109 protein-coding genes and 1 pseudogene (1 of these 110 running past the window's edge) are annotated in these 112,523 nt (G+C 70.1%); 55 read left to right on the forward strand and 55 right to left on the reverse strand.

Going from position 1 to position 112,523, the window contains the following annotated elements; translation table 11 throughout:
- Positions 1-169 precede the first annotated feature (169 nt).
- Positions 170-862 (reverse strand): hypothetical protein, encoded by a 693-nt coding sequence (locus tag AB0436_RS15295; RefSeq protein WP_366468333.1) that lies wholly within the window; start codon positions 860-862, stop codon positions 170-172.
- Positions 863-971: 109 nt separating this feature from the next.
- Between AB0436_RS15295 and AB0436_RS15300 the strand changes: the two genes are divergently transcribed.
- On the forward strand, positions 972-1,352 hold the full coding sequence (locus AB0436_RS15300) for a hypothetical protein (protein ID WP_366468334.1): 381 nt from the start codon (positions 972-974) through the stop codon (positions 1,350-1,352).
- A gap of 70 nt (positions 1,353-1,422) precedes the next feature.
- Here the strand turns inward: AB0436_RS15300 and AB0436_RS15305 are convergent, their stop codons facing one another.
- The 10 genes from AB0436_RS15305 to AB0436_RS15350 form a co-directional block, all read right to left on the reverse strand.
- A complete protein-coding gene (locus AB0436_RS15305) occupies positions 1,423-2,199 on the reverse strand; it encodes a class I SAM-dependent methyltransferase (protein WP_366468335.1) in 777 nt (258 codons plus the stop codon).
- Positions 2,200-2,307: 108 nt separating this feature from the next.
- On the reverse strand, positions 2,308-3,210 hold the full coding sequence (locus tag AB0436_RS15310; RefSeq protein WP_366468336.1) for an aldehyde dehydrogenase family protein: 903 nt from the start codon (positions 3,208-3,210) through the stop codon (positions 2,308-2,310).
- Positions 3,203-4,639 (reverse strand): aldehyde dehydrogenase family protein, encoded by a 1,437-nt coding sequence (locus tag AB0436_RS15315; protein WP_366468337.1) that lies wholly within the window; start codon positions 4,637-4,639, stop codon positions 3,203-3,205. The genes AB0436_RS15310 and AB0436_RS15315 overlap by 8 nt, the downstream gene beginning before the upstream one ends.
- 5 nt (positions 4,640-4,644) lie before the next feature.
- Positions 4,645-5,607 carry a deoxyribose-phosphate aldolase gene (deoC, locus tag AB0436_RS15320; RefSeq protein ID WP_366468721.1) on the reverse strand — a complete coding sequence of 321 codons (963 nt, stop codon included), beginning with the start codon at positions 5,605-5,607 and terminating at the stop codon, positions 4,645-4,647.
- A 109-nt stretch (positions 5,608-5,716) separates the two neighbouring features.
- Positions 5,717-6,367 (reverse strand): PH domain-containing protein, encoded by a 651-nt coding sequence (locus AB0436_RS15325; protein WP_366468338.1) that lies wholly within the window; start codon positions 6,365-6,367, stop codon positions 5,717-5,719.
- A 90-nt stretch (positions 6,368-6,457) separates the two neighbouring features.
- On the reverse strand, positions 6,458-6,838 hold the full coding sequence (locus AB0436_RS15330; protein WP_366468339.1) for a VOC family protein: 381 nt from the start codon (positions 6,836-6,838) through the stop codon (positions 6,458-6,460).
- A 70-nt stretch (positions 6,839-6,908) separates the two neighbouring features.
- Positions 6,909-7,460, reverse strand: a complete 552-nt coding sequence (locus AB0436_RS15335) for a DinB family protein (RefSeq protein ID WP_366468340.1) — start codon at positions 7,458-7,460, stop codon at positions 6,909-6,911.
- 75 nt (positions 7,461-7,535) lie between these two features.
- Positions 7,536-9,167 (reverse strand): phospho-sugar mutase, encoded by a 1,632-nt coding sequence (locus AB0436_RS15340; RefSeq protein WP_366468722.1) that lies wholly within the window; start codon positions 9,165-9,167, stop codon positions 7,536-7,538.
- Positions 9,168-9,387: 220 nt separating this feature from the next.
- Positions 9,388-10,209 carry a purine-nucleoside phosphorylase gene (locus AB0436_RS15345; RefSeq protein WP_365851594.1) on the reverse strand — a complete coding sequence of 274 codons (822 nt, stop codon included), beginning with the start codon at positions 10,207-10,209 and terminating at the stop codon, positions 9,388-9,390.
- A gap of 118 nt (positions 10,210-10,327) precedes the next feature.
- Positions 10,328-10,765, reverse strand: coding sequence for a gamma-glutamylcyclotransferase (locus tag AB0436_RS15350; protein WP_365851593.1), 438 nt, complete (start codon positions 10,763-10,765; stop codon positions 10,328-10,330).
- 201 nt (positions 10,766-10,966) lie between these two features.
- Between AB0436_RS15350 and AB0436_RS15355 the strand changes: the two genes are divergently transcribed.
- Positions 10,967-12,406, forward strand: a complete 1,440-nt coding sequence (locus tag AB0436_RS15355) for an NAD(P)H-quinone dehydrogenase (protein ID WP_366468341.1) — start codon at positions 10,967-10,969, stop codon at positions 12,404-12,406.
- A gap of 134 nt (positions 12,407-12,540) precedes the next feature.
- Entirely contained in the window at positions 12,541-13,533 is a 993-nt protein-coding gene (locus tag AB0436_RS15360; protein ID WP_366468342.1) for a DeoR/GlpR family DNA-binding transcription regulator, read from the forward strand.
- Positions 13,534-13,612: 79 nt separating this feature from the next.
- On the opposite strand, the gene AB0436_RS15365 is transcribed toward AB0436_RS15360, so the two are convergent.
- Positions 13,613-15,376: a biotin carboxylase N-terminal domain-containing protein gene (locus tag AB0436_RS15365; RefSeq protein WP_366468343.1), complete on the reverse strand. Its 1,764-nt coding sequence runs from the start codon at positions 15,374-15,376 to the stop codon at positions 13,613-13,615.
- A gap of 423 nt (positions 15,377-15,799) precedes the next feature.
- On the opposite strand from AB0436_RS15365, the gene AB0436_RS15370 reads away from it, so the two are divergent.
- Positions 15,800-16,273 (forward strand): hypothetical protein, encoded by a 474-nt coding sequence (locus AB0436_RS15370; RefSeq protein WP_366468344.1) that lies wholly within the window; start codon positions 15,800-15,802, stop codon positions 16,271-16,273.
- Positions 16,274-16,309: 36 nt separating this feature from the next.
- On the opposite strand, the gene AB0436_RS15375 is transcribed toward AB0436_RS15370, so the two are convergent.
- From AB0436_RS15375 to AB0436_RS15390, 4 genes are all read right to left on the reverse strand, one after another.
- Positions 16,310-16,912, reverse strand: a complete 603-nt coding sequence (locus tag AB0436_RS15375; RefSeq protein ID WP_366468345.1) for a nucleoside triphosphate pyrophosphatase — start codon at positions 16,910-16,912, stop codon at positions 16,310-16,312.
- A gap of 73 nt (positions 16,913-16,985) precedes the next feature.
- Positions 16,986-17,114 (reverse strand): hypothetical protein, encoded by a 129-nt coding sequence (locus tag AB0436_RS15380; RefSeq protein WP_366468347.1) that lies wholly within the window; start codon positions 17,112-17,114, stop codon positions 16,986-16,988.
- Between the two features lie 74 nt (positions 17,115-17,188).
- On the reverse strand, positions 17,189-17,395 hold the full coding sequence (locus AB0436_RS15385; protein ID WP_365851584.1) for an acyl-CoA carboxylase epsilon subunit: 207 nt from the start codon (positions 17,393-17,395) through the stop codon (positions 17,189-17,191).
- A 32-nt stretch (positions 17,396-17,427) separates the two neighbouring features.
- A complete protein-coding gene (locus tag AB0436_RS15390) occupies positions 17,428-19,011 on the reverse strand; it encodes an acyl-CoA carboxylase subunit beta (RefSeq protein WP_366468348.1) in 1,584 nt (527 codons plus the stop codon).
- Positions 19,012-19,143: 132 nt separating this feature from the next.
- Here AB0436_RS15390 and AB0436_RS15395 point away from each other — a divergent pair, with 132 nt between their 5' ends.
- The 4 genes from AB0436_RS15395 to AB0436_RS15410 all read left to right on the forward strand — a co-directional run bounded on the left by AB0436_RS15395 (position 19,144) and on the right by AB0436_RS15410 (position 23,477).
- Positions 19,144-19,995 carry a biotin--[acetyl-CoA-carboxylase] ligase gene (locus tag AB0436_RS15395; RefSeq protein ID WP_366468349.1) on the forward strand — a complete coding sequence of 284 codons (852 nt, stop codon included), beginning with the start codon at positions 19,144-19,146 and terminating at the stop codon, positions 19,993-19,995.
- Between the two features lie 217 nt (positions 19,996-20,212).
- Complete coding sequence (locus AB0436_RS15400; protein ID WP_366468350.1) at positions 20,213-21,379, forward strand: adenylate/guanylate cyclase domain-containing protein; 1,167 nt, start codon at positions 20,213-20,215, stop codon at positions 21,377-21,379.
- Between the two features lie 51 nt (positions 21,380-21,430).
- Positions 21,431-22,267, forward strand: a complete 837-nt coding sequence (locus tag AB0436_RS15405; RefSeq protein ID WP_366468351.1) for an enoyl-CoA hydratase-related protein — start codon at positions 21,431-21,433, stop codon at positions 22,265-22,267.
- A gap of 79 nt (positions 22,268-22,346) precedes the next feature.
- The gene (locus AB0436_RS15410) at positions 22,347-23,477 is read left to right on the forward strand and encodes a GGDEF domain-containing protein (protein WP_366468352.1); all 1,131 of its coding nucleotides are present in this window, start codon (positions 22,347-22,349) and stop codon (positions 23,475-23,477) included.
- Between the two features lie 50 nt (positions 23,478-23,527).
- Here AB0436_RS15410 and AB0436_RS15415 read toward each other — a convergent pair whose 3' ends face one another.
- Positions 23,528-23,821, reverse strand: a complete 294-nt coding sequence (locus AB0436_RS15415; protein ID WP_366468353.1) for a hypothetical protein — start codon at positions 23,819-23,821, stop codon at positions 23,528-23,530.
- A 351-nt stretch (positions 23,822-24,172) separates the two neighbouring features.
- On the opposite strand from AB0436_RS15415, the gene AB0436_RS15420 reads away from it, so the two are divergent.
- The 3 genes from AB0436_RS15420 (at position 24,173) to AB0436_RS15430 (ending at position 27,812) form a co-directional block, all read left to right on the forward strand.
- Complete coding sequence (locus AB0436_RS15420) at positions 24,173-25,438, forward strand: Ig-like domain-containing protein (protein ID WP_366468354.1); 1,266 nt, start codon at positions 24,173-24,175, stop codon at positions 25,436-25,438.
- A 167-nt stretch (positions 25,439-25,605) separates the two neighbouring features.
- On the forward strand, positions 25,606-27,063 hold the full coding sequence (locus AB0436_RS15425; protein ID WP_366468356.1) for an ABC transporter permease: 1,458 nt from the start codon (positions 25,606-25,608) through the stop codon (positions 27,061-27,063).
- Between the two features lie 65 nt (positions 27,064-27,128).
- Positions 27,129-27,812, forward strand: coding sequence for an ABC transporter ATP-binding protein (locus AB0436_RS15430; protein ID WP_366468357.1), 684 nt, complete (start codon positions 27,129-27,131; stop codon positions 27,810-27,812).
- Between the two features lie 57 nt (positions 27,813-27,869).
- On the opposite strand, the gene AB0436_RS15435 is transcribed toward AB0436_RS15430, so the two are convergent.
- A complete protein-coding gene (locus AB0436_RS15435) occupies positions 27,870-28,733 on the reverse strand; it encodes a helix-turn-helix transcriptional regulator (protein ID WP_366468358.1) in 864 nt (287 codons plus the stop codon).
- Between the two features lie 148 nt (positions 28,734-28,881).
- Here AB0436_RS15435 and AB0436_RS15440 point away from each other — a divergent pair, with 148 nt between their 5' ends.
- Positions 28,882-29,928 (forward strand): NAD(P)-dependent alcohol dehydrogenase, encoded by a 1,047-nt coding sequence (locus AB0436_RS15440; RefSeq protein WP_366468359.1) that lies wholly within the window; start codon positions 28,882-28,884, stop codon positions 29,926-29,928.
- A 135-nt stretch (positions 29,929-30,063) separates the two neighbouring features.
- On the opposite strand, the gene AB0436_RS15445 is transcribed toward AB0436_RS15440, so the two are convergent.
- Positions 30,064-31,260 carry an Ig-like domain-containing protein gene (locus AB0436_RS15445; protein ID WP_366468360.1) on the reverse strand — a complete coding sequence of 399 codons (1,197 nt, stop codon included), beginning with the start codon at positions 31,258-31,260 and terminating at the stop codon, positions 30,064-30,066.
- A 281-nt stretch (positions 31,261-31,541) separates the two neighbouring features.
- Between AB0436_RS15445 and AB0436_RS15450 the strand changes: the two genes are divergently transcribed.
- Positions 31,542-31,991 (forward strand): helix-turn-helix transcriptional regulator, encoded by a 450-nt coding sequence (locus tag AB0436_RS15450; protein ID WP_366468361.1) that lies wholly within the window; start codon positions 31,542-31,544, stop codon positions 31,989-31,991.
- An 18-nt stretch (positions 31,992-32,009) separates the two neighbouring features.
- On the opposite strand, the gene AB0436_RS15455 is transcribed toward AB0436_RS15450, so the two are convergent.
- From AB0436_RS15455 to AB0436_RS15470, 4 genes are all read right to left on the reverse strand, one after another.
- A complete protein-coding gene (locus AB0436_RS15455) occupies positions 32,010-32,612 on the reverse strand; it encodes an ATP-dependent Clp protease proteolytic subunit (RefSeq protein ID WP_366468362.1) in 603 nt (200 codons plus the stop codon).
- 1 nt (position 32,613) lies between these two features.
- Positions 32,614-33,267 (reverse strand): ATP-dependent Clp protease proteolytic subunit, encoded by a 654-nt coding sequence (locus tag AB0436_RS15460; protein WP_366468363.1) that lies wholly within the window; start codon positions 33,265-33,267, stop codon positions 32,614-32,616.
- A 290-nt stretch (positions 33,268-33,557) separates the two neighbouring features.
- Positions 33,558-33,734 carry a hypothetical protein gene (locus tag AB0436_RS15465; RefSeq protein WP_366468364.1) on the reverse strand — a complete coding sequence of 59 codons (177 nt, stop codon included), beginning with the start codon at positions 33,732-33,734 and terminating at the stop codon, positions 33,558-33,560.
- A gap of 42 nt (positions 33,735-33,776) precedes the next feature.
- The gene (locus AB0436_RS15470) at positions 33,777-34,880 is read right to left on the reverse strand and encodes a hypothetical protein (RefSeq protein WP_366468365.1); all 1,104 of its coding nucleotides are present in this window, start codon (positions 34,878-34,880) and stop codon (positions 33,777-33,779) included.
- Between the two features lie 51 nt (positions 34,881-34,931).
- Between AB0436_RS15470 and AB0436_RS15475 the strand changes: the two genes are divergently transcribed.
- Positions 34,932-36,089: a cystathionine gamma-synthase gene (locus AB0436_RS15475; RefSeq protein WP_366468366.1), complete on the forward strand. Its 1,158-nt coding sequence runs from the start codon at positions 34,932-34,934 to the stop codon at positions 36,087-36,089.
- A gap of 70 nt (positions 36,090-36,159) precedes the next feature.
- Here the strand turns inward: AB0436_RS15475 and AB0436_RS15480 are convergent, their stop codons facing one another.
- The 3 genes from AB0436_RS15480 to AB0436_RS15490 are packed head-to-tail and all read right to left on the reverse strand — an operon-like array spanning position 36,160 to position 37,521.
- Positions 36,160-36,414, reverse strand: coding sequence for a hypothetical protein (locus tag AB0436_RS15480; protein WP_366468367.1), 255 nt, complete (start codon positions 36,412-36,414; stop codon positions 36,160-36,162).
- Positions 36,411-36,950 carry a sigma factor-like helix-turn-helix DNA-binding protein gene (locus AB0436_RS15485; RefSeq protein ID WP_366468368.1) on the reverse strand — a complete coding sequence of 180 codons (540 nt, stop codon included), beginning with the start codon at positions 36,948-36,950 and terminating at the stop codon, positions 36,411-36,413. Before AB0436_RS15485 ends, AB0436_RS15480 begins: the two co-directional genes overlap by 4 nt.
- 55 nt (positions 36,951-37,005) lie before the next feature.
- On the reverse strand, positions 37,006-37,521 hold the full coding sequence (locus AB0436_RS15490; RefSeq protein WP_366468369.1) for a MarR family transcriptional regulator: 516 nt from the start codon (positions 37,519-37,521) through the stop codon (positions 37,006-37,008).
- Between the two features lie 156 nt (positions 37,522-37,677).
- Here AB0436_RS15490 and ilvA point away from each other — a divergent pair, with 156 nt between their 5' ends.
- The 3 genes from ilvA (at position 37,678) to AB0436_RS15505 (ending at position 40,914) form a co-directional block, all read left to right on the forward strand.
- Positions 37,678-38,907 carry a threonine ammonia-lyase gene (gene ilvA / locus AB0436_RS15495; protein ID WP_366468370.1) on the forward strand — a complete coding sequence of 410 codons (1,230 nt, stop codon included), beginning with the start codon at positions 37,678-37,680 and terminating at the stop codon, positions 38,905-38,907.
- A 157-nt stretch (positions 38,908-39,064) separates the two neighbouring features.
- Positions 39,065-40,063, forward strand: coding sequence for an ATP-binding cassette domain-containing protein (locus AB0436_RS15500; protein ID WP_366468371.1), 999 nt, complete (start codon positions 39,065-39,067; stop codon positions 40,061-40,063).
- Positions 40,060-40,914 carry an ABC transporter permease gene (locus AB0436_RS15505; RefSeq protein ID WP_366468372.1) on the forward strand — a complete coding sequence of 285 codons (855 nt, stop codon included), beginning with the start codon at positions 40,060-40,062 and terminating at the stop codon, positions 40,912-40,914. The genes AB0436_RS15500 and AB0436_RS15505 overlap by 4 nt, the downstream gene beginning before the upstream one ends.
- 82 nt (positions 40,915-40,996) lie before the next feature.
- Here the strand turns inward: AB0436_RS15505 and greA are convergent, their stop codons facing one another.
- Together greA and AB0436_RS15515 are read right to left on the reverse strand one after the other, a co-directional pair.
- Positions 40,997-41,494, reverse strand: a complete 498-nt coding sequence (gene greA, locus AB0436_RS15510; RefSeq protein WP_366468373.1) for a transcription elongation factor GreA — start codon at positions 41,492-41,494, stop codon at positions 40,997-40,999.
- 164 nt (positions 41,495-41,658) lie between these two features.
- Positions 41,659-42,063 carry a DUF4307 domain-containing protein gene (locus AB0436_RS15515; protein ID WP_366468374.1) on the reverse strand — a complete coding sequence of 135 codons (405 nt, stop codon included), beginning with the start codon at positions 42,061-42,063 and terminating at the stop codon, positions 41,659-41,661.
- A gap of 97 nt (positions 42,064-42,160) precedes the next feature.
- Between AB0436_RS15515 and mca the strand changes: the two genes are divergently transcribed.
- Positions 42,161-43,042, forward strand: a complete 882-nt coding sequence (mca, locus tag AB0436_RS15520; protein ID WP_366468375.1) for a mycothiol conjugate amidase Mca — start codon at positions 42,161-42,163, stop codon at positions 43,040-43,042.
- Between the two features lie 2 nt (positions 43,043-43,044).
- Positions 43,045-43,275, forward strand: a complete 231-nt coding sequence (locus AB0436_RS15525) for a hypothetical protein (protein ID WP_366468376.1) — start codon at positions 43,045-43,047, stop codon at positions 43,273-43,275.
- Positions 43,276-43,376: 101 nt separating this feature from the next.
- Here the strand turns inward: AB0436_RS15525 and AB0436_RS15530 are convergent, their stop codons facing one another.
- Positions 43,377-46,586, reverse strand: a complete 3,210-nt coding sequence (locus tag AB0436_RS15530; protein ID WP_366468377.1) for a tetratricopeptide repeat protein — start codon at positions 46,584-46,586, stop codon at positions 43,377-43,379.
- A 381-nt stretch (positions 46,587-46,967) separates the two neighbouring features.
- Here AB0436_RS15530 and AB0436_RS15535 point away from each other — a divergent pair, with 381 nt between their 5' ends.
- The gene (locus AB0436_RS15535) at positions 46,968-48,983 is read left to right on the forward strand and encodes a thioredoxin domain-containing protein (RefSeq protein WP_366468378.1); all 2,016 of its coding nucleotides are present in this window, start codon (positions 46,968-46,970) and stop codon (positions 48,981-48,983) included.
- Here AB0436_RS15535 and AB0436_RS15540 read toward each other — a convergent pair.
- Complete coding sequence (locus AB0436_RS15540) at positions 48,977-49,648, reverse strand: hemolysin III family protein (protein WP_366468379.1); 672 nt, start codon at positions 49,646-49,648, stop codon at positions 48,977-48,979. The two genes, AB0436_RS15535 and AB0436_RS15540, sit on opposite strands and share 7 nt — an antisense overlap.
- Positions 49,649-49,873: 225 nt before the next feature.
- Here AB0436_RS15540 and AB0436_RS15545 point away from each other — a divergent pair, with 225 nt between their 5' ends.
- A complete protein-coding gene (locus AB0436_RS15545; RefSeq protein WP_366468380.1) occupies positions 49,874-51,706 on the forward strand; it encodes a phosphoenolpyruvate carboxykinase (GTP) in 1,833 nt (610 codons plus the stop codon).
- A 206-nt stretch (positions 51,707-51,912) separates the two neighbouring features.
- Here AB0436_RS15545 and AB0436_RS15550 read toward each other — a convergent pair whose 3' ends face one another.
- From AB0436_RS15550 to AB0436_RS15565, 4 genes are all read right to left on the reverse strand, one after another.
- Positions 51,913-52,305: a hypothetical protein gene (locus AB0436_RS15550; RefSeq protein ID WP_366468381.1), complete on the reverse strand. Its 393-nt coding sequence runs from the start codon at positions 52,303-52,305 to the stop codon at positions 51,913-51,915.
- Between the two features lie 88 nt (positions 52,306-52,393).
- On the reverse strand, positions 52,394-53,605 hold the full coding sequence (locus tag AB0436_RS15555; RefSeq protein WP_366468382.1) for a pyridoxal phosphate-dependent aminotransferase: 1,212 nt from the start codon (positions 53,603-53,605) through the stop codon (positions 52,394-52,396).
- 69 nt (positions 53,606-53,674) lie between these two features.
- Positions 53,675-55,279, reverse strand: coding sequence for a D-aminoacylase (locus AB0436_RS15560; protein ID WP_366468383.1), 1,605 nt, complete (start codon positions 55,277-55,279; stop codon positions 53,675-53,677).
- A 17-nt stretch (positions 55,280-55,296) separates the two neighbouring features.
- Positions 55,297-56,562, reverse strand: a complete 1,266-nt coding sequence (locus AB0436_RS15565) for an amino acid deaminase (protein ID WP_366468384.1) — start codon at positions 56,560-56,562, stop codon at positions 55,297-55,299.
- A gap of 137 nt (positions 56,563-56,699) precedes the next feature.
- Here AB0436_RS15565 and AB0436_RS15570 point away from each other — a divergent pair, with 137 nt between their 5' ends.
- The 6 genes from AB0436_RS15570 (at position 56,700) to AB0436_RS15595 (ending at position 62,389) form a co-directional block, all read left to right on the forward strand.
- Positions 56,700-57,782 (forward strand): sugar kinase, encoded by a 1,083-nt coding sequence (locus tag AB0436_RS15570; RefSeq protein ID WP_366468385.1) that lies wholly within the window; start codon positions 56,700-56,702, stop codon positions 57,780-57,782.
- Positions 57,779-58,609 (forward strand): IclR family transcriptional regulator, encoded by an 831-nt coding sequence (locus AB0436_RS15575; RefSeq protein WP_366468386.1) that lies wholly within the window; start codon positions 57,779-57,781, stop codon positions 58,607-58,609. Before AB0436_RS15570 ends, AB0436_RS15575 begins: the two co-directional genes overlap by 4 nt.
- Positions 58,606-59,016 carry a RidA family protein gene (locus tag AB0436_RS15580; RefSeq protein ID WP_366468387.1) on the forward strand — a complete coding sequence of 137 codons (411 nt, stop codon included), beginning with the start codon at positions 58,606-58,608 and terminating at the stop codon, positions 59,014-59,016. Before AB0436_RS15575 ends, AB0436_RS15580 begins: the two co-directional genes overlap by 4 nt.
- A 138-nt stretch (positions 59,017-59,154) precedes the next feature.
- Positions 59,155-60,624 carry a gluconate:H+ symporter gene (locus AB0436_RS15585; RefSeq protein WP_366468388.1) on the forward strand — a complete coding sequence of 490 codons (1,470 nt, stop codon included), beginning with the start codon at positions 59,155-59,157 and terminating at the stop codon, positions 60,622-60,624.
- Positions 60,625-60,833: 209 nt separating this feature from the next.
- Positions 60,834-61,562 (forward strand): glycosyltransferase family 39 protein, encoded by a 729-nt coding sequence (locus AB0436_RS15590; protein WP_366468389.1) that lies wholly within the window; start codon positions 60,834-60,836, stop codon positions 61,560-61,562.
- On the forward strand, positions 61,550-62,389 hold the full coding sequence (locus AB0436_RS15595; RefSeq protein WP_366468390.1) for a hypothetical protein: 840 nt from the start codon (positions 61,550-61,552) through the stop codon (positions 62,387-62,389). Before AB0436_RS15590 ends, AB0436_RS15595 begins: the two co-directional genes overlap by 13 nt.
- Before the next feature lie 140 nt (positions 62,390-62,529).
- On the opposite strand, the pseudogene AB0436_RS15600 reads toward AB0436_RS15595, so the two are convergent.
- A pseudogene (locus AB0436_RS15600) lies at positions 62,530-62,691 on the reverse strand (RNA polymerase subunit sigma-24); the annotation flags it as partial.
- 174 nt (positions 62,692-62,865) lie between these two features.
- Here AB0436_RS15600 and AB0436_RS15605 point away from each other — a divergent pair.
- Complete coding sequence (locus AB0436_RS15605) at positions 62,866-65,037, forward strand: NEW3 domain-containing protein (protein WP_366468391.1); 2,172 nt, start codon at positions 62,866-62,868, stop codon at positions 65,035-65,037.
- Between the two features lie 228 nt (positions 65,038-65,265).
- The gene (locus tag AB0436_RS15610; RefSeq protein ID WP_366468392.1) at positions 65,266-66,756 is read left to right on the forward strand and encodes an MFS transporter; all 1,491 of its coding nucleotides are present in this window, start codon (positions 65,266-65,268) and stop codon (positions 66,754-66,756) included.
- Positions 66,757-66,758: 2 nt separating this feature from the next.
- On the opposite strand, the gene AB0436_RS15615 is transcribed toward AB0436_RS15610, so the two are convergent.
- The 5 genes from AB0436_RS15615 to AB0436_RS15635 form a co-directional block, all read right to left on the reverse strand.
- Positions 66,759-68,087, reverse strand: coding sequence for an MFS transporter (locus AB0436_RS15615; protein ID WP_366468393.1), 1,329 nt, complete (start codon positions 68,085-68,087; stop codon positions 66,759-66,761).
- A gap of 249 nt (positions 68,088-68,336) precedes the next feature.
- Positions 68,337-70,463, reverse strand: coding sequence for an acetate--CoA ligase family protein (locus AB0436_RS15620; protein ID WP_366468394.1), 2,127 nt, complete (start codon positions 70,461-70,463; stop codon positions 68,337-68,339).
- Positions 70,460-70,858 (reverse strand): Zn-ribbon domain-containing OB-fold protein, encoded by a 399-nt coding sequence (locus AB0436_RS15625; protein WP_366468396.1) that lies wholly within the window; start codon positions 70,856-70,858, stop codon positions 70,460-70,462. The genes AB0436_RS15620 and AB0436_RS15625 overlap by 4 nt, the downstream gene beginning before the upstream one ends.
- 5 nt (positions 70,859-70,863) lie before the next feature.
- On the reverse strand, positions 70,864-72,018 hold the full coding sequence (locus tag AB0436_RS15630; protein WP_366468397.1) for an acetyl-CoA acetyltransferase: 1,155 nt from the start codon (positions 72,016-72,018) through the stop codon (positions 70,864-70,866).
- On the reverse strand, positions 72,015-73,187 hold the full coding sequence (locus AB0436_RS15635) for an acyl-CoA dehydrogenase family protein (RefSeq protein WP_366468398.1): 1,173 nt from the start codon (positions 73,185-73,187) through the stop codon (positions 72,015-72,017). The genes AB0436_RS15630 and AB0436_RS15635 overlap by 4 nt, the downstream gene beginning before the upstream one ends.
- Positions 73,188-73,444: 257 nt before the next feature.
- Between AB0436_RS15635 and AB0436_RS15640 the strand changes: the two genes are divergently transcribed.
- Entirely contained in the window at positions 73,445-74,077 is a 633-nt protein-coding gene (locus AB0436_RS15640) for a helix-turn-helix domain-containing protein (RefSeq protein ID WP_366468399.1), read from the forward strand.
- A gap of 32 nt (positions 74,078-74,109) precedes the next feature.
- Positions 74,110-74,901 carry a thioesterase family protein gene (locus AB0436_RS15645; protein WP_366468400.1) on the forward strand — a complete coding sequence of 264 codons (792 nt, stop codon included), beginning with the start codon at positions 74,110-74,112 and terminating at the stop codon, positions 74,899-74,901.
- An 88-nt stretch (positions 74,902-74,989) separates the two neighbouring features.
- Here AB0436_RS15645 and AB0436_RS15650 read toward each other — a convergent pair whose 3' ends face one another.
- From AB0436_RS15650 to AB0436_RS15660, 3 genes are all read right to left on the reverse strand, one after another.
- Positions 74,990-75,856 (reverse strand): MaoC/PaaZ C-terminal domain-containing protein, encoded by an 867-nt coding sequence (locus AB0436_RS15650; RefSeq protein ID WP_366468402.1) that lies wholly within the window; start codon positions 75,854-75,856, stop codon positions 74,990-74,992.
- A gap of 1 nt (position 75,857) precedes the next feature.
- Positions 75,858-76,781, reverse strand: coding sequence for an SDR family oxidoreductase (locus AB0436_RS15655; protein WP_366468403.1), 924 nt, complete (start codon positions 76,779-76,781; stop codon positions 75,858-75,860).
- 220 nt (positions 76,782-77,001) lie between these two features.
- Positions 77,002-77,151, reverse strand: coding sequence for a hypothetical protein (locus AB0436_RS15660; RefSeq protein WP_366468404.1), 150 nt, complete (start codon positions 77,149-77,151; stop codon positions 77,002-77,004).
- Between the two features lie 281 nt (positions 77,152-77,432).
- Between AB0436_RS15660 and AB0436_RS15665 the strand changes: the two genes are divergently transcribed.
- A complete protein-coding gene (locus AB0436_RS15665) occupies positions 77,433-77,780 on the forward strand; it encodes a nuclear transport factor 2 family protein (RefSeq protein WP_366468405.1) in 348 nt (115 codons plus the stop codon).
- Between the two features lie 100 nt (positions 77,781-77,880).
- Here AB0436_RS15665 and AB0436_RS15670 read toward each other — a convergent pair whose 3' ends face one another.
- Both AB0436_RS15670 and AB0436_RS15675 read right to left on the reverse strand, forming a co-directional pair.
- On the reverse strand, positions 77,881-80,691 hold the full coding sequence (locus AB0436_RS15670; protein WP_366468406.1) for an FUSC family protein: 2,811 nt from the start codon (positions 80,689-80,691) through the stop codon (positions 77,881-77,883).
- Positions 80,688-81,146: a MarR family transcriptional regulator gene (locus AB0436_RS15675; protein WP_366468407.1), complete on the reverse strand. Its 459-nt coding sequence runs from the start codon at positions 81,144-81,146 to the stop codon at positions 80,688-80,690. The genes AB0436_RS15670 and AB0436_RS15675 overlap by 4 nt, the downstream gene beginning before the upstream one ends.
- A 131-nt stretch (positions 81,147-81,277) precedes the next feature.
- Between AB0436_RS15675 and AB0436_RS15680 the strand changes: the two genes are divergently transcribed.
- The 12 genes from AB0436_RS15680 (at position 81,278) to AB0436_RS15735 (ending at position 91,740) form a co-directional block, all read left to right on the forward strand.
- Positions 81,278-82,117 carry a serine protease gene (locus AB0436_RS15680; RefSeq protein ID WP_366468408.1) on the forward strand — a complete coding sequence of 280 codons (840 nt, stop codon included), beginning with the start codon at positions 81,278-81,280 and terminating at the stop codon, positions 82,115-82,117.
- 284 nt (positions 82,118-82,401) lie between these two features.
- Positions 82,402-83,259 carry a hypothetical protein gene (locus tag AB0436_RS15685; protein WP_366468409.1) on the forward strand — a complete coding sequence of 286 codons (858 nt, stop codon included), beginning with the start codon at positions 82,402-82,404 and terminating at the stop codon, positions 83,257-83,259.
- A complete protein-coding gene (gene cpaB / locus AB0436_RS15690) occupies positions 83,256-83,969 on the forward strand; it encodes a Flp pilus assembly protein CpaB (protein WP_366468410.1) in 714 nt (237 codons plus the stop codon). The genes AB0436_RS15685 and cpaB overlap by 4 nt, the downstream gene beginning before the upstream one ends.
- A gap of 7 nt (positions 83,970-83,976) precedes the next feature.
- Positions 83,977-85,578, forward strand: coding sequence for an AAA family ATPase (locus tag AB0436_RS15695; protein ID WP_366468411.1), 1,602 nt, complete (start codon positions 83,977-83,979; stop codon positions 85,576-85,578).
- Positions 85,579-85,913: 335 nt separating this feature from the next.
- Positions 85,914-86,234 (forward strand): hypothetical protein, encoded by a 321-nt coding sequence (locus AB0436_RS15700; RefSeq protein WP_366468412.1) that lies wholly within the window; start codon positions 85,914-85,916, stop codon positions 86,232-86,234.
- Positions 86,231-87,568, forward strand: a complete 1,338-nt coding sequence (locus AB0436_RS15705) for a CpaF family protein (protein WP_366468413.1) — start codon at positions 86,231-86,233, stop codon at positions 87,566-87,568. The genes AB0436_RS15700 and AB0436_RS15705 overlap by 4 nt, the downstream gene beginning before the upstream one ends.
- Positions 87,569-87,578: 10 nt before the next feature.
- Positions 87,579-88,517, forward strand: coding sequence for a type II secretion system F family protein (locus tag AB0436_RS15710; protein WP_366468414.1), 939 nt, complete (start codon positions 87,579-87,581; stop codon positions 88,515-88,517).
- A gap of 19 nt (positions 88,518-88,536) precedes the next feature.
- Complete coding sequence (locus AB0436_RS15715) at positions 88,537-89,427, forward strand: DUF5936 domain-containing protein (protein ID WP_366468415.1); 891 nt, start codon at positions 88,537-88,539, stop codon at positions 89,425-89,427.
- Positions 89,428-89,654: 227 nt separating this feature from the next.
- Positions 89,655-89,882, forward strand: a complete 228-nt coding sequence (locus AB0436_RS15720) for a hypothetical protein (protein ID WP_366468416.1) — start codon at positions 89,655-89,657, stop codon at positions 89,880-89,882.
- A gap of 35 nt (positions 89,883-89,917) precedes the next feature.
- Complete coding sequence (locus tag AB0436_RS15725; protein ID WP_366468723.1) at positions 89,918-90,487, forward strand: hypothetical protein; 570 nt, start codon at positions 89,918-89,920, stop codon at positions 90,485-90,487.
- A 298-nt stretch (positions 90,488-90,785) separates the two neighbouring features.
- The gene (locus AB0436_RS15730) at positions 90,786-91,094 is read left to right on the forward strand and encodes a hypothetical protein (protein ID WP_366468417.1); all 309 of its coding nucleotides are present in this window, start codon (positions 90,786-90,788) and stop codon (positions 91,092-91,094) included.
- 7 nt (positions 91,095-91,101) lie between these two features.
- Complete coding sequence (locus AB0436_RS15735) at positions 91,102-91,740, forward strand: OmpA family protein (RefSeq protein WP_366468418.1); 639 nt, start codon at positions 91,102-91,104, stop codon at positions 91,738-91,740.
- Positions 91,741-91,770: 30 nt separating this feature from the next.
- Here AB0436_RS15735 and AB0436_RS15740 read toward each other — a convergent pair whose 3' ends face one another.
- The gene (locus AB0436_RS15740; protein WP_366468419.1) at positions 91,771-92,118 is read right to left on the reverse strand and encodes a DNA-binding protein; all 348 of its coding nucleotides are present in this window, start codon (positions 92,116-92,118) and stop codon (positions 91,771-91,773) included.
- 253 nt (positions 92,119-92,371) lie between these two features.
- Positions 92,372-93,370 carry a winged helix-turn-helix domain-containing protein gene (locus AB0436_RS15745; RefSeq protein WP_366468420.1) on the reverse strand — a complete coding sequence of 333 codons (999 nt, stop codon included), beginning with the start codon at positions 93,368-93,370 and terminating at the stop codon, positions 92,372-92,374.
- A gap of 249 nt (positions 93,371-93,619) precedes the next feature.
- On the opposite strand from AB0436_RS15745, the gene AB0436_RS15750 reads away from it, so the two are divergent.
- Both AB0436_RS15750 and AB0436_RS15755 read left to right on the forward strand, forming a co-directional pair.
- Positions 93,620-93,832, forward strand: coding sequence for a DUF3311 domain-containing protein (locus AB0436_RS15750; RefSeq protein ID WP_366468421.1), 213 nt, complete (start codon positions 93,620-93,622; stop codon positions 93,830-93,832).
- Entirely contained in the window at positions 93,829-95,325 is a 1,497-nt protein-coding gene (locus AB0436_RS15755) for a sodium:solute symporter (RefSeq protein ID WP_366468422.1), read from the forward strand. Before AB0436_RS15750 ends, AB0436_RS15755 begins: the two co-directional genes overlap by 4 nt.
- Before the next feature lie 66 nt (positions 95,326-95,391).
- Here the strand turns inward: AB0436_RS15755 and AB0436_RS15760 are convergent, their stop codons facing one another.
- Positions 95,392-96,684, reverse strand: coding sequence for a phosphoribosyltransferase (locus tag AB0436_RS15760; protein ID WP_366468423.1), 1,293 nt, complete (start codon positions 96,682-96,684; stop codon positions 95,392-95,394).
- A gap of 227 nt (positions 96,685-96,911) precedes the next feature.
- On the opposite strand from AB0436_RS15760, the gene htpX reads away from it, so the two are divergent.
- The 4 genes from htpX (at position 96,912) to AB0436_RS15780 (ending at position 99,958) form a co-directional block, all read left to right on the forward strand.
- The gene (gene htpX, locus AB0436_RS15765) at positions 96,912-97,829 is read left to right on the forward strand and encodes a zinc metalloprotease HtpX (protein ID WP_366468424.1); all 918 of its coding nucleotides are present in this window, start codon (positions 96,912-96,914) and stop codon (positions 97,827-97,829) included.
- Positions 97,830-97,897: 68 nt separating this feature from the next.
- Positions 97,898-98,494, forward strand: a complete 597-nt coding sequence (locus AB0436_RS15770) for a hypothetical protein (RefSeq protein WP_366468426.1) — start codon at positions 97,898-97,900, stop codon at positions 98,492-98,494.
- A gap of 180 nt (positions 98,495-98,674) precedes the next feature.
- A complete protein-coding gene (locus AB0436_RS15775; protein ID WP_366468428.1) occupies positions 98,675-99,052 on the forward strand; it encodes an STAS domain-containing protein in 378 nt (125 codons plus the stop codon).
- A gap of 186 nt (positions 99,053-99,238) precedes the next feature.
- Positions 99,239-99,958 carry an A24 family peptidase gene (locus tag AB0436_RS15780; protein ID WP_366468429.1) on the forward strand — a complete coding sequence of 240 codons (720 nt, stop codon included), beginning with the start codon at positions 99,239-99,241 and terminating at the stop codon, positions 99,956-99,958.
- A 133-nt stretch (positions 99,959-100,091) separates the two neighbouring features.
- On the opposite strand, the gene mgrA is transcribed toward AB0436_RS15780, so the two are convergent.
- On the reverse strand, positions 100,092-101,129 hold the full coding sequence (mgrA, locus tag AB0436_RS15785) for an L-glyceraldehyde 3-phosphate reductase (RefSeq protein ID WP_366468430.1): 1,038 nt from the start codon (positions 101,127-101,129) through the stop codon (positions 100,092-100,094).
- Between the two features lie 108 nt (positions 101,130-101,237).
- On the opposite strand from mgrA, the gene AB0436_RS15790 reads away from it, so the two are divergent.
- From AB0436_RS15790 to AB0436_RS15805, 4 genes are all read left to right on the forward strand, one after another.
- Positions 101,238-101,999, forward strand: a complete 762-nt coding sequence (locus AB0436_RS15790) for an isoprenyl transferase (RefSeq protein ID WP_366468431.1) — start codon at positions 101,238-101,240, stop codon at positions 101,997-101,999.
- A gap of 287 nt (positions 102,000-102,286) precedes the next feature.
- Entirely contained in the window at positions 102,287-103,609 is a 1,323-nt protein-coding gene (locus tag AB0436_RS15795; RefSeq protein ID WP_366468432.1) for a PhoH family protein, read from the forward strand.
- 381 nt (positions 103,610-103,990) lie between these two features.
- Entirely contained in the window at positions 103,991-104,686 is a 696-nt protein-coding gene (locus AB0436_RS15800; RefSeq protein ID WP_366468433.1) for a transglycosylase SLT domain-containing protein, read from the forward strand.
- A gap of 123 nt (positions 104,687-104,809) precedes the next feature.
- Positions 104,810-106,201 (forward strand): AI-2E family transporter, encoded by a 1,392-nt coding sequence (locus AB0436_RS15805; protein WP_366468434.1) that lies wholly within the window; start codon positions 104,810-104,812, stop codon positions 106,199-106,201.
- A gap of 81 nt (positions 106,202-106,282) precedes the next feature.
- Here AB0436_RS15805 and AB0436_RS15810 read toward each other — a convergent pair whose 3' ends face one another.
- A complete protein-coding gene (locus AB0436_RS15810) occupies positions 106,283-106,816 on the reverse strand; it encodes an alkyl hydroperoxide reductase (RefSeq protein WP_366468435.1) in 534 nt (177 codons plus the stop codon).
- 12 nt (positions 106,817-106,828) lie between these two features.
- A complete protein-coding gene (locus AB0436_RS15815; protein ID WP_365851499.1) occupies positions 106,829-107,383 on the reverse strand; it encodes a peroxiredoxin in 555 nt (184 codons plus the stop codon).
- 130 nt (positions 107,384-107,513) lie between these two features.
- Here AB0436_RS15815 and AB0436_RS15820 point away from each other — a divergent pair, with 130 nt between their 5' ends.
- Complete coding sequence (locus tag AB0436_RS15820; RefSeq protein ID WP_366468436.1) at positions 107,514-108,455, forward strand: LysR substrate-binding domain-containing protein; 942 nt, start codon at positions 107,514-107,516, stop codon at positions 108,453-108,455.
- Between the two features lie 88 nt (positions 108,456-108,543).
- Here the strand turns inward: AB0436_RS15820 and AB0436_RS15825 are convergent, their stop codons facing one another.
- The 4 genes in view from AB0436_RS15825 to AB0436_RS15840 are tightly spaced (at most 34 nt apart) and all read right to left on the reverse strand, a layout consistent with a single transcriptional unit that may run on beyond the window.
- Complete coding sequence (locus AB0436_RS15825; RefSeq protein WP_366468437.1) at positions 108,544-110,865, reverse strand: FtsX-like permease family protein; 2,322 nt, start codon at positions 110,863-110,865, stop codon at positions 108,544-108,546.
- The gene (locus tag AB0436_RS15830) at positions 110,862-111,548 is read right to left on the reverse strand and encodes an ABC transporter ATP-binding protein (protein ID WP_366468438.1); all 687 of its coding nucleotides are present in this window, start codon (positions 111,546-111,548) and stop codon (positions 110,862-110,864) included. The genes AB0436_RS15825 and AB0436_RS15830 overlap by 4 nt, the downstream gene beginning before the upstream one ends.
- Positions 111,545-112,069 carry a PadR family transcriptional regulator gene (locus tag AB0436_RS15835; protein ID WP_366468439.1) on the reverse strand — a complete coding sequence of 175 codons (525 nt, stop codon included), beginning with the start codon at positions 112,067-112,069 and terminating at the stop codon, positions 111,545-111,547. Before AB0436_RS15835 ends, AB0436_RS15830 begins: the two co-directional genes overlap by 4 nt.
- Positions 112,070-112,103: 34 nt before the next feature.
- Positions 112,104-112,523, reverse strand: partial view of an FtsX-like permease family protein gene (locus tag AB0436_RS15840; protein WP_366468440.1) — the end only. 1,899 nt of this gene lie beyond the right edge of the window; only the last 420 of its 2,319 coding nucleotides appear in the window; the start codon falls outside the window, past its right edge — the gene reads right to left on this strand; its stop codon occupies positions 112,104-112,106.

Here is a 112,523-nt window from a genome sequence, read left to right on the forward strand (position 1 = left end):
CCGCCGGCCCCCCCCCGGCGGGGGGGTGGGGGGGGTTGTCCGGGGGGGGGTCGCGGGGGGGGGGGGGGGGGGGGCCGGACGGACCGGGGGGGTCCGTCCGGCCCCTTCCGTCTGCGCGTCGCGTTCCGCCCGTGCTCCGGTCTCCCGGGGCTCCGGCCGCCCGCGCCGGTCAAAATGACCGGAGCCCGGTGCGAACCCCTGGTTCGGCCGCGGCGGCCGCGGCAAGGCGGGTCAACGCCTCTTCCTTGGCACACGGGTGCGCGCCCAGCGCCGAGTGCCGGGCCACGATCGCCCGTTCGGCCCGCATCAGCCGCCACCCCCGTCGCACCAGGAACGGCACCGACTTCCGCCCCTCGCGCAGATCGCGCAGCAACCGGCGCCGGAAGGTCGTGAACGGCCGGCCGCGCAGGCACAGGGCGTCCGCCAGCAGATCCAGTTCCGCGCAGCGCCGCACGATGTCCGCCGCGAATATCCCCTCGGCGATGAAGACCGGCGGTCGGCCGATGTCCAGAGTTTCGGCCGACACCCGGGTGCTGGTGGCGATGGAGTACACCGGGACGGCGGTGCGGCCGGCACGGCACAGCTCCTCGATCGCCGCGACCGCGGTGTCCGCGTCCCAGGACTGTGGTGAGTCCCAGTCGATGTCGGCGCTCCCGGGGACCTGCGGCAGCGTCGGGTCACCGGCCTCCTTGTAGAAGTCGTCGAGGCGCAGCACGGGCAGGCCCGAGCGCGCGGCGAGGGACGACTTTCCGGAACCGGAGGGACCCGTGAGCAGGACGACACGGGTCGGCAGTGGCTGGTTCGGCAACGACCGGGAAGGACTCACGGGAGTCCATTCTCCGTCATTCAACGGGCCGTGCATCCCCTCGGGAGGGTGCTTCCGGTGCGGTTAGTGGAGCGAGCGAGGCCAGTCAACTACGCTATGCGTTCGCACGATTACGCAAACGATCAATCAGCGAGTCAGGAACCTCATGGCAACACATGCTTCCCCCAGGCCCCGGCGGAACACCCTGCTGCGCGTCGGGCTCACCGTTTCGGTGGCCGGCGCGGCACTCGGGATGGGCGGTGCGGCGGCCCAGGCCGCGGCACCCCCCGCCCCTGCGGTGGCCGGTCCCACCGCCGCGCTGGGTGACCTCGGGTCGTCGCCGGTCCAGAAGCTGACCGAGGCGGTCACCGACTCGACCGCGCCGGCGACGGACCTCCAGCTCGACCCGCTGGCCAACACCGGCGTCGACCCGCTGGACAACGCGGTGGGCACCCAGATCGCGGACTTCAAGCCGGTCTCCACCGCGCAGGTCACTTCCCCGGTGGCCGAGGGCGCCAGCCTGAAGGACCTGCTGGCCGGCGGCTGAACCGGTACGCGGCCAGGAGCCGTGCCTTCCCCGGGCGGGAGGGCACGGCTGCCCAGGACCGGCCGATGCGCTAGTGCTCGTGGCGCCGACGGGCGAGATGGACGGTGATGTCGGCGGCGACCTCGACCGTCTCGGGCAGCACCTGCATGATCCGTCCAAAAACCTGCTCGCGCTCCCGGGTCGGCATGACGAGATACGCCGAGATGGTGGAGAGTTGGCCGACGTAGTCCCGAGCGCTCATCGTCAAGCGCCGTTCGATCGTGTCCTGTTGCACGCCCGAGAACCACTCGGACCGTTGCAGCTCCGTACCCGGCCACTGCATCTCATGGCCCGGAGGCGTCCCGTCCGGGGACGGAACCTCGTCACTCTCCAAGTACGGTGCTCGCGCCGCGCGAACAGCTTCCTCCACCTCTGGGTCGGCCGGCTGGATCGGCCCGCCGAACGAGGCGAACACGCCACCCGGCTCCAGCAGCGCGGCCATGCGTGACCACCGGCCCTCCGGGTCCGTCCAATGCAGCGCCGCTGCCGCATAAACCAGCCCGTACCTCTCGCCCGGTCGCACATCCTCGAACGCGGTCTGCACCGTCCTGACGCCGGCCGGCACGTGCTTGCGCAGTTCGGTGAGCATGGCCCCGTCAGGCTCGGTCGCGGTGACCGTGACCCCCTGTCGAGCGAACAGGCGGGTTGCTTTGCCCGTCCCGGCGCCGATCTCGAGGGCAGTCCGAACCGGCTGACCCGCGTACGCCATCACCATGTCGACAAGCTCCATGGGATACCCCGGCCGGAACCGTTCGTATGCGTCCGCCATGACTCCGAAGCTCAGCGCGCGACCAGACATGCCGAGCATCCTGACACGGGCTGTGCCGTCACAGCTCGGGTCTTTCCGATGCGGGCTTTCCGATGCGAGAGCCGCGCCCTCTCCGGACGGAGGCAGGGCACGGCTCTCGTGGGTGCCTCAGTACGACGATCCGGAGACCCCCAGCGCACCCGTCGGGTGCCAGACCGTCTTGGTCTCCAGGAACGCGGTCAGCCGCCGCGTGCCGGGGTCGGCCGTGAAATCCACCGGCTGGTCCTCCGGCCGGCGACGCAGCACCCGCTTCAGGTTGTCCGCGGCGGCGACCTCCAGGTCGCGGGCCAGTTCGGCGTCCGCCCCGGTGAGATCGATCGCGTTGACGTCCTGGTGCGCGGCGAGCGGGGCGGCGATCTCCGCCGTCCGGCCCGACAGGACGTTGACCACCCCGCCCGGCAGATCGGACGTGGCCAGCACCTCGCCGAGCGAGAGCGCGGGCAGCGGGGACTTCTCGGAGGCGATCACCACGGCCGTGTTACCGGTGGCGATCACCGGGGCGACGACCGAGATCAGGCCCAGGAACGAGGAGTCCTGCGGGGCCAGGACGGTGACCACACCCGTCGGCTCGGGCGTCGACAGATTGAAGAACGGGCCGGCGACCGGATTGGCGCCGCCGACGACCTGGGCGATCTTGTCGGTCCAGCCCGCATACCAGACCCAGCGGTCGATCGCGGCGTCCACGACGGCGGCCGCCTTGGACTTCGACAGGCCCTCGGCGTCCGCGACCTCCCGGACGAACTGGTCCCGGCGGCCCTCCAGCATCTCGGCGATGCGGTAGAGCACCTGGCCGCGGTTGTACGCGGTGGCACCCGACCAGCCGCCGAACGCCTTGCGTGCGGCGACCACCGCGTCGCGGGCGTCCTTGCGGGAGGACTGCGGCGCGTTGGCCAGCCAGTTGCCCTTCGAGTCAGACACCTCGTACACCCGGCCGCTCTCGGAACGCGGGAACTTCCCGCCCACGTACAGCTTGTAGGTCTTGAAGACGCTCAGTCGGTTCGGATCAGACATCGAGGTACGCCTCCAGGCCGTGGCGACCGCCTTCGCGGCCGAAGCCCGATTCCTTGTAGCCGCCGAAGGGCGAGGTCGGGTCGAACTTGTTGAACGTGTTGGCCCAGACGACGCCCGCACGGAGCTTGTTGGCGACCGCCAGGATCCGCGAGCCCTTCTCCGTCCAGATGCCCGCCGAGAGGCCGTACTGACTGTTGTTGGCCTTGGCGACCGCCTCGTCCGGTGTGCGGAACGACAGCACGGACAGTACCGGGCCGAAGATCTCGTCGCGGGCGACGGTGTGCGCCTGGGTGACGCCGGTGAACAGCGTCGGCGCGAACCAGTAGCCGGCCGAAGGCAGTTCGCAGGGGGCCGACCAGCGCTGGGCACCCTCCGCCTCGCCGGTTTCGGCGAGTGCGGTGATACGGGCCAGCTGCTCGGCCGAGTTGATGGCGCCGATGTCGGTGTTCTTGTCCAGTGGGTCACCCAGTCGGAGGGTGGTGAGCCGCCGCTTCAGCGAGTCGAGCAGCTCGTCCTGGACCGACTCCTGCACCAGCAGCCGGGACCCGGCACAGCAGACCTGGCCCTGGTTGAAGAAGATGCCGGTGACGATGCCCTCGACGGCCTGGTCGATCGGGGCGTCGTCGAAGACGATGTTCGCCCCCTTGCCGCCGAGCTCCAGGGTGACCTTCTTGTCGGTACCCGCCACCGAGCGGGCGATCGCCCTGCCGACCGCCGTCGAGCCGGTGAACGCCACCTTGTTCACGTTCGGGTGCTCGACGAGCGCCGCGCCCGCGTCGCCGTACCCGGGAAGGACGTTGACGACGCCGTTGGGCAGGCCGGCCTGGCGGCAGATGTCCGCGAAGAAGAGGGCCGACAGCGGGGTCGTCTCGGCGGGCTTGAGCACGACCGTGTTGCCGGTGGCGAGTGCCGGGGCGATCTTCCACGCCAGCATCAGCAGCGGGAAGTTCCACGGGATGACCTGGCCGGCGACCCCGAGCGGGCGCGGATCGCTGCCGTAACCGGCGTGGTCCAGTTTGTCGGCCCAGCCGGCGTAGTAGAAGAAGTGCGCGGCGACCAGCGGCAGGTCCGCGTCGCGGGTCTCCCTGATCGGCTTGCCGTTGTCCAGGGTCTCCAGGACGGCCAGTTCGCGCGAGCGCTCCTGGATGATCCTGGCGATACGGAAGAGGTACTTGGCGCGCTCGGCGCCGGGCAGCGCCGACCACTTCTCGAAGGCCTTGCGGGCCGCCTTCACCGCGCGGTCCACATCGGCGGACCCCGCCTGTGCGACCTCGGAGAGGACCTCCTCGGTGGCCGGGCTGACGGTCTTGAAGACCTTGCCGTCCGCCGCCTCGGTGAACTCGCCGTCGATGAACAGCCCGTACGACGGGGCGATGTCGACGACCGCGCGGGACTCCGGCGCGGGAGCGTAATCGAATACGGATGCCATGGTGATCAGTCCACCGTCACATAGTCGGGGCCGGAGTAGCGGCCGGTGCTGAGCCGTTGGCGCTGCATCAGCAGGTCGTTCAGCAGGCTGGAGGCACCGAAGCGGAACCAGTGGTTGTCCAGCCAGTCCTCGCCCACGGTCTCATTGACCAGCACCAGGAACTTGATCGCGTCCTTGGAGCTGCGGATGCCGCCGGCCGGCTTCACGCCGACCTGGACACCGGTCTGCGCGCGGAAGTCGCGCACCGCCTCCAGCATCAGCAGGGTGTTGGCCGGGGTGGCGTTGACCGCGACCTTGCCGGTCGAGGTCTTGATGAAGTCGGCTCCGGCCATCATCCCGATCCAGGACGCGCGGCGGATGTTGTCGTACGTCGACAGCTCGCCGGTCTCGAAGATCACCTTCAGCCGTGCCGCGGTGCTGTCCGGACGTACGCACTCCGCCTTGACGGCCTGGATCTCCTCGAAGACGGACAGGTACCGGCCGGAGAGGAACGCGCCGCGGTCGATCACCATGTCGATCTCGTCGGCGCCGGCCGCGACCGCGTCCCGCACATCGGCGAGCTTCACCGGCAGCGCGGCCCGGCCCGCCGGGAACGAGGTGGCGACCGACGCCACCTTCACATCGGCGCCGTGCAGTGCCTCCTTGGCGACGGCCGCCATGTCCGGATACACACAGACCGCCGCCGTCATGGGCGTCGTACGGTCCGTGGGGTCGGGGTGGACGGCCTTGGCCGCGAGCGCCCGGACCTTGCCCGGGGTGTCCGCGCCCTCGAGCGTCGTCAGGTCGATCATCGAGATGGCCAGATCGATGGCGTACGCCTTCGCCGTGGTCTTGATCGAACGGGTACCGAGGGACGCGGCGCGCGCTTCCAGGCCGACGGCGTCCACGCCGGGCAGCCCGTGCAGGAAACGGCGCAGCGCGCTGTCGGACGTGGTCACGTCAGCGAATGCGGGGGATGTGGTGGGCATGGTCACCAGGTGAGCATATCTACGCGCGTAGCGACTTGTACAGGGGGACAGCCGACGGGAGCCGGTCGCCGGATGGCCCGGGTCGGGGACGGCGAGGCGTGCCCCGCGGTCAGCGCACCGCCAGCAGCACGGCGAACAGCACCACACCCACCACCGGTGTCGCGATGACCTCGTACGCCCAGCGGATCTCCGGCGAGCCCTGTGCCGTCGGCCGCCCGGAGCAGCGCTCGGCGAGTTCGCGCAGGTCGGAGACGGTCTGGTCGGAAGGGGCCGGTCCCGGATTCCGGTCGGCGTCCTGGGCGAAGGGGTTACGGCTGCGACGCCCGCCCGCCGACTGCGCCGACGCGGCCCGCAGCTGCTGCATGTTCGCCCGCTTGCGGCGTCGCAGCGAGACCGGCACGGCCCACAGCTGGTACTTCGCGCCGTCGGCGAAGACCTCGCTGGAGTAACTCGCCCGGATGTCCTCGACGCAGGACCACGGGAGCGTGATCGTACGGAAGGGGTTGCGGACCCGCAGCCGGTCGTCGTTGGCGAAGACCGCGGGGCGCAGGGTGAAGGCACTCACCAGCGGCACCACGGTCACCAGACCGGCGAGGGCCAGCCAGGGGGTCTGACCGGCCCCGCTGACGAGGGCGTCGATGCCGAGCCAGAGTGCGAGCGCGAGCAGCAGGACGCCACCGGCGAGCCCGCCGAGGGACCGGAAGACACGGTCCGCGTACACCGGCGCGGTGGGCTGTGGCTTGGACTGCTCAGGGCTCATACGTCCGATTCTGCCTGACGCTCGCGCCGTGCACGCAAGGCCCCGGCTCCCCGCACGGCCGGCGCCGCGGCCGCCTCTCGCGGAAGCGGCTCAGCCAGGGAGCTGTTGCAACGTCCAGCCGTTGCCGTCCGGGTCGGTGAACGCCGCGTAGGAGACAGTCGGCTTGCCCGGCGCGCTCATGTCCACCACCTCGGCGACCTCGACTCCACGCCCGACCAGCTCGTCCCGGGCGGCGTGGATGTCGTTGACGACCAGGTGCAGGCCCTGTACCGAGCCCGGGGGAGTGCTGACGGTGCCGACGCCGACGGCGATCGAGCAGGCCGACCCCGGCGGTGTCAGCTGGACGACGCGGAACGCCTCGTTCGGGCTGAAGTCGAGGTCGACCTTGAAGCCGAGCCGATCGGCGTAGAAGGTCTTGGCGCGGTCGACGTCGGCGACCGGAAGCGGAATCAATTCGAGGCGGTACTCCACGGCGGCGGTTCCCTTCGCGAGGTGGGGTGGTCAGTCTTCACCGACACGGTGAGATGGGTGTCACCGACGCTCAGTCCAGCGGGTCCTCGCCGACGAGTCCGTCCACCGACTCGCGGATGAGATCGGCATGGCCGACATGCCGTGCGTACTCCTCGATCAGGTCGATCAGGAGGCGCCGGAGGCTGGGCGACTCACCGGCAGACGTGGTGATGCTGCCCAACTGGCCCAGACCGCCCTTGGCCAGTGCCTCCTCGACCACGGAGCGGGAACGGGCCACGGCGTTCTGCCAGAGCGTAAGGAGCTGCTCCGGGCTGTCGTCGGCGGCCGAGCGCCACTCCCAGTCCGGGTCGGCGTCCCAGTCCACGGTGTCCCAGGGCGACCCCAGCTCCTGCCCCAGCCACTTCCGGCAGAAGGTGTCGTCCTCCACGACGGCCAGGTGCTTGAGCAGGCCGCCCAGTGTGATGGCGGAGACCCCGACGGTCGCTTGCAGGCCGGCCGCGTCGAGTCCCCCGCACTTCCACGCCACGTACGCGCGCTGGCGCTCCAACGACCCGAGGAGAGTCGCGGCTTCGTCCCCCGCGAGGGGAGGCTCGGTTCTGCTCTGCACCTGCGGTTCGGTCATGGACGATGAACCTACTGGCGGGTGCCGAGTGGGTCCAGAGGTGCCGGGAGGGGCGCTGCGACGCGCGACCGGCTTCTACAGGCCGGCCGCCCGAGAGAGATCTACCTTGATCGAGTCGAGCAGCGCGGTCGCCCGGGCGCGGGCCGCCGGTACGGCGCTGATGTCGCCCACCGGGAGCACGACCTCCAGGTAGCACTTGATCTTGGGCTCGGTGCCGCTCGGGCGGACGATCACGCGGGCGCCGTCCAGGTGGTAGCGCAGCCCGTCGGTGGGCGGCAGGTGCGCGGTTCCCTTGCTGAGGTCCTCTGCCGAGGTGACCGGCAGACCACCGAGTGCGGTGGGCGGCTGCGCGCGCAGACGGCGCATCGCGTCGGTGATGAGGGACAGGTCGTCGACCCGGGCGGAGAGCTGGTCGGTGGCGTGCAGGCCGTGCCGCACGGCGAGTTCGTCGAGCAGGTCGAGGAGCGTACGCCCCTCGGCCTTCAGCACCGAGGTCAGTTCGGCGATGAGCAGGGCGGCGGTGATGCCGTCCTTGTCACGGACGCCGTCGGGGTCGACGCAGTAGCCGAGGGCCTCCTCGTAGCCGTACCGCAGGCCGTCAGCCCGCGAGATCCATTTGAAGCCGGTCAGGGTCTCCGCGTAGCCCAGCCCCGCGGCCTCGGCGATCCGGCCGAGCAGCGAGGACGACACGATGGACTCGGCGAAGGTGCCGGTGACACCCCGGCGGACCAGATGCTCGGCGAGCAGCGCGCCGACCTCGTCGCCGCGGAGCATCCGCCAGTCGCCGTCGTAGGGGACGGCCACCGCGCAGCGATCGGCGTCCGGGTCGTTGGCGATGACGATGTCGGGGGTGGCGCGGCGGGCGGTCGCGAAGGAGAGGTCCATCGCGCCGGGTTCCTCCGGGTTGGGGAACGCGACCGTCGGGAACGCGGGGTCGGGCTCGGCCTGCTCGGCCACCAGCACCGGCTCCGGGAAACCGGCCCGCGCGAAGGCGGCGAGCAGGGTTTCCTTGCCGACCCCGTGCATGGCGGTGTAGACGACACGGGCGGTGCGGGGGGAGTCCGGGGTCAGTACGGCGTCGGTGCGAGCCAGGTACGCGGCGAGGACGTCGTCGTCGCCGAGGATCTCCCAGCCTCGCTCCGGGCGCGGTACGTCGTGCAGGCTCTGTACGGCGTCGATGGCGGCGGCAATCTCGGCGTCGGCGGGCGGCACGATCTGGGCTCCGTCACCCAGGTACACCTTGTAGCCGTTGTCACGCGGCGGGTTGTGGCTGGCGGTGACCTCCACGCCGGCCACGGCGCCCAGGTGCCGGATGGCGAAGGCCAGGACCGGCGTGGGCAGCGGGCGGGGCAGCACCGCCGCGCGCAGGCCGGCGCCGGTCATCACGGCGGCGGTGTCCCGGGCGAAGTCGGCGGACTTGTAGCGGGCGTCGTAGCCGATGACGACGAGGCCGCCGGTGTGGCCCTGGGCCTTGAGGTAGGCGGCGAGTCCTGCGGCCGCCCGGATGACGACGCTCCGGTTCATCCGCAGGGGACCGGCGCCCAGCTCGCCCCGGAGTCCGGCGGTGCCGAACTGGAGAGTGCCGCTGAAACGTGCGGCCAGGGCGGTGGTGTCCTCGGCGGCGATGAGCTTCGCGAGTTCCTCGCGGGTTTCGGGGTCGGGATCCTCGGCGTGCCACGCTTGGGCCTGCGCGATGAGGTGCTGCACGGTGTGTGCCTCTCTGTCTCGTTGCACGGGGGCGCTGCCCCCGGACCCCCGCTCCTCAATCGCCGGAGGGGCTTGATTTTGCCCGCCGCGGGATGTCCGTGGCTGGGGGGTTCCCGGTGCCGGCCAGTTCGGGGCCCCATTCAGCCCGTCCTGGGGGCACCTCCCAGCGTTAGCTGGGGGAGTTTGAGGACCGGGGTCCGGGGCGGAGCCCCGAAAGCAGTTAGATCCGCTCCAGCACCCGCTCGAGCAGCGCGCCCATCCGGGCGGCGGAATCCCGCCCTGCCTGCAGGACCTCCTCGTGGTTGAGCGGCTCGCCGCTCAGACCGGCCGCCAGGTTGGTGACGAGGGAGATGCCGAGGACCTCCGCCCCCGCCTCGCGGGCCGCGATCGCCTCGAGGACCGTGGACATGCCGACGAGGTCGCCGCCCAGCACCCGGACCATGTTGATCTCGGCGGGGGTCTCGTAGTGCGGGCCGGGGAACTGGACGTACACGCCCTCTTCCAGCGACGCGTCGATCTCCTTGCACAGCGCGCGCAGGCGCGGTGAGTAGAGATCGGTGAGGTCCACGAAGTTGGCGCCGACGATCGGCGAGGTGGCCGTCAGGTTGATGTGGTCGCTGATCAGGACCGGCTGGCCGGGACGCATGCCGGGCCGCAGGCCGCCGCAGCCGTTCGTGAGGACGACCGTCTTGCAGCCGGCCGCCACGGCGGTGCGGACGCCGTGGGCGACCGCGGCGACGCCGTGCTGCTCGTAGTAGTGGGTGCGGCCCAGAAAGACCAGGGCGCGCTTCGCGCCGATGCGGTACGAACGGATCCGGCCGCCGTGGCCCTCGACGGCGGGCGGCGGGAAGCCGGGCAGCTCGGTGAAGGCGAAGTCGGCATCGGCCACACCGAGCGCATCGACGGCCGGCGCCCAGCCGGAGCCCATCACGAGGGCGACGTCATGGGTCTCGGCGCCGGTGAGTTCACGCAGGCGGGTGGCGGCGTCGGCGGCGGCGGCGTGGGGGTCGCCCTGGAGGTCCGGAATAACTGAAGCGTTCACGCCGATGAGGGTAACCGCTCATTTCCTACGCGCGTAGATGTCTCAGCGACGGAGTCCGGATTGTTGTCTTGTCGTTTCCGACGAATCGTTTCCGACGCACGAGCGGAACGGACCGGAGCTAGCAGGGGCGCTTGCGCAGTTCCATCACGTAGTCGTGCGGCGCGCCCGCCGACTCCGCCGCGTCGGCCAGCTCGCCCAGATAGCGCGCGGACGGCAGGCCGCCCTCGTACCCGTTCAGTACGTAGATCCAGGCCGGCTCCTCGCCCTCCAGGGTGTCCACCCTGACCCGCATCCGGCGGTAGATGTCGAGGCCGACACCCTCCCACCGGTCCATCGAGTCCTCGTCCATCGGGGCGATGTCGTACAGCGCGACGAAGATCTGGGAACGCGGGGCCTCCACGACGGTGGCGAGCGCGCCTTCCCAGCCCATCTGCTCCCCGCCGAAGGTCAGCCGCCAGCCGTTGAGCCAGCCGGTGCTGCGCAACGGGGAGTGCGGAGCGCGGCGGGACATCAGCCGCGCGTCGAGGTTGCCGGCGTACGCGGCGTAGAGCGACATGGTGTCGAGGGTACGACAGTGACATTTGTGGGGCCCGCCACGCGCGGCGGAGAGCCGCGCGGTGGCCCGGGCAGCCCCCGGGGGTGAAGCATCCTGACGAGTGCGGGACAATGAAGCACGTACTGCATTCCCCGGGGACGACCCCCGGACCCCGGCCGGGGCGGCAGTGCGGCCGGGGAGACAACGCGAGGCGGACTTTTCGTGACCCGGATCGTGATCATCGGCGGCGGCCCCGGCGGATATGAGGCTGCCCTGGTCGGCGCCCAGCTCGGCGCGGAGGTGACCGTCGTCGACTGCGACGGTCTCGGCGGGGCATCCGTGCTCACCGACTGCGTGCCCTCCAAGACTCTGATCGCCACGGCCGAGGTGATGACGACCTTCGACTCTTCGTACGAGGAGTTGGGCATCATCGTCGCCGACGACACCCCGCCGCTGGAACAGGCGGCCCGGGTGGTCGGCGTCGACCTCGGCAAGGTGAACCGCCGGGTGAAGCGCCTCGCGCTCGCCCAGTCCCACGACATCACCGCGTCGGTGACCAGGGCCGGGGCCCGGGTGATGCGCGGCCGGGGCCGGCTCGACGGACAGCAGGCCATGGACGGTTCCCGCAAGGTCGTCGTCACGGCCGCCGACGGCAGCCAGGAGACGCTGACCGCGGACGCCGTACTCCTGGCGACCGGCGGTCACCCCCGGGAGATCCCGGACGCACTGCCGGACGGTGAGCGGATCCTCAACTGGACGCAGGTCTACGACCTGGAGGAGCTCCCCGAGGAGCTCATCGTGGTCGGCTCCGGCGTGACCGGAGCCGAGTTCGCCGGCGCCTACCAGGCGCTGGGGTCGCGGGTCACCCTGGTGTCCAGCCGCGACCGGGTGCTCCCCGGTGAGGACCCGGACGCGGCGGCGGTGCTGGAGGACGTGTTCCGGCGCCGCGGCATGAACGTCATGTCACGGTCGCGCGCGGCCGGCGCCAAGCGGGTGGGCAACCGGGTCGAGGTGACGCTGGCCGACGGCCGGGTCATCTCGGGCACGCACTGCCTGATGGCGGTCGGAGCCATTCCCAACACGGCCGGCATGGGCCTGGAGGAGGCCGGCGTCCGGCTCAAGGACTCGGGACACATCTGGACCGACAAGGTGTCCCGTACCACCGCCCCCGGCGTGTACGCGGCGGGCGACGTCACCGGGATCTTCGCGCTCGCCTCGGTCGCCGCGATGCAGGGCCGGATCGCGATGTACCACTTCCTCGGCGACGCGGTGCAGCCGCTGAACCTCAAGACCGTTTCGTCGAACGTCTTCACCGACCCGGAGATCGCCACGGTCGGCTACAGCCAGTCGGACGTCGACTCGGGCAAGATCGTCGCCCGCGCGGTGAAGCTGCCGCTGCTGCGCAACCCGCGCGCCAAGATGCAGGGCATCAGGGACGGCTTCGTCAAGATCTTCTGTCGTCCGGGCACCGGCATCGTGGTCGGCGGCGTGGTCGTCGCACCCCGCGCGAGTGAACTGATCCACCCCATCTCGATCGCCGTCGACAACAACCTGACCGTGGAACAGATCGCGAAGACCTTCACCGTGTATCCGTCCCTGTCGGGTTCGATCGCTGAGGTGGCACGGCAGTTGCACGCCCGGAAGACGGCCGGCGAGGACTGACGGCAGAGGGGCGGCGGGGCAGTGCGTGGGCAAGTACGCCCCGTATACCGCCCGCTGACCCAATCTGTGAACAACTTCTGTTATCCGGCGCAAAATGCTGAGAACTATCGGCCGGTCAGGTTACTGTCAGTTTCGTGTTCGCTGCTGAACGTCGCCAACTGATCCTTGAAATGGTGCGCGCCAATGGGGCCGTGTCGCTCCGTGAGCTCGCCCGTGTCGTCCAGACCTCCGAAGTGACCGTACGGCGGGACGTGCGGGCACTCGAGGCGGAAGGACTCCTCGACCGCCGGCACGGCGGTGCGGTACTGCCGGGCGGTTTTACGCGGGAGTCCGGCTTTCCGCAGAAATCCCATCTCGCGACCGCGGAGAAGACGGCCATCGCCGATCTCGCCGCGGGACTGGTCGAAGAAGGCGAGGCCATCGTGGTCGGCGCCGGGACGACCACCCAGGAGCTGGCCCGCCGGCTCGCCCGCGTTCCCGGGCTGACCGTCGTCACCAACTCGCTGCTGGTCGCCCAGGCGCTGGCCCATGCCAACCGGGTCGAGGTGGTGATGACCGGGGGAACCCTGCGCGGTTCCAACTACGCGCTGGTGGGCAGCGGCGCCGAGCAGTCCCTGCAGGGGCTGCGGGTCTCCCGCGCCTTCCTTTCCGGGAGCGGTCTCACGGCCGAGCGGGGCCTCTCCACGTCCAACATGCTCTCCGCGAGCGTCGACCGGGCGCTCGTGCAGGCCGCCGCCGAAGTGGTGGTCCTCGCGGATCACACCAAGCTCGGCACCGACACCATGTTCCAGACGGTGCCCACCGATCTGATCACCCGGCTAGTCACCGACGAGCCGGGCACCCAGGACGACCGCGCCGCAACGGAGTTGCAGGCCCTGGCCGATCAGGGCGTGCAGATCGCGGTGGCAGGTTCAGGCATCGGTTCGTCAGGCATCGGTTCGGGCGCTTCCGCCGCGGGCGGCGACAGCGCCCCGGGGCGCCAGACCCGCCACGACATGCCGCTCCCCGGCCAGCGGCGCACCCATATCCCCGGCGCCGCCCAGCAGTTGCGATCGGCCGCCCCGACGTCGCTCGCCGAACAGCAGGCCGGCGAGCGGGCCCGGGTGGCCGAACTGCGCCGCCGCTGACAGCCGCGGCGCGGACAGCGGTACGGGGGTGGGCTCCGCCGGACATCCCGGCGGGGCCCACCCCCGTACCGTCAGGTGTTCAGTCCTTGATCTCGCAGATCAGCGCGCCGGAGGTGACGGAGGCGCCGATCTCGGCGGTGAGGCCCTTGACGGTGCCGGAGCGGTGCGCGTTGAGCGGCTGCTCCATCTTCATCGCTTCCAGGACGACGACCAGGTCGCCCTCCTTGACCTCCTGGCCCTCCTCGACGGCGATCTTGACGATGGTGCCCTGCATCGGGGACGAGAGCGAGTCGCCCGAGGCGGCCGAGCCGGCCTTCTTGGCGGCCCGGCGCTTGGGCTTGGCGCCCGCCGCGAGCCCGGTCCGGGCCAGCGACATGCCCAGCGACGACGGCAGGGACACCTCGAGGCGCTTGCCGCCGACCTCGACCACGATGGTCTCGCGGCCCGACTCGTCCTCCTCGGCGTCCGTCGGGACGGTGGTGAAGGCCGGGATCTCGTTGACGAACTCGGTCTCGATCCACCGGGTGTGCACCGTGAAGGGCGTGCCGTCCTGCGGGGCGAACGCCGGGTCGGCGACGACCGCACGGTGGAAGGGGATGGCCGTGGCCATGCCCTCCACCTGGAACTCGTCCAGGGCGCGGGCGGCGCGCTGCAGCGCCTGCTCGCGGGTGGCGCCGGTGACGATGAGTTTGGCGAGCAGTGAGTCCCAGGCCGGGCCGATCACGCTGCCGGACTCGACGCCGGCGTCCAGGCGGACGCCGGGGCCGGACGGCGGGGCGAAGGTGGTGACCGTACCGGGCGCGGGGAGGAAGCCGCGGCCGGGGTCCTCGCCGTTGATACGGAACTCGAAAGAGTGACCCCGCAGCACCGGGTCGCCGTAACCGAGCTCCTCGCCGTCGGCGATCCGGAACATCTCACGGACCAGGTCGATGCCCGAGACCTCTTCGGTGACCGGGTGCTCGACCTGCAGGCGGGTGTTGACCTCGAGGAAGGAGATCGTCCCGTCCGTGCCGACCAGGAACTCCACGGTGCCCGCCCCGACGTACCCGGCCTCCTTGAGGATGGCCTTGGACGCCGTGTACAGCTGGTTCACCTGAGCCTCGCTCAGGTACGGGGCCGGGGCCTCCTCCACCAGTTTCTGGTGGCGGCGCTGCAGCGAGCAGTCACGCGTGGAGACGACGACGACATTGCCGTGCGTGTCGGCCAGGCACTGGGTCTCGACGTGCCGCGGCTTGTCCAGGTAGCGCTCGACGAAGCACTCGCCGCGCCCGAAGGCGGCGACCGCCTCGCGGACCGCGGAGTCGTACAGCTCCGGGATCTCCTCGAGGGTGCGGGCGACCTTCAGGCCGCGCCCGCCACCACCGAAGGCCGCCTTGATGGCGATCGGCAGGCCGTTCTCCTCGGCGAAGGCCACGACCTCGTCCGAGCCGCCCACCGGGTCCGGGGTGCCGGCCACCAGGGGCGCGCCGGCGCGCTGGGCGATGTGCCGGGCGGCGACCTTGTCGCCGAGGTCGCGGATGGCCTGCGGAGGCGGGCCGATCCAGGTCAGCCCGGCGTCCAGGACGGCCTGGGCGAATTCGGCGTTCTCCGAGAGGAATCCGTATCCCGGGTGGATGGCGTCGGCGTCCGCGTCCTTCGCGGCCTGGAGCACCTTGGCGATGTCCAGGTAACTGGCGGCCGGGGTGTCACCGCCCAGGGCGAACGCCTCGTCGGCCGCGCGTACGTGCAGAGCGTCCCGGTCCGGATCGGCGTAGACGGCTACGCTCGTGATCCCGGCGTCCCGGCAGGCCCGTGCGACGCGGACAGCGATTTCGCCACGGTTGGCGATGAGCACCTTGCGCACGATGGCTCCCTCCTAGCTGTGTTTGCCCCACTCACGCCCGAGCAGGGTGACTCGGCAGGTCATCGTGCCGAAGATTCGCTGAAACATGCTGAGTTTAGGGACTGTCGACACGGCGTTTCGACCTGTTCCCATGGGTGAGCTTCCCCACACAGGGCGTGATCCGGTCTTCGCTCAAGTGCGAAGTCCCTTGTCGCACCACGGTGGGGAGGGTTCCCGGAACCCACAGTAGCTCCGGAATGTGGCTGAGGTCTCTGTCACTCGAGCCATCCGCGACTCAGGTTTCTTTGTCGGGTCCCTACGACGTGGCGAATGATTCTTTGCGGTGCGCTCCGATGCCTTGTCCCCGCGCTTACCGGTTAGTAGCCTGCGTGGGTGCCGCACATACGTGCGGTAACAGGCGGTAAGGATCCAGGGGGTGGGGCCATGGCGCGCAGACCGGTGGCCTGTGTGGCTGCGCTCGTCCTCTTCCTGGAGGCGTTCGGCACAGCCTTCGTGAACCTGGTGCTCGGGAAGGTCGCCGACAACCAGAACATGTCCATGGCCGGGATGGATCCCGGCGCGATGGCCAAGGGTGCCTGGGGGGCCGGCATCGTCTTCGGCCTCTACCTGCTGCTCTGCGCGTACTTCCTGGGCCGCACCGGCCTCACGGACCGGGGCCCCGGCCGCTTCGGCAGGATCCTGCTGATCACCTGCGCGGTGGTGCACGGCGTGCTGGGCGCCCTGACGGTGGGTCTGGTCGGCTGGCCGGCCTTCGCCTTCATGATGGTGGTGCTTGCGCTGATCGTGTGGACCCTGGTGGCCTACGACCGGGACCGCCCGCGACCCACGACCTCCGACGCGCCGCCGAACGAGGGCACCCAGTCGGGCGGCGGGAACGGCGCGCCGGCCGCGGCCTGAGCGGCGGCGGGAGGGCTCCCGCCGAAACAGCAGCTCTCAGACCCACAAATCGGTGATGGACACGCCCAGTTCGCTCAGCAGCCTGCGCAGCAGCGGCAGGGAGAGGCCGATGACGTTTCCGTGGTCGCCCTCGATGGAGTCGACGAACGGCGCCGAGCGGCCGTCGAGGGTGAAGGCGCCCGCCACGTGCAGCGGCTCCCCGCTCGCCACGTAGGCGGCGACCTCGGCGTCCGTCGGCTCACCGAAACGGACCGTGGTGGACGCGGTGGCCGCCGCCCGCCTGCCGGTGGCCGTGTCGATCACGCAGTGGCCGGTCTGCAGCACCCCTGTCCGGCCGCGCATCGACTTCCAGCGGGCGGTGGCCTCCTCGGCGTCGGCGGGTTTGCCGAGCGCCTCGCCGTCGAGCTCCAGTACCGAGTCGCAGCCGATCACCAGGGCCCCGGCGGCTTCCTCGCGGGCGGCCACGGCGGACGCCTTCGCCCGGGCCAGTACGAGAGCCAGCTCGGCGGGGGTCGGCGCGCTGAGCGCGTCCTCGTCCACGCCGCTGACGATCACCTCGGGGACCAGCCCGGCGTTACGGAGCAGACCGAGGCGGGCGGGGGATGCGGATCCGAGCACGAGGCGGCGCTGAGCAGTCATGGCGTCATCGTAGAGCGGCGCCGGACCGCTTTCCGTATCAGCTGCCGTATCGGCTTCCCGCATCGCGTCCGTATCAGCTCAGGCCCAGCACGACCATGGCCAGCACCATCGACAGCGCGAGCACCAGCCCGGCACGGCGCAGCATCGCCTGCACGTCGCGCAGCTCCTTCGGGGGCCCGTTCTCCGGGTCGGACCACAGCATGCAATCGATGGTGCGACGTGCGGGGCCGGTGGCGCCTGAGTACGGGTACTCAGGCGCCACCGGCCGGACAGGACCTAACCGGGCCAGTACGTACGCGCCCAGGCGCGTGGCCCCGGCCGGTCCAGGCGGTGGCGGGCGATGCGGGCCGGGTCGGACCATCCCTCGGGCGGCAGCGGCGCGCCGGACGGGGCCGAAGCCGTCGCCGCGGCGCGCGCCTGGACCACCGCCAGGGCGGCGGCCAGCTCCTCGGGGGTCGGGTTGCCCCGTACGACCTTGATCATGGGCGGGCCCTTTCTGGAGTTCCGGTGGCGGTCTAGAGCGGGATGTTTCCGTGCTTCTTCGGGGGCAGGGATTCCCGCTTCGTCCGCAGCTGACGCAGCCCGCGCACGATGTGCCGCCGGGTCTCGGACGGCATGATCACCGCGTCGACGTAGCCGCGCTCGGCCGCCACGTACGGGTTGAGCAGGGTGTCCTCGTAGTCGGAGATCAGCTCGGCCCGCGTCGCCTCGGCGTCGTCGGCTGCCGCGATCGTGCGCCGGTGCAGGATGTTCACCGCGCCCTGCGCGCCCATCACGGCGATCTGCGCGGTCGGCCAGGCGACGTTGAGGTCCGCGCCGAGGTGCTTGGAGCCCATCACGTCGTAGGCACCGCCGAACGCCTTGCGGGTGATGACGGTGATCAGCGGAACGGTCGCCTCCGCGTAGGCGAAGATCAGCTTTGCGCCGCGGCGGATGATGCCGCCGTACTCCTGGTCGACGCCCGGCAGGAAGCCCGGCACGTCCACGAAGGTGACGACCGGGACGTTGAACGCGTCGCAGGTACGGACGAAGCGCGACGCCTTCTCCGAGGCGTCGATGTCCAGGCAACCGGCGAACTGCATCGGCTGGTTGGCGACGATGCCCACCGGATGCCCCTCGACCCGGCCGAAGCCGGTGATGATGTTCGGCGCGAACAGCGCCTGCGTCTCCAGGAATTCCGCGTCGTCCAGCACGTGCTCGATGGCGGTGTGCATGTCGTACGGCTGGTTCGCCGAGTCCGGGATGAGGGAGTCCAGCTCGCGGTCCTCGTCCGAGGTCGACAGGTCGGCCTCCTCCGGGTAGACGGGCGCCTCGGAGAGATTGTTCGAAGGGAGATAGGAGAGCAGCGACTTGACGTACTCGATCGCGTCCTTCTCGTCGCCCGCCATGTGGTGCGCCACACCGGACGTGGTGTTGTGCGTCCGGGCGCCGCCCAGCTCCTCGAAGCCCACGTCCTCGCCGGTGACGGTCTTGATGACGTCGGGTCCGGTGATGAACATGTGCGAGGTCTGGTCGACCATCACGGTGAAGTCGGTGATCGCGGGGGAGTACACCGCGCCACCCGCGCACGGGCCGACGATCAGGCTGATCTGCGGGATCACGCCCGAGGCGTGGACGTTGCGGCGGAAGATCTCGGCGAACAGACCGAGCGCCACCACGCCTTCCTGGATGCGGGCGCCACCACCGTCGTTGATGCCGATGACCGGGCAGCCGGTCTTCATGGCGAAGTCCATGACCTTGACGATCTTCTCGCCGTACACCTCGCCGAGCGAGCCGCCGAAGATCGTGAAGTCCTGCGAGTACACGCACACCGGGCGGCCGTCGACCGTGCCGTAACCGGTGACGACACCGTCGCCGTACGGGCGGTTCTTCTCGATACCGAAGTTGGTCGAGCGGTGCCGGGCGAACTCGTCCAGCTCGGTGAACGACCCGTCGTCGAGCAGCAGCTCCACCCTTTCACGGGCCGTCAGCTTGCCCTTGGCGTGCTGCTTCTCGACCGCGCGTGCCGAGCCGGCATGGGTCGCCTCGTCAATACGGTGCTGAAGGTCCGCGAGCTTCCCCGCGGTGGTGTGGACGTTGATCGCTTCCGGCTCGGACATCGGGATGCGGCTCCCTGGCTGCTCAGGCGTCGGTCGGGGGGACGTGCGGGTGTGGCCTCGCTACTGACACGTAGCGTATCGGCGCTGGTGCGCCTCGGCAGTGCGTCGTTTGCCACACCTAATCTGGGTTGCATGACGTCATCGGATGTACCTGACAATCGCTGGTCGGACCTGGGGCGGCCGCCGCTCAACGCCCCCGCGCTGCGCCGCGCGCTGCTGCGGCCCGGCGCGCTGTGGACGTCGCTCGATGTCGTCCGGGCCACCGGATCCACCAACACCGACCTGGTGCGGCGCGCCGCGGAGCTCCAGGAGGGCGCCGTGCTGGTGGCCGAGGAACAGACCGCGGCACGGGGCAGGCTCGACCGGCAGTGGTCGGCACCGGCGCGTTCCGGGCTCTTCTTCTCCGTACTCCTGCGGCCCGGCCCGGAGGTACCCATCGAGCGCTGGGGCTGGCTGCCGCTGCTCACCGGAGTCGCGGTGGCCACCGGACTCTCCCGTTCGGCCGGCGTCGACACCGCGCTGAAGTGGCCGAACGACCTGCTGGTCACGATCGGCGGGGACGAGCGCAAGGCCGGCGGCATCCTCGCCGAACGGGCCGACGACGGCGCCGTGGTGGTCGGGATCGGCCTCAACGTCTCGCTGAGCGCCGAGGAGCTGCCCGTCCCGACGGCGGGCTCGCTGGCCCTGGCCGGCGCGGTGTCCACGGACCGCGACACCCTGCTGCGGGCGGTGCTGCGCTCGCTGGAGCACTGGTACGGCGAATGGCGCGCCGCAGGGGGCGACCCGGCCGCGGCCCGCCTCCAGGAGGCCTACGCGGCAGGCTGCTCGACCCTGGGCCGCTCGGTACGGGCGGAGCTGCCCGGCGACACCTCGCTGACCGGCGAAGCGGTCGCGGTGGACGGCGACGGCAGACTGGTGCTGGCGACGGCGCAGGGGGTGCAGCCGGTCGGCGCAGGTGACATCGTTCACTTGCGACCGGCCTGATCCAGGGCCGATCGGGGCCCATGCCGGGCCGAAGCAGTATCGACACGTGAGCTGCGGCACACCTGCCGTATGGTTGAGGCGATCCGTGGCAGATCGGCACGGCACGACATCCGCATTGCCGTGACCTGCAGATCACCGCGACATCATGGCGACATCCAGATCGGCCGGGACATCAGATCGGCATGGCATTGCGCACGGAATGGGCAGGAGGCGGCAGGTGACCGTCGACGACATCTCGTCCGGCTCGGGCGAGGAACAGCCGCCTTTCTCGCCCTACCGCACCCCGCACCACGAGGTCGACCACACCGCGGAACCCACCGATGATCCGCTCGCCATCCGGCTCGAGCAGCTGATCCTCGGCGCCGACCGGCGCTACACCCCCTTCCAGGCCGCCCGCACGGCCGGCGTCTCCATGGAGCTGGCCTCGCGTTTCTGGCGGGCCATGGGCTTCGCCGACATCGGTCAGGCCAAGGCGCTCACCGAAGCGGACGTACTCGCGCTGCGCCGCCTGGCCGGTCTGGTCGAGGCCGGGCTGCTGAGCGAACCCATGGCGGTGCAGGTCGCCCGGTCCACCGGCCAGACCACTGCCCGGCTCGCCGAGTGGCAGATCGACTCCTTCCTGGCGGGCCTGACCGAGCCGCCCGAGCCGGGCATGACCCGCACCGAGGTCACCTATCCGCTGGTCGAGCTGCTGCTGCCGGAGCTCGAGGAGTTCCTGCGCTACGTGTGGCGGCGCCAGCTCGCCGCGGCGACCGGGCGGGTGGTGCAGGCGGCGGACGACGAGGAGATGGTCGACCGCCGTCTCGCCGTGGGCTTCGCCGACCTGGTCGGCTTCACCCGGCTGACCCGCCGCCTGGAGGAGGAGGAGCTGGGCGAGCTGGTCGAGGCGTTCGAGACGACCTGTGCCGACCTGGTCGCCGCACACGGTGGCCGGCTCATCAAGACGCTCGGTGACGAGGTGCTCTACGCGGCGGACGACGCGGGCACCGCCGCGGAGATCGCGCTGCGGCTGATAGAGACCATGAGCAACGACGAGACCATGCCCGAGCTGCGCGTCGGTATCGCCTTCGGCACCGTCACGACCCGGATGGGCGATGTCTTCGGCAACACCGTCAACCTGGCCAGCAGGCTCACCTCGATCGCGCCCAAGGACACCGTCCTGGTGGACGGGGCGTTCGCCGAGGAGCTGGGGCGTACGGCGGAGGCGCCGGTCTCCGAGTCGGAGGCGGCGGCCGAGGCCGAGCGTGCGGAGAAGAACGGCGAGGAGCCGCCCAGCTACCGCTTCGCGCTCCAGCCGATGTGGCAGCGCCCGGTACGTGGCCTCGGCGTGGTCGAGCCCTGGCTGCTCACCCGCCGCACCACCGACGACCGCCGCGCCGGCTGACCGCCGCCTGCGGGGCTGACGACCGCCCTGCCGGCTGGCTATCGTGCCCGGATGACATCGGAAATCTCAGATACTGAACAGAGCTCGCCGGACCGGCCGGGTGCCGTACAGCGCTTCGGTGAGTTCGTCGCCGTCCGGCTGCACGGTCACGTCGCCGAGCTGGTCCTGGACCGCCCCAAGGCCATGAACGCGGTGTCCACGGCGATGGCCCGGTCCATCACGGCGGCCTGTGAGGCGCTGTCGGCCGACGCGTCGGCGCGGACCGTGGTGCTGACCTCCACCCATGACCGGGCCTTCTGCGTGGGCGCCGACCTCAAGGAGCGCAACTCGCTCACCGACGCCGAGCTGGTACGGCAGCGGCCCACCGCACGGGCCGCCTACACCGGTGTACTGGAACTCCCCATGCCCACCATCGCCGCCGTCCACGGCTTCGCACTGGGCGGCGGCTTCGAGCTGGCGCTGGCCTGCGATGTGATCGTCGCCGACGCCACGGCGGTGGTGGGGCTGCCCGAGGTGTCGGTCGGCGTGATCCCCGGCGGCGGCGGCACCCAGCTGCTGCCCCGGCGGGTGGGCGCGGCGCGCGCCGCCGAGCTGGTCTTCACGGCGCGGCGGGTGGCGGCCACCGAGGCCCGGGAGCTGGGCCTGGTCGACATCCTCGCCGAGGACGCCCGCGCCCGGGCGCTGGAGCTGGCGGCCGCTATGGCGGCGAACTCGCCGGTCGGACTGCGGGCGGCGAAGCGGGCGATGCGGCTGGGGCACGGGCTCGATCTGCGGGCGGGTCTCGAGGTCGAGGACGCGGCCTGGCGTTCGGTGGCCTTCTCCGGGGACCGGGCGGAGGGCGTGGCCGCCTTCAACGAGAAGCGGAAGCCGGAGTGGCCCGGGGAATAGCCGGCGGGCGTCCCCCTGTGTGTCACAGTGCGTGACGGATAACTGCTCAAAAGGCCTGAAGCGTCCCTAAGCTGGAGCAATGGGCGACGATGTGCGGCTCCGCGCGGTGGTGACCCTGGCGCAGGCGATGGCCTCGGCTCACAGTCCGCGTGCCTCCTGGCGGGCGGCCGCGCGGGGCGCGTGCGACGCCCTCGGCGGCAGCTTCGGTGCGCTCTCGGTCTGGGAACGGGAGCTGGGCCGGCTCAGGGTGCTCGCCAATGTGGGGGAGCGGGCCGACGGGGAGGAGGAATTCCCCGAGGCCGAGACGTATCCGGTGAACCACTTCCCGGAGATCACGGAGTTCCTGCACGAGCGCTGGGCGAGCGGCGGCGAGCCCAACGCCTGGGTGGAGACGTCCGAAGGACCGGCCGAGGGCTCGGCCGGCTACTGCCACCAGCGGGTGGCCGCACTGCGCAAACGCGGCCGGGGCAGTTGCGTGGTCGCGCCGATAGTGCTGCACGGCCGGGCCTGGGGCGAGCTGTACGTCGCCCGGCCGATCGGGGTGGCGGTCTTCGACCGTGCCGACGCGGACTTCGCCACCGTGCTGGCCGCGGTGGTGGCGGCCGGGCTGGCCCAGAGCGAACGCCTCGAGGAGGTCAGGAAGCTGGCCTTCACCGATCCGCTGACCGGGCTCGCCAACCGGCGGGCCGTCGATTCGGGCCTGGACCGTGCGGTGGAGCGCTTCCGGGCCGACGGCACGGTGGTCAGCCTGGTGGTCTGCGATCTGAACGGCCTCAAGCGGGTCAATGACACCCATGGCCATGCGGTGGGCGACCGGCTGCTCGAACGTTTCGGCTCGGTGCTCTCGGTGTGCGGTGCGATGTTGCCCGGCACGCTGGCCGCCCGGCTCGGCGGTGACGAGTTCTGCCTGCTCTCGGTGGGCCCCGGAACGGACGAGGTCATCCGGGTCGCGGAGCAGCTCTGCGTGCGGGCCGGCCGGCTCGAACCGGGCGAGGGCGTGGCCTGCGGCATCGCCTCCACCGGCGACCCCATCGGCCCGCTGCCCTCGGCCCGCCGCCTCTTCCGCCTCGCGGACGCGGCCCAGTACCGGGCCAAGGCGGCGCGGTCGGCGAAGCCGGTGGTGGCGGGGCGGGACGGGGCGGTCCTACGGCTGGCGGATGCGCCGCCGGGGAGTGGGGACCGGCGGAGGTTGCGGGGCAAGCGGGGGTAGCCGGCGGGGACCTTTCGCTTCCTGGGGGCAAGCCCCCGGACCCCTTGTCCTCACACGCCGGACGGGCTTGGATTTGCCGGCGTCAGCTTGGTTGTGCAGGTCCGGCGCCGCGCGATGGCCACGGATGCCGTGCCGAGTCCCAGGAAGACCGATCCGCCGATCAGAAAATGCGTCGAGTCAACCGAGGTGTGGTTGGGACCCAGCGCGGAGGTGTGCTGCTGGGAGGCGTGCGCCGGGACGTCGGATCGGGGTGTGTCGGTGGCGTTCGCCGAGGGAACGAACCACAGGGCACAGAGAAGCGTTCCCGCTGCGGTGGCGGTCAACAGCGGTCGGCGAGCTGACACAGGTTCGATCTCCCTTGCGGCACACGCTGATTGGACCGTGTGCGCCGATGGTAGTGAAGGCAGCGGGTCGCAGGAAAGCCGCAGAGGCCAAGAGGTTTATCCGGCTGCCGCTTCTTCGAGGGGTATATGTCCGTATTTGAACAAATACGGACAGGATTGAGGGGAGTTGAGAGCTGGTTCGGGAAGCGAGGGCCGCCGCGCCGATCGACTACGATTCGGCGCATTGCGAGTGTCGTTTCGCACATCTTCCGCAGATGTGGAACCGGCGTCCCCCCGCAGAAGTTCTTATAGCAGTGCAGGGACACGCTGCCGAGGCGACCTGCTCGGGGAATTTCGGGGTATACGGCAACGATGGAGAAGCGTGTGATGACGAACAGTAAGCGGCGCAAGAGCCTCATGGCTGCGTCCGCGCTGCTCGGTGGCGTACTGGTGCTGACGGCCTGCGGTGGCGGCGACAAGAAAGCCGACGGTTCGGACAACAAGCAGCCTTCGCAGAATTCGGTCGACGCGGCCGCGGCGAAGGACACCTCGGCTGCCCGAATAGCGATCACCCCCAAGAACGGCGCCGACAACGCCAGCATCAACAAGAACACCAAGGTCACCGTCAGCTCGGGCAAGCTGACCAACGTCTCGATGACCACCTCGTCCGGTAAGTCGGTCAAGGGCACCATCGCCGCCGACGGCACCAGCTGGCAGCCGGACGGTCAGCTGGAGCGCTCGACGACCTACCAGATCACCGCCACCGCCGAGGACAGCAAGGGACGCCAGGCGCACGAGAACTCCTCGTTCACCACCGTCTCGCCCGCCCACAGCTTCATCGGTAACTTCACCCCCGAGGACGGTTCGACGGTCGGCGTGGGGATGCCTGTCTCGATCAACTTCGACAAGGCGATCACCAACAAGAAGGCCGTCGAGGACGCCATCACGGTGACGTCGAGCAGCGGCCAGCAGGTCGTCGGCCACTGGTTCAGCTCCACCCGGCTCGACCTGCGCCCCGACCAGTACTGGCAGGAGGGTTCGACGGTCACCATGAAGCTGGCCCTGGACGGCGTCGAGGGCTCCAGCGGGGTCACCGGTGTCCAGGACAAGACCGTCAGCTTCAAGATCGGCCGCAACCAGGTCTCGGTGGTCGACGTCGCCGCGAAGTCGATGAAGGTCATGCAGGACGGCAAGACGATCAAGACCATCCCGATCTCGGCCGGCGCTCCCGAGCACACCACGTACAACGGCCAGATGGTGATCTCCGAGAAGTACAAGGAGACCCGGATGGACGGTTCGACGGTTGGTTTCACCAACTCGGACGGCAAGGGCGAGTACGACATCAAGGACGTCCCGCACGCCATGCGGCTGTCCAGCTCCGGCACCTTCATACACGGCAACTACTGGGGTGCGAAGTCGGTCTTCGGCTCCGCGAACACCAGCCACGGCTGTGTCGGGCTCTCCGACACCAAGGGTGCCAACGACCCGAACACGCCTGCCGCCTGGTTCTACAAGCACTCACTGATCGGTGACGTGGTCGTCGTCAAGAACTCCAACGACAAGCAGATCCAGCCCGACAACGGCCTCAACGGCTGGAACATGAGCTGGTCGGCATGGAAGGCCGGCTCCGAGGCCTGATCCGAGCCTGGTCCCCAGGCGTCGCCCGGCCCCATCCCCGTACGACGGCGGCCGGTCCCCAGGACAACTCCTGGTGGACCGGCCGCCGTCGGCGTACCCGCCCGCTTCTCATCGATCTCTCACGCCGGGCTTATCCCACCGTCACCGGCGGTACCTACCTTCACCTCATGTTCTTCACCTACCTCCGGCGCGAGCTGCGCCGCCGCAGAAAGGCGGCGCTCGTCGTCGCCTCGGGGCTCGCCCTCGGTATTGCGCTGGTCATCGTCGTCAGCTCGGTCTCCTCCGGGATGAGCCAGGCCCAGGACAAGGTCCTCCAATCGCTGTACGGCCTCGGCACGGACATGACGGTCACCAAGGCGGAGGCCCCGGCGGACACCACCGGCGGCAACGCCCGTCCGAAGTTCCGGTTCGGGGCGAAGGGGAACAGCGACGACACCAAGCAGAGCAGCGACCGGGTCATGGTCCAGGGCTTCCAGACCCTGGCCTCGTCCACCGTCGACAAGGTCGCCGCGCAGCAGGGCGTCGCCGGCGCGGTCGGCGGCCTGAGCCTGAGCGTGCTGAAGGTCGACGGCCAGTTCAAGCGCGGCGAGTTCAAGCAGCGGTCCGGCAGCAACACCGGCGGCCGCGGTGGCTACGGCGGCGGCGCCCCGCAGGGTGAGGTGCAGGGCGGCGGGGCCAACTTCCAGGTCGACTCCTACACCGTGTACGGCACCGACGTCAGCCACCTCGGCCTCGGCCCGCTGACCTCGTCGAAGATCACGTCGGGACGTACCTTCAGCAGCTCGGAGACCAACGCCAAGGTCGCCGTGGCCGACGCCTCCTACGCCAAGAAGAAGAAGCTCAAGGTCGGAAGCACGGTCACGATCCACTCCGTCGCGTACAAGATCGTGGGCGTCGCGACCCCCGACAGCGGTGAGGCGGCCGCCAACCTCTATCTGCCGCTGCAGCAGGCGCAGACGCTGGCCGACGCGAAGAACAAGGTCACCACGGTCTACGTCAAGGCCGCGGACTCGCAGAAGATCGCCGGCGTCAAGTCGACCATCCAGAAGAACATCTCCGGCACCACGGTCACCACCTCGGCCGACCTCGCGGACACCGTGTCCGGCTCTCTCTCCACCGCGTCCAACCTCGCCACCAACGTCGGCAAGTGGCTGTCCATCGCAGTGCTGATCGCCGCCTTCCTGGTGGCCGGTCTGCTCACCTCGTCGGCCGTCAGCCGCCGGGTGCGGGAGTTCGGCACGCTCAAGGCGCTCGGCTGGAAGAGCGGCCGGGTCACCCGCCAGGTCGTCGGCGAGGCACTCGTCAACGGCCTGCTGGGCGGCATCCTCGGTATCGCGATCGGCCTGGCCGGCGCGTACGCCGTGACCGCCATCAGCCCCACCCTCACCGCGTCGATCGGTGCATCGGGCGGTGGCGGCGGCTTCGGCGGCGGCCCGGGCGGTGGCGGCCCCGGCCGTCGCACCGCGGCCAAGGCGCTGGACATCGCGCTCACCGCGCCGGTCTCCGTCACCACCATCGCCATGGCGGTCGCCCTGGCAGTAGCGGGCGGGCTCATCGCGGGCGGCTTCGGCGGCTGGCGCGCCTCCCGGCTGCGGCCCGCGGACGCGCTGCGCCGCGTCGAGTAGTCCGGCGCATCCGCGCAGAGCAGTCGCCATCACCCGTCCGTACAGCAGGAGTTGGAAACCGTCCCATGTATGAACTCAGCGGCGTCACCAAGCGCTACCAGCGTGGCAAGAAGACCGTCGACGCGCTCGCCGGAGTCGATCTGACCATCGAGGACGGTGGCCGTCTGGTCGTCCAGGGCCCCACCGGCGGCGGAAAGTCCACCTTCCTCCAGATGCTCGGCGGCCTGGACCGGCCCACCTCGGGCACGGTGCTGCTGGACGGCGTGGACCTGGGGAAGCTCAGCGAAGCCAAGCTCACCAAGGTGCGTGCGGAGAACATCGGCTTCGTGTTCCAGTCCTTCAACCTCATCCCGACCCTGACCGCTCAGGAAAACGTGGAGACCGCGCTCGTCCCGCTCGGCGTCAAGAGCGGCGAGCGGCGCAAGCGGGCCGCCGAAGCGCTGGAGTCGGTGGGCCTTGCCGAACGCGGCGGGCATCTCCCCTCCGAGCTGTCCGGCGGCCAGCAGCAGCGCGTCGCGATCGCCCGGGCCCTGGTCAAGAACCCGAAGGTGCTGCTCGCCGACGAGCCGACCGGCAACCTCGACGAGGGCATGCGCGACGAGATCATGGACGTCCTCGAAGCGCTCTGGAAGGAGCACGGACTGACCTTCATCATGGTCACCCACGACACGGCGCTCGCCCGCCGGGCCCCGCGCATCGCCACCATTCGCAAGGGCAAGGTCACCATCACGGAGAACGCGGCGGCATAACGGAGCGCCGCACCGCTCCCGGTCCGCTGGGTGGTGACCCCGGGAGAGGCCCGAATATCAGGCCTCTCCCGGGATCGAGGCCTCGTCCAGGCCCCAAGCGGCCAGCAACCGCAGCGTCTCCGCCGAAGCGGACCCGGGCTCCGCATGGAAGGTGACCAGTGACTGGTCGTGATCCGCCGGCAGCTGCATCGTCTCGTACGACAGCGTCAGTTCCCCCACCAGCGGATGCCGCAGACGCTTCACACCGTGCCCCTTGTCCTGCACGGTGTGCGCGGCCCACAACGTCCGGAACTCCTCGCTCTTCACGGAGAGTTCGCCCACCAGCGCCGACAGCTGCGGATCGTCCGGATAGCAGCCGGCGCACAGCCGCAGGGTGCTCACCAGCTCGGTCGCCTTGCACTCCCAGTCGACGTACAGATCCCGGCTGTTGGGGTCCAGGAACACCAGGCGCGCCATGTTGCGCTCCTCCGGCGGCCGGGCGTTGAAGTCGCCGAACAGCGCCCGGGCCAGCCGGTTCGATCCCAGCACGTCCAGTCGTCGGCCCAGCACGTAGGCGGGCACCCCGTCCATCGCGTCGATCAGGTGCTGCAGTTCGGCCCGCATCCGCTGCGGCCGTGACGCGGCGGCCCGCTTCTTCTTCGGCTTCGGACTGGCGAGATGCGTGAGATGCGCGCTCTCGGTGTCCGAGAGCCGCAGGGCACGCGCGATCGCCTCCAGCACCTCGGTGGAGACATTGCGGCCGTTGCCCTGCTCGAGCCGTGTGTAGTACGCCACGGAAACCCCGGCGAGCTGCGCGAGCTCCTCCCGGCGCAGCCCCGGCACCCGGCGGTGCCTGCCCAGCTCGGGCAGGTCCACATCCGCCGGCTTCAGCCGGGCCCGGCGGGAGCGGAGGAATTCGCTGAGTTCGGAGCGCTGGTCCATGCCCCCAGTATCCAGGTCGTATGACCGCCTGCCTGACTCTGCCAGTGGTACGCACAGCAGACGTACGCACAACAGAGACCTGGGTGATTCCCCCGAGGTCAGGCACGCTGGTAGTCACCACCCCACTTCTGAGGAGAAACGTTCCCGGATGACAGTCACCACCGTCGCCGCATACGCCGCCCCCGCCCCCAAGGCCCCGCTGGAGCGCACCACCGTGCCGCGCCGGCCGGTCGGCGAGCACGACGTCCTGATCGACATCAAGTACGCCGGCATCTGCCACTCCGACATCCACCAGGCCCGTGACGGCTGGGGCAAGGGCATCTTCCCGATGGTGCCCGGCCACGAGATCGCCGGAATCGTCGCCGAGGTCGGTTCCGGAGTGACCAAGTTCACCGTCGGTGACCGCGTGGGGGTCGGCTGCCTGGTCGACTCCTGCCGCGAGTGCGACAACTGCAAGGCCGACCTGGAGCAGTACTGCACCGGCGGCGGCGTCCCCACGTACAACGGCCTCGACAAGCAGGGCGAGCCCACCTACGGCGGCTACTCCACCCACGTCGTCGTCGACGAGAACTACACGCTGCGCATCCCCGAGGGCATCTCCCTCGACGAGGCCGCGCCGCTGCTCTGCGCCGGCATCACCACCTACTCGCCGCTCGCCCACTGGAACGCCGGGCCCGGCAAGAAGGTCGCCATCGTCGGTCTCGGTGGACTCGGCCACATGGGTGTCAAGATCGCCCACGCCATGGGCGCCGAAGTGACCGTGCTCAGCCAGTCGCTGCGCAAGCAGGAGGACGGGCTGAAGCTGGGCGCCGACCACTACTACGCGACGAGCGACCCGGAGACCTTCAAGGAACTCGCCGGCACCTTCGACCTGATCGTCTCCACCGTCTCGGCGCCGCTGCCGCTGGACTCGTACCTGAGCCTGCTCAGGACGGACGGCGCCTTCGTGAACGTCGGCGCGCCCGAGGAGCCCGTCTCGCTCAACCTCTTCTCGGTCATCGGCGGCCGCAAGACCCTCGCGGGCTCCGGGATCGGCGGCATCCGGGAGACCCAGGAGATGCTCGACTTCTGCGCGCAGCACGGCTTCGGCGCGGAGATCGAACTGATCGACGCGGACGGCATCAACGAGGCGTACGAGCGGGTGCTGAACAGCGATGTCCGCTACCGCTTCGTGATCGACACCTCCACCATCTGAGGTGTCGCCCGGCCCCGCATTACCCCGGACGTCATCGACGTCCACGGCCGTCCCCGGCAGGATCCGGTACACCGCACAGCAACCGGATCCTGCCGGGGAGGCTGCCATGAAGCCCGACCCCCGGCTCGGACGGTCTCAGAGCGCGCTGCCCGCCTTCCACTGGTTCCAGTCCATGTTCCAGCCGTTGAGGCCGTTGTCGGGGGCGACCGTGCCGCCGCCCACTGAGTTCTTGACGATCACCACGTCGCCGATCAGCGAGTTGTCGTAGAACCACGCCCCGTTGGTCGAGCTGTCGTGGCCGCCCTGGGCGTCCTGCATACCGATGCAGCCGTGGCTGGTGGGCTGCGAACCGAAGACACCGGGAGCCGCCCAGTAGTTCCCGTGCACAAAGGTGCCCGAGGCGGTCAGCCGCTGGGCGTGCGGCACATCGGGGATGTTGTACTCGTCGCCCAGCCCCACCGTCGTACTGTCCATCTTGGTCTGCTGGTACTTCTCCGAGATCACCATCGTCCCGTTGTACGTACCGTGCGCGGGGGAGCCGGACGAGATCGGGATGATCTTCAGCAGGCTGCCGTCGCGCACCACGGCCATCGACTGCTCGGCCGCGTCCACGGTGGAGATCTGGGTGCGCCCCACGGTGAACGAGAAGGTCTTGTCCTGGACCCCGAACACTCCCGGTGAGACCTCGACCCCGGCCAGGTGCAGCCCCACCGTCACGGTCGATCCCGGCTTCCAGTAGTGGGCGGGACGGAAGTCCAGCCGCTGGTTGCCGAACCAGTGTCCGACGACCTGCTGGCCGGTGCTGGACACCACGGAGATGGCCGACTGCACGGCCTTCTCGTTCCGTACCGGCTTGTCGATCTTGAACGAGACCTCCATCCCGACGCCCACGGTGCTCTTGTCCTCGGGCGTGAAGAAGGCGATCGCCGAATCCTTCGCGGAAGCGGTGGTGAACCGCGCGACCTTGGTCGCCGACTTGCCGTCCCGGTCCTTGGCGACGGCCGTCAGGGTGTACGGCGTCCCGCGCTGCAACTTCTCCTTGGCCTGCCAGGACGTCCGGTCGGACGATATCGCGCCGGGCACCCGCTTTCCGTTGTTCTGGTCCGTCAGAGTGACCGTGGTGAGGGTGCCGTCCTGCACGGTGGCCCGCACCTGGCCGATGCCGATGGGTACGTGCGCGGCGCCGTCCTTGGGGGTGGTGGTGATCTTGATGTGCGGTGCCATGGAGGGCGTACTCGAAGCCGCACTGGTCGGCGACCCGCCGTCGCCACCACCGGAGTCCGTGGAACAGGCCGCCGGCACGAGCGCGATGATGGCGAGCAGGACCGCCATCAGGGCCCGGTGATGTCGAGGACGGCTGGTCGATATCAAATGTCCCGCCTCCGCTCCGAGGAAACGGCCGTGCGCTTCGCCCGGCCATACGGTGACAATTCCTCCCAGCAGTGTGCAACAGCACCCCGGGTCCGACATCTTCTGAGGACCATCCGTCAGATGCGCGCCCCGGCCCGCCCGGTGGGCCCGCGAGGCCGCAGGCCCGTGCCCGGGGCCCGGATTTCGCGGCCGGCGGAACGCTGCTCCCTTCCGGTGAGGCGCGGGACTCCTACTCTGAAGGGGTGAGCAGCGACGCAGCGAACCAGGCCCGTGTCCTTCCCCTGCGCCCGGCCGCCCCGGCGCCGGCGGCGAAGGAGCGCCCGGCCGGGGAACCGTCCGCGAAGGAGCCGCTCTGGCGGCACGTCGTCGGTGACGTGCTGCGTCGCGAGCGGCTTGCCCAGGAGCGCACGCTGCGGGACGTGGCCGACGCGGCCCGGATCTCGATGCCGTACCTCTCCGAGCTGGAGCGCGGCCTCAAGGAGGCCTCGTCGGAGGTCCTCGCGGCCGCCGCCCACGCGCTGGGGCTCGGTCTTGCCGACCTCCTCGTCCTGGGCCACCGCGAGCTCGCCCGTCTCGCCCGGACCGGCGTCCGTACCCCCACCACCTCGGTGACGTCCCTCGCCGAACGGAGCATCCGGGGCGGCGGGACGGCCGGCGCACCGCAGCGCGGTGAGGTGCGCCTCGCGGCCTGACCCGCCGTCCGGGAGGCGTCAGACGGCGAGCAGCCGTCGGCTGAGCACCTCGTCGGCCAGCCCGTACGCGACCGCCTCGTGCGCGGTGAAGACCTTGTCGCGGTCCATGTCCGCGCGCAGCGTGGCGACATCGTGGCGGGTGTGCCGGGACAGCACCTCCTCGATCTCCGAGCGGATCCGCAGCATCTCCTTGGCCTGCAGGCTGAGGTCCGACACCGTCCCCTGGTGGCCGGCGCTGGCCGGCTGCCCCAGCAGCACGCGTGAGTGGTCGAGCACGAACCGCCGTCCCGGGTCCCCGCCGGCCAGCAGCACCGCCGCGGTGGATGCTGCCTGCCCGACGCACCAGGTCGAGATCGGCGCACCGACGAAGGTCATGGTGTCGTAGATCGCCATCAGCGAACTCACCGATCCGCCCGGCGAGTTGATGTAGATGGCGATCTCGCGCTCCGGGCCGGCCGATTCCAGGTGCAGCAGCTGAGCGATGACGACGTTCGCGACGCCGTCGTCGATCTCGGTGCCCAGGAAGATGATCCGCTCGGCCAGCAGACTGCTGTAGATGTCGTACGCCCGCTCGCCCTGCGCGGTGCGCTGGACGACGGTCGGAATCGTGTACTGGCTCATGTCAGAGTCCCGTCCGTCGCCGCGGACCGGCCGGCCGGACATCGTCCAGGGATGCCACCACGTGGTCGACCATGCCGTACTCCTTCGCCTGTTCGGCGGTGAACCACCGGTCCCGGTCACCGTCCCGGGAGATCGTTTCCTCCGGCTGTCCGGTGTGCTCCGCGGTGATCCGCTCGATCGACCGCTTCATGAACTCGAGGTTCTGCGCCTGGATTTCGATGTCGGCGGCGACCCCGCCGATGCCCGCCGACGGCTGGTGCATCATGATCCGCGCGTTCGGCAGCGCATGGCGCTTGCCCGGTGTTCCGACGGTCAGCAGGAACTGCCCCATGCTCGCGGCGAATCCCATGGCCAGGGTCGAGACGTCGTTGGGGATCAGCTGCATCGTGTCGTAGATGGCGAGCCCCGCGGTCACCGAGCCGCCCGGGCTGTTGATGTACAGACTGATGTCGGTCCGCGCGTCCTCCGCCGACAGCAGCAGCAACTGCGCACACACCCGGTTCGCCGAGACCTCGTCCACCTGTGTCCCGAGGAGGACGATCCGCTGGGTGAGCAGCTGGGCGGCCAGATGGTCGTCGAACGGGGTGGCCGACGTGTCGTCGTCGGCGGCTCGGGGGAGCAGCGGTCCGCTGCGGTGCGTGGTGAGTGGTGACATCGGTCCTCCGGGTGCCGGTGCGGCGATGGATCGCCGCGGTCCCTCCACTCTTGGTCCTTCTCCGGCCCGGGACGGCGGTTCTCGGCCCGCAGCAGATTCGCTGACGGCAGAGACGGCCTCCTTCGGGTGACTTCGGCCCCCCCTTTCGCAGAAGCGGCCGGCGGACACCGTGAGCGTGCCGAGGAGATCTCCGGCGGGCGGGACGAGTTCGTCGAAGGCGCCTCTCTCAGATCGAGAGAGGCCAGGCTGACGGAGAGCTGCGTCAGGGCGGTCAGTGACGAGCGGCAGCGTCACTCCTTCTCGAAGAGTGCGTCCGGCGCCGTGGTACTACGGTCCGGGGCGCCGCCGGGGCGGTAAGCCGGACCGGGGTCCGCGGTCCGCTCCAGGTACGCGGCGGTTTTGCGCCTGGCCCTCAGCCAGAAGTAGACGCCGAGGGCGATCATGAGCAGCGGTATGAGACGGGTCATCGGCGGGGCTCCAGTCGGCGGCGTGCGGTCAGCGTACTCAGCTCACCGCGACAGGGTGGCCGGGCTGCCGCCGTTCGCTTCGTAGCCGGCGACGGCCAGCGCCCGGTAGACGGTGTACTCGGCCGCCGGGTCCGGGTCCAGCGTCCACGGCAGGGCGCCGACGTGACCGTCGATGTGCACCAGCTGATTCATCGCCTCCGACCAGCGCTCGGAGCGCACGAGGAAGAAGACCAGCAGATGGCGCACATGGGCGAGCATCGGGTCGTCGGCGCGCGCGGTCTGCACCGCGTACAGGGCGCCCTCCAGCGCCTTGGTGACCACCGCGCTCCGGTAGAAACCCCGCACCAGATTGACCTCGGGCAGATGCTCGTACACCGCGAAGAGCGGCAGCGCGGCGAGCAGCGAGCCGCGCGGCGCCCGGGCTGCGGCGGCATGCGCGAACTCGTCGGCCCGGTCGCGGGACCCGTGCCACTTCTCGCACCAGTAGTGCAGCGCCGACAGGTGGGCGCCCATGTGCTCGGGGGCCCGGTCGATCACCTTGGCCCACATCTCCTCGAACTGCGGCTCCGGGTAGGCGAGGCCGCGGCCGACGGCCAGTTCCACGATGTACGGAACGGGGTCGCCCGGCGCGAGCAGCGCCGCCTCGCCGCAGACCGTGCGCGCCTCCTCCAGGATGATCCGGAAGTCGTCCGTCCCCGCCGACGACGAACGCCACGCCTGCTGGACCAGGAACTCGGCGTGCACCTGCGCGGCCCCCGCGTCCTTGGGGGACTCGGAGCGCCAGTTGCGCAGCCACGCTCCGCCCACGCCGGGGCGCCGGGAGAGCTCCAGCGAGGCCGCGCCGGCGAAGGCCTGCACCCGCTGCCAGCGCACCTCACCGGTCCTGGCCGTGCCGGCCAGCAGCTGCGCCGCCGGGCGCCAGTCCTGCGTGTGCTGCACCATGTCGATGACATCCAGGAGGTCCTGGTCCGGGCCGGGCAGCCGGATGTCCAGCTCCTCCTGGCGCAGGAAGCCGTAGTCTTCGGGGTCCGCCGCGTCCGGGGAGCCGGGCAGGACCTGGCGGATGCCGCCGCTCCGGCGCAGCAGATACGGACCGAGGACCGCCGCGAGCATGCAGAGTGCGAGCAGGAACCAGATAATCGCCATGCCACCAGCGAACCAGACACCGGGGACTTCTGACCACTACCCTCGGTGTCCATGAGCGACCAGCACAGCGTGCACCACGGTTTCGAGACCATCGCCATTCACGCAGGCAACACCGCAGACCCCCTGACGGGCGCGGTCGTCCCCCCGATCTATCAGGTCTCCACCTACAAACAGGACGGCGTGGGCGGTCTGCGCGGCGGCTACGAGTACAGTCGCAGCGCCAACCCGACCCGGTCCGCCCTGGAAGAGAACCTGGCGGCCCTGGAGGGCGGCCGGCGCGGGCTCGCCTTCGCCTCCGGGCTGGCGGCCGAGGACTGCCTGCTCCGCACGCTGCTCTCGCCGGGCGACCATGTGGTCATCCCGAACGACGCGTACGGCGGCACCTTCCGGCTCTTCGCGAAGGTCGTCTCCCGGTGGGGCGTCGAGTGGTCGGTCGCCAACAGCTCCGACCCGGCAGCGGTGAAGGCCGCGATCACTCCGCGGACAAAGGTGATCTGGGTTGAGACCCCCTCCAACCCGCTGCTCGGCATCACGGACATCGCCGCGGTCGCGGACGTGGCCCGCACGGCGGGCGTGAAGCTCGTCGTCGACAACACCTTCGCCAGCCCGTATCTGCAGCAGCCGCTGGCCCTCGGCGCCGATGTCGTCGTGCACTCGATGACCAAGTACATGGGCGGCCACTCGGACGTCGTCGGCGGCGCGCTGATCACCAACTCCGACGAGATCGGGGAGGAACTGGCCTACCACCAGAACGCGATGGGTGCGGTCTGCGGTCCCTTCGACGCGTGGCTGGTGCTGCGCGGCATCAAGACGCTCCCGGTACGGATGGACCGGCACAGCGAGAATGCCACGCGGGTCACCGAGATGCTCAGCCGGCACCCCAAGGTCACCAAGGTCCTCTACCCGGGCCTGCCCGAACACCCCGGCCACGAGATCGCCGCCAAGCAGATGCGGTCGTTCGGCGGCATGGTGTCTTTCCAGGTCGAGGGCGGCGAGGACGCGGCGGTCGAGTTCTGCAATCGCACCGAGGTGTTCACCCTGGGTGAGTCGCTGGGCGGGGTCGAGTCGCTGGTGGAGCATCCGGGACGGATGACGCACGCATCGGTGGCCGGATCGGCGCTGGAGGTCCCGGCGGATCTGGTGCGGCTTTCGGTGGGCATCGAGTCGGGGGACGACCTGTTGGCCGACCTGCAGCGGGCGCTGGGCTGACACCGGGACGGGCGCCGTCGACCGGCGTCAGGAGGCGCCGCCGCCCGCCCGGGCCGCGGCGCCTCCGTCGTCACCGGACTCCCTCCACCGGAGGAGTCAGCTGCGACGGAGGGACCGCCCACGGCTGCGCCACCGTCACCCACACCACGAACACCACCAGTGCGGTCGTCAGCACCAGCCACAGCGCCCACCGCGCAGCGACCCGTCTGCGCAGCATCCGCGATCCCCGCTCGGTGGCGCGGATCGTCAGGCCGGCGGGGACCGGTGGGTGCGGGCCCTCCAGCATCCGGCGGACCTCGTCCACCTTGCGGTCGGGGAGGCTCACCGGGTCGCCACCTCGGTGAGCGGCGCCGGTGATACCGCCGGTGGCGCACTGCGCATGGTCGCGACGGCGCGCATGCAGATGCTGTGCACCCGCTCCGCCGGGAGCCCGAGCAGCGCGGCGGCCTGCTCCTCCTCGACGCCTTCGTACAGCCGGAGCACCAGGATGAGACGTTCCTGCGGGGTGAGCCGCTCCAGCACACCGCCCCGGTGCTCCGGCCGGCCGGCCCGCCGGGCGCGCCGGACCGCGGGGAGAGCCGCCGCCCGGTGATAGCGCCATGCGGCGGCGGCGAAACGCGATGCCAGCTCCTGGCGGGTCCGGTCGTAGAGGTCGTCACCGCGCCGCTGGTCCCAGTGTGCGTACGTGTGGGACAAGGCAGCCAGCAACAGCCGCTGCGCCCGCGGATTGCACCCCGCGGGCTCCAGGGGCTCCGCGGTCAGCAGGGTGGCGGCATGCAGCAGCCGACCGGCCGCGCCCGCGACGAAGGACTCGAATTCCTGGGCGCGGCGACGGTTACGCACCGCCGTCCGCTCGCGCACTGTGCCTCCTGTCTCTCATTCTGAGAGCAGCTCGGCACCCCTGGTCAAGACGCGGTCAGGAGGTGGGTGAATCCGTCTCCTGCTGGATGTCCTGCTGGGTCGACGCCCGGGCCGACAGGGCCGCGTTGAAGCGGGTGAGCAGCGAACAGAAGGAATCCCGGTCCTCGTCGGTCCAGCCGTCCGTCACCTGCGCCATCAGTTCGCGCCGTGAGGAACGCACCTCCTCCAGCCGGGCCAGACCACGCGGCGAGAGCTGCAGGACGACCGCGCGGCCGTCCTCCGGATGCGAAGTCCGCTTGACCAGACCGGTGTCGACGAGCGGGGCGACCTGGCGGGTCACCGTCGAGGAGTCGATGCCCATACTGGCCGCGAGCGCCTTCACGCCCATCGGGCCTTCCCGGTCCAGGCGGTTGAGCAGCAGATAGGCGGCGCGGTCCATCGAGTTGCGGACCTGACCGACGCCTCCCAGCCTCGTCTGCTCGGCACGCCGGGCGAAGAGGGCCACCTGGTGCTGCAGCACATCGAGGAGACCGGCATCGATATCGGAAGTCATGTCCTGAGATGGGGGCATGGCTGGGGGCTCTCTTCGTGCGAAGGGCGGATGGTGGGGGACAGAGTACGCGGCCGGGCGCAGAGCCGTACCGGCGCTGCCCGAAGCCGTTGTCACCATGATGGTCCTGCCCGGCTGCGGCGGCTCGGTGCGCCCGGAGCTGCCAGACTTGGCCACATGAGCATCGGTACGTCACACCCCTTGCCGCCGCTGATCCTCGATGACGTCCTCAAAGCGCAGAAGATGCTCGCCGGGGTGTCGCGTGCGACGCCGATCGAGGGCAGCAGGCACCTTTCGGCGCTGGTCGGTTCCCCGGTCCGTTTCAAGTGCGAGAACCTGCAGCGGACCGGGTCGTTCAAACTGCGCGGTGCGTACGTCCGGATCGCCGGACTGACCCCCGAGGAACGCGCGTCCGGAGTCGTCGCCGCGAGCGCGGGCAACCACGCGCAGGGCGTCGCCCTCGCCTCCTCCCTGCTGGGGGTGCGCTCCACGGTCTTCATGCCGCTGGGCGCGCCCCTGCCGAAGGTCGCGGCGACGCGTGAGTACGGAGCAGAGGTACGGCTGCACGGGCAGGTCGTCGACGAGACGCTGGCCGCGGCGCAGCAGTACGCACGCGAGACCGGGGCCGTTTTCATCCATCCCTTCGACCACGCCGACATCATCGCCGGTCAGGGCACGGTGGGCCTGGAGATTCTCGAGCAGTGCCCCGAGGTGCGGACGATCGTCGTGGGGATCGGTGGCGGCGGCCTGGCCGCGGGCATCGCGGTCGCGGTGAAGGCGTTGCGGCCCGACGTGAAGGTGATCGGCGTGCAGGCGGAGGGCGCGGCCGCGTATCCGCCGTCGCTCTCGGCCGGCCGGCCGGTCTCGATCGACGCGCAGGCGACGATGGCCGACGGGATCAAGGTGGGCCGCCCCGGCGATGTGCCCTTCGGGATCATCCAGGACCTGGTCGACGAGGTCCGTACGGTCTCCGAGGACGAGCTGTCCAGTGCGCTGCTGCTCTGTCTGGAGCGGGCCAAGATGGTGGTGGAACCGGCCGGTGCCAGTCCGGTGGCGGCGCTGCTGAGCGCTCCGCACGCCTTCGAGGGGCCGGTGGTCGCCGTGCTCTCGGGCGGCAATGTGGACCCGTTGCTGATACAGCGCATCCTCACGCACGGCATGGCCGCCGCGGGCCGCTACCTCTCGTTGCGGCTGCGTCTGACGGACCGTCCGGGTGCGCTGGCGACGCTGCTCGGGGTGCTGACGACGGTGGACGCCAATGTGCTCGACGTGAGCCACGTCCGGACCGATCCCCGCCTCGGGCTGACCGAGGCGGAGGTGGAACTGCACCTGGAGACGAAGGGCCCCGAGCACTGCACACAGGTCGGTGCCGCCCTGCGGGATGCCGGTTACCTCGTCATCGGCTAGGGCTGCCGGACCCGGGGTGTATCCGGCGTGAAAAAAGAGCTGCGGAAACGCGATACATCGCGATACGGTGTGGGCCGCGCCGCCGCCTTCACGGCGGGCCCGCGCACCGCAATTTACGATATGTGCAGAAATCCGCCCACACTCCGGGGGAACTCATATGCCAGGCGCCATCTACGCCGAAGGCCTGGTCAAGACTTTCGGCGATGTACGAGCACTGGACGGCGTCGATCTCGACGTCCCCGAAGGCACGGTCCTGGGCCTGCTCGGCCCCAACGGCGCGGGTAAGACCACCGCCGTACGCGTACTGACGACCCTGCTGCGGCCCGACAGCGGCAAGGCGGTCGTCGCCGGGATCGATGTGCTCAAGCAGCCCAACGAAGTACGCCGCTCCATCGGCCTCTCCGGACAGTTCGCCGCCGTCGACGAGTATCTGACCGGCCGGGAGAACCTCCGGATGGTCGGCCAGCTGTACCAGATGTCCGGACGCGACGCGAAGCGCCGGGCGATCGAACTTCTGGAGCGCTTCCACCTCGCCGACGCGGCCGACCGCCCGGCCAAGACCTACTCGGGCGGTATGCGCAGGCGCCTGGACCTCGCGGCCGCCCTGGTCGTCTCGCCGCCCGTGATGTTCATGGACGAGCCCACCACCGGGCTCGACCCGCGGAACCGCCAGGAGCTCTGGGAGGTCATCGAGGAACTGGTGGCCGGCGGCACGACGCTGCTGCTCACCACCCAGTACCTCGAAGAGGCCGACCACCTGGCCCACGACATCTGCGTCATCGACCACGGCAAGGTCATCGCCCGAGGTACGTCCGACCAGCTCAAGGCCCGCACGGGCGGCGAACGCGTCGAAGTGGTCGTCCACCAGCGCGACCAGATCACCCCCGCCAGTGAGGTGCTGACCGCCCTCGGCAAGGGCGCGGTCGCCATCGCCGAACACACCCGCAAGCTCACCGTCCCGGTCGACGGCGGCGCCAAACTGCTCGCCGAGGTGATCCGCGACCTGGACGCGCGCGGCGTCGAGATCGACGACATCGGGCTGCGCCGGCCCACCCTCGACGATGTGTTCATCTCGCTGACCGGTCACGCGGCCGAGGTGCCGGCCGAAGCCGAGCCGGACAGCGCCGCCGGTATCACCAAGGAGGCCCGCAAGTGAGTGCCGTCACGGACGCCGTACAGAGCCCGGCCGCGCCCCGGCCGCGCGGCGGTATCACCCAGTCGGTCGTCGACTCGCTGGTCATCGCCAGGCGGAACCTGATCAGGATGACCCGGATCCCCGAGATGGTCATCTTCGGGCTGATCCAGCCGGTCATGTTCGTGGTGCTGTTCAGCTACGTCTTCGGCGGATCCCTCGTCGTGGACGGTTCGACCAGCGCCGAGAAATACCGCGAGTTCCTGATGGCGGGCATCTTCGCGCAGACCGTCACCTTCGCCACAGCCGGTGCGGGCGCGGGCATCGCCGACGACATGCACAAGGGCCTCATCGACCGCTTCCGCTCGCTGCCGATGGCGCGCGGCGCGGTGCTCACCGGGCGTACCCTCGCCGATCTCGTCCAGACCGCGCTGACCTTGGTGGTCCTGGCGATCGTCGCTCTGCTGGTCGGCTGGCGTACCCACGAGAACATCGGCAAGGTGCTCGGCGGCTTCGCGCTGCTGCTCCTGCTGGGGTACGCGTTCTCCTGGATCGGCGCACTGATCGGTCTCTCGGTCCGTACGCCCGAGGCGGCCACGTCGGGTGGGCTGATCTGGCTCTTCCCGGTCACCTTCGTCTCGAACGCGTTCGTGTCCACCGCCACCATGCCGGGCTGGCTCCAGCCCGTCGCGGAGTGGAATCCGTTCAGCGCCACCGTCCAGGCCTGCCGCGTTCTCTTCGGCAACCCGGGCGTGTCCACGTCCCAGGCGTGGCCCATGCAGCACCCGGTCTGGGCCTCGTTGATCTGGTCCGTGGTGATCCTGCTGGTCTTCCGCACCCTCGCGGTCCGCAAGTACCGCTCGGCGACCGCCTGAGCGGTCATGTCAGGAGCCCCGGACGCACGTGGTGCGTCCGGGGCTCCTTCACGTCCTTCGGCCGGCCGGTCAGCCCGGTCGGTCAGCCCTTGAAGGGCTCCGCGCTCAGGATCTTCACGGTGGCCGTCTTGCCGTTCGGCAGCTCGTAATCGGCGTTCTCGCCGACCTTCTTGCCGATCACGCCGGTGCCGAGCGGGGACTGGGGGGAGTACGTCTCGAAGTCCGAGCTGGCGTACTCACGGGAGGCGAGCAGGAAGGTCATGGTGTCGTCCTCGTCGCCGTCGAAGGCGATCGTCACGACCATGCCGGGAGCCGCTTCGCCGGAGGCCGCGGGGGCCTCGCCGACCTTCGCGTGTTCGAGCAGCTGGGTCAGCTGGCGCACGCGCAGCTCCTGCTTGCCCTGCTCCTCCTTGGCCGCGTGGTACCCGCCGTTCTCGCGCAGGTCACCCTCCTCGCGGGCCGCCGCGATCTTGGTGACGATCTCCGAGCGTGCGGGACCCTGCAGATACTCCAGCTCAGCCTTCAGCTGGTTGTACGCCTCCTGGGTCAGCCAGGTGACGTTGTCGCTGGTCTGGGTCACAGGTGCTCCTCGTAGGTACTGGAAATACAAAGCAACGCCCTACCCGGAAGGATGTTCCTCCAGGGGCGGGCGAAACCACGAGCCTAACAATTTCGACGGGGAAGGGGGAGGAAGCAGAACCTCCGGCGACGTGAATCTTCCCTCGCCGGCCGGGCGGGGCCGGGTCAGGAGCCGGACTGGCAGCCGAGCAGCTCCACGCTGGTCGCCCTGGCCGTCGTACGCACGGTGACGACCCGGTCGATCCGCGTCTTGTGTTGGTCGAACGGGGCGTCCATGCGGGCCACCTCGTTACCGTCGGTCGCCTTCAGCCGCAGGGTACAGGTGCCGTGCGTGCCCGCGTCCTTGCGCACCTCGAGGTGCACGTCCACGGCCTGGTCCGACGCGACATCCCAGCTGATGACCTCACCGCTGATGGACGACCCGCCGACGTAGTCGAAACCGATCCATCCGATCACCCCGAGCAACGCCGCGCCGAGCACCGCGCCGATGATCTTCAGCTTGCGATCGGCGCGCTGGTCCGCGGAGGGGCCGTAGCGTCCCTCGGGTAGCTGTCCGCCTACCGCCGTCATGATCGTTCCTCCTGTGCAGGGGATCGCGGAATTTTCCGTCCCCTCTTTCGGTCACTATAGAAGCCGCCGATTGCGACGAACCACTGAGGATCCTGTCTTGACTGAGCAGCTGCGACTGATGGCCGTGCATGCCCACCCCGACGACGAGTCGAGCAAAGGTGCGGCCACCATGGCCAAGTACGTGTCCGAGGGGGTGGACGTGCTGGTCGTGACCTGCACCGGAGGAGAGCGCGGCTCCATCCTCAACCCCAAACTCCAGGGTGACGCCTATATCGAGGCGAACATCCACGAGGTCCGCAAGAAGGAAATGGACGAGGCCCGGGAAATCCTCGGGATCGACCAGGCCTGGCTGGGCTTCGTCGACTCCGGCCTGCCCGAGGGCGACCCGCTGCCACCGCTGCCGGAGGGCTGCTTCGCCCTGCAGGACGTCGACATGGCGGCCGGCCGGCTGGTGCGGCTGATCCGCGAGTTCCGGCCGCAGGTGATGACCACCTACGACGAGAACGGCGGCTACCCGCACCCGGACCACATCATGACCCACCAGATCTCAATGGTGGCCTTCGACGGCGCGGCGGACACCGAGAAGTACCCCGAGGCGGAGTTCGGCCCCGCCTATCAGCCGCAGAAGATCTACTACAACCAGGGCTTCAACAAGGCGCGCACCGTCGCACTGCACGAGGGACTGCTGGCCCGCGGCCTGGAGTCCCCGTACGCGGAGTGGCTGCAGCGCTGGAAGGAATTCGAGCGTGTCGAGCGGACGCTGACCACGCACATTCCGTGCGGTGAATTCTTCGAAATCCGTGACAAGGCGCTGATCGCGCACGCCACGCAGATCGACCCCGAGGGCGGTTGGTTCCGGGTCCCGCTGGAGATCCAGCGGGAGATCTGGCCGACCGAGGAGTACGAGCTCGTGAAGTCTCTGGTGGAGAGTTCCCTCCCCGAGGACGACCTCTTTGCGGGCATCCGGGACAATGCCTAGTTATGAGCGCTAGCCAGGCATTGACGCACCTCGTCCCTCTGGCCCAGGAGGTCGACGACAACAAGGTCACCCCGGGTCTTCTCGGCTTCATCATCTTCGCGGCGCTGGCCGTGGGAGTGTGGCTGCTGATGAAGTCCATGAACCGGCACATGGGGCGCGTGACCTTCAAGGAGGCGCCGCTGCCGGGGGCCGAGTCCCGGGCGGAGGCGGAGCCGGAGCGCGAGCGAGGCTGACGGGGTGGATCTGGGGGCGAGCCCCCAGGCCCCCTGTGTCCTCAATCGCCGGACGGGCGTGATTTCACTCCCGTCAGCCTCACAGTTGAGCCACCCCGTCGCTAGCCGGGGACCGCCGTGACCGGGACGCCCATGACCTCCCGGGCCTCCCGCCCCGGCACCATGCCGAGAAGCCACGCCTGCCACCCGTCCTCCAGCCTCACCCCCCGCTCCAGCACCAGCGCAAACGCCTCCGCACAATCCGCCAGCTTCGGATCCCGCCCGGGATGCGTCGCCCGGATCAGCTGGGCCAGTTCCTCGGCGGCCACCGCGGCACCGACCTCCGAGCCGCCCGGGGAGGCGTAAGGGAGCAGGGTGCAGCGCAGGAAACCGGCCCAGTCGCCGCCCCTGCGGTCGTGGTACGACGAGAAGAGCGCGGCGGCATCGTCGCAGAGCTGGAGCGCCTGGGCGGCGCGGTTGTTGCCGGCGTCGACGAGGGCCAGCTCCAGGCACGTCCAGGCCTCGCCGTGCGCGACGCCGATCCGGTGGAAGTCGGCGCGGGCGTCGACCAGCAGCTGACGGGCGAACCCGCTGTTGCGGAGGTTTCCGGTGCGGGCCGCGCTCTGGTCGCGGGTGACCCGGCCGGAGTGGTGGCGGGCGCAGGCCAGGCCGTACACATCCCGCATCCGGGAGAACATCGTGCGGGCCCGCTCCAGCTCCCGTACCGCCTGGTCCCGGTCGCCGCGCTCCTCGAGGGCCTGGCCCAGGTAGTACAGCGTCCACGCCTCGCCGCGCGCGTCCTCGTTGTCGCGGTGCCGGGCGAGGGCCTGGCGGAGCTGGTCGATGGCGGTCGCCGGGTCCGCGTCCACCAGCCGGGCCCTGGCGAGCTGGGTCATCGCCCAGGCCTCACCGCGGCCGTCCCGGGTCTGCCCGTAGGCGTCCAGCGCGGTCCGCAGCTCCGCGTCGGCGCGTGCCACATCGCCCAGCCGCAGCCACAGCTGGCCCAGCTGGAAATGCGTCCAGGCCTCCCCGTGCAGCGAGTCGCTCTCCTGGTGCAGGGTGAGCGCCGTGGAGAGCAGCGTCAGCGCCTCGGGCAGATTCGACCGGTCGCGTTCCACCGCGGCCAGCGCGTGCAGCGACCACGCCCGGTCCGCCGCGAGATCGGGCGAAGCCTGCAGCGAGACGGCCTGGCGCAGCTTCGCCGATGCCTCGATGAGGTTGCCCTGGTGGTGCAGGGTGATGCCGAGGGAGGCGAGCGCCAGTGCCTCGCCCGCCGCGTGCTGGGCCTCGTGGTAGAGGCCGACGACCGAGGTGAGGGTGGTGCGGGCCTTGTCCAGCTCGCCGAGCTGGCGGGCGGCGATGCCGGTACGCCACTGCACCGACCGCAGGAGCAGCCCCTGGCCGACCCGCTCGGTCAGCTCGCTGATCTCGCCGAGCCGGTAGAGGTCGCCGCGCAGCAGGCAGTAGTCGCACAGCGCGCCGAGCAGATGCAGCACCACTTCCTGGTCGACGCCCTCCGCGTGACGCAGCGCCGACGTGATGAAGCTCGACTCCTCGTCCAGCCAGCGCAGCGCCGCGTCCAGCGAGGCGAAGCCGTGCGGGCCGAACTGCCCGGCGCGGGTGGAGAGTTTGCCGTCGACCAGCCGGATCACCGCGTCGGCGAGCTCGGCGTAGCTCTGGATCAGCCGTTCGTGCGCGGCCGTGCGCTCCGGCTGCTGCTCCTCGTCGGCGAGCCGGGCCCGGGCGAAGACGCGCACCGTGTCGTGCAGCCGGTAGCGGCTGCCGCGCACATGGTCGACCAGGCCGGCCCGGGCCAGCCGGGTCAGCAGGTGCTCGGCCTCCAGGGCGTCGGTGTCCAGCAGCGCGGCGGCCGCCGCGGCGCCCAGGCTGGCCCGTCCGGCCAGCGCGAGCCTGCGCAGCAGGCGCCGTCCCTGCTCCGGCTGGTCGCTGTACCGCAGCCGGAGGGCGCCTTCGATCGGCGTCTGATGCCCCTGCGCCGCCAGGTGCGCGGCGAGCTCGCGGGTGGACCGCGGGCCGAGCGAGGACCCGGCCACCCGCAGTGCCAGCGGCAGCCCGCCGCACAATTCGGTGACCTGGTCGGTGGATGCGGCGTCGTAGGGGCTTTCGGCCTCCTCCGCGACCTCCCGCAGCAGCTCCTCGGAGCCTGCCGCGTCCAGCGCCCGCACCGGTAGTTGGTGCACCCAGGCGGGGGTGTCCGCGGGCAGTTCGAGCGGTTGCTCCGCGGTCACCAGGACCAGGCTGTCCGAGCGTTCCGGAATGAGCGTGCGGACCTGCGGGACGTCCGACGCGTCATCCAGCACGACGGTGACCGGCAAGCCGGTCAGATGCTGGTGGTACAGCTCGGTCAACCGCCTCACCTGGTGTTCGGGCGAGGTCCGCTCACGGAACAGGAGTTGCTCGCGGGGCGCGCCGAGCCGGTTCAGCAGATGCAGCAGCGCGTCCCGGGTCGGCAGCGGCGGCTCGTCGCGGGTGGCCCCGCGCAGATCGACCAGGCACGCCCCGCGGAACTGGTCCTTGAGCTGGTGTGCCGCCCGTACGGCGAGGGTGCTGCGGCCCGAGCCGGGAATGCCGTACAGCACCACGACCGTCGGCCGGGTCTCGGTGGACGCGCGGGCGGCATGCACCCACTGGGCGATCTGCGCCATCTCCGCCCGCCGGCCGGCGAACGGTCCCACCGGCTGCGGCAGCTGCCCGAACGAGTGCTCCAGCACGGACCTCCGGCGCGCCGCCGCGCTCTTGTCGGTGCCCCGCAACTGCGGCGGCACCGTTGCCTTCGCCTTCTTCTTCGGTACGGCGAGCATCCGCTGCTGGTCCAGGTACGGGCGAATGCCCCGCACCTCCAGGGCGGTCAGCCATTCCAGCCGCAGCTGCTCGGTGCCGCCCGGCTGCCCCAGCGCGCCGGCCCTGCGGTGCGCGGCGGGCCAGTGCGATGCGGTCACCTTGGCCACCGTCGCGGCCGCCCCCGCCACCGCGACGACCACGCCGGCGCCGACCGCGGTCGCCGCGGACGTACCGAACGCCAGGTCCGAACCGAACGCGGCTGCCGCGGCAACCACGGTCACCACCGCGGGCGTTGCCAGGGCCGCACCGCCGAAGTGGCTGGACAGCGGATGCGCGTCCGCCTCCGCCGCCTCCAGCGCCCGGGTGTACGCGGCGTACTCGTCCGCCGCGCCGGCCGCCAGCGAATCCAGTGCGCCGCGTCCCCGTGCCAGCAGGGCGCCCGCGTCAGCACGCCCACCGGACCGGCGCACCTCCTCCTCCACGGCCCGCACCAGCAGCCGCTCGGCCTCGGCCCGATGGCTGTCCCGCATATGCGTCCCCCTCCGAGAAGTCGGTCGGGAGTCAAGTGTGCTGTGTGGGACGGCTGAACGCGAGGGAGCCTGTGCCCGGGTGACCGGAACGACTGCCCCTCGTTGAGGGAAACGCACTTCCGAGAACGTACTTCCCCAGGCCCACGTCGAGCCGGTGAAGCAGGCGTTCCCGGCGGAGACTCGGCCGAACCTGAAGTCCTTCGCGGGACACCGGGCCTGTCCGGCAGCGCAGCGGCGAGCAGCCGGACGGCATCCTGCCAGTTCACGGGCGGTGCCGCCGTGAGGTGGTCGGGATCGGGCGACAGCGGCGACTGTGTCCGGACGTCCGCCCGCCGCGCCCGTTCCGCCGATCCGCACCCTCACTGCGGCAGGATGGGTCCCATGCCGAATCGCCTGGCCCACGAGACGTCCCCCTACCTGCTCCAGCACCAGGACAACCCGGTCGACTGGTGGCCCTGGTCGGCCGAGGCCTTCGAGGAGGCGCGCCGGCGTGGGGTGCCGGTGCTGCTCAGCGTGGGTTACAGCAGTTGCCACTGGTGCCATGTGATGGCTCACGAGTCGTTCGAGGACGAGCAGACCGCCGCCTACGCGAATGACCACTTCGTCGCGATCAAGGTGGACCGCGAGGAACGCCCCGACGTCGACGCCGTCTACATGGAGGCCGTGCAGGCCGCCACCGGCCAGGGCGGCTGGCCCATGACCGTGTTCCTGAACGCCGAAGCGCACCCCTTCTACTTCGGTACGTACTTCCCGCCCGAGCCCCGGCACGGCATGCCGTCGTTCCGGCAGGTGCTTCAGGGGGTCACGGCCGCCTGGACGGACCGGCGCGGTGAGGTGGACGAGGTGGCGGGCAAGGTCGTACAGGACCTCGCCGCCCGCTCGCTCGCGATCGACGCGCCCGAGGTGCCCGGTGAGGACGATCTCGCGCAGGCGCTGCTCGGGCTGACCCGGGAGTACGACGCGACGAACGCCGGGTTCGGCGGGGCGCCGAAGTTCCCGCCGTCGATGGCCGTCGAGTTCCTGCTGCGGCACCACGCCCGTACCGGCTCGGACGGCGCGCTGCAGATGGCCGCCGACACCTGCGAGGCGATGGCGCGCGGCGGGATGTACGACCAGCTGGGAGGCGGGTTCGCGCGTTATTCGGTGGACCGGGAGTGGGTGGTGCCGCACTTCGAGAAGATGCTGTACGACAACGCCCTGCTCTGCCGGGTCTACGCCCATCTGTGGCGGGCCACCGGCTCCCCGCTCGCCCGCCGTGTCGCGCTGCAGACCGCCGACTTCATCGCCACCGAACTGCGCACCGCCGAGGGCGGTTTCGCCTCCGCGCTGGACGCCGACAGCGAGGACGCGAGCGGGCGGCATGTCGAGGGCGCGTACTACGTGTGGACGCCGGCCGAGCTGCGTGAGGTGCTGGGCGAGCAGGACGCCGAGCGGGCTGCCGAGCTGTACGGGGTCACCGTGGCCGGAACGTTCGAGGCGGGCGCCTCGGTGCTTCAGCTGCCCGGCGCCGAGGCCCCGGACGACGTACGGGCACGACTGCTCGCCGCCCGCGCCCGGCGCCCCCGCCCCGGCAGGGACGACAAGGTGGTCGCCGCCTGGAACGGGCTGGCCATCGCGGCGCTGGCCGAGACCGGCGCGTACTTCGACCGGCCGGACCTGGTGGAGCGCGCCACCGAGGCCGCCGACCTGCTGGTGCGTCTGCACATGGACGAAGGGGCCCGGCTCTCCCGTACGTCGAAGGACGGCCGGGTCGGCGCCAACGCCGGGGTGCTGGAGGACTACGCCGACGTCGCCGAGGGCTTCCTCGCGCTGGCCTCGGTCACCGGAGAGGGCGTCTGGCTGGAATTCGCCGGGTTCCTGCTCGATCTCGTACTCGATCAGTTCGTCGGGGAGAACGGCACGCTGTACGACACCGCGCACGACGCCGAGCAACTGATCCGCCGGCCGCAGGACCCGACCGACAACGCCACGCCGTCCGGCTGGACGGCCGCTGCCGGGGCCCTGCTGTCATACGCCGCACACACCGGCTCCGAGGCCCACCGGTCCGCCGCCGAGCGGGCGCTGGGCGTGGTCAAGGCGCTCGGTCCGCGAGCACCGCGGTTCATCGGGTGGGGCCTCGCCGTCGCCGAGGCGGTCGTCGACGGGCCGCGCGAGGTGGCCGTGGTGGGACCGGACGGCGACCCGGCGACCGTGGCGCTGCACCGCACCGCGCTGCTGGCACGCTCGCCGGGCACGGTCGTCGCGGTCGGGGAGAGCGGCAGCGAGGAGTTTCCGCTGCTCGTCCACCGGCCGCTGATCGACGGGCGCCCGGCCGCCTACGTGTGCCGCAACTTCACCTGCGAGGCGCCGACCCCCGACCCGGCCGTGCTGAAGGGGCAGTTGGGCGGCCGTCAGTAGGCGACCAGGGAGATCGCCACGTACTGCGAGATGAAGGCCGCCAGGGTCAGCGAGTGGAACACCTCGTGGAAGCCGAACCAGCGCGGTGACGGGTTCGGGCGCTTCAGCGCGTAGATGACTCCGCCCGCGCTGTAGAGCAGCCCGCCGACTATCACGCAGACCAGTACGGCCACGCCGCCCGCGTGCATGAAGTCGGGCAGGAAGAAGACCGCGGCCCAGCCCAGCGCGATGTAGCACGGCGTGTAGAGCCAGCGCGGGGCGCCGACCCAGAAGACCCGGAAGGCGATTCCCGCCAGGGCCGCGGCCCAGACCGCCCAGAGCAGCGGGGTGGCCGTGGACCCGGGGAGCAGCAGGAGGGTGAGGGGCGTGTAGGTGCCCGCGATGATCAGGAAGATGTTCGCGTGGTCCAGCCGGCGCAGTATCGCCTCGCCCACGTTTCCCCACGTCCCGCGGTGGTACACGGCACTGACCCCGAAGAGCATGCACGCCGTGAGGATGTAGATCGCGCAGGCTATCCGGGCCCGGGTGGAGTCGGCGAGGGCGACCAGCACCAGTCCCGCGACGATCACGGCCGGGAACATTCCGGCGTGCAGCCAGCCCCGCAGCCTCGGCTTCACCGGCGTCGGAAGGAGCTCGGTCGTCACTTCACGGGCGGCAGAAGTCATATGTAGATGCTACCTACGGTTCCGTAGGTAGCCGAACCGGGCAGAGGCGCCGGCGAGTGGCAATGCTCACGTGAGAGGCCCTCTGGACATATGGGCGGCAAACGCGGAGGATCATATGAGTAAGGTCGGCACCGGATGAGCGCCAGAGGGTCCACACGTGAAGCATCCGGGTCGTAGCCCCCAAGGGGCAGGCAACCCTCATCCCCGATTTACCTAGGAGCAATCGTGGCGCGCGACATCGCGGCTCCCGCTGTCCTTCCGACCCAGCACCAGGACCTGATCTCGTGGGTGAACGAGATCGCCGAGCTGACACAACCGGACAGCGTGGTCTGGTGCGACGGTTCCGAAGCCGAGTACGAGCGCCTGTGCGGGGAGCTCGTGGCCAAGGGGACCTTCACCGAGCTCGATCCGGTCAAGCGCCCGAACTCGTACTACGCGGCCTCCGACCCCTCGGACGTGGCGCGCGTCGAGGACCGTACGTTCATCTGCTCCGTCAAGGAGGAGGACGCGGGTCCGACGAACCGCTGGAAGGCCCCGGCGGAGATGCACGAGATCTTCACCGGGACCGACGGCAAGGGCGGTGTCTTCCGCGGTTCGATGCGCGGCCGGACGATGTACGTGGTGCCCTTCTGCATGGGCCCGCTCGGCTCGCCGCTCTCCGCGATCGGCGTCGAGATCACCGACTCCGCGTACGTCGCCGTCTCCATGCGCACCATGACCCGCATGGGACAGCCCGTCCTGGACGAGCTCGGCTCGGACGGCTTCTTCGTGAAGGCCGTGCACACCCTGGGCGCCCCGCTCGCCGAGGGCGAGAAGGACGTGCCGTGGCCGTGCAACTCGACCAAGTACATCTCGCACTTCCCGGAGGAGCGCGAGATCTGGTCCTACGGTTCCGGCTACGGCGGCAACGCCCTGCTGGGCAAGAAGTGCTACGCGCTGCGCATCGCCTCGGTGATGGCGCGGGACGAGGGCTGGCTCGCCGAGCACATGCTGGTGCTCAAGCTGACGCCGCCGCACGGTGAGCCGAAATACGTCGCCGCTGCCTTCCCCTCGGCCTGCGGTAAGACCAACCTCGCGATGCTGGAGCCGACCGTCCCCGGCTGGACCGTGGAGACCATCGGCGACGACATCGCCTGGATGCGCTTCGGCGAGGACGGCCGGCTGTACGCGATCAACCCGGAAGCCGGTTTCTTCGGGGTCGCGCCCGGCACCGGCGAGCACACCAACGCCAACGCCATGAAGACGCTGTGGGGCAATTCCGTCTTCACCAACGTCGCGCTCACCGACGACGGTGACGTCTGGTGGGAGGGCATGACCGAGGAGACGCCCGCGCACCTCACGGACTGGAAGGGCAACGACTGGACCCCCGAGTCCGGCACCCCCGCTTCGCACCCCAACGCCCGCTTCACCGTGCCGGCCGGCCAGTGCCCGACCATCGCGCCGGAGTGGGAGGACCCGAAGGGCGTGCCGATCTCGGCGATCCTCTTCGGCGGCCGCCGCGCCTCCGCCGTCCCGCTGGTCACCGAGTCGTTCGACTGGAACCACGGTGTCTTCCTCGGTGCGAACGTCGCCTCGGAGAAGACCGCCGCGGCCGAGGGCAAGGTCGGCGAGCTGCGCCGCGACCCGTTCGCCATGCTGCCGTTCTGCGGCTACAACATGGGCGACTACATGGGGCACTGGGTCAAGGTCGGAGCTGACAAAGACCCGGCCAAGCTCCCGAAGATCTACTACGTGAACTGGTTCCGCAAGAACGACGCCGGCAAGTTCGTCTGGCCCGGGTTCGGCGAGAACAGCCGGGTGCTGAAGTGGATCGTCGAGCGTCTGGAGGGCACCGCCGAGGGCGTGGAGACCCCCATCGGCATCCTGCCGGCCAAGGGCTCCCTGGACACCAAGGGCCTGAACGTCTCGGAAGCCGACATGGACTTCCTGCTCACCGTCGACAAGGAGGTCTGGCGCGAGGAGGCGTCGCTGGTGCCCGAGCACCTCAACACCTTCGGCGACCACGCTCCGAAGGAGCTGTGGGACGAGTACCGCGCGCTGGTCCAGCGCCTGGGCTGACACCCCGGCAGCTGCCCGATCCACGCGGCGGGTTCACCGACATCCGCCCTGACCTGTGGGGTCATCCCGACCCGTCGCGTCCGCCCGGCCCCCCGCGCCCCCTCACGGCGCGGGGGGCCGGGCCTTTGGCGTACGGGCGCGTGGCGGTGGGTGACGGTGTGTGGCGCCCGGTTCGCGCGCCTTCGCGGCCCGCGAACCGGGGCCGTTCAGTGGGCGCGGGTCAGGTGCCGGGCTGCCGTGTGGGCGTCCATCCGCTCGGCCGCGAGGATCGCGGCGGCGGTGTCCGCCCGGGATGCGGCGACCACCAGGGCGCGGCCGGCCAGGGCATGGGCGCGCTGGTGGAGGGCGGTGTCGTCGGCAGTGGGCCGGGTGTTCTCCGGTCCGGTCCGGCGGATCGGTGCGGCGCCGCGCAGCCGGGTCACCTGGGCCGCTATCCGGTCGCCCTCGGCGGTCAGGCCCAGCTCGTCGGTGAGGGCGAGCAGGGCTGCCAGGTGGCCGGCGAGCTGGATGTCCAGCTCCTCCTCGCGGGAGCGGTGCGGGTAAGCCGTGCGGTTCTCGGCCATCGTGTGGACCGACTTGGTGCGGATCGGTTCATACATGGGATGGCCTCCTTCTCGTGGACAGGAGACCATCCTAGCTTAGATTCTGTCTAAAGTTGACTGCGGTCCTGCGGTGATCCGTTCCGCGCTACCGCTGCACGTATCCGTCCAGGAAGGTGCCGATCCGGGTCACCGCGTCGGTGAGTTCCTTGGTCGTCGGCAGCGTCACGATGCGGAAGTGGTCGGGCTCCGGCCAGTTGAAACCGGTGCCCTGCACGACCATGATCTTCTCGGCCCGCAGCAGGTCGAGGACCAGCCGGCGGTCATCCTTGATCTTGTAGACCTTCGGGTCGAGACGCGGGAAGAGATAGAGCGCACCCTTGGGCTTGACGCAGGTCACCCCGGGGATCCGGGTGAGCAGTTCGTACGCCGTGTCGCGCTGCTCCAGGATCCGGCCGCCGGGCAGGACCAGGTCCTGGATGGACTGCCGGCCGCCCAGCGCGGTGGCCACCGCGTGCTGCGAGGGCATATTGGCGCAGAGCCGCATATTGGCGAGGATCGTCAGACCCTCGATGTAGGAGGAGGCGTGCGCCTTCGGGCCGCAGACCGCCAGCCAGCCGGAGCGGAACCCGGCTACCCGGTAGTTCTTGGAGAGGCCGTTGAAGGTCAGCACCATCAGGTCGGGTGCCAGCGCGGCGGTGGGGGTATGGGTGGCTCCGTCGTAGAGGATCCGGTCGTAGATCTCGTCGGAGCAGACGATCAGATGGTGCCGGCGGGCGATCTCGGTGATGCCGCGCAGCATCTCGTCGTCGTAGACCGCACCCGTCGGATTGTTCGGGTTGATGATCACGATCGCCTTGGTGCGGTCGGTGACCTTGCGCTCGATGTCGGCGAGGTCCGGCATCCAGTCGGCCTGCTCGTCGCAGCGGTAGTGCACGGCCGTACCGCCGGCCAGCGATACGGACGCAGTCCACAGCGGGTAGTCCGGCGCGGGAACCAGCACCTCGTCGCCGTCGTCGAGCAGCGCCTGCATCGACATCTGGATCAGCTCGGAGACGCCGTTGCCGAGGTAGATGTCCTCGACGCCGAGGTCGATGCCCTTGGTCTGGTAGTGCTGCATCACCGCGCGGCGCGCGGAGAGCAGGCCCTTGGCGTCGCCGTAACCGTGCGCGCCCCCGAGGTTGCGCAGCATGTCCTCGAGGATCTCCGGCGGGCACTCGAAGCCGAAGGCCGCCGGGTTACCGGTGTTCAGCTTGAGGATGCGGTGACCTGCCGCTTCCAGCCGCATTGCCTCCTCGAGCACCGGGCCCCGGATTTCGTAACAGACGTTGGCGAGCTTCGTTGACTGGATCACCTGCATGTCCGCCACTTTACGGTGGGGTGTCCGGGGACGCCGTGGTGTTTTCGCCCACACGGGGTGCGGCCGCCGTCACGCCCGGCCCGGGGTACGCCGTACCGAGCGCCCCGCGAGGATCTCCGTGCGCTTGCCGTCCTCGATCACGAAGCGGCCGTCGATCAGGACGTGCGGGATGCCGGTGGGCAGGGTGCGGGGCGCGTCGAAGGTGGAGCCGGCCGCGACCGTGTCCGGGTCGAAGAGCACCAGGTCGGCGCGGTAGCCCTCGCGGACCAGGCCCCGGTCCGGAAGCCGCAGCCGGGCGGCCGGCCGGGAGGTGAGGTGGGCCACGCACTCCTCCAGGGTGAGCACCCCCAACTCGCGCACGTACCGGCCGAGGTACTGCGGGAACGTGCCGTAGGCGCGCGGATGCGGCTTGTCGCCCTGCAGGATGCCGTCACTTCCGCCGGTGTGCACGGGGTGACGCATGATCTGCCGGACGTTGTCCTCGTGGCCGACGTGCTGCAGGATCGTCGACCCGAGCCGGTCGTCGATCAGCAGCCGGCGCGCGGTGACCCACGGTTCCTCGCCGCGCTCGGCGGCGCTGCGGGCGACCGTCCGGCCGGCGTACGCGGCGAGCGCCGGGTCACAGACCCCGGAGATCTCGATGGTGTCCCATTCGATGGGCACCCCGTGGCAGCCGTCGGCGCCCTCGACCTCCATCACCTGGCGGATCCGCTCCGCCGTCGCGTCGTCCGTCAGCCGCGCCATGATCGCGTCGGGGCCGCCTTCGCTCGCCCAGCTGGGCAGCATCGCGACCAGGGTGGTGCAGCCGGGGGTGTACGGATAGGTGTCGAGGGAGATGTCCGCGCCGCCCGCCAGGGCCCGGTCGAGCAGATCGAGCAGTTCGGGCGCCTTCCCCTTGTTCACCCCGAAGTTCATGGTGGCGTGCGCCAGGTGCAGGGCGCAGCCCGCCGCCCGGGTCAGGCCGACCATCTCCTCGTACGCCTGGAGCGCGCCGGCCCCGTAACTGCGGTGATGCGGGCAGTAGTAGCCGTCGTAGCGCGCCACCACCCGGCACAGCTCGGTGAGTTCGGCATCGTCCGCGTACATCCCCGGCGTGTAGGTGAGACCGGACGACATGCCCACGGCGCCCTGTTCCAGGCCCTCGGCGACCAGCTGTTTCATCCGCCGGATCTCGTCGTCGGTGGCGGGCCGGTCGTCCCAGCCGACCGCGTACATCCGCACGGTGCCCTGCGGGATCAGGTAGGCCGCGTTCACCGCGATGCCCCGGTCCAGCCGGTCCAGATAGCCGCCGACGGTCCGCCAGTCGAAGTCGATGTCGGAGCCGTCGCCGTTCCAGCCGGTGATGGCCCGGCGGACCTGGCCGAGCGTCCGGTCGTCCACCGGCGCGTACGACAGGCCGTCCTGGCCGAGGACTTCGAGCGTCACGCCCTGCGCGGCCTTCGCCTCGTGCCCAGGGTCGCGCAGCAGCGCCAGATCGGAGTGGGCGTGCATGTCGATGAAGCCGGGCGAGAGCGCAAGCCCGTCCGCATCGAGCATCCGCACGGCGCCCGGCCGCCGGCCGGCCCCCTCGCGGACGATGTCGGTGATGCGGCCGCCGTCGACGGCGACGTCGGCGCGGTAGGAGGCGCCGCCGGTGCCGTCGATGACGCGGACGTCGCGGATGACGAGATCCATGACCTGGTTCCGGCCTCTCAGAAGTACGTGCGGATGTAGTCGGTGACGGTGCCGTCCGCCTCGACCAGCGGGATCAGCTGCCACTTGTCGAACGAGGTGCACGGGTGGGAAAGACCGAGCCCCACCCAGTCGCCGACCTCCAGGTCGGCCTCCTCGGTGGTTCGCAGCCAGCCGTGCTGGTCGGAGAGACCGCTGACCGAAATACCGGTGGCCGGCCGGATCTCGCCGGTGCGCGCGTCCCTGACCACCTGCGCCTCCGGCAGGTCCAGGTCGTACGCGGCGTCGCGCTTGCCCGCGTTGACGAACGCCTGCTCGCCGGTCGGCCGGGACACCACCTGGGCCCAGAGCCGGAACGCAGGCTGCAGGGCGCCCTCTTCGGGCACCCGGTTGAAGGGGGTGATGTGCTTGTAGTGGCCGTCGTCGTGCGAGACGTAGGCGCCCGAGCGCAGCAGCTTCAGCACCGGCGCGGAGAGCTCGGGGACCTCGGCGAAGACATCGGCCACCGCGTCGAACCAGGCGCTGCCGCCCGCGCTCAGCACGATCTCGTCGAGCCCGTCGAAGTGGCCCGCGCCGTCGAAGGCGACGGCCAGCGCGACGAGCCGGCGCAGCCAGTCGCGCACCCTCTCACCATCGGCGCCTGGCACCTCGCCCTCGTACCCGGCGACGCCGACCAGGCGCAGCGTCCCGGTGGCGGCCACCGCGTCGGCGACCGCCGCGCACTCGGCTTCGGTACGGACGCCGGTCCTGGCTCCGTCGCCCGCGCCCAGCTCGACCACCACGTCCACCGGGCGCACGCAGCCGCGCAGCGCTTCGTCCATCAGCTCGACGCCGCGCACCGAGTCGACGTAGCAGAGGAACCGGAAGCCGGGGTCGGCCGCGAGCTCGCCGGCGATCCATTGCAGCGCCGCCGCGTCCACGACCTCGTTGGCCACGAAGATCCGCTGCACCCCGAAGGCGCGGGCCACCCGCACCTGGTGCGGCACGGCCAGGGTGATGCCCCAGGCGCCGCGCTCGGTCTGCCGGTCGAAGAGCTGCGGGGCCATCGAGGTCTTGCCGTGCGGGGCGAAGGCCAGGCCGTGCCGTGCGGAGTAGGTCTCCATCAGCGCCAGGTTGTGCTCCAGCGACTCGGCGGAGAGCGCGAGCACCGGGGTGGTGAACCCGCCGGTGAAGAGGTTCCGCCGCTCGGCCGCCAGCGCTTCGAGGGTCAGTCCGGCAGCGCCGGGCGGCAGTCCCTTGAACCGATGGTCGACCACTTCGTCGCTGGTGATGGAGCCGCTGGTCATCGAGCCTCCCGGAGAGTTGCGTTGCATCATGTGCAACGCTCATTGCGCATATCGCTCACTGCTGTCTAACATCCGAGCCATCGCCGGGTCAACGGATCGCCCGGCCGCCGCCCACTCACCAAGGAGCACGAGCGAACGTGACCGCGCAACACACACCGGTGGACGTCGTCTGTCTCGGCGAGTCCATGGTCACGTTCCTGCCCTCGCAACCGGGCCGCCTCGCCGACGTACCGTCTTTCGACCGCGGTATCGGCGGCGCCGAGTCCAACGTCGCCTGCGCGCTGGCCGCCGCCGGCCACACCGCGAAGTGGGTCAGCCGGGTCGGCGCCGACGGCTTCGGCGACCACCTGGTCGAGACGATCGCCTCGTACGGCGTCGACACCTCCGCCGTCCAGCGCGACCCGCACCGGCCCACCGGCGTCTACTTCCGCACCGCCGAGGACCGCGACGGCGACGCCCACGAGGTGGCCTACTACCGGGCCGGCTCCGCGGCCGGCGCGATGTCCCCGGCGAGCTTCCGGCGCGACGACCTGTGGTCCGGGCGGATCCTGCACCTGTCCGGCATCACCGCCGCGCTGTCCCCCGACTGCCTCGCCCTGATGCGCGAACTCACCGCCCGCGCCCCGGGCCGCCCCCTGGTGTCCTTCGACGTCAACCACCGACCGGGCCTGTGGCGCGACACGGAGGGACCGCAGGTCCTGCTCGACCTGGCCCGCGGCGCGGACGTGGTCTTCGTGGGCGAGGACGAGGCGGCTGCCGCCTGGGGCCTCCAGGGACCCGAGGCAATCCGCCGCGCCCTGCCGGAGCCGGGGGTATTGGTGGTCAAGCGGGGCGCCGCGGGGGTAGTGGTGTTCTCTGCTGGCCCGACGCGAAATCAAGCCCCTCCGGCGCTTGAGGAGCAGGGGCCCGGGGGCGGAGCCCCCGAAACCGTCACGACCATCCCCGCGCTCCGCGTAACCGTCGTCGCCCCCATCGGCGCAGGTGACGCCTTCGCCGCCGGCTACCTCTCCGCCACCCTCCGCGGCCTCCCGGTCAGGGAGCGCGCGCGGCACGGCCACCTGGCGGCAGCCGCCGCCCTCACCGTCCACGGCGACCTCGCCGCGCCCCCGGCCCGGACCCACGCGGACCGGCTCGCGGGCCTCGACGACGCCGCCTGGGGGAGACTGCGGGTCGGCCCCGGCTGGACCGGGGCCCCGGAGCAGGAGGTACGTACGACATGAGCCAGACCGTGGACCGCGCTCTCTCGATCCTGCCGCTGCTCGCGCAGGGGCCGGCCGACCTCGGCCAGGTCGCCGAGCGACTCGACGTTCACAAGTCCACCGCGCTGCGGCTGCTGCGTACGCTCCATGAGCACGGACTCGTCTACCGCCAGCAGGACCAGCGCTACCGTCTCGGCACCCGGCTCTTCGCCCTCGCCCAGGAGGCCGTCGAGAACCTCGACGTACGCGAGATCGCCCACCCCTACCTGGCGCAACTCAACGAGGAGTGCGGGCACACCGTGCATCTCGCGGTGTACGAGGAGAACGAGGTCCTCTACATCGACAAGGTCGACAGCCGCTACCCGGTGCGGATGTACTCCCGCATCGGCAAGCCCGTCGCGATCACCGTCGCCGCCGTGGCCAAGCTACTGCTCGCGGACCTGCCCGAGCCGGAGCGCCGGGCCGTCGCCGAGCGGATCGACTACCCCACGTACACGGCCCGTTCGACGCCGAACGCCGGTGCCTTCCTGAAGGAGCTGGCCACCGTACGCGAACAGGGCTGGGCCACCGACCTCGGTGGCCACGAGGAGTCCATCAACTGCATCGGGGCCCCCATCCGGGGCGTGGACGGCCGTGTCGTCGCCGCGATGTCGATGTCGGCGCCCAATGTGGTCGTCAGCGCGGACGAACTCCTCGCCCTGCTGCCTCTGGTGCGCCGCACCGCCGACGCCATCAGCGGCGAGTACGCGGGCACGGCGCCGCAGCCCAAGTCGGTGACCCCGACCCTCAACCGGACCGACCCCCCGGCCATCCACCGGACCAACCCCCCGAAGGAAACCCGAGCATGACCGAGAAGACCGCCCTCACCCCGTCCACTCACACCACCCCGCCGGCGAAGTTCTCGCACGGCGTCCGCAAGGGGAACATCCTCCAGGTCGCCGGCCAGGTCGGCTTCCTGCCCGCCGTCGATGGCCAGGCGCCCACCCCGGCAGGCCCGACCCTGCGCGAGCAGACCCTGCAGACCTTCGCCAACGTCAAGGCGATCCTGGAGGAGGGCGGCGCGAGCTGGGACGACGTGATGATGATGCGCGTCTACCTCACGGACGTGGATCACTTCGCGGAGATGAACGAGATCTACAACGCCTACTTCGAGGAGCAGGGCCTCAAGGCCCCCGCCTCGGCCCGCACCACCGTGTACGTGGGTCTGCCCGCAGGGCTGCTCATCGAGGTCGACGCGCTGGCCGTACTCGGCTGATCGAGAGCATTCCGATCATCCCGCAGCACATCACCACACCGCACCACGACACGGCGCCCCGTTCCCACCCGCACCACGGGGCGCCGTGTCGCGCTCCGCCCTGCCCTGAAGCCCCCTGGTAACAATGGAGTTCCCCCGATGTACTTCGCCGCAGCCACCCCCGCCGCGCCACCTCACACGGGCGGCCTGCTCGCCCTCGTCGGCGGCACCACCGGCCTGCTCCTCGTCGCAGCCCTGGGTATCGCCCTCCTCCTCTTCCTGATCATCAAGGTCAGACTGCAGCCGTTCGTCGCGCTGCTCGGCGTCTCCATAGCCGTCGGCCTCGCGGCGGGACTCTCCGTCACGGAACTCTTCGGCACGGTCCAGAAGTCGTCGTCCGTCTCGATGATCGAGTCCGGTATGGGCGGCATCCTCGGACACATCGCGATCATCATCGGCCTCGGCACGATGCTCGGCGCCATCCTCGAAGTCTCCGGCGGCGCCGAGGTGTTGAGCAGCCGCCTGCTCAACCTCTTCGGCGAGAAGCGGGCCCCGCTCGCGATGGGCCTCACCGGCCTCATCTTCGGTATCCCGGTCTTCTTCGACGTCGGTATCTTCGTCCTCGCCCCGATCGTCTACGCCGCCGCCAAGCGCTCCGGCCGCTCCATCATCCTGTACGCGATGCCGCTGCTCGCGGGCCTGTCGATGACCCATGCCTTCCTGCCCCCGCACCCCGGCCCGGTCGCCGCCGCAGCGCTCTTCCACGTATCGCTCGGCTGGATCATCGTGATCGGCGCGGCCTGCGGGCTGCCCGCGGTCGCCGCCGCCTGGGGGTACGCCGCCTGGGTCGGCAACCGCCTCTTCGTCGAGGTCCCGCAGGACATGGTCGAGGCCGCCGCGGAGGCCAAGGCCGCGGTCGTCGCGGAGCAGCAGGCGTCCGGCGTCAAGCAGCAGGAGAAGCCGGTCCCGCTGGGCACCGTGCTCGCCATCATCGGCACCCCGCTGATCCTCATCCTGCTGGCCACCTTCTCCTCGATCGCCCTGGACCCGTCGACCCTCCGCTCGGTCCTCGAATTCTTCGGCCACCCCTTCGTCGCCCTGACGATCGCCCTGTTCCTCTCGTACTACCTGCTCGGCATCCGCCGCGGCTGGACTCGCAAGTCCTTGGAAGCGGTCTCCACCGCCTCCCTCAAGCCGGTCGGCAACATCCTGCTGGTGGTCGGCGCGGGCGGCATCTTCGGCGCGGTCCTCAAGGGCAGCGGCATCGCGGACGCCCTCGCCAAGACCTTCAACGACGTCGGCCTGCCGGTCATCCTGCTCGCCTACCTGATCTCCCTGGTCCTGCGCGTCGCCCAGGGCAGCGCGACCGTCGCCATCGTCACCACGGCCGGCATCGTGCTCCCCCTGGTCGAGGGCCAGGGTCTCTCCCAGGCCCACCTCGCCCTGGTCATCATGGCTATCTCAGCCGGTTCCATCTTCGCCTCGCACGTCAACGACGGCGGCTTCTGGATGGTCGCCAAGTACTTCGGCATCTCGGAACGCGACACGCTGAAGTCGTGGACGGTCCTGGAGTCGGTCCTGTCGGTGGCGGGCTTCGTGATGGCGGCGCTGCTGAGCCTGGTGATCTAGCGCGGCGGGTTCACTCCCGAACGGCGGCAGGGCCGCTCGGTCCGCCACGAGCCGACCGTCCGGTGCCACGCCTGGACGCGCCGGCGGGTGAGCGCTTCACCGCCGGCGGACCGGGTGCGTAAGGTACGAGCGGCCCGGGAGGCGCGCGCACCGGACCGCCCCGAGCACGCGGGCGACGCGACGGGGGCCGAGGACCGGGGGTGGCGGGGATGGCGGACACGGCAGACGTGGCGGACGTGGGGCGTGCTGATGAGGCCGGGGAGGCCCGCGGGCGGATCGCACCGCTGGACCGGCGGGTGCCGGCCGTCGCCGGTGCGGTCTTCATCCTGCTGATGGCGCTGTCCCCGCGCTACGGCTTCCACATCGATGAGCTGTACTTCCTCGACTCCGCCCGGCACCTTCAGGCGAGCTACGTGGACCAGCCGGCGCTGGCGCCGCTGCTGGCCCGGCTCTCGCTGTCGCTGTTCGGGGTCTCGGAGGCGGGCCTGCGGCTGTGGCCCGCGCTCGCCGCCGCAGGCACGGTGGTCGTGGGCGGGCTGACCGCACGGGAGTTCGGCGGCGAGCGGCGGGCCCAGCTGCTCGCGGCGATCGCGACCGGCACCATGCCCGTGCTGCTGGGCGGCGCGCACGTCGCCAACACGACGTCGTACGAAGTACTGGCGTGGGCGGCGATCGCACTCGTGGTCGTACGGATCGGCCGCACCGGCGACACCCGGTGGTGGCTCGCCGCGGGAGCACTGGTCGGCATCGGCGCGGAATTCAACCACCTCGCGGCGATCTTCGGGATCGTCCTGCTGGCCGCCGCGCTGCTCGGCCCGGCCCGCCGGGCCACGGCCGACCGCCGACTGCTCGCGGGGGCCGCGATCGCCGTGCTGCTCGTGCTGCCCGACCTGTGGTGGCAGGCACGGCACGGCACGGCTGGGCCATGTTCCCGATGACGCGGGCGCTGAACGGGGAGAACGGCGGCCCGGGGAACATCCTCACGTGGATCGTGGGGCAGCTCGGCATGTCCTGTCTGGCGATGACGGTGCTGTGGGTGGCAGGCCTGCGGTTCCTGTGGCGGTCCGGCCGACCGCTCTGGCGGTGCCTGGTGACCGCGTACGCCGTGCTGTTCGTGCTGTTTGCCGTGACGACCGGAGCGCAGGTGTACTACCTGGGCGGACTGTACGTGTGCCTGTTGGCGGCCGGGGCGGTGGGACTCGACGGGTGGCTGCACTCCCGCCCGGACCGGCTGCGCGGCCTGATGATCGGAACCGCCGCCTCGGCCGCGCTGCTCGCGGTGATCGTGCTGCCGGTGCTGCCGCCCTCCGACGTGGCCTGGACGTACGGCATCAGCGCAAATTCGGGAGAGACGCTGGGTTGGCCCCAACTGGTGGGCACCGTGCGGCAGGTATGGACCGGTCTCCCGGCCGAGCAGCGCGCGAACGCGGTGATTTTCGCGGCAGACTACGGCGAGGCCGGCGCCATCAACGAACTCGGCCGCGGTACCGGACTGCCCACCGCCGTGAGCGCCCACAACACCGACTGGTGGTGGGGCCCCGGCAACGCGCACGCCACGACCGTGGTGGCCATCGCCCCCGGCCCCGACTCCGCCCCCGGGTACGCAGCCCACCTGCGCCGGTACTTCCGGCACGTCCGCGTAGCCGCCACCCTCTCCAACCCCAGCGGCGTGCACAACACCGAATGGGGCGGCCACGTCTACCTCTGCACCGGCCCCCGTCGTTCCTGGGGTTCGATGTGGCCCGAACTGCGCACGTACGCATGAGTCCGCCGCCCCCGCGGCCCGTGCCACTGCGGGACGCGCCGCTCATCGAAGCCAGGACCGCCGGCTGAGCAACGGTCGTCCTCCCGGCGCCCCAGCAGGCGAGCCGATCTCCCCGGCGAACCCGACGGTGCCGACGGGGATCGGGCGGCTCGGGCGCAGAGCCGTGCCGCGGTCGCTGGGTCGCCGTCAGGCTCGTGCAGGTATGCCGCGACGGCGTCGTGCCGTGGTAGCGAGGGGGCGAGCCCCGCCAGGGCGGCCAGGCCGGCCCGCGGGCCGTCGGCCTCGCCCACCGCCACGGCTCGGGGATCCCACGTACATGCTTGGTTCTGATTGAACGTGCCGTTTATATTGCACAAACGAGCATCTCTCGGCATCGTGTTCGCCGGTACACCGTCCCCCGTGTGTGCGAACAAGGGAGAGCAGTCTTGCTCAGAAGAACAAGCACTTCCGGCGGGCCCCGCCGTCCCGTACTCGCCGTGGCCGCCACCGCTGCGGCTCTGCTGTTGAGCGCCTTCGCCGGTGTCCCCGGCGCTGCTGCGGCGGCCGGTCCGGCGCAGCAGTCAAGGAACGCTTCGGCCGATGCCCCGTATCCCAACCTCGCCCCGACGCCCCCGATGGGCTGGAACAACTGGTCGTACTACGGTTGTGACATCAGCGAGAACGACGTGCTGTCCAACGCCCGGAAACTGGTCTCGTCGGGCCTCGCCGCCAAGGGCTACGACACCGTCACCACGGATGACTGCTGGATGACCCACAGCCGCGACGCCCAGGGCAACCTGGTCGCCGACCCGCAGCGCTTCCCGCACGGCATGGCCTGGATGGGTGAACAACTGCACGCCCTGGGTCTGAAGTTCGGCATTTACGAGGATGCCGGAACGAGTACCTGCGGTGGCTATCCCGGCTCATGGGGACACATCGACCAGGACGCCCGCCTCTTCGCGTCCTGGAAGGTCGACTACCTCAAGCTGGACGGGTGCAACGTTCCCGGTGTCTCCGGGGAGACGCAGGAGCAGGTGTATCACTCGGTCTACTCCGACATGAGCAAGGCGCTGCTCGCCACCGGGAGGCCGATCGTCTTCTCGGTCTCGGCGCCCGCCTACTTCGAGTACGACACACCCGACACCTGGCACAAGGTCATCTCCTGGTCGGGTCAGGTCGGGAACCTCTGGCGGGAGGGCGCGGACGTCGCGATGGAACCTGCCTCCGCCCGCACCAAGTGGTCCTCGATCAAGTACAACTACGGCTACAACGTGGGGCTCGCCGACCTGCAGAGCCCCGGCCGCTGGAACGACCCGGACTTCCTGCTGGCGGGCCAGTCGCGGCTCACCGGGGACGAGATCCGCAGTCAGATGTCGCTGTGGGCGGTCATGGCCGCCCCTCTGATCTCGAGCGCCGATCTGACCAAGGCCGCCCCGGAAGCGTTGTCCGTCCTCGGCAACTCCGACGTGATCGCGGTGGATCAGGATCCGACCGGACTGCAGGGCCGGATCGTGCAACAGGGCGAGGGGTACGACGTCCTCTCCAAGCAACTCGCCGGTGGTGAACGGGCGGTGGCGCTCTTCAACTCGTCCGACCAGGCTCGCACCATCACCACCACGGCGGCCGACGCGGGACTCCCGGCGGGCTCCTCCTACCGGTTGAAGGACCTGTGGTCCCAGCGGACGACGGAGACCTCGGGCACCATCGCGGCCAACGTGCCCGCACACGGCACCGTCCTGTACCGGGTCCGCACGGGAGCCGCCGCGCACACCGCGCCGGCCACCACCGTCAGCTGGCACCGGACGTCGGGCGAGGGTACCGATTCGGCATGGACGGTCAGCGTGGCCGACCACGGCCACACCGGCCTGTCCGGTACGCAACTCGAGTTCAGCGCACCCGAGGGCTGGACCCTCACCCCGTCCCATGCGCGTCTCGGTTACATCGCACCGGGCCGTTCCGCCTCGGTGACCGTGCGGGCCACCGGACCCGACGCCGCACCCGGCACCACAGCGGCCACGCTCACGGCAACCGGCCGCTACCACGCGGGCGCTGCCGGGCTCCGTACGGTGACGGGAGAAGCCACCACCATCTCGGTCGTGCCGTACCCGGACCTGAAGTCGGCCTTCAACAACGTCGGCGTCACCAACGAGTCCGCCCCGCCCGCCGAGGGCAACTACACCACCGGCAACTTCGACTGTGCCGGCAACAGCTACTCGGCCCAGGCCCTGGCGGCGGCCGGCGTCACACCGGGCGCGCAGCTCACCAAGGACGGCGTGAGCTGGACCTTCCCCGACGCCGAGCCCGGCAGCGCGGACAACGTATCGGCGGCCGGGCAGGTGATCCGCACCGGCGGCAGCGGCTCGGCGCTGTGGTTCCTCGGCGCCGAGGCAGGCACCGTCGAAGGCAAGGTCACCGTCACGTACACCGACGGCAGCCGGAGCACCGGCGATCTCGGCCTGCCCAACTGGTGCTGTACGGCGGGCACCGAGTACGGGGCGGTCACGGTGGCGACGGCCGACCACCGCAACACGCCGAACGGCCCGGCGAACTTCGGCGGCGGGTACAAGCTGTTCGGCAACTCCGTGCCGCTGACCGAGGGCAGGACCGTGGAGTCGGTGACCCTGCCGGACGAGGGCGCGATCCACATCTTCGCCCTTTCCGTGCACTGACCGGAACGCCGACCGGGTGGTGCCCGGGTCCCCGTGCACCACCCGGTCAGTGACGCTCATCCCGACATCGAGGCGGGTGTTCCGGACCCCGACGACCCGACGGCCCCACGGGCCGGCAAGCCGGCTCCCTGGCCGGGGTTCCCGCACAGCAGTTGGGCCAGCAGTCGGGCCCCAAGGAGAATTAAGTTCTAGTATCTTGATTCAAAAACTGCGTGTAGGGAGGGACTCATGTCCGGATCCGGTGAGGTCGCGCAACTGCGTTACGCCTGGCGTGCGCTGTCGGTCGTCAGTATGGCCAGCATCCTCACCGCTCTGGGCAGCAGCTCGTTGAACGTCGCACTCCCCGAAGTGGTGCGGCACTTCGGTGCAGATGCCACCGCCGCGAACTGGATCCTGCTGTCTTTCATGCTGACCAACACGGTGCTGATGGTCGCCTTCGGCCGACTGGCGGACATGTACGGGCGGCGCACGATGTATCTGCTCGGGCTGGCCACCTATACCGCGACCAGCCTGCTGCTCGGCTTTTCGCCCGGGGCATGGTTCCTGGTCGGCCTGCGGGTGATCCAGGCGGCCGGCGGGGCGATGTTGCTGACCAACAGTGCGGCGCTGCTCGCTGATGCGTTCCCGTCCCGGCATCTGGGACGCGGCATGGGCATCTATATCGCGTCGTTCTCGGTCGCCCAGTTGGTGGGCCCCACGCTGGGCGGGTTTCTGACGCAACGCTTCGGCTGGCAGTGGGTGTTCTGGTACAACGTGCCGATCGGCCTGCTGTGCTTGGTCTGGGGCACCGTGGTACTTCGCAAGGTCGGTGGCCAGGGCCTTGGCCGCGGTATCGATGTGCCGGGCAATCTGCTCGTGCTGGTGAGCCTGGGAAGTCTGCTGGTCGGGCTGTCCGAGGTCGGTGACCGGGGCTGGGGCGATTCGTTGGTGATCGTCGGGCTGGCCGCCTTCGTGCTGCTGGTACCCCTGTTCGTCGCGGTGGAGCGGCGCAGCGCTCATCCGGTGGTGGATGTACGGCTGTTCCGGGATCCGCCGTTCGCGCTCGGCCTGCTCACGTCGTTTCTCAACGCAGTGTCGAGGATGGCGGTGCTCCTGCTGATCGCGCTGTTCTACCAGGCGGTGCACGGTGAGGACCCGGTGTCGGCCGGGCTGAAGGTGCTGCCGTTGCCGGTCGCGGCGATGATCGCGTCGGCGTGCTCGGGGGTGCTGCACGCGAAGCTGTCACCGCGCACGATCGTTCTGCTGGGGACGTCGGTGAGCACCATGGGGCTGATCGTCCTGTTGGCGGAGATGTCCGTCGACGTGGGTTACCCGCCGATCGTCTGTGGGTTGGTGCTCATCGGAGCCGGTTCGGGGATGTTCATGCCGGCCAATACCGCGGCGCTGCTGGACGGTGTCGCGTCTGATCGGATCGGCATCGTCAACGCGATGCGACTGATGATCCAGAACACCGGAGTGGTGGTGAGTACGGCACTGGCCATGTCGGTTGTCACCAGTGCGCTCCCTGCCGGGTTGCGCGGTCACGTCTTCGACGGCACGATCGCCGCGGTCGCCCCGCAGGCCCTCGCCCAACTGGTCACCGGGTATCGGCTGACCCTGCTCGTCATGACGGTCATCTCCGCCATGTCGGTGGTCGCTTCACTCGGCCGGCACCGGACGACACGTGATCCCGCCGAGGGGTGCCGGCCGAGTGAGGGCACGGTCGCCAGGACCGTGTGACGTCAGTCCGACGCGCCGGTGCGGGAGGCAGGCGCCAGTACGGGCGTCGGCACCGTGCTCGGGCGCCGCCACGGTCCGTGGAAGAGCAGCGCCGCCGGGAGGAACAGCATCAGGCAACAGAGCGCGATGACCATCCAGAGGTGCCAGCTGCCGTGCGCGACCACGCGAGGCACAGCGAACAGTGCCAGAACGGCCACGCCCTTGGATGTGAACCCGAACAGGCCCCAGGCGCTGCCCTGCAGTCGCGGGTCGATGTCCTCGGCGTTCTCGGAGAAGTTGGCCATCCAGGGGCCGTAGGAGACGCCCATCGCTCCGCCCAGCAGCGCACCGGTGATCATCAAGTGAAGGTGCGATACGTCTTGGCGGCCCATCAGCGACAGCAGATAGCCCGTGATGGCCGCCGTAGCGATCGTCCCGCCGACGCAGATCGGCTTGCGCAACTGCAGACGGTCGGAGATCCGACCGCTCACCACGACCGTGAGCAGGTTGAGCACCCAGAAGACCGACATGATGCCGGCTGCGGTCGATGCGCTCAGACCGAACGAGTGCCCCAGCATGATCGGCCCGTACAGGGAGAGCGTCAGGTAGAGGACCAGCCATAGCGCAATACCGATGATGTGCGCCCAGATGTTGCGGTGGGAGAGCAGATCTCGCGCCCTGGGTGGCGCGGTGCGGCCGGCCATGGCGAGCGCCTGCTGTTCGGTCTGCTGGACGCGGGCGCGCAACTGGGGGGAGAGGTCGGTGATGTTGAAGGCGATCACCAGGGAGGCCACCAGCGACACTGCGCCCATGATCACGAACTGTGAGCGCCAGGAGTCGTGGAAGACCGGCAGTGTGGCGCTCGCGATCGCGGCGGCCAGGAAGTTGGCCCCGACCGGTCCCCAGGTCCAGAAGCCGAAGGCCTGTGCGCGGCCCATCCGCGGTGAGAAGTCGCGGACGAGGGGTGCGGTGCCTGCCAGTGCCATGCCGTCGATGACGGACAGCGCGATCCGGGTGAGCAGCAGCTGCGTGGGGGAGTGCACCGCCGTCATCAGCACGCAGCACACCGTTGTCAGCAGCATGAGCGGGATGAGCAGGCGTACCCGACCCAGGGTGTCGGTGAGCCGACCGCCGGCGACGGAGGCAAGGGCGCCGACGACGGTCGCGGATGCGGAGACCGTGCCGTACGTGGAAAGCGACATGTGCAGATCTTTGAGCAGCAGTGGGACCACGGGGGCGATCTGCCCCTCGTACGACCCGATCAGAACGGCGAGCACCGCCATGCCGAGGATGCGCATCCGGCGTCCGCCGGTCGGATATTCGTCGAGTTCGCGTACATAGGAGAGCTTCATTGCTCCAGCCTTTCTGCGAGTGGACTTCCGCCTGGCCCTGCCGATCTCCCCCGCGTCCCAGCGGCAGCCGCGGACTAGAATTAGTCTCTAGAATTCCGTTCTGACTGAGGCTGGGGGCGGCGCGACGGGTTGTCAATACGATGGGCAACCCCCCTTGTGAGTCACCTTGGTTGTCGCGGAGTCGGCCGAAGGCCGCCGCGGTCGCAGCAGGCGACCGCGGCGGCCTTCGGGGGCGCCGCCGAGCGTGACTCAGTTCCAGGTGACCAGTGCGTCCAGCGCCTCGACCTTGCTGCCGCGGACGAGCAGTGGGTTGACCTCCAGCGATTCGAGGTGCGGACCCAGACCGTCGGCGAGCGCACCGATCCGGGCGATCACCTCGGCGACCTTGTCGAGGTCGGCGGGCTCGGTCCCGCGTGCGCCCTCCAGCAGCCGGGCCCCGCGCAGTTCGCCCAGCGCCCGGCGGATGTCGGAGGCGTCCACCGGCAGCAGCCGCAGCGCCGAATCGCGCAGCACCTCGACCCAGACCCCACCGAGACCGACAGCCATGACCGGACCCCACGCCGGATCACGGAGTACACCGACGATCAGTTCCACGCCCCCACGGCGCTGGGGTTGTACGAGGGTGCCGATACCGGTCAGACCGCGTTCGCGCAGCGCGACGCACACCTCGCGGTGGGCCCGGCGCACGGCATCGGGCCCGTCCAGCCCGAGCCGTACCCCACCGATGTCGCTCTTGTGCCCGAGACCGTCGGCGACGGCCTTCAGCACCACCGGGTATCCGAACCCGGCAGCTGCGGCCACCGCTTCGTCCTCGGTCGTGGCCCGGGAGGACGGGACGACGGGGATACCGTTGTCTCTGAGCAGCTCCGAGGCCCGGTGCTCCGTCCAGAGTCCCGTGGTCTCCCCGCGCACTACCGGCGGACCGCCCGTTTCCGCGGGCTCCGCCAGGGTGACCTCCGGCAGCGCCCGGGACCAGCGGACGGCCGCGCCGATCGCGGTCATGGCGTGCTCGATCCCGCCCACCACGTACGGGAACCCCGTCTCCCGCTGCACATGACGGCCCACCTCCGTGATGTCGGTGAGTACGTTGCCGGCCACGATCACCGGCCGCTTCGCGTCGCGGATCCGCTGTGCGGTCGCGGCGAAGTGTTCCAGCGTCGGCTTCAGGTCGGCGGGCGGCAGCCGGGGCAGATCGGACAGGAGCATGACCGCGTCAACACCCGGGTCGTCCGCGACCACCTCCAGCGCGCGGCTGAGCAACGTCCGGTCCACCACCACGTAACCGGTGACGTCCAACGGGTTCTGCACGGTCGCGAAGCCCGGCAGGATCTCCTTCAGCCGTGCCACCGTCTCCGGAGCGAACGCCGGCAGCTCCAGGTCCTCCTGCTCGGCCCGGTCGGCGATGACCTCGCAGGCCCCGCCGGAGGGCGTGACCACACCGATCCGCTGCCCATGGATCGGGCCCGTCTGCGCCAGCAGCCCAGCCGTGATGATCAGGTCCTCCAACGAGCGGACGCGTACGACCCCGAGCTTCCGGAACGCCGCGTCGACGACGACGTCGTCGCCCACGAGAGCTCCGGTGTGGGCCTGCGCGGTGTGGGAGGCAAGTGTGCTCGAGCCGATCTTGAGCGCCACGATCGGCTTGCCCGCCTCCGCGGCGCGGCGGGCGGCGCGGGCGAACTCTCCGGGATGGCGCACCGATTCCAGGAACAGCGCGATCACCTTGGTGGCCGGGTCGTCCACCAGGTAGTCGATGACATCGGTGACCGAGATCATCGTCTCGTTGCCCATGGAGGTGAGCAGACTCAGACCCACGTTGCGGGCCTGGGCGAAGGACAGGATGGAACTGGCCAGCGCCCCGCTCTGCAGCACCACGCCCACCGGGCCGCCGATCAGGGGCGGTGGGATGGGCAGTCCGTACGGGGTCGTTCCCGCCGTGGCGTTGATGTACCCGTTGCCGTTGGGCCCCAGCACGGTCAACCGGTTCTCCCGCGCGAAGGCGAGGATCTCATCTTCGAGGCGCCTGCCCTCCGGGCCGGTCTCGCCGAAGCCGGCGGTGAGCACCACATAGCTGCGGATGCCCAGACCCGCTCCCTCGCGCAGCACCGACAACACCGCGGGCGTCGGCACCATCACATAGGCCATGTCGACGCGCTCACCGATGTCCGTGAGACTGCGGTGGGCACGCTGCCCGTGCACCACCTCGGTGCGGGGATTGACCAGGTGGACCGGTCCGGCGAAGCCGTTGTTGCGCAGATTGTCGAACGTGGAAAGCGACCAGCCCGACTTGTCCGTGGCACCCACCAGCGCGATGGACCCGGGCGCGAAGAGAGCCTGCATCGCCTCGGGGCGGATGTGTGTCGTGGCCGTGCTCATACGGTCTCCCTCACTCGGAAGCACGGCAGCGCCGGGGAGTCCTCGCCGCCCAGTCGGGTGATCTTCAGCTCCACACGGTCACCGATCCGGACCCGGTTACCGCCGACGATCCGCGACATCATCCGTACGCCTTCGTCGAGGTCGATCAGCGCGACCGTGTACGGCGGGGTACCCGTGAACGGGCTGAAGGCGCGGTGCGCGATCGTGTACGAGTAGACGGTTCCGGTCCCGGGCGAGGTGAACCAGTCCAGCCGGTCACTGAAGCAGTGCGGGCAGAGGCTCCGCGGGTAGAACACGGCACGGCGGCAGTCGCCGCAGCGCTGCAGGCGCAACTCGCCGGCGGCGATGCCGTCCCAGAACGGCTGCGTCTCCGCATCCGGCGCAAGGTCCGCCACGGTGATCAGCTCCTTCCCAGTACAACGGTGGACGTGGACGAGAGAACCCCGCCGGTGCCGTGCACGAGCGCCAGTCGCGCACCGTCGATCTGGCGGCGCGGGTCGGTCGCGAAGTCGTGCCGCAGCTGCCGGGTCGCCTCGATGAGCAGGAAGATCCCGTACATACCGGGATGGGTGTAGGACAGTCCGCCGCCGTTGGTGTTCATCGGTATGTCCCCACCGGGGGCCGTACGGCCGAGCGCGACGAACTCCCCGGCCTCGCCCGGCTTGCAGAAGCCCAGGGACTCCAGGGTCAGCAGCACGGTGATGGTGAAGGAGTCGTAGATCTCCAGCAGATCGAAGTCGTCGTGGGTGACACCGGCCATCTTCATGGCGGCCGGGCCGGAGCGCGCCGCCCCGGTGACGGTCAGGTCCGGCATCTGGGCGATGGAGCTGTGAGTGGTCGTCTCGCCGTGTCCGAGCACCACTACCGGATGGGTGTCGACGTCGGGCCACCGGTCCTCGGCGGCCACGACCACCGCGCCGCCGCCGTCGGTGACCAGACAGCAGTCCAGCAGGTGAAGCGGATCGCTGATCATCGGAGAGCCGAGCACGTCGTCGACCGTGATCGGGTCGCGGTAGTACGCGTCCGGGTTGAGCGCCGCCCACTGCCGCGCGCTGACCGCGACCTCGGCCAGTTGCTCGCCGGTGGCACCGTACTGGTGGAAGTAGCGGTTGGCGGCCAGAGCGTAGGCACCGACCGGTTGCGGCAGTCCGAAGGGCCGGTCGAACTGCTCGGTGAGCGTCGTGGGGGGCCTGGGTGTGTTGCGGGAACGATTGCTGCGCTGGGTGCTGCCGTAGGTGATCAGCGCGACGTCGATCAGCCCGGCTTCGATAGCGGCCGTCGCGTGGCCGAGGTGTGCCTCGAACGACGACCCGCCGATGTTGGTGCCGTCGAGGTAGTCCGGCTGCAGTCCCAGGTACTCCGCCAGCGTGAGCGCCGGCGCCCACGACCAGTTCCCCGCCACGAACAGCGCGTTCACATCCCCGGGACCGAGCCCGGCCTCGGCCAAGGCCGCCTTGCTCGCCCTGGCCTGCTGGGACAGTACGGTCAGGTGCGGGGTCTTGCCCACCTCCGACTCGGCCACCCCCACGATCGCCGCGCGCCTGCGCACAGTCATTCGCCGATCCCGCCCAGCCGCACGTGGCCCTTCAGGAGGTTACGGGCGATGGTGCGGCGCTGGATCTCGTCGGTGCCCTCGAAGATCCGCAACAGTCGCAGCTCCCGGTACCAGCGCTCGATCGGCAGCTCCTTGGTGTAGCCCATACCGCCGTGAATCTGCAGTACGCGGTCCACCACCTGGTTGGCCATCAGTGCCCCGTTGAGTTTGGCGATGGAGGAAGCATGGCGGGCGTCCATTTTCTGCTGCACCCGCCAAGCGGCGTACAGCGTGAGCCACTTGGTCGACTCGATTTCGACCTGCGAATCAGCGATCTGCCACTGGATCGCTTGGTAGTCACCGATCGGATGGCCCATCGAGTGCCGGATCTTGGCGTAGTCCACGGCCATCTGCAGCATGCGCTCGGCCGAACCGATCGCCCGCGCCGGGATCATGTAGCGTCCCTGGCCGATCCAGCGCAGCGCCAGGGCGAAACCCTGGCCCACTTCGCCGAGCACGTTTTCGGCGGGCACCCGCACGTCGTCGAACACCAGCGCCGCCGGACCCCACTGCCCCATCGTCTGGATCGGCTCGGACTTCCATCCCATGTCCCGGTCGGCCAGGAAACAGGTGACTCCGCCGTCGGCGCCCTTGGCCGGGTCGGTGACGGCGAACACCATCACGAAGTCGGCCTCATTACCGCCGGTGATGAACGTCTTCTCGCCGTTGATCACCCAGTCACTGCCGTCACGCACCGCACGGGTCCGGATGTTGCGTGCGTCGGAGCCGGCGCCAGGCTCGGTGATGGCGAAACAGGAGCGTCGCTCGCCCTCGATCGTCGGGACGAGATAGCGCTGCTTCTGTTCGTCGTTGGCCCCGTAGAGGATGTTGTCCGCGGATCCGCCGAAGCTGAACGGTACGAACGTTCTGCCGGTCTCCATGGCAAGGATGGCGGACATGACGGCCCCCAGGTTCATCCCGCCGTACTCCTCGGGCGTGTTCATCCCCCAAAAACCTGCCCTGCGGGCCTTGGCCCGCAGTTCGGCGAGCACATCCAGGGATATCGCCGGTGAGCCCGCTCGTTCATTGCGCAACACCTCCTGCTCCAGTGGCATCACCTCCTTGGAAATGAAGGTGCGCACGGTGTCCCGGATCTGCCGTTCCTCGACACTGAGGGAGAAATCGACCATCGAGAGGTGTCCTTCCTGCTCGGGACGCACGGGGGTGATCACCCGAAGCCCTTTTCTAGAACGGAACTCTAGGAACCTGCTCAGACTGTGCCCCGCCGAAGGAGCGTGTCAAGACGCCTGCCAGAGCACACCGCGGGCGGCAGGCGGGTGTGGGGCGCGGAGAAGCACGGCCGACATGGCGGTGTGGTTAATTCTAAGATTGGATTCGGTACGGTGGGCGGTGCCGACAACCGTCCATGGAAGGCAAGGAGGGGCCCATGCCACGAAGCGCGAGCAGTGCCGCCAATGGAGGGAACGCCTGGCAGTGGAGCCGTACGGCGGAAACCCGCCGGGTGCTGTTGAGTGCCGCCCGTGAGGTGTTCTGCGAACAGGGCTTCGCCGAGGCGAGTATCGCGGCGGTAGTGGAACGCGCCGACTCCAGCGTAGGCAGCCTCTACCACCATTTCGGGGGCAAGACCGAACTCTTCCTCGCTCTGTGGGAGGAGCACCAGGCCTCCCACGAGCAGAACGCGGTGGCCGCGGTCGCCGCGGCACGGTCCGCGGGCGCGGGCGAGGACCCGCTCGACCTGTTCATCGTCGGCGCCCGCGCCTTTCTGGAAGGCTCCTGGCAGCGCCGCGACCTGGCCCGGCTGTTCATGGACGGCGACGGACCGCCGGGATTCGAACTGGTCAGGCGCACCCGCAGCCGGGAGTGGGTCCGGCAGAACGGAGTGCTGCTCGGTGCCGGCATCGATTCCGTCGACCGGCTCACGGTCGCTGTGCTGACCACGATCATCGGCGAGGCAGGACGCGAGATCGCGACCTGCTCGACCAAGCGCCAGGCCAACAAGATCACCGAAGCCGCGATCGTGCTGATCCGCCGTCTCGGCTCGACGAGGGACGTCACGTGACCGCCGGTCAGGGTGTCAGGACGGAGGCATGCGTGGCCCAGACGGAGCAGCAGGAGGCGTTCTTCACGAGTGTGGGGGAGGAACTCCTGCCCGCGGCGCACGCGCGCGGCTGGTGGGCGCCCGGCATGATGCACGGCCGACTGCTCGGGGGCCTGGCGGCCAGGGCGCTGGAGGCGGAACACGCAGCGGACGGCCTGCACTTCACTCGGCTGACCGTCGACCTGTTCCGCAACGCGCCGATGGCACCGGTACGGGTGGAGACCCACCGGGTGCGTGACGGACGGCGCATACGGGTCGTCGACGCCACCGTGCACGGCGCCAACGGCGTCGTCGCGCGGGCCAGCGCCGTTCTGTTGCGCCGCAGCGAGCAGCCGCCCGGCCACATCCCCGCAACTCCGCCCTGGGACGCCCCGGCCCCCGAGGAACTCTTCACGCCGCGCGACGGGGCATGGACGGCGTGGATGTTCGACGAGCACAACGCCTCCGCGAAGGGCGGCTGGCGTGGCGACGGCAAGCGCCGGGCCTGGCTGCGGGAAGCACGCGAACTGGTGGCAGGCGAGCCGCTGTCGCCGTTCGTGCGGGCGGCCCTGGCGGCGGACACGGCGAGTCCGCTCGCCCATGCCGGTGACGGGGGTCTGCAGTTCATCAACGCCGACTACACCCTGTGCCTGAGCAGGCTGCCGCTCAGTGACGCGATAGGGCTGGAATCCGGCGCCCACACCAGCGAGGACGGGGTCGCTGTCGGACATTGCACGCTGCACGACTCGGCCGGTCCGATCGGCTACTGCATGACCACCGCGGTGGCCAACCCACCACGCTCCTGATCCCGCACCGGGTGCCCGCGCCGCCCCTGCCCGCAGCGGCCCTGCCCGCAGCGGCCCTGGGGCGCCGTGCCGGCGGGGGCGAAAAGGGTCAGCTGCGCGGTCCGGCCGCCCCGCGGACGGCGACCCGCCCCCGATCGATCACGACCGTTCCGTCCGCCCTGGTGGTGCGAAAGCGCGCGGTGCCGCCGTCGTCCCAGACGGAGACGGTCAGCGGCTCACCGGGAAGCACCGGCTTACTGAAGCGGCCCGACATCGAGGCGAACCGGGACGGGTCCGACCCCGCCAGCGTGTGCAGCAGCGCGCGTCCGGTGATCCCGTAGGTGCACAGGCCGTGCAGGATCGGCCGCTGGAAACCGGCCTTCGCCGCGAACACGGGGTCGCTGTGCAGCGGGTTCCGGTCACCGGACAGCCGGTACAGCAGCGCCTGTTCGGGTCTGGTCCGGTAAGTCACCTGGTGATCCGGCGCGCGGTCCGGTTCCGGCCAGTCCTCCCGCGGGCCGCGGTCACCACCGAACCCGCCCTCGCCCCGGATGAACACCGCACTGCGCGAGGTGATCAGCGGTTCGCCGCTATCCGGGTCCACGGCCACGGCCTCGCTGGTGACCAACGCGCCGGACCCCTTGTCGTACATCCCGGTGACTCTCGATGTGATGCGTACACGCCCCGCCGGAGCAAGCGGCCGGTGCAGGTCGAAGGACTGCTCCGCGTGCACCAGCATGGCCGGGTCGAACGTGCCGATGCTGCGGCCGCGCTGTCCCTGCGCGGCCAGCACCGCGAACGTCGGCAACACCTGCTGAGCCACCCCGTGAGAGTTCTCCGTGGTGAAGGACAATTCCCGCAGCGGGTCGTCCAGGCCCGCGCCGACCCCCACCGCGTACAGCAGGGTGTCCTTGGAGGTCCAGGACCGCTCGACGGCCGTGGACTCGATTCCGATCACGCTCTGATCCAGGGGCATGTCAGGAACCCTCGGCCGGCGCGTGGCCGTTCTGCAGCGCGTTCGGGCGGGCCTTGCCCACCATGGCCGGGATCGCCTTGTCCAGTTCGGACAGCTCCCAGCGGGACTCCTTGTCGGCCCCGGGGCCGGCAAGCCAGCCCTCCGCGACGCTGATCGTCCCGCCCCGCACATTGAAGACCCGGCCGGTGATACCGCGCGCCGACGGGCCACCCAGCCAGACCACCAACGGAGCGATATTCTCCGGCGCCGATGGGTCGAACACGCCGGGCTCCGGAGCCGGACGGTCGGACCGCAGTCCCTCCGTCATACGGGTGAGCGCCGCAGGAGCCACGGCGTTCACCGCGACTCCGTAGCGTGCCAGTTCACGCGAGGCGATGATGGTGAGCCCGGCGATGCCCGCCTTGGCCGCACCGTAATTGGCCTGCCCGGGGTTGCCGTAAATGCCTGACGAGGACGTCGTGTTGATGACGCGCGCATCGACCTGAGCGCCGGCCTTGGCCTGCGCCCGCCAGTACGCCGCCGCATGGCGCAGCGGAGCGAACGTGCCGCCCAGGTGCACCCGTATCACCGCGTCCCATTCATCGGCGCTCATGTTCACCAGCATCCGGTCGCGCAGGATACCGGCGTTGTTCACCAGTACATGCAGGTCACCGAAGCGCTCGACCGTGAACTCCACGAGCCTGCGCGCACCTTCGAAGTCAGAGACGTCATCGCCGTTGGCGACGGCCTCGCCGCCGGCCTCGCGGATCTCCCGCACAACCTCACCGGCCGGTCCGGACGAAGCACCGGTTCCATCCACCTCCGCGCCCAGATCGTTGACCACCACCTTTGCGCCCTGCCGCGCGAACTCCAGCGCGTGCCCGCGACCGATCCCGCGTGCCGCGCCTGTGATGATCACGACTCGGCCGTCCATGGTGCCGCCCATACGCGTCTCCCTCCACAATCCATCCCGGCTGCCGCGGTCCCGCGGAGTCGGCCAATGATAGAATTGCTTTCTAAAAAGAGTCTCGGTGCGGCGAATCGATGTCAACCCTCCCGCAGGGGGCGGCGCCAGGGACCCCCAACTGGGCACGAGGCATGAGGAGCGGTTCGTTACACGGCGAAGGCCGACGCGAGCGCAACGTCGTCGACGACGGGGACGACGTTCACCGCAACCCGGGCAGGCGGCGCAGTTCACTGATGCCCAGCAACCGGCCGAGTGCGAGGTATCCCACCGCCATCGTGAGCGATCCGGCGACCAACGCGACGGCGGTGGGCCAGGTGCCGGTACCCAGCGCGGCGCACCAGTGAGCCACGGCCCACCCCAGCCCGGCTGCCGGCCCGGCCGAGCAGAACAGTCTGACGTAGGTGCGGCGCAGATCCTTTCGCCGACCGGCCCTCCGACCTTCTTGCGGAGCAGCCACGCGGTGAGGACGAGTCCGGCCAGATACGACAGGGTGTATCCGCCGGCCATGCCGGTCACCGCCCACCGTGCGGGCAGCAGGGCACATCATCGCGCCGAACCTCTCCCGTGCGTTCAGCACCTGACCGTGGTGGGGCCCATCGGACCCCGCCAGGACCGCACTATGATCCGGCGGTGATCGAAACTCTCATCAGGACCCACGTCGAGGCCTTCAACACCCATGATCTCGAGACCCTGATGGCCGGGTTCACCGACGACGCCGTGTGGGTCACGGGCACGACGACGACGCAAGGCCGTGCCGAACTCACCGAGTTGTTCGCACGGGCTCTGGAGGGTCTGCTGCCGACACTGACGATCCAGAACTTGATCGTCGGCGATGACCGGGCCGCCTGCCAGATGGTCGAGACGTTCACTGTCGACGGTGCGGAGCGAACCGACCACATCGCAGGGTTCTACGCCGTCGCGAACGGGCGGATCGCTTCGGCGAAGATCTACCGAGAAGGCAGCGCCGACGTCGGCTGACGGCACGGCAGTTGTGCAGCCCGAGAATCCGGGATGCACACCCACAGGTGAGCGGGTGCGTTCCCCGGCCGTCTCCGAGGCTGACGGGCGCCTCCAGGTCTCAGTCCCGGGACGCCGGCGCCAGCTGGATGTCGTGGTGCATCTCGCCCTCCGTGAGCTTCACCGAGAGGAACTCGGCGCGCGGAGTGTGGGACGAACCGGCGGCGATGACGGTGTACGTGCCGGGTGTCAGGCCGGTGATGCGGTAGCGGCCGGCGACGGCGCGGACGCCGGCCCGGCGCTTGCCCCGGGCGCCGACCACCGTGATCCACGCGTCGCAGTCGGCCGGGTGGTCCGGACACCGCAGGTGACCGCTGACCGTGACGGAGCCCTCGGCGCTACGGGTCCGGTCCCGTCCGTCGGCGCCGTCGTTGTGCGCGGCGGCCGCCGCGCCCGGTCCGGCTTCCTGCGAGGCGAGCGGTGTCGCGGCCCGGACCGGTCCGCGCGGTTCCGGCGTGCGCTCGTCGCCCTGCCGGGTGTGCGCGGTCCAGGCGGCCAGGACCTCCTGGGTGCGGCGCTCCCGTGGGGCGGGCGGCGTCCGAAGGGATGCGGCGGGCGGCGGTGCGGGGTGCTGCTCGGTGGGCGCCGCGACGGTCTGCAGGCCGCGGTCCTCGGCGAATCCGGCCAGCACCTCGTCCAGCGCCGCCAGTTCCCTGAGCGCGGTGTGCAGCCGGTCGGCGCGAGGACCGGCCGGGGCCCGCAGTTGCGCTTCGAGGTTCCGCACGAGGGGGCTCACCCGGACCCAGCTGCCGCCGGGCTCACCGGTGGAGAAGCGCCGGTCGAGCGTGTGCAGGGACTCCAGGAAGGTCTGCGTGATCCGCTCGACGTGGCCGGGGAGCCGGGGCCCGAGGTCGATGTCGATGTCGGCCGCCGCGGCGAGTGCCCGTGCGTGTGCGGTGGCCGTGGTGAGGAGCGCGAGCCGGTTCTCGGCGCCGCGTCCCCGGATGCCCGGCATCCGGACCAGCGGCCGGGACACGCTGCGGACCTGGAACAGTGCCGCGTCGACCCCGCGTGCCGCGCCGCGCAGCCGGACGGGGGCCTCGGGGTCGTCCCACCGCTGGTGGATCTGGGACACCAGGTGCTCCAGCGCCGCGACGTAGCCGCGGTCGGCCTCCTGGGCGATCTTCCGGGTGGAGAGCGGGAAGATCAGTGCGGCGCAGGCGGTGGCGGCGAGGATGCCGAGTCCGTTGTCCAGCAGGCGCTCGGCCAGCAGGTGGTCCATCCCGCTGTAGGGGGTGGACATGCCGTAGAGCTGGACGAGAGCGGTGACGAGCCCCACCACCCAGTAGGCGTACTGGCGTTGCATGCCCCAGGCGCCGAGAGCCAGTCCCGCCACGATGACCAGCAGCGTCCAGTAGATGTGGCCGGGGCCGATCAGGTGGAGCAGCCAGATGCCGAGCACCGCGCCGACGACCGTGCCGACCATCCGGTGGGCCAGCTTGCGCAGCCGTTCGTGGGTGGTGTTGGTACCGAACAGCGTGATCATCACGCCGACCAGGCCCCAGTAGAAGCGCCGGGGGTCGATGGCATCGGCGATCGGGCAGACGATGGCGCAGGCCACCGCCGCGTGCAGCGGTACCCGTACGTACGGGACGACGCGTCGCCAGCCCGTCAGTTCCTGGGCGGCCGCGATCCGCCGGGCGACGGCGCCGGTACCGGCCGGGCGGTTCTGTTCCAGTGCGACGGTGGGCTGGAAGGGGACTTTCGCCCGTGCCCTGGGCGCGTTCCAGCCCAGGTCGAGCCAGTGCGCCAGGGAGTCGGCGAGCGAGTCGAGCAGGTGGCCGACGCGACGGGCCAGCACCGCGGCCTCGGCCTCGTCGGGGCCGGCGTCCCGGTCGCCGAGCACGTCCTCGGCCTGCTGCTGGATGAGCCGGGCCGCCGGGTGCAGCGCGTCGGCGCGGCCGAGCGGGGTGTCGCGGGCGACGACCAGCGCCACGACCATCGCCTCGCGCAGGTGCGGGGGGATGGGCAGCCGGGCGAGCCGCTGCACGGCCTGACCGATGCCCTGCAGGGCGAGTTCGGCGTCGAAGAGGTACTGGTGGAGCAGTTCGGCGGTGTCCGGGTCTGCGGCGACCTCGGGCTGGGCGAGGCGGCCGTCGATGGTGACGGTGGTGACGTTGAGGCGGCGCAGGCTCCGCCGCATCCGCTTGATGGCGACGTCCTGGTCGGCGTCCGGGTCCAGCGCCGCGGTGGCGGCGTCGCCGACCCGGCGTGCCTCGACGACGAACGCGCGCTGGGTACGGAGCAGGTCCTCGCGGGGCATCGGACAGCAGAGCAGCAGACGGGCGGCGAGGATGGCCGCCGAGGACACCAGCGCGACGACGAAGAGCTTCCCGCACAGGTTCAGCGGAATGTTCGCCATCATGCCGACCATGAAGGAGTTGAAGAGCATCATGCCGGTGAGCAGCGCCAGCGGTCCGAACCGGGCGAGGAAGAACGTCAGCGAGAGCCCCACCACCATCAGGGTGAGTTCCAGCACACGGTCCTGGTGCAGCCACGCGGCGAGCGGCAGGACGGCGGAGAAGGGGAACGGCATCCACAGGATCGCGCGGGTCAGCCTGAGCGGCGTGTTCTCGGCGATGGCGAACGCGCTCATCAGCCCCATCATGCCGCCGACCATCATGCCGAGCATGGCCGGCAGGGTCAGGGCGACGGACATCCCGTAACCGACCAGGAGGCCGGTGGTGACCGAGACCAGCGAACGCCATCCGGCCTGCAGCTGACCGAGGCCGGGGTCGGCTGCGAGCACTCCGTCCCACCAGCGTCTCGGCCCGCCGACCCGGCGGGGTGCGACGGCACCTCCGGTACGGGGTGGCCGGCCCCCCTCCCGTTCGGCGGCGGGGTCCAGGGCTTCGGTGGCTGGGGTGGTCAACTGACCTCCGGTTCGATGGCGTGCAGAAGGGTGGACACCGCATCTCGGGCCTGGCCGACGGCCTGCTCCGGGTCTTCGACGTTCGTCCGAAGCCCTTCGAGGAGAGCCGAGGCCATCCGCTGCCGCGCCCGCTCCAGCAGCGCCCGGGCCGCAGGTGTGAGCGAAGCCTCCACGGCGCGCCGGTCCTGGGCGCAGCGTTCCCGCTCGATGAGCCCGCGCTCCGCCAGCTCCTGGAGGACGACGGTCACCCGGGGCTGGGCGAGGCCGGTGTAGGCGGCGATCCCGGTGACCCGGCGCGGCCCGGGCTCCAGGGCGTCGAGTACCGCGGTGTGGCTGCGCGGCAGCCCGAATTCTCCGGCCCGGAAGAGCGCCTGGGAGAGCCGTCCGATGCCTCGCAGAAGGCCGCGGGCGGCGTCCTCGATCCGCTGCTCGTCGGAGTCCGGGCTTAGATGCATACACCAATTATATATTGTCGCCGCGCGGACCGGTGCACCGCACCCGCGCGGCGCTCTTCCCCTGCGTCCACTCTGCGTTAACAATGCGCATGTCAAACCGAAAGAACTTCGGTCACAGAGGGGACCCCCACATGAAGAAGCCTCTCGCCGGTGCACTGCTCGCCCTTTTCCTCACGGGCGCGGCAGCTGTACCCGCGGCAGCGGCACCCGCACCGGCCCCGACCGGGCCTGCGGTCAAAGCTGTCAACTTCGCCGGGACGGTGGCACTCAGCAACTGTTCCGGCTCCGTCGTGCGGATGCCCGACTCCCAGTCCGGTGACCCCGCGCTGGTGCTCTCCAACGGCCACTGTCTGGAGTCCGGCTTCCCGGCGGCGGGCGAGGTCATCACCGACCAGCCGTCGACCCGCAGCTTCTCGCTGCTCAACTCCGCGGGCAACAGCGTCGGCAGGCTCCGGGCGAGCAAGGTGGCGTACGCGACGATGACCGACACGGACATCTCGCTGTACCGACTGACCTCCACCTACGCGCAGATACAGAGCAAGTACGGGATAGCGGCGCTGGAGCTCAACGCCGGCCACCCCACCCAGTCCAGCGCCATCAGCGTGGTCTCCGGCTACTGGAAGAAGATCTACAGCTGCAATGTCGACGGCTTCGTCTACCGCCTCAAGGAGGGCGACTGGACCTGGAAGGACTCGGTCCGCTACACCTCCGCCTGCAACACCATCGGCGGCACCTCCGGTTCGCCGGTGATCGACCAGGCCACCGGCAAGGTCGTCGCCGTCAACAACACCGGTAACGAGGACGGCCAGCGGTGCACGGAGAACAACCCGTGCGAGGTGGACGAGAACGGCAAGGTGACCGTCCGCCAGGGCATCAACTACGCCGAGGAGACGTACGGGATCGTGCCGTGCGTCGGTCCCGGTAACACGATCGACCTGAGTCGCGCGGGCTGCACGCTGCCCAAGCCGTGACGGACGCCGCGGCCGGCGTCCACCGGGGGAGCGGTGGGCGCCGGCCGCGGACGGTGTGGGAGGCGGCTTTCGGAAGCTACGACGCCGCCAAAGCTGGTCCAGACCAATGATCTTGTCAAGGCATCGGTCCGTTCTCCACCGTTTCTTCGCGTATTCAGCTGCGTCGTTTCCGGTCCTCGGCTGTCCAAGATCCAATGATTCTTGGTCAGTTGTGGTTCTTCCTCCGGGTCCCGTGGATACAGTGCTGGTGCAGGAGCAACTCGCTGTGAACGGGGGAACACAAGGTGCCGACCGCCATAGCTGTCACCAGCGGCGACCTCGTGCTGCCTCCGTCCGACCGGCACACACCTCCCGCGGCAGTGCTCCGGCCCCCGGCGGCGCAGACCCTCGAAGCCTCCATCGGCGAGATCCACACACTGCTCGAACAGCACGGATATGTGATCGTGCTGCACTCGTCGGCGCTCCCCGGACCGTTCGTGCGGCGGCTGCACACCGTCCGGTCGGTGCTCGAAAGCGACCGGATCGCGCTGCTTCCGATCGACCTGCCGCCGCTGGGCATCGCCGTACTCGCCCGGCAACTGCGCCAGCTCTCGGTCTGCGACTTCAGCCCCGGTGTGCTCGCCTCCGCCGCGCGACTGCTCTCGCACTACATCTACGCGGGCGCACTGCTCGCCTCGGTCGCCAGGCTCGACCGGGTCCCGGTGACCCTCACCTCGCATGCCAGGTCCTGGCTGCCGGGCTCGCAGTTCGCCGTACTCGCCTCGCCCCGGCCGCAGTCGGCCAAGGTGGGCGGGGCGGAACCGGGCATCCTCGAAGGGCCCTCGTTCGGTACGCGGTTGCTCGTCGCCAAGGGCCGGCTGGAGTCCGAGTGGGCGGCCACGGTGCTCGGGCCCGCCTGGCGGGTGCACGGCCTGCTGGAGACGGCGCTGCCCGCCGACTCGGCCGGCTGGTGGGGCACCCCCCGGATCGTCGAGTTCGCCGCGGCGATCCCCGACATCGCCGTCCTCTACCAGCTGGTCTCCTCCGTGCGCCGCGAGCAGTGCCGGTGGTGCGGACTCGAACTCATCGGAGACCGCTGCGGTTTCTGCTCGTCGCCGTTCGCCGATCCGCACGCCCAGCTCGAGAGGTTGCCCGTCCAGTGAATTCACGCCAGCGCCGCGGCGTCGTCCTGCTGCTCCTGTCGGTCCTGTGCGCCATCGCGGCGATCGTCGGGGTGCTGTCGGTGATCCGCAACGTGAATTCGAAGGTCGGCCCCGAGGTCACGGGCTACCGGGTCCGGCACGACATAGCCCCGTACAAACAGCTCACCGCCGGTGACTTCGAGCAGACGAAGCTGCCGAAGCGCTGGCTGTCACCGAACGCGGTCACCGATCTCGGACAGGTGCGCGGCAAGATCGCCGTCACCACCCTGCACACGGGCTCGCTGCTGCAGAGCGACATGCTCGTCGAGCAGCCCGAACTGGCCACGGGCGAGCAGGAGATCGCCATCATGATCGACGCGGCCACCGGGGTGGCCGGGAAGATCACCCCGGGGTCCGCGGTCAACATCTACGCGACCTTCAAGGGCGACGACAAGGGGGTTCCCGACACGTCGAAAGTCATCGTCTCCAACGCCCGCGTGGTGGACGTCGGAAAGCTCACCGCCCTCGACCCGAACCAGAACCCGAGCGACCGGACCCGGACGGCGACCGAGGCCGTCCCGATCACCTTCGCCCTGAAAACCCTCGACGCACAGCGGGTGGCCTACGCGGAGTCCTTCGCCACCCACGTACGGCTGGCCCTGGTGGCGGCCGGCGGGAGCGAGCCCGTCCCGCAGCGCGACCGTACGTACACCCTCGACGGCGACAAGTGAGGGACCGATGACGACTCGCATCCTGCCGGCTGTCGGCGACCCGGACGCGGCCCGCTCCGTGGTCACCCTGCTCAGCCAGCTCCCCGACGCGGAGCCCGCCCCGCCGGTCACCGACTCCACCTCGCTGATCGACCTGCTGGCCCGGCTCGCGGGCGAATACATCGACGAGCTGCCCGAAGTGGTCCTGGTCCACGAACGGATCGGCCCCACGCCCGCGCTGGAACTCATCCGCGAGGTGGCCCTGCGCTTCCCGGCGGTAGGCGTCGTCCTCATCACCGCCGACGTCAGCCCGCTCCTCTACACCGCGGCCATGGACGCCGGCGCCCGCGGCCTCATCGGGCTCCCGCTCGGTTACGACGAGCTCGCGGCCCGGGTGCAGAACGCCGCCTCCTGGTCCACCGGGGTGCGCCGCCACCTCGGCGGCGGCCCCGACGTCATCTCCGGACCCGGTGGCACCGTCGTCACGGTCACCGGTGCCAAGGGGGGCGTCGGCGCGACCGTCACCGCCGTCCAACTGGCCCTGGCCGCCGCCTCTTCCGGCCGGACCGTCGCACTGGTCGACCTGGACCTGCAGTCCGGCGACGTCGCCTCGTACCTCGACGTGCAGTTCCGCCGCTCGATCGCCGACCTGGCCGGTATCGCCGACATCTCGCCCCGGGTCCTCCAGGACGCGGTGTACGCCCACCCGACCGGCGTTGGCCTGCTGCTGGCCCCCGGCGACGGCGAACGCGGCGAGGAGGTCACCGACCGGGTGGCCCGGCAGGCCCTCAGCGCTCTGCGCAACCGGTACGAGGTCGTCATCGTCGACTGCGGCACCCAGCTGAACAGCGCCAACGCGGCCGCGATCGAAATGGCCGACCAGGCGCTGCTGCTGGTCACCCCCGATGTGGTGGCGGTCAGGGCCGCCAAGCGGATGGTACGGATGTGGGACCGCCTCCAGATCCGCAAGGCGGAGGAGACGGTCACGGTCGTCAACCGGTCCACCCGCGGCGCCGAGATCCAGCCGCCGCTCGTCGAACGCATCACCGGCACCAAGGCGGCCAGGTCCGCGATCCCGGCCGGCTTCAAGGAACTCCAGCCGGCCGTGGACGCGGGCCGGATGCAGGACCTGGACAGCCGCTCATCGGTCAAGCAGGCGATGTGGGGTCTCGCGGGGGAGCTCGGACTGGTCAAGGCATCCACACCCGCCAACGGCCACGGGCGGGGCGGCCGGCTGCGGGGGCGGAAGGGCTCCGACCGGGGCGCGGTGCTGGTCGAGTTCGCCGGGATGGCGCCGCTGATCGCCTTCGTACTGGTGGCGGTGTGGCAGTGCGTGCTGTACGGCTACACGTTCTCGTTGGCGGGGAACGCGGCGGACGAGGCGGCGCGCGCCGGGACGGCGGCGTACTCCGTCACCGGCGACGGTACGGCCGCGTGCCGGGCGGCGGCGCTGAAGCGGCTGCCGGGCAGCTGGCGGGGGGCGGCGAGTGTGGTCTCCTGCGGGCCGTCGGGAGGCGTCTTCAAGGCGGAGGTCCACCTCCGGACACCGATCCTGTTCCCGGGGGCGGGGAACTTTCCCTGGTCGGTGAATGGTGACGCCGGGGCCGCGCTCGAGGGGGACCCGCGGTGAGGCGGGGCCGGGCGTCGTTGTCGTGCCCCTCCCCTCCCCTTCCCGAAACCGTGGGCTCCGCCCCTGGACCCCCGGTCCTCGAACTCCCCCAGACTCCGTCCGGGGGGACCCCCAGGACAGGCTTGATTTGCCCGCCCAGTGCCGAAACTGCAGGATTCGGCTCGCACGAAGAGAGATACCCCGGCCACATCAAGCCCGGCCGGCGATTGAGGCCACATGTCAAGCCCGGCCGGCGATTGAGGCCGAGCGGCCGGAGGCCGCTCCCACGGGCCGAGAACACCCGCACCCGAACCCTCCGCTCCGACCAGGGCACAGCCATCCTCGAATTCACCGGCATGCTCCCCCTCGTCCTCTTCATCGGCATGGCCGCCATCCAGCTCGGCATAGCCGGTTACACCGCCGGCCAGGCCGGAACCGCCGCCCGCGCGGCCGCCCGTACCGAAGCCCAGGGACGCCCGGGCGCCGCCGCGGGGCAGGCCGCGCTGAGCGGCTGGCTGCGGGACGACGCCACCGTCACCGCCTCACCCTGCGGCGACACCACCCGCGGCACCGCCAGAATCACCGTCCCCTCGATCATCGGACTCGGCGTCGGTTCGGTCACCCGCACGGTCGTCATGCCGTGCGACGACAACGGCACAGCGGGAGGCATCCGATGAGTCTGCGCGCCCGCATCGCCACCCCGGAGGAGCACGGCGGCGGCAGGGAGGACGGCCACCTGGTCGCCACCTACCGCGCCAAACTGCTCGAGGAGATCGACCTCGCCGAGATGTCCGCCCTGGCGACCGCCGACCGGCGCGCCCGTCTGGAGCGCGTACTCGGCCACATCATCAGCCGCGAGGGGCCGGTGCTCTCCACCGGCGAACGCTCACAGCTGATCCGCCGGGTCGTCGACGAGGCACTGGGCCTCGGTGTGCTCGAACCACTCCTCGAAGACGCGTCCATCACCGAGATCATGGTCAACGGTCCCGACGCGATCTTCGTCGAACGGGCGGGCCGCGTCGAACAGCTCCCGCTGCGCTTCGCGTCCACCGAGCAGCTGATGCAGACCATCGAGCGCATCGTCTCGACCGTCAACCGCCGGGTGGACGAGTCGAATCCGATGGTCGACGCCCGCCTCCCCTCCGGCGAGCGGGTCAACGTGATCATCCCGCCGCTCGCCCTCACCGGCCCCACGCTCACCATCCGCCGCTTCCCCCGTGCCTACCGCCTCCAGGAGCTGATCGCGCTCGGCACGCTGGACGAGCAGATGCTGATGCTGCTTTCGGCGTTCGTCCGGGCGCGCTTCAACGTGATCGTCTCCGGCGGTACGGGGTCCGGCAAGACGACCCTGCTCAATGCGCTCTCCGGACTGATCCCGGACCACGAGCGCATCATCACCGTCGAGGACGCGGCCGAACTGCAGCTCCAGCAGGCACATGTCGTCCGACTGGAGACCCGGCCCGCGAACGTGGAGGGCAAGGGCCAGATCAGCGTGCGCGACCTGGTCCGCAACTCGCTGCGGATGCGCCCCGACCGGATCATCGTGGGTGAGGTCCGCGGCGGCGAGACGCTGGACATGCTCCAGGCGATGTCGACGGGCCACGACGGTTCCCTCGCCACCGTGCACTCCAACAGCGCGGAGGACGCGCTGATGCGGCTGCAGACCCTGGGGTCCATGTCCGAGGTGGAGATCCCCTTCGAGGCGCTGCGCGACCAGATCAACAGCGCGGTCGATGTGATCGTCCAGCTCACCCGGCACGCGGACGGCTCCCGCAAGGTGAGTGAGGTGGTCATCCTGGTCAGCCACGGGCGGGAACAGTTCCAGATCTCCACGGTCTCCCGGTTCCGCGCCGAGCCGATGAGCGCGGACCGGGTGGTGCACGGCCGGTTCGAACACCTGCCGCTGCCGCGCCGGGTCGCGGAGCGGCTGTATCTGGCCAATGAGCCGCTGCCGCCCGCGTTCGGCGTGGTGGAGGGCATCGATCCGTTCAACACCAGAGAAGCGAGGTAGGGCAGCGACCATGAACAATTCCGCTCTGCTGGCCATCGGCGGCACGCTGCTCTGCGGCGTACTGGCGGTGGCCGGAATCCATGTGTACGCCGCCGGCCGGGCCCAGCGCGAGGCCCTGGTCGACCGGCTGACGTCCACCGGCGGGCGGCCTGCCGGTCTGCGTACCCGCCGCTTCACCGCGGTGGACCGCCGCATCCGCCGCACCGCGCTCGGCAAACGGATCCAGCAACGTCTGGCTGCCACCGGCCTCGATCTCACCGCGGGCGAGTTCGCCGTGTATGTGGCCGGGGGTGTCGCCGCCCTCTGGCTCATCGCCTCGGCGGCTCTCGCCCCGTTCTTCGGCCCGGTCGCCGGACTCTTCGCCCTGTGGGCGGGCAACACCTTCCTCAACTGGCAGCGTCAGAAGCGCATCGAGGCCTTCATCGGCCAGCTCCCCGAGCTGTCCCGGATCCTGGCCAACGCCACGGCGGCCGGGCTCGCCCTGCGTACCGCACTGTCCATGGCCGCCGAGGAACTCGAAGCGCCGGCGGGCGAGGAACTGGCCACGGTGACGAGCCAGTTGGCACTGGGCAGGTCCATCGACGAGACGCTCGGCGAACTGGCCGACCGGCTCCCGTCCCGCGAGCTGGTCGTGCTGGTCACCACCCTGGTCCTCTCCAACCGGGCGGGCGGCACCGTCGTGGGCAGCCTGCGGAACCTCACCGAGACCCTGGAGGAACGCAAGGAGACCCGTCGCGAGGTCATCACCATGCTCTCCGAGGTCAACGCCACCGCGTACACGCTCCCGCTGCTCGGCCTGGGCGCGATGATCATGCTGAACTCCATGGACTCCGGCTCCCTCGCCCGGATGACCGGACATCCGCTCGGCCAGGCAGCGGTGATCGTCGCTCTCGGTCTGTACGCCGTCGGATTCATCGGCATGCGCCGGCTCGGCAAGATCGAAGTCTGAGGGGAGGGGACGGGACGACATGGTGGGTCTGCTGCTCGCCCTCGCGCTCGGCGCGGCCGTGGCCGGAATCTTCCAGGGCATCCGGATGTACCGCAGCGAGGCCAAGATCCCCAGCGACCTCGCTGTCGCCCTCGAGGTCGGCTCCACCCGGGTGGGCGGCGTGGAGTCGGCGGTCGACCGGGCCGGCATGCGTTTCGCGCCCGCCGTACTCAGGGCCATGGGCCACGCCTCCGTGGAGAAGAAGCGCCGCCGCATCGACATGGCGGGCAACCCGGGCGGCCTGACCATCGACCGTTACGCGGCCCGCCGTGCCGTTTACGGGATCTTCGGCGGCCTGGCCGGATTCGCCCTGCTCACCAACGGCAGCCTGATCTTCGCCGTGTTCGCTTTCGCCTACGGCGCGTTCGCCGCCGACGCCACCATCTGGCAGGCCATCCGCAAGCGCAAGGACGTCATCGAACGGACGCTGCCGGACTTCCTCGACGTGCTCGCCGTCGTGGTCAGCGCCGGACTCGGCTTCCGGCAGGCCCTGGAGCGCGTGGCCGAGAAGTACGAAGGCCCCTGGGCGGACGAACTGCGCATCACCCTGCGCCAGATGGACATGGGAGTGAGTCGCCGGCAAGCCTTCGACGAGCTGCGCAGGCGCAACGAGTCGGAACAGGTGTCGCAGTTCGTCAGCGCGCTCCAGCAGGGCGAGGAACTCGGGGCGCCGATCGCCGACACGCTCATCCAGATCGCCAACGACATGCGCCGCACCGACGCCCAGAACTCCCGCCGCCGCGCGGCCAAGGCCATCCCGCAGGCCACGGTCGTCACCCTGATCACCATGGTCCCGGCGACGCTGATCCTGATCGTGACGAACATGTTCCTCGGCTCCACCACCGACTTCGGCTCCATCTTCGGAAATTGACGGAGGTGAGCCGACAGTGACGGACGAAAGACATCCAGCCAGATCCAGCCATATTCCACCGACCGATTCGCAGCCGGAATCCGACCTGTCACGCTCTTCCCAAAGGCATGACTCGGGGCCGGTTTCGCGGGAGGCGGAGATGGCGCGTCTCGTCGCGACAGGCATGAACCATTCCATACGGCGCCCTGCCCCAGAGGCGGAGCCTTACCTTCCCGAAGGGTCACACCATGGCGAGAAACAGCACGGCCGCGGCGCATCTCGCGCTCACCTCGTGGCGCGACACCGTCGTGAAGCGCATGCGGAAGCGGCACGCGGACAGCGGCGCGAGCATCGTGGAGTACGGGGGGCTGCTGGTCATCGTGGCGCTGATTGTGGTGGCGGTACGGGGGTTGGGGCTGCAGGGGATCATCTCCACTGCTATTGGCTCCGCCGTGAAGTCGATCACCGGCGGCTGAAGTCGATCTCTCCTCGGGGCGACAGAGGACAGACGATACTCATCTACGTGGTCGCAGTTGCCGGACTGCTCTTCATGGCTTTCGCCTATTTCGCCTTCGCACAGGCCGCAGCGGCCCGTAATGGCGCGCAGTCCGCAGCGGACGCCTCCGCGTTGGCAGCGGCCCAGGATGTGCGTGACGAGATGACCGATGGATTTATCAATTCCCTTGGCCAGGGGGGTGATTGGGTCGACTGGCTCGTGGGTGACCGGAGCGTACCTGGGACCGGAGGAGCTGCTGCAGCTCAGCTGGCCGGTGACAATGACTCCACCCTGGACGGAATCACTCCCACCACCGTCAAGGGCTATCCCGCATTCGAGGCGCGCATCACCACGCGCTTCACGGTAGGGAAGTCGATCCTCCCCGTGACGTCGGGAAGGCACGCCAAGGCTCATGCCGTCGCCATGATTGAACCGCGCTGCTCTGTCGCCCCGTCCGACGCATCGCGAAAGGTGATCGAGTTCGACTGTGACGGCGGACGACATTGGACGATCGATCCGAAGAAACTCGACGACATCGAGCTGCCCAAGGCGAAAGATCTGTTCGCCGTTCACCTGGCCGAGTGAGGATGACTTGCGGAAGAGGATGCGGCACACCCAGAAGGCCCGCAGCGCACTGACGGCTGTAGTCATGATTGCGGGTTTGAGCATGACGGTGGCGGGCTGTGGCGGAGATGGCGGTGGCAATGCCAAACCGAGTGCGTCCGCACCCTCCGCCAAAACATCGGCAGGCGGGGACAAGTCGCGGGAGCCCTCAGCTCCGGCTTCCGACAAGGTGCTGGCCGAAGTGAAAGGGGGCGATGATGTCACGCTCACTGTCACATCGGCCATGCGTGACACCGGAGGGTTCATTACCGTCAGTGGCATGGTGACGAACGGAAGCGGCAAGTTCTGGAACCCCGCGGAATGGGCTGGAGACGAACAGGAGTTGGCAGGAAACTCGGCCTCGATGGCGGGAGCTTCCCTGGTCGACACCGGAGGTAAGAAGAAGTACCTGGTCCTCCGTGACACACAGGGGCGTTGCCTGTGCACGCGGTTCACAGGCGGTTTCGACGCGGGCGAGGCCAAGGCCTTTTACGCCCAGTTCCCCGCCCCGCCCGCCTCCACCACCTCCGTCGAGTTCCAGGTGGGGGACATGCCCCCCGCCACCATCGACATCTCCGAGGGGCAGTGACCGGCCCATGAAACGACCCCGCCGCTCCGCGGCCGCCGTCGCGGTGACGCTGCTGCTCACCGGTATGTCCGTCACCGCGGCGCACGCCGACGGGACCGCCCCCAGCGCGCCCCCGGACAGTACGACCTCGTCCCCGCCGCCCACGATCGACCCGGCCGCCCCGGGGCTCAGGCTCGGTGACGGGGCCACGCTCGCGCCCTCGCACGTGCTCGACATCAAGTCCGTGGTCGAGGACCTCGGCGGGGAGGAGCGCCGCGAGGACACCAACGCGGACGTGACCTTCGCGCTCCAGGCCGAGGTGCTGTTCGCCAAGGACAGCCCGAAGCTCAACCCCGAGGCCAGGTCCCGTATCAAGGCGATCGCCGACGAGGCGGTGGCCCAGCACGCCACCAAGGTGCGGGTTTTCGGCTTCACCGACAACCTCGGCTCGTACGAGCACGGCAAGGTGCTTTCCAAGCGCCGGGCCGACGCCGTACAGCAGGAGCTGGCGAAGTCGCTCAGCTCCGATGTCACCTTCGACATCCGTGGGTACAGCGAGGACTACCCGATCGCGTCGAACGACACCGAGGAGGGCCGCACCAAGAACCGGCGGGTCGAGATCTCGTTCCCGCGCGGCGAGCGGCCCGGGGCCGGCGCGGCCTCGTAACTCGCACCGGGAATCCGGTTGGCGCTGCTGTCAGACGCCCACCGCGCGCACCCGGTCGCCACAGAGCTTGTTCATGCCATCCGTGTCCGAGGTGACGACGATGCGCGGCCCCGCGTAGTCGAGTGCGGTCGCTGCGACGATCGCTTCGGTGACCGGCAAGACCTCCAACCGCGCGACGTGCCAGCGGAAGCGGGCCATCTGGACCTTGCTGTGCCACGCCTCGATGAGCGTCAGGTTGCTGACCGCGACCAGTGTGTCCTTCGCCTGCGCGGCGCGGACGAGGCTGACCACCCGGGGGTCGTTCTCGATGAACCGCGACAGGCCCTGGCAATCGAGTAACAGGACACCGTTGCTCAACCGGCTTCGCGCTCGTGCCATGTCCCGGTCTCCCCGGTTTCCGTATCCGTGCGTTGCTCACCGGCGGCCATGGCCTCGGCTTCGCGGAAGATTTCTGCTTCACATACGCAGAGAAGCCCCGAGCGCCGGCGCGTGCCTTGACAGCGGCGATGTCACCCGCCGGCATGGACACGCTGACCTTCTGTGCGGGGCCGTCGCCCGGACCGGACTCCGTGGAAGGCTGCTGTGACGAGGGTGGCAATTGAGGTAGCAATGCACCGGGCGCCTCTCGGTCTCACCGCTCCCCGGCCGGCAGCTCCCCATGCAGCAACGCCGCGCCCAGTGGGGTCAGGGTGTGCACGACGTAGCCGTTTTCCCGGCGCCGGTCGGCCAGCCGGGCCTCGCGCAGAGCCTTGGTGTGTTCGCTCACGGACGCCGCCGACAGCTCCAGGCAGGAGGCGAGTTCGCTGTTGCTGATCGCCGACTCCAGGGCGGCGAGCACCCGGGCGCGGGTCCGCCCCAGCAGCGCGGACAGCGCCGGCGGGCGGGGCGCCGGACCGCTGTCGTGCGGGACCGGATAGACGAGAACCGGCGGCAGGTCGGGATCGGCCGGCGCCACCGCCGTGCGCCAGCAGAAGTACGAGGGAATGAGATGCAGGCCGCGTCCCCGCAGATGCAGATCCCGGTCCACCGGGTAGTTCACATGGAGCACCGGGGGCCGCCAGCAGGCCATCGGCCGCAGCGAACCGAGCAGCCCGTGCACCCCGCCGTCGCGCAGCGCCCGCGCCTTCACCGCCCGGTCGGTGTCCACCCCGCAGGCGACACGCGTCCAGTCCGGTTCGATCACGGCCGCGTGCAGCGCCCGGATGATGTCGGCCAGTTCGTCGAGCTGCCGCGGACCGGCGCACGCGGACGAGCGCATCCAGCCGTCGCCCCGGTTCGGCCGCGGTGCGAGCCGGTGCAGTGCGGCCAGTTCGGCGTACAGCCGGGTGGCGGGTGTGGAGCGCAGGGCGCCGAGTGCGGCACCCAGTCCCTCGGCGGACTCGGCCGGCGTCAGGAAGTCCGGAAAGTACACCGACCGGGCCGGTGCGAGCGTGGTCAGCCGGGCCGCGGCGGCGCACAACTGCCGGTCGGCGAGCTCGGCCCTGGTCCTGCGCCGCCAGGGCGCGTACACCGTCGGATGCGACGGGCAGGTCAGCTGCTGCAACCCCAGTACGGTCTCCCAGCACGGGTCCGGGCCCCTGGCCACCCGCACCTGCGCGAGGTCGGCGTCGGTGAAGTGAATACGTAACACGGTTCCCCCCGTTGGCTGTATTCCCCACGGAGGGGAGACGTGCAAACGGGGGGTTTCGGTTGTGGCCGAAGTGTGTCGAAGTCGGGCATGTGGCGTCCGGGCCTGGACCCGATCCAGATAAAAAGCCTGTCCAAAATGTGCGGATCCATTGACTCCTCTTTCGGGGCGGCCTCATCCTTGCATCGGAAAAACAATTCCACGATGCGAAAACAATTCCCGTCTGTACCGTCCTGGGAGTCCGCAGTGAAAGTGAAGCGTCTTGGTCTGCTCGGCGCAGTGCCGTTCGTCGGCATGTTGGGCGGTGTCTTCATCGCCAATCGCAGTACACCGTACGTCCTGGGCATGCCGTTCCTGCTGTTCTGGGTGGCGCTGTGGGTGGTGCTGGTCTCGGTGACCCTCGCCGTGATCTACCGGCTGGACCCCCATAACAAGGAAGCGCAGCACAAGGAGGCCCGGTCGTGATCGCGCTGATCGTCATCCTCGCCTTCGTTCTCCTCGCGCTGTGCGTGGGCGTCCGTTCCAGGCGGGGCAAAACCATGGACCTGGAGCAGTGGTCGGTCGGCGGCCGGGGCTTCGGCTCGGTCTTCGTGTTCCTGCTCATGGCCGGAGAGATCTACACGACGTTCACCTTCCTCGGCGCGTCAGGATGGGCCTACGGCAAGGGCGGACCCGCCTTCTACATCCTGTGTTACGCCTCGCTGGCGTACGTCATCTCCTACTGGCTGCTCCCGGTGATCTGGTCCTACGCCAAGCAGCACAACCTGCTGTCGCAGTCGGACTTCTTCGTGGCCAAGTACCGCAGCCCCGCCCTGGGTGTGGTCGTCGCGCTGGTCGGCGTGATCGCGATGGTCCCCTACCTCGTGCTGCAGCTCCAAGGGCTCGGCGTCATCGTCTCGGTCGCCTCCTCGGGGCACATCGGCCAGCACGCGGCCGTCGTGATCGGCGCGCTCGTCCTGGCCGTGTACGTGACCGTGTCGGGGATCCACGGCTCGGCCTGGACCAGCGTCCTCAAGGACGGGCTGATCCTCGCCATCGTCGTCATCCTCGGCATCTACCTCCCGGTGCACTACTTCGGCAGCATCGGCTCGATGTTCCACGCCGTGGACGCTGCCAAGCCGGGCTTCCTCACCCTGCAGTCCGCCGGGATGAGCCCGGCATGGTTCGTCTCCACCGTGCTGCTGTCGGCGCTCGGGTTCTACATGTGGCCGCACAGCTTCTCCGCCGCCTACAGCGCGCAGGACGAGCGGGTCTTCCGGCGTAACGCGATCTTCCTGCCCCTGTACCAACTGGTGCTGCTGTTCGTGCTGTTCGCGGGATTCGCCGCAGTGCTGGTGGTGCCCGGCCTGAGCAACGGCGACCTGTCGCTGCTGACGATCAGTACGAAGGCGTTCCCGTCCTGGTTCGTCGGCATCATCGGCGGGGCCGGCGTGCTCACCGCACTCGTGCCCGGCTCCCTGCTGCTGATGACCTCGGCGACCTGTCTGGCCAAGAACGTCTACCGGGTGGCCCGGCCCGCCAGTTCGGATGCCCAGGTGCAGCGGCTGGCCAAGTCGCTCGTGCCGGTGCTGGCACTGATCGCGCTGTTCTTCGCGTTCAACGGCGGAAGCACCATCGTGTCCCTGCTGCTGATGGGCTACGCCCTGGTCACCCAGCTGTTCCCGGCCCTGATCCTCAGCCTCGGGCGCCGCCGCTGGGCCACCGTTCCCGGGGCGGCCGCCGGTATGGCCGCCGGGGTCGCCGTGGTCGCGGCGTTCTCGCTCAGCGGGGACGGCCTCGGTGACGTGGCACCGTGGCTGCCTCAACCCATGCAGGATCTCAACACCGGCATGGTGGCGCTGGTGGCCAACTGCGTCGTGCTCGCTGTCGTTTCGGCGGCCACCAAGCGCTCGGCGGTCGGCAGCGCTTCGGTGGGCCGTCCGGCGGGGGATCCGGCGGGAGATCCGGTACTCGGCTGACCACACCCGTGCGGTGCGGGTCCCCAGGGCTGCGACCCGGGGGCCCCACCGCACGGGCGCTGCGTTTCACTGTCCGGCCGGCGCAAGCAGGTGGCTGGTGAACCAGGAACGTGCGAGGTCGGCGACGTCCTCCAGCGCCCCCGGTTCCTCGAAGAGGTGGGTGGCTCCCGGGACGACCTCCAGACCGTTCTCGCAGTGCAACTGCGCCTGGGCCCGGCGGTTGAGGTCGAGCACCGTCGAATCGGCGCCGCCCACGATGAGCAGCGTCGGCGCCCGTACATCGGACAGCGCATCCCCGGCCAGGTCGGGGCGGCCGCCGCGGGACACCACTGCGGCGACGTCCGTATTGGCGGATGCGGCGGCCCGCAGGGCGGCCGCGGCGCCGGTGCTGGCCCCGAAATAGCCGATCGGGAGGGATGCGCGGCCGCGCAGCCAGTGGGTGGCGTCGGCCAGCCGCCGGGACAGGGCCGTGATGTCGAAGACATTGGCCCGGTCCGTTTCCTCGTCCGGCGTGAGCAGGTCGAAGAGCAGGGTGCCCAGGCCCGCCTCGTTCAGCGCCGTTGCCACCTGACGGTTGCGCGGACTGTGGCGGCTGCTGCCGGAGCCGTGGGCGAACATCACGATCGCCCGGGCGCCCTCCGGCAGAGTGAGGTCCCCGCCGAGCGGGATCCCGCCCGCGTCCACCTCGACCTCGGTGCTCGGAGCGGGGCCGCCGGACGCGGGGGCGTCCGTGGCCTCCGCCAGGAGGGAGACGACCTCCTCGTCGGAGGTCTGGGAGAAGTCCTCATACCACTCCCCGACGGAGGAGAAGCCGATGGGCGACGAGACACACACCAGGTCGTCCGCTCCGGCGTGCAGCCGGTCCGCCGCCTCGGGCGGCGCCACCGGAACGGCCAGCACCACGCGTGCCGCGCCCTGGGCGCGCACCACCTGGCAGGCCGCCGACGCGGTGGCACCGGTGGCGATCCCGTCATCCACCACGACCGCCGTCCGACCCTCCAGCGGCAACCGGGGCCGGCCCTCGCGGAACCGCCGGGCCTGCTGATCGAGCTTCGCCTCCTCGGCCGTCGCGACGGGTTCGATGACGTCCCGGTCGAGCCGGGCGTGGCGGACGACGTCCTCGTTGATCACTCGCACCCCGCCCTCTCCGATCGCGCCGAACGCCAGCTCACGATGGTGGGGCACACCGAGCTTGCGAACGACGATCACATCGAGCGGGGCGCCGAGCGCCCGCGCCACCTCGGAAGCCACCGGGACTCCACCACGCGGCAGGCCCAGTACGACGGGCTGCTCCGCCTTCAGATGCCGAAGCGCTGCCGCGAGACGGCGTCCCGCGTCGGCGCGGTCAGTGAACACCACAGTGGTTCACCCCTAGTCGGGTAATCGGAGAGGACAGAAACCAGGGCCGCACTCCGCTTTCGAAACCCCCTTTCGAAGGGAACTCAAGTACGGGCACATTGCAAATCGGTCTGTCCCGTACCAGGTCCGGACACGGCAGGACAGGAGCACACTGAAAGAAGGGCGCAAAGAAGGGCGCAGGCCGGTGGAGCCTGCGCAGGGCGACGGAGTCCGGGAGGCGAAACCAGATGCCAGGGTCACGGTCTCGTTCCCGGTACGTTCCCGACCAGGGACTCACCACGCGGATGGTGACGACGATGTTCCTGATCGGTCTGCTCTATGTGGTGTTCGTCGGTGTCCTGCTGGCCGTCGTGCGCGGCGCGTGGCCGTTCATCGTGGTGATCGCGGGCTGTCTGTTCATCGCGCAGTTCTGGTTCAGCGACCGGATCGCCGCCTACAGCATGGGCGCCCGCGAGGTCACTCCGGCACAGGCGCCCGAACTGCACGGCGCGGTCGACCGCATCTGCGCCCTCGCCGACATGCCGAAGCCGCGGGTGGCGATCGCCGACAGCGACGTGCCGAACGCCTTCGCCACCGGACGCAACGAGCGCACGGCCCTGGTCTGCGCCACCACCGGTCTGCTCCGCCGACTGGAACCGGAGGAGCTGGAGGGCGTACTCGCGCACGAGCTGTCGCATGTCGCCCATCGCGATGTCGTGGTGATGACCATCGCGTCGTTCCTGGGCGTGCTCGCCGGGGTCATGACCCGTATCGGGCTCTGGGGCGGACTCACCCGGGCGGGCGGCAGAGACACCAACACCGCCCTCGCCATGCTGGTGATACCGCTGGTCAGCGCCGTCGTCTACGCGATCAGTTTCCTGTTGACCCGGCTGCTCTCCCGGTACCGGGAGCTGTCCGCCGACCGTGCGGCCGCGCTGCTCACCGGCAGGCCGTCGGCGCTCGCCTCCGCGCTCACCAAGGTGACCGGTCAGATGGCGAGGATCCCCACCGAGGATCTGCGGAAGGCGGAGCCGTACAACGCGTTCTGGTTCGCGCCCGCCTTCTCCTCCAAGGAGAGCCTGAGCAGGCTGCTCTCCTCGCACCCGACGCTGGAGCAGCGCCTGGACCAGCTCGGCAGGATCTCGGCGCAGCTCGGCCGCCCGTGAACTCCCCGCCGCCCGTGAACTCCCGGCCGCCCGTGAACTCCCGGCCGCCCCTGAACTGAGGTATTTCCGTGGGACTCCTGGACACCATCCTCGGCCGCAGCAAGCCGGTACGCCCGGACCTCGACCAGCTCTTCGGACTGCCCGCCGCCGCGATCACCCTCCAGGCGGGCGCCGGTTTCGCTCCGACCGGCGCCGGCTCGGTGTGCTTCGCCAGTGTCGAGGGCGGCGCCTTCGCCCAGCTGCAGCAGGACGTACGGGAGCTGCTGGACTCCGATACCGGCCGCGGCGGCACACCCGTCGGGTTCAGCGAGGACGCTTACGGCTACACCTGGCTCCTCGCCCGTCACCCGGCCGACGACGTGTCCTCGCTGGTCAACGACCTGCACGCGGTCAACACTCTGCTCGAGGACGGCGGCTTCGGCCCGCAGCTGCTCTGCTCGGTGACCGGGTTCCAGGACGCGGCGGGGGAGCGCGCGCTGTTTCTGGTCTACCTGTACAAACGAGGCACCTTCTACCCCTTCGCCCCGCTTCCCGGGGCGGCCGAGAAGCGCGACAACGCCCTCGAGCTCCAGACCAGGGCGCTGCTCACGGACGACCTGCGGATCGAACCGGACCTGAGCCGCTGGTTCCCGGTGTGGGGAGCGCCGGAGCTCGGCAGGAGGTAGCCGTTCGCCCGTCCACACCGCGGGCTGCATTACCAACTTCCTGGCCGAACCGTGGCTTTGCGACGCTGCTTCACTCGCTCAGGTGAAACCCGGCAAGCATGCACGTTTCTGCACCTGAAACGTTTCTAAGGTGGAGGAGTGACTCACCGACCGGGGGTGCCGACTTGGGGGGTTTCTGCCATGGACGTTCAGGTACTGAACGGGCTCCTGACGCGCCCCGGCCCCAGTGCCCGGACCTACCGCGTGGACGGTTTCACCGTGGTCGAGTTCCGGGGCGAGGTCGATCTCGCATCGGTCCAGGAGATCCAGGCCCACACCGACGCGGCGACCGCGCAGCGAGGGGCCCGGCTGATCGTCGATCTCAGCCCTGCGACGTTCATCGACTGCTCCGCGCTGCGGCTGCTCTGCCGTGCCCGCCGCCGGGCGCTCGACGGCGACGGGTCCATCGATCTGGTCTGCACCCACCCGTTGCATCTGGAGATCCTGCGGAGAGCCGGCCTGGACGGCTACTTTCCCGCCCACCCCTCCGTCTCGGCGATCTCCGCCGACCGGCCCTGACGGCAAAACGCCTGGCAGCACCCGGTGCGTGCCTGCCACAATCGCTCTCATGTCCAGCACCCCGCACCGGCACGCGCCCCGCACCTTCGAAGAGCTGGCGGGCCCTTCGTCGCCACCACGACGCGCTTCCTGATCGAGGCCCGCAAGCCGGAGTAGCGCCCTGCCCGTCCGGCCTAGACTCTCCCCGTGCCCGCCGTCCTGCTGATCGTCCTCGCCGCCTGTCTGGGCGCGGTCATCGGCATCCTCATCCCCCGCCCCGCCTACCGGCTCTCCGTACCGCCCGAAACCCCCTGGCACGGCGCGTCCCCGACGGGCGCCCCCATCAGTGGCTGGTTCGGGCCGGCCCGGGCCGACGACGGCTGGTACGGGCCGAGCACACCGGCCGTCGCGCTCCTCACCGCCGCCCTCACCGCCGCGCTCGCCGCCGCCGCGGGGCCGGTGCCCGAGCTGGGGGTGTGGATGCTGCTGGCGCCGGCCCTCGTGCTGCTGGGGACGGTCGACCGGGCGGTGCAGCGGCTGCCGGATGTGCTGACGCTGCCGATCGCCGCGGCGACCGCCGTGCTGCTGGGCGTCGCCGCGCTGATACCGGGCGCCAAGGGGTCCTGGCCGACGGCTCTGCTCGGCGGTCTCGCCCTCGGCGGCGGCTACTTCGTGCTCTTCCTCATCAACCCGAACGGCATGGGCTTCGGCGACGTCAAACTGGCCGCCGGGCTGGGGATAGCCCTTGGGTGGTACGGCTGGGGAGTCCTGCTGCTCGGCGCGTTCGCCGGGTTTCTCTACGGCGGGGTGTACGGCGTCGGCCTGATGCTGCGCGGCCGGGCGGGCCGTAAGACGGCGATGCCGTTCGGGCCGTTCATGGCGGCCGGCGCGCTCACCGGTGTGCTGCTCGGCGGATTCGGAGCATAAGCGCGGAGCACAAGTTCGGCACGTCGTGGCACCCGGCACGACTTATGAAGGGTTATGGTGGAAACCCCCCCTCGGGCCGGTCCGTATCCCCCCCACGGACCGGCCCGTTTTCTGTGCCCGTCGGCGGCCTACGTCAGCCGCGCCCGGCCCAGATGTTGGTGCCCGCGGTGTCCACGGCGAAGGAGTCGATCTCCTTCAGCTCCTCCGCGGTGAGCGGCGGAGCGGCCAGCGCCGCCACGTTCTCGTTCAGCTGCTTCACGCTGGAGGCGCCGATGAGCGCGGACGTCATACGGGGATCGCGCAGCACCCAGTTGAGCGCCAGCTGGGCGAGGGACTGCCTGCGCCGCCCGGCGATCTCGTTGAGCCCGTTGAGCCGGCGTACCACCTCGTCGGACAGCAGGTCCGGGTCGAGGGACTTGCCCTGGGTGGCACGCGAACCCGCCGGGATGCCCTGCAGATACTTGCCGGTGAGCAGGCCCTGGGCGAGCGGCACGAAGGAGATGCAGCCCATACCGGCCGTCTCCAGGGTGTCCAGCAGCTCGTCGTCCTCCGTCCAGCGGTTGATCATCGAGTACGAGGGCTGGTGGATCAGGGCGGGAACACCCATCTGCTTCAGGATGCGGGCCGCCTGCGCGGTCTGCTCGCTGGTGTAGGAGGAGACACCGACATACAGCGCCTTGCCCTGCTGTACGGCCGATGCGAGCGCTCCCATGGTCTCCTCGAGAGGAGTCTCCGGGTCGAAGCGGTGCGAGTAGAAGATATCGACGTAATCCAGACCCATCCGCGACAGCGAGGCGTCCAGCGAGGACAGCAGGTACTTGCGGGATCCCCACTCACCGTAAGGACCCGGATGCATCAGATAACCGGCCTTGGTGGAGATGAGCAGTTCATCTCGGTACGGCGCGAAATCCTGCGCGAAGATTTTGCCGAAATTCAGCTCTGCGGAACCGGCCGGCGGTCCGTAGTTGTTTGCCAGGTCGAAGTGGGTCACACCGATGTCGAAGGCGCGGCGCAGGATCTCGCGCTGCGAGTCCAGCGTGCGGTCGTCGCCGAAGTTGTGCCACAGGCCGAGGGAGATGGCGGGGAGTTTCAGCCCGCTTCGGCCGCTGCGCCGGTACTCCATGGAGTCGTACCGGTCGTCTGCTGCGTTATAACGAAGAGAATCAGTCACAGCCCCTTGCTTATCACGTACTTGTGACAGACCGGGTTGGGCTGTCGTGCCCCGTGCGCAGTACTGTGGCGACTCGGGTGAATGCTATTGCACGGAGGGTTGGACCCAGTGAACTTGCGCGACCTGGTGTACGGGCTCTACGCACGCCGGGTGGAAGGCCGCCTGGACCACGACCAGGTCCCCAAGCACATCGGCGTCATCCTGGACGGCAACCGCCGCTGGGCGAAGGCGTCCGGCGGCACGGCGGCGCAGGGACACCGGGCCGGGGCCGACAAGATCTCCGAGTTCCTCGGCTGGTGCGCCGAGACCGACGTCGAGGTCGTCACCCTCTGGATGCTCTCCACGGACAATTTCGACCGCCCCGACGACGAACTGGTTCCGCTGCTGGGAATCATCGAGGACACGGTCCGCAATCTCGCGGCGGACGGCCGCTGGCGGGTCCACCATGTGGGCACGCCCGATCTGCTGCCCGATCGCACCCGGTCCGTACTGAAAGAGGCCGAAGAGGCCACATCGGACACCACCGGAATACTGGTGAATGTCGCCGTGGGGTACGGCGGCCGCCAGGAGATCGCGGATGCGGTGCGTTCGCTGCTCCACGAGCATGCCAAGAAGGGCACGTCCTTCGAGGAGCTTGCGGAGATCGTCGATGTGGAGCGGATCTCCGAGCACCTCTATACGCGGGGGCAGCCGGATCCCGATCTGGTGATCCGCACAAGTGGCGAGCAGCGGCTTTCCGGTTTCATGCTGTGGCAGAGCGCGCACTCCGAGTACTACTTCTGCGAAGTGTTCTGGCCGGCATTCCGCAAGGTCGACTTTCTGCGAGCCCTCCGTGATTACGCTGCGCGACACCGGCGCTACGGGGCCTGAGCCCGAGCGGGGGTACCCACCCACCCGGACGGGCCGGTGGTGGCATGGCAACCCGTCAACGAGGGAATACCCCTTCCAGGTCGATGTCCGGTCCACGGATGTCGTATCTCAGTGAGCGGCACGAGTCCACTCACCCGGGAGGCCCTTTGCACCAGGACGACCGTGCGCTGAGCACGGGCGAGGCGGAGGGCCGGGACCCGGCCTCCGTGTGGAGGCAGGCCCCGGTCCCAGCAGCCCGCGACGCCGTCGCTCCCCGACTTCATGCATCCGAGGGGGTACGTCCTTCCGTGGTGACCAGCACAAAGCGCCGCATGCCCGACAGGCGCACTTACGTTCTCGACACCAGCGTCCTGCTGGCCGACCCGAACGCCATGGCCCGGTTCGAGGAGCACGAGGTGGTGCTTCCGATCGTCGTGGTCACGGAACTCGAGGCCAAGAGGCACCATCCGGAGCTCGGATACTTCGCCCGGCAGGCCCTGCGTCTGCTCGACGACTTCCGGGTGAAGTACGGACGCCTCGACGCCCCGCTTCCCATGGGCGAGCTGGGCGGGACCCTGCGCGTCGAGCTGAACCACTCCGATCCCAGCGTGCTTCCGGCGGGCTACCGGTTGGGGGACAACGACTCACGGATTCTCGCGGTCGCGCGCAATCTCCAGGCCGAGGGGTTCGACGTCACCGTCGTCTCCAAGGACCTGCCGCTGCGCATCAAGGCCTCGTCGGTGGGGCTGCTCGCCGAGGAGTACCGCGCCGAGCTGGCGATCACGGACTCCGGCTACACCGGGATGAGCGAACTGACGCTTTCGCCCGACCAGGTGGATCTGCTGTTCAGCGAAGACGCCCTGTACGTCCCGGAAGCGGCCGATCTGCCCGTGCACACCGGCCTGGTGCTCCAGTCGGAGCGCGGCAAAGCGCTCGGCCGGGTCACCGCGCAGGGCAACGTGCGGCTCGTACGCGGCGACCGGGAGGCCTTCGGGCTGCACGGCCGCAGCGCCGAGCAGCGCGTCGCGCTCGATCTGCTGCTCGACCCGGACATCGGCATCATCTCGATGGGAGGCAGGGCGGGCACCGGAAAGTCGGCACTGGCGCTGTGCGCCGGCCTGGAGGCCGTGCTGGAGCGCAGGCAGCACCAGAAGGTCATGGTCTTCCGGCCGCTGTATGCGGTCGGCGGACAGGAGCTGGGCTACCTGCCGGGCTCGGAGGCCGAGAAGATGGGCCCCTGGGCGCAGGCGGTCTTCGACACGCTCTCCTCGGTGACCACCCGGGACGTGATCGAGGAAGTGGTCGGCCGGGGAATGCTGGAGGTCCTGCCGCTCACCCATATCCGGGGGCGCTCGCTGCACGATGCCTTCGTCATCGTGGACGAGGCGCAGTCGCTGGAACGGAACGTCCTGCTGACGGTGTTGTCCCGGATCGGCTCCAACTCCCGGGTGGTGCTGACCCACGACGTCGCGCAGCGCGACAACCTGCGGGTCGGGCGGTATGACGGAGTGGTCGCCGTCGTGGAGAAGCTGAAGGGGCATCCGCTCTTCGCGCATGTCACTCTCAGCCGGTCCGAGCGTTCGCAGATCGCCGCACTGGTGACCGAAATGCTGGAGGATGGACAGATCTGACACCGTATTGACGGTGGGAGCCGCCCGGCAAGGCGCAGGAGCCTAGCCGGGCGGCTCTGTGCTGCGCAGGGTTCTCCAGAAATCTGTTGCGCCAAACGGGGTGTGAGCTATCCCACTCCGTCGAAGTTTGCCTTGTGCCGACTCGGTCGGGCAGAGTCTTGCTTCCGTCAGGCCCCGCATGCGGCACACGTGCATCCGTAAGGGTGCAGCACCACACAACTCAACACTTGCCGCCGTATGCCACCCGAGCACCACGCAGCACTTCCGCAAGGGAGTTGCCCACCGGGTCAGCGCCTCCCGTGACCAGAAGTTGGGAGGCCCGTGCCAGGGGCACGATTGCGTCCGCGAGGTCACGAGCGGTCGCTGCTGGAAGGAAACCGTGTGAGCCGGATTTCGGTCCGGGGATTCGCAGTGGCGTCTGCCACCGCGGTCACCACCGTAGGAGCAGTTGTCGGCGTCGCATCGGGCAGCACAGTGCCCGCAGGCGACAACATCGATGCAGCCTCCGCCGCGGACACGACGACCCTCGCAGACATCCCTGACGGCCAGCAGGCCCAGGTCGCGTCGCTGACGGAGCAGGCCGACACCCAGGCGGTGCAGGCCGACGCAGCGGCGAAGAAGTCCGCGGAGGAGTCGGCCCGCATCCAGGCCGCCAAGGACGCCAAGAGCAAGAAGGACGCTGCCGACGCGGCAGTGGCCAAGGCGAAGAAGCTGCACGACGAGCAGGTGCAGGCCAGCCGTTCCTCCGTGCGGGACGCCTCCAGCTTCTCGACGCAGAGCTCCTACACCATTGCTCAGGTCCAGGCCATGGCACGGGCGATGATGCCCTCGGACCAGTTCCAGTGCTTCAGCAACATCGTGGGCCACGAGTCCGGCTGGGACTACCAGGCCGTGAACGCGGGCTCCGGCGCCTACGGCCTCGTGCAGGCCCTGCCCGGTACCAAGATGGCGTCCGCCGGCGCCGACTGGCGGAGCAACCCTGCCACCCAGATCAAATGGGGCCTGAACTACATGAACAGCCGCTACCACAGCCCCTGTGGAGCCTGGTCGTTCTGGCAGGCCAACAGCTGGTACTAGGAGCTGCCGAGCACGTCCGGCGCTCAACTTCGCGGAGCCCCTCGCCGTCCCTACGGCGGGGGGCTCCGTGCATGTACCGTCGGGCTCCGAGTGAAGTGAGCGGGCGGGGGAAGAGGGACCAGAATGTCGAAGCTGCCGGACTGGCTCGAGAAAGTGGGCGCGGAACTCACCCAATGGGGCGAGCGGTTGGAGGAGCGCAGGTCGCTCTCCGACGACTCGGACCACCCCGGGCACCCGCACGCCGCGGAGGCCGGCGCAGGCGATGCGACCGACGGCCACCCGACCGCCCCGGGACAGGTGCCGCCGCCGCCGGACTACGCCCCTGCGGTCGCCGCCCGTCCCGACCCGGTCGCCGCCGTCCCCTGGGGGATGCGGGTCGCCGCCGAGGCCGGCTGGCGGCTGCTCGTACTGGCGGGAACGCTCTGGGTGTTGATGCGGATCATCAGCGCCATCCAGCTCGTCGTGCTGGCCTTCGCCGCCGCCCTGCTGGTCACCGCGCTGCTCCAGCCGACGGTCGCCCGGCTCCGGAGAGCCGGGCTGCCGCGCGGCCTCGCCACCGCGCTCACCGCCGTGCTCGGATTCGTCGTGATGGGCCTGGTCGGCTGGTTCGTGGTCTGGCAGGTGATGGAGAATCTGGACACCCTCTCCAGCCGCGTCCAGGACGGTATCCAGGAGCTGAAGCGCTGGCTGCTGAACAGCCCGTTCCATGTGACGGACAAGCAGATCAACGACATCGCCAAGAACCTGAGCGACACCATCGGCACCAACACGAACGAGATCACTTCGGCCGGACTGCAGGGCGTCACGGTGATGGTCGAAATCCTCACCGGCATACTGCTCGCGATGTTCTCGACGCTCTTCCTGCTGTACGACGGAGCGCGCATCTGGCAGTGGGTGCTGAAGCTGGTTCCCGCCCAGGCCCGCCCGGGCGTCGCGGGTGCGGGTCCGCGCGCGTGGCGAACGCTGACCGCCTATGTGCGCGGCACGGTGCTGGTGGCCATGATCGACGCGATCTTCATCGGGCTCGGAATCTTCTTCCTGGACGTCCCGATGGCGGTGCCGCTGGCGGTCTTCATCTTTCTCTTCGCGTTCATCCCGTTGGTGGGCGCGGTGGTCTCCGGAGCGCTCGCGGTGGTCGTCGCGCTGGTCACCCAGGGCGTCTTCACCGCGCTGATGGTGCTCATCGTGGTACTCGCCGTCCAGCAGATCGAGGGCCACGTACTGCAGCCCTTCATCCTGGGCCGCGCGGTCCGGGTCCATCCGCTGGCCGTCGTGCTGTCGGTGGCGGCGGGTGGCATGGTGGCGGGCATCGGCGGCGCGGTGGTGGCCGTACCGCTGGTGGCGGTGACCAATACGGTGGTCGGCTACCTGCGTGCGTACAGCAGGGAGCTGGCGATGCGGTCGGCGCCCCCCGCGCCGCACGGCGCGGCCGCGGGGGACGGAGCGCCGGTCCAGCCCGTGCCGCAGGCACGTGACGCCGATGCGGGAGCGGGCGACCCACCGCCGGGTGAGTGACGGCGGTCGGCGCGCAGCGGGTGAGCAACGGGCCCCGGCACCATGGCGACCATGGTGCCGGGGCCCGTTGCCGCGTTACGGCTACTCGGCCAGTACGGCCTCGGAGTCGAGCGTGACGCCGACCGCCTGCAGGACGGAGGCGATCTTGAACGCCTCCTGGATCGTCTCGCGGTCCACGCCGGCCTTGCGGAGCACCTGCTCGTGCGAGTCGAGGCACTGGCCGCAGCCGTTGATGGCGGAGACGGCGAGCGACCAGAGCTCGAAGTCGGTCTTCTCCACACCCGGGTTGCCGATGACGTTCATCCGCAGGCCCGCGCGCAGCGTGCCGTACTCGGGGTCCGACAGCAGGTGCCTGGTCCGGTAGAAGACGTTGTTCATCGCCATGACGGCCGCGGCGGACTTGGCCGCGGTGTACGCCTCGGAGGAGAGGTTGGCCTTGGCCTCGGGCTCCAGCTCGCGCAGTACCTTCGGCGAACGCGAGGCAATGGCGCAGGCGAGGACGGTGCCCCACAGCTGCTGCTTCGGCAGATCGCTGTTGCCGATCACCGAACCGAGGTTCAGCTTCAGGTCCTTGGCGTAGTCCGGGACGGCGGACTTCAGTTCGTCGAGTGACATCAGGAAATCAGCTCACTCGCCCGAGAGGAGCGCGACCGGGTCCAGGGTGTTCTCGCCCTTGGTCCAGTTGCACGGGCACAGTTCGTCGGTCTGCAGGGCGTCGAGAACCCGCAGGACCTCCTTGGGGTTACGGCCCACGGAACCGGCGGTCACCATGGTGAACTGGATCTCGTTGTTCTGATCCACGATGAAGACGGCGCGCTTGGCGTAGCCGTCCTCGCCCTCGATGCCGAGGTCACGCATGAGCTCGTGCTTCGGGTCGGCCATCATCGGGAAGGGCAGGTCGGTGAGGTCCGGGTGGTCCTTGCGCCAGGCGTGGTGCACGAACTCGGAGTCACCGGAGAAGCCGAGAACCTGTGCGTCCCGGTCGGCGAACTCCTCGTTCAGCTTGCCGAAGGCGGCGATCTCGGTGGGGCACACGAAGGTGAAGTCCTTGGGCCACGCGAAGACGATCTTCCACTGGCCCTCGTAGGTCTTGTGGTTGATCTGCTCGAACTCCTTGCCGCTCTCCAGCGAGACACAAGCAGTCAGGTCGAACTCGGGGAACTTGTCACCGACAGTGAGCACGTACTCTCCTTGCAGCTTAGGAAATCCCTTTTGGGGCGTTCCTGAGGGTTGGACGTGTTACAGATTGACACACGTTCCATTGATCGCGGAAATAGCTAGGCTTTCTGGACGTGATCGGAGGTGCCTATCAGTGGCGACCGCAGCCAGGGGTAAACAGCCCAGCCTCGCGCAGCTGCGCGCCTTCGCGGCCGTGGCGGAGCATCTGCACTTCAGGGACGCGGCCGCCGCGATCGGCATGAGCCAGCCCGCGCTGTCCGGTGCGGTGTCGGCGCTCGAGGAGACCCTCGGCGTGCAGCTGGTGGAGCGGACCACCCGCAAGGTGCTGCTGTCGGCCGCCGGAGAACGCCTCGCGGGCCGAGCCAGAATGGTGCTGGACGCGGTCGGCGAACTGATGGAGGAGGCCGAGGCGGTACGTGCGCCCTTCACCGGGGTGCTCAGACTCGGCGTTATCCCGACCGTGGCGCCGTACCTGCTGCCGACCGTGCTCCGCCTCGTCCACCGGGAGTACCCCGATCTGGACATCCAGGTGCACGAGGAGCAGACATCCTCGCTGGTCGAGGGGCTGACCGGCGGGCGGCTCGATCTGCTGCTGCTCGCGGTGCCTCTCGGTGTCCCGGGGGTCACCGAACTGCCCATCTTCGACGAGGAGTTCGTGCTCGTCACACCGCACGACCACTGGCTGGCGAGACGCACGGACGTTTCGCGTGACGCGCTGCGTGAGCTGGATCTGCTGCTGCTCGACGAGGGCCACTGCCTGCGGGACCAGACACTGGACATCTGCCGCGAGGCGGGCCGCCCGGGCGGCACGCCCGTGACGACGACGGCCGCCGGGCTCTCCACCCTGGTACAGCTGGTGGCGGGCGGCCTCGGGGTGACACTGCTGCCGCGGACGGCGGTGCGGGTGGAGACGGCCCGCAACGAGCAGTTGGCGACGGCCTGCTTCGCCGAGCCCGTGCCGACGCGGAGGATCGCGCTGGCGATGCGGGCGGGGGCGGCGCGGCAGGGGGAGTTCGCCGCGTTCGGGGCGGCGTTGCGGGAGGCGGTGCGGTGCCTGCCGGTGTGGCCGGCGTAACGGTGTCCCGCCGGAGGGGCTGACGCAAGCCAAAATCAAGCCTCTCCGGCGTTTGAGGAGCGGGGGTCCGGGGGCGGAGCCCCCGGAATCACTCCGTGCGCAGTCCCTCCGGCCGCATCAGGCGCCACAGTGGCGGCAGGCTCAGCAGGGTGACCAGCAGGACCACCCCCGCCCCGATTCCGGTCATCATGGCGACCGCCATCCAGTCGAAGGACACCGAGTGGCCGACCATCCGGAGCAGGATCGAGCCCATACCGAGCCCCACCGCCGTGGCCAGTGCCAGGCCGAGTGCGACCGGTATCGCGGTCTGCCACAGGACCGACCAGCTCATCGTGGAGCGGCGGGTTCCGAAGGCGGTCAGCGCCGCCAGCAGCTTCGCGCGGTCGCGCAGTTGCTCGAGGACGGAGACCAGCAGGCTCGCGCCGATCAGCAGCAGCACGGCGGCGGCACCGATGTAGAGGCCGCGCCGGACACTGCCGAAGCGGTTGTCCACCCGTACCTCCTGGAGCGCGTCCACCTCGAAGAGCGGGCTGGTCCGCGCCACGGTGTTGCGGACCCGGTCCACCGCGTCCGGCACGTTCGGGTCGAGGCTGACGTAGATCATCGTCGTCATCGCGGGAACCTTGGCGGTCGGCAGCGCGCCGGGGGTGATGAAGATGCCGCCCTCGCCGGGGTTGCCCGTCGGGTCGGTCCGTACCTCCGCGGTGCGGGTGTCGGCCGGCAGGGCCCAGGCCAGCGGACGGGACGTGTCGTCCCCGAGCGGGGAGCTGAGCCAGAGACGATGGCCCGGCTTGGCGATGCGGTAGACGTTCTGGTTCCAGCCGCCCTCCACGACGAAGGCGTCGCCGTCCGCACAGGACGTGATCGTGGCGAGTTCACGCAGCGCCGCACAGTCCCCGACATCGGCATCGATGAAGGCACCGGCACTGACGGAGTCCTCCGCGGACTTGCCCGCGCTGACGGTCACCTTGTCGAGGGAGAGCGCCTTGCCGACGCCGTCGGTGCGGCGCAGTGCGGACGTCACCGCGCTGCCCGAGTGCGGGGCCTGAACGGTCACCTGGGCGCGCGAGGTGTCGGCGCCGGTGCGCTGGGTGTAGTCGCCGTCGATGCCGGTGAACAGCATCTGCAGGGCGATGGCACCGGCCACCGCGACCGCGATGCCGTTGACCAGCCGGGCAGCGGTGCCGCTGCTCATCTGGAGCCCGCGGACGGCCAGTTGCCATGCGGTGGAGCCGCCGCCGAGGCGGTTGACCACGGATTCCACCAGCCAGGGCAGCAGCATCGTCACGCCGATGAGCAGCAGGACGGTCCCGCTGATGACTGCGGCCTGGTTGAAGCCCCCGCCGTAGAGGCCCTGGCCCATCATCGGGTAGAGCAGTCCGAGCCCGGCGACCGGCGGCAGCACCCGCCACCAGAGGCGACGGCGCCGCGGGGTCGAGGTGCGGACCACGCCGAGCGGTTCGATGACCACACCGCGCAGCGCGAACAGGGTCACCGCCACGGCTGCGGCAGGGACCGCGACCACGACCAGCGCGGCCAGCCACCCGCTCGGGTTCAGGTCCGAGGGGAAGAGGTTGACCCCGGCCACGTCGATATCGCCGACGAAGCTCCGGGCGAGCAGGAAGAACCCGGCGCCGAACACCACCCCGAGCAGCGCCCCCGCGAGAGCTTCGCCCGCTGCGATACGGCGGGTCATCCGGGAGTCCGTACCGACCAGCCGCAGCGCGGCGAGCCGGCGGTCCCGCCGCTCGCTGCCGAAGCGGACGGCGGCGGCGATGAAGACGGCCACCGGCATCAGCAGCACGACGAAGATGATGACGACCAGCAGCGCGAGCACCGGGTCCATGGGCGTCTGCGACGGTGCGTCGGAGAACGCCCTGATCCGGCGTACGTCCTCGCCGTCCCCCTGGGAGAGGTGGTCGTCTCCGGCGTAGTAGGCCAGCTCGTGCGGGCCGATCAGGCCGGCGTCGCCGATGGTGCCGCCGACCCGGTACGGGAGCCGCTCACGGAGCAGCTTCCCGGCGTCCGACGAGATCAGGCGGGCCAGGGCCGGGGAGACCAGCATCTCGCCGTCCCGGGGGAGCGCCTTGATACCGGCGGGAACCGGGGCCTTCGGTCCTTCGGCGTGCAGCAGCCGGCCACGGACGTCCTGGCCACGGAAGGTGGTGTCGGACCGGCCGAGCAGCAGGGTGTCGGCGGCGGCCTTGCCGACCATGGTGGTGCCGAAGTCGTTGCGGTTGTTCGTCCGGGCGTCCCGGGCGGCGAGCGCGCTGGGGATCGCGGTGGTGATCAGCAGCAGCGTCACCCCCAGGCCCACGCCGACGGCCGTCAGCAGGGTGCGCAGCCAGCCCTCACGCCCGCCGCTCACCGCGAACTTCGCCCCCATCGTGAGGTCCTGCGGCCAGCTCATCCGATGTGCTCCAGGTCCCGTGACCTGCCGTCGCGTACGACGACCTCGCGGTCGGAGTAGGCGGCGACGCGTGCCTCATGGGTGACCAGGACGACGGCGGCGTTGGTGGAGCGGGCCGCCTGGGTGAAGAGCTCCAGGACCCGCTCGCCGTTGAGCGAGTCGAGTGCGCCGGTCGGTTCGTCAGCGAAGAGCACCCGGGGGTCGGTCACCAGCGAGCGCGCCACGGCGACCCGCTGGCCCTGCCCGCCGGACACCTCGCCGGGCCGCTTGTGCCCGAGGTCGGCGACCTCCAGGCGCTCCATCCACTCCAGGGCCCTGCGCTCGGCCTGTTTGCGCTTCGTGCCGTTCAGCCGCAGCGGCAGGGCGACGTTCTCCGTGCAGGTCAGCTCGGGGACCAACTGCCCGAACTGGAAGACGAAGCCGAAATCGCTGCGGCGCAGCGCGCTGCGTTCGGCGTCCGTCATCGCCGACAACGCGCGTCCGCCGTAGGTGATGGAGCCGGTGTCGGGGCGGACGATGCCCGCGAGACAGTGCAGCAGCGTCGACTTGCCGGAGCCGGACGGACCCATCACGGCGACGATCTCACCGGCGTGGATGGAGAAGGCCGCACCATCGAGCGCCGGGGTCGGGCCGTACGCCTTGTGCAGGTCGGTGGCGTACAGCAGGGAACCGGCGGGGGTCACGCGCCCACCTCCGTGGCGAGTTGGCCGAGCCGGGCCGCCGTCAGTTCCAGCCAGCGCAGGTCGGCTTCGAGGTGGAAGAGAGCGTGGTCGCAGATCAGCTGGTCGGCGAGATCGCCGCGGCGCTTGCGGTCGGTGAGGATGCGCATCAGCCGCAGATGTTCCGCACGCTGCACATCCAGCAGGTCGGCGGCGCTCCGGCCGGTGAGCAGGGCCAGCACGACCTTGGTGTAGAGCGTCGACTGGAGGTACGGCTCGGGCTTCTCGGGCTGCGCGAGCCACTGCTCGACATCGCTGATCCCGGCATCGGTGATCGCGTACCGCTTGCGCTCGGGGCCGCCGCCGGCCTCGATGCCGTCGACCTCGACGAGGCCGTTCTTCAGCAGCCGGGACATGGTCGAGTAGACCTGCCCGTAGTGCAACGGCCGGTCGTGCCCGAACTTCTCGTCGAAGGCGCGCTTGAGGTCGTAACCATGACGGGGGCCCGACTCCAGGATGCCGAGCAGGGTGTGACCGATGGACATGGGGGCCTTTCTTGGTCGGTGGGAGGTGGGGTGACTACTCGGTACGCAGACCGTCCGGGCGCATCAGTCGCCACAGCGGCGGGAGGCTGAGCAGGGTGACCAGCAGGATGACAGCCCCGCCGGTGCCGGCCAACGGGACGAAGCCCCACCAGTCGGTGACGGGTTTGCCGACCATGCGCAGCAGCGCGGCGCCCAGCGCCAGACCGCCGCAGACGGCCAGCACCAGACCGATCACCACGGGCAGGGCGGTCTGCCAGAGCACCGACCAGCCGAGGGTGGGGCGGCGGGTACCGAAGGACACCAGTACGGACAACAGCCGCTTGCGCTCCCGGAGTTGTTCCAGCTGAGCGATGAGCATGGAAGCGGCGATCAGCGCCATGGTCGCCACCGAGCCCGCGAGCAGCCCCTTCTCGACGCTGGCGTACTGCTGGTCGCGGTCGACGGCCGTGATGTC

Origin of the sequence: Streptomyces sp. NPDC051322 (assembly GCF_040689485.1) — a bacterium.
Taxonomy (GTDB): Bacteria; Actinomycetota; Actinomycetes; order Streptomycetales; family Streptomycetaceae; genus Streptomyces.

Excerpts from the sequence above, each read along its gene's own strand:
- AB0436_RS15295 (WP_366468333.1), bottom strand. The coding sequence starts at position 862 with ATGCACGGCCCGTTGAATGACGGAGAATGGACTCCCGTGAGTCCTTCC.
- AB0436_RS15300 (WP_366468334.1), top strand. The coding sequence starts at position 972 with ATGGCAACACATGCTTCCCCCAGGCCCCGGCGGAACACCCTGCTGCGC.
- AB0436_RS15305 (WP_366468335.1), bottom strand. The coding sequence starts at position 2,199 with ATGCTCGGCATGTCTGGTCGCGCGCTGAGCTTCGGAGTCATGGCGGAC.
- AB0436_RS15310 (WP_366468336.1), bottom strand. The coding sequence starts at position 3,210 with ATGTCTGATCCGAACCGACTGAGCGTCTTCAAGACCTACAAGCTGTAC.
- AB0436_RS15315 (WP_366468337.1), bottom strand. The coding sequence starts at position 4,639 with ATGGCATCCGTATTCGATTACGCTCCCGCGCCGGAGTCCCGCGCGGTC.
- deoC (WP_366468721.1), bottom strand. The coding sequence starts at position 5,607 with ATGCCCACCACATCCCCCGCATTCGCTGACGTGACCACGTCCGACAGC.
- AB0436_RS15325 (WP_366468338.1), bottom strand. The coding sequence starts at position 6,367 with ATGAGCCCTGAGCAGTCCAAGCCACAGCCCACCGCGCCGGTGTACGCG.
- AB0436_RS15335 (WP_366468340.1), bottom strand. The coding sequence starts at position 7,460 with ATGACCGAACCGCAGGTGCAGAGCAGAACCGAGCCTCCCCTCGCGGGG.
- AB0436_RS15350 (WP_365851593.1), bottom strand. The coding sequence starts at position 10,765 with ATGTCGCTCTACGCCGCGTACGCCGGCAACCTCGACGCGCGGCTGATG.
- AB0436_RS15370 (WP_366468344.1), top strand. The coding sequence starts at position 15,800 with ATGGCGCGCAGACCGGTGGCCTGTGTGGCTGCGCTCGTCCTCTTCCTG.
- AB0436_RS15375 (WP_366468345.1), bottom strand. The coding sequence starts at position 16,912 with ATGACTGCTCAGCGCCGCCTCGTGCTCGGATCCGCATCCCCCGCCCGC.
- AB0436_RS15380 (WP_366468347.1), bottom strand. The coding sequence starts at position 17,114 with ATGCTGTGGTCCGACCCGGAGAACGGGCCCCCGAAGGAGCTGCGCGAC.
- AB0436_RS15385 (WP_365851584.1), bottom strand. The coding sequence starts at position 17,395 with ATGATCAAGGTCGTACGGGGCAACCCGACCCCCGAGGAGCTGGCCGCC.
- AB0436_RS15390 (WP_366468348.1), bottom strand. The coding sequence starts at position 19,011 with ATGTCCGAGCCGGAAGCGATCAACGTCCACACCACCGCGGGGAAGCTC.
- AB0436_RS15395 (WP_366468349.1), top strand. The coding sequence starts at position 19,144 with ATGACGTCATCGGATGTACCTGACAATCGCTGGTCGGACCTGGGGCGG.
- AB0436_RS15405 (WP_366468351.1), top strand. The coding sequence starts at position 21,431 with ATGACATCGGAAATCTCAGATACTGAACAGAGCTCGCCGGACCGGCCG.
- AB0436_RS15410 (WP_366468352.1), top strand. The coding sequence starts at position 22,347 with ATGGGCGACGATGTGCGGCTCCGCGCGGTGGTGACCCTGGCGCAGGCG.
- AB0436_RS15420 (WP_366468354.1), top strand. The coding sequence starts at position 24,173 with ATGGAGAAGCGTGTGATGACGAACAGTAAGCGGCGCAAGAGCCTCATG.
- AB0436_RS15425 (WP_366468356.1), top strand. The coding sequence starts at position 25,606 with ATGTTCTTCACCTACCTCCGGCGCGAGCTGCGCCGCCGCAGAAAGGCG.
- AB0436_RS15430 (WP_366468357.1), top strand. The coding sequence starts at position 27,129 with ATGTATGAACTCAGCGGCGTCACCAAGCGCTACCAGCGTGGCAAGAAG.
- AB0436_RS15435 (WP_366468358.1), bottom strand. The coding sequence starts at position 28,733 with ATGGACCAGCGCTCCGAACTCAGCGAATTCCTCCGCTCCCGCCGGGCC.
- AB0436_RS15440 (WP_366468359.1), top strand. The coding sequence starts at position 28,882 with ATGACAGTCACCACCGTCGCCGCATACGCCGCCCCCGCCCCCAAGGCC.
- AB0436_RS15445 (WP_366468360.1), bottom strand. The coding sequence starts at position 31,260 with ATGGCGGTCCTGCTCGCCATCATCGCGCTCGTGCCGGCGGCCTGTTCC.
- AB0436_RS15455 (WP_366468362.1), bottom strand. The coding sequence starts at position 32,612 with ATGAGCCAGTACACGATTCCGACCGTCGTCCAGCGCACCGCGCAGGGC.
- AB0436_RS15460 (WP_366468363.1), bottom strand. The coding sequence starts at position 33,267 with ATGTCACCACTCACCACGCACCGCAGCGGACCGCTGCTCCCCCGAGCC.
- AB0436_RS15465 (WP_366468364.1), bottom strand. The coding sequence starts at position 33,734 with ATGACCCGTCTCATACCGCTGCTCATGATCGCCCTCGGCGTCTACTTC.
- AB0436_RS15470 (WP_366468365.1), bottom strand. The coding sequence starts at position 34,880 with ATGGCGATTATCTGGTTCCTGCTCGCACTCTGCATGCTCGCGGCGGTC.
- AB0436_RS15475 (WP_366468366.1), top strand. The coding sequence starts at position 34,932 with ATGAGCGACCAGCACAGCGTGCACCACGGTTTCGAGACCATCGCCATT.
- AB0436_RS15490 (WP_366468369.1), bottom strand. The coding sequence starts at position 37,521 with ATGCCCCCATCTCAGGACATGACTTCCGATATCGATGCCGGTCTCCTC.
- ilvA (WP_366468370.1), top strand. The coding sequence starts at position 37,678 with ATGAGCATCGGTACGTCACACCCCTTGCCGCCGCTGATCCTCGATGAC.
- AB0436_RS15500 (WP_366468371.1), top strand. The coding sequence starts at position 39,065 with ATGCCAGGCGCCATCTACGCCGAAGGCCTGGTCAAGACTTTCGGCGAT.
- AB0436_RS15515 (WP_366468374.1), bottom strand. The coding sequence starts at position 42,063 with ATGACGGCGGTAGGCGGACAGCTACCCGAGGGACGCTACGGCCCCTCC.
- AB0436_RS15525 (WP_366468376.1), top strand. The coding sequence starts at position 43,045 with ATGAGCGCTAGCCAGGCATTGACGCACCTCGTCCCTCTGGCCCAGGAG.
- AB0436_RS15530 (WP_366468377.1), bottom strand. The coding sequence starts at position 46,586 with ATGCGGGACAGCCATCGGGCCGAGGCCGAGCGGCTGCTGGTGCGGGCC.
- AB0436_RS15535 (WP_366468378.1), top strand. The coding sequence starts at position 46,968 with ATGCCGAATCGCCTGGCCCACGAGACGTCCCCCTACCTGCTCCAGCAC.
- AB0436_RS15540 (WP_366468379.1), bottom strand. The coding sequence starts at position 49,648 with ATGACTTCTGCCGCCCGTGAAGTGACGACCGAGCTCCTTCCGACGCCG.
- AB0436_RS15550 (WP_366468381.1), bottom strand. The coding sequence starts at position 52,305 with ATGTATGAACCGATCCGCACCAAGTCGGTCCACACGATGGCCGAGAAC.
- AB0436_RS15555 (WP_366468382.1), bottom strand. The coding sequence starts at position 53,605 with ATGCAGGTGATCCAGTCAACGAAGCTCGCCAACGTCTGTTACGAAATC.
- AB0436_RS15560 (WP_366468383.1), bottom strand. The coding sequence starts at position 55,279 with ATGGATCTCGTCATCCGCGACGTCCGCGTCATCGACGGCACCGGCGGC.
- AB0436_RS15565 (WP_366468384.1), bottom strand. The coding sequence starts at position 56,562 with ATGACCAGCGGCTCCATCACCAGCGACGAAGTGGTCGACCATCGGTTC.
- AB0436_RS15575 (WP_366468386.1), top strand. The coding sequence starts at position 57,779 with ATGAGCCAGACCGTGGACCGCGCTCTCTCGATCCTGCCGCTGCTCGCG.
- AB0436_RS15580 (WP_366468387.1), top strand. The coding sequence starts at position 58,606 with ATGACCGAGAAGACCGCCCTCACCCCGTCCACTCACACCACCCCGCCG.
- AB0436_RS15585 (WP_366468388.1), top strand. The coding sequence starts at position 59,155 with ATGTACTTCGCCGCAGCCACCCCCGCCGCGCCACCTCACACGGGCGGC.
- AB0436_RS15590 (WP_366468389.1), top strand. The coding sequence starts at position 60,834 with ATGGCGGACACGGCAGACGTGGCGGACGTGGGGCGTGCTGATGAGGCC.
- AB0436_RS15595 (WP_366468390.1), top strand. The coding sequence starts at position 61,550 with ATGTTCCCGATGACGCGGGCGCTGAACGGGGAGAACGGCGGCCCGGGG.
- AB0436_RS15610 (WP_366468392.1), top strand. The coding sequence starts at position 65,266 with ATGTCCGGATCCGGTGAGGTCGCGCAACTGCGTTACGCCTGGCGTGCG.
- AB0436_RS15615 (WP_366468393.1), bottom strand. The coding sequence starts at position 68,087 with ATGAAGCTCTCCTATGTACGCGAACTCGACGAATATCCGACCGGCGGA.
- AB0436_RS15620 (WP_366468394.1), bottom strand. The coding sequence starts at position 70,463 with ATGAGCACGGCCACGACACACATCCGCCCCGAGGCGATGCAGGCTCTC.
- AB0436_RS15630 (WP_366468397.1), bottom strand. The coding sequence starts at position 72,018 with ATGACTGTGCGCAGGCGCGCGGCGATCGTGGGGGTGGCCGAGTCGGAG.
- AB0436_RS15635 (WP_366468398.1), bottom strand. The coding sequence starts at position 73,187 with ATGGTCGATTTCTCCCTCAGTGTCGAGGAACGGCAGATCCGGGACACC.
- AB0436_RS15640 (WP_366468399.1), top strand. The coding sequence starts at position 73,445 with ATGCCACGAAGCGCGAGCAGTGCCGCCAATGGAGGGAACGCCTGGCAG.
- AB0436_RS15650 (WP_366468402.1), bottom strand. The coding sequence starts at position 75,856 with ATGCCCCTGGATCAGAGCGTGATCGGAATCGAGTCCACGGCCGTCGAG.
- AB0436_RS15655 (WP_366468403.1), bottom strand. The coding sequence starts at position 76,781 with ATGGGCGGCACCATGGACGGCCGAGTCGTGATCATCACAGGCGCGGCA.
- AB0436_RS15675 (WP_366468407.1), bottom strand. The coding sequence starts at position 81,146 with ATGCATCTAAGCCCGGACTCCGACGAGCAGCGGATCGAGGACGCCGCC.
- AB0436_RS15680 (WP_366468408.1), top strand. The coding sequence starts at position 81,278 with ATGAAGAAGCCTCTCGCCGGTGCACTGCTCGCCCTTTTCCTCACGGGC.
- AB0436_RS15695 (WP_366468411.1), top strand. The coding sequence starts at position 83,977 with ATGACGACTCGCATCCTGCCGGCTGTCGGCGACCCGGACGCGGCCCGC.
- AB0436_RS15700 (WP_366468412.1), top strand. The coding sequence starts at position 85,914 with ATGCTCCCCCTCGTCCTCTTCATCGGCATGGCCGCCATCCAGCTCGGC.
- AB0436_RS15705 (WP_366468413.1), top strand. The coding sequence starts at position 86,231 with ATGAGTCTGCGCGCCCGCATCGCCACCCCGGAGGAGCACGGCGGCGGC.
- AB0436_RS15710 (WP_366468414.1), top strand. The coding sequence starts at position 87,579 with ATGAACAATTCCGCTCTGCTGGCCATCGGCGGCACGCTGCTCTGCGGC.
- AB0436_RS15715 (WP_366468415.1), top strand. The coding sequence starts at position 88,537 with ATGGTGGGTCTGCTGCTCGCCCTCGCGCTCGGCGCGGCCGTGGCCGGA.
- AB0436_RS15720 (WP_366468416.1), top strand. The coding sequence starts at position 89,655 with ATGGCGAGAAACAGCACGGCCGCGGCGCATCTCGCGCTCACCTCGTGG.
- AB0436_RS15730 (WP_366468417.1), top strand. The coding sequence starts at position 90,786 with ATGGTGACGAACGGAAGCGGCAAGTTCTGGAACCCCGCGGAATGGGCT.
- AB0436_RS15735 (WP_366468418.1), top strand. The coding sequence starts at position 91,102 with ATGAAACGACCCCGCCGCTCCGCGGCCGCCGTCGCGGTGACGCTGCTG.
- AB0436_RS15740 (WP_366468419.1), bottom strand. The coding sequence starts at position 92,118 with ATGGCACGAGCGCGAAGCCGGTTGAGCAACGGTGTCCTGTTACTCGAT.
- htpX (WP_366468424.1), top strand. The coding sequence starts at position 96,912 with ATGCCAGGGTCACGGTCTCGTTCCCGGTACGTTCCCGACCAGGGACTC.
- AB0436_RS15775 (WP_366468428.1), top strand. The coding sequence starts at position 98,675 with ATGGACGTTCAGGTACTGAACGGGCTCCTGACGCGCCCCGGCCCCAGT.
- AB0436_RS15805 (WP_366468434.1), top strand. The coding sequence starts at position 104,810 with ATGTCGAAGCTGCCGGACTGGCTCGAGAAAGTGGGCGCGGAACTCACC.
- AB0436_RS15810 (WP_366468435.1), bottom strand. The coding sequence starts at position 106,816 with ATGTCACTCGACGAACTGAAGTCCGCCGTCCCGGACTACGCCAAGGAC.
- AB0436_RS15825 (WP_366468437.1), bottom strand. The coding sequence starts at position 110,865 with ATGAGCTGGCCGCAGGACCTCACGATGGGGGCGAAGTTCGCGGTGAGC.
- AB0436_RS15835 (WP_366468439.1), bottom strand. The coding sequence starts at position 112,069 with ATGTCCATCGGTCACACCCTGCTCGGCATCCTGGAGTCGGGCCCCCGT.